Source organism: Bradyrhizobium sp. RP6 (assembly GCF_003837805.1).
GTDB lineage: Bacteria > Pseudomonadota > Alphaproteobacteria > Rhizobiales > Xanthobacteraceae > Bradyrhizobium.
The window spans coordinates 1-115,343 of record NZ_RQIT01000004.1 but is presented as its reverse complement, the minus strand read 5'-3'; the positions used below and the strand labels follow the sequence as shown (position 1 = coordinate 115,343).

The window sequence follows — 115,343 nt, the reverse complement described above, 5'->3', positions numbered from 1 at the left end:
CATCATCGGCGGCGTGCTGTTCGGCGCCTTCGCCGGCTTCGAATACTGGTTTCCGAAGGCGTTCGGCTTTCGCCTCGACGAGCGCTGGGGCAAGGCCGCGTTCTGGTTCACCTTCCTCGGCTTCTACGTCACCTTCATGCCGCTCTACATCGCCGGCATGCTCGGCATGACGCGCCGAATGCAACACTACGACGTCGCGTCCTGGCGGCCCTGGATGATCGTTGCGGCGGTCGGCGTGGCCGTGCTGTCGATCGGCGTGATCTGCCAGATCGTGCAGCTCGTGGTCAGCATCCGCAACCGCGAGGCGTTGCGCGACCGCACCGGCGATCCCTGGGACGGGCGCTCGCTGGAATGGGCGACCTCGTCGCCGCCGCCGGTGTTCAATTTCGCCTTCAATCCCGATGTGCGCGGCGAGGACGCCTATTGGGAGATGAAGGCCCGCGCCCGGCAGCAATCGCTCGAGCACGAAGTGCCCGAATATCAGGACATCGAGATGCCCCGCAATTCGCCGACCGGCTTCGTCTGCGCGTTCTTCGCCACCATCATGGGCTTTGCGCTGATCTGGCACATCTGGTGGATGGTGATCCTGGGCGGCATCGGCGCGTTCGCGACCTTCGTCGTGTTCGCCTGGCGCGACCATGACGAATACGTCATCCCGGCCGAACAGGTCGCGGCAATCGACCGCGTCAATATCGAGGAACGGCGCAGCCTCGTCAGCATGGCGGGGGCGGTCTGATGGCGATGACCGCGACCGCCGGCCACGCGCACGCCGATCCCCATCACATCGGGCTCGTCATCGAGCATCCCGGACCCGCGCCGAAGCGGATCGTGACCGCCTACGGCTTCTGGATTTTCCTGCTCTCCGACATCGTGATGTTCTCTTGTTTTTTCGCCGCCTATGCCGTGCTTTCCGGCCAGACTGCCGGCGGCCCGAAGGGCGCGGAGATCTTCGAGCAGAGGAATGTCGCGATCGAGACGGTCTGCCTGCTGCTCTCGAGCTTCACCTGCGGCATGGCCAGCATCGCCGCCGACGTACGCAACCGGTTCTGGTTCTATCTCGGCATGACCGTGACCTGCGTGCTCGGGCTGATATTCCTCGTGCTCGAGTTCCGCGAATTCGCCGACCTTGTCGCCCGCGGCTACGGTCCGTCGCGCAGCGCGTTCCTGACCGCGTTCTTCTCGCTGGTCGGCTGCCACGGGCTGCACGTCTCGGCCGGCGTGCTCTGGCTGCTCACCATGATGGCCCAGGTCTTTGCGAAAGGCTTTCGCGCCGACGTGCTGCGGCGGATGATGTGCTTTGCGCTGTTCTGGCACGCACTCGACATCATCTGGGTCGGGGTGTTCTCCGTCGTCTACCTGCTTGGGGGTGCCCCATGAGCGATCAGACGCATATTCCGGCCGGGCACGACCTCGCACCGGGCGAGGAAGAGCAGCATGGCGTCGGTGAGCGGATCCTGGGCTATGTCGTCGGTCTTGTTCTGGCGCTGTTGCTCACGGCGACGTCGTTCTTCATCGCCGGCACCGACCTGGTCTGGCAGCCCTCGATTCCGGTCGCGCTGATCGTGCTTGCGATCGCACAGATGGGTGTGCATCTCGTGTTTTTCCTGCACATCACCACGGGGCCCGACAACACCAACAACGTGCTGGCGCTCGCCTTCGGGCTGCTGGTCGTCTTCCTGGTGGTGGGCGGGACGGTGTGGATCATGGCGCATCTCAATGCGAACATGCCGCCGATGGACCAGATCATGCGGATGCAGTGATAGACCCGCACAGAAAAGAACGGCCGCTTGCTCGTGACAAGCGGCCAAGTCTAGGGAGGAAACGCCCGAGCAAAGACAATCGGGCCGGAGCCGGATTGTTGCCTAGGAAACGCTCGCGCAAGGCGCTCGCGTACGCATACAAATGCAGCAACTGCCGACGAAGTTCAATCCCGGATCAATACGTAGTCGGAATACTACTCACAGGTGCGGAACTCGCCCGTTCATTTTGGCCGGCGGCAATTATAGGCCTTGCGGAAGCCGGCGGCCTGGGCGTCGTCCTCCGAGCAGAACCAGCGGTCGGGTCTCGTGGTCGCGGGATAGCTCGGGCAACCGCGCAAATGATAGATGCCGATATTGCCGGTCACGCGGGCGCGCACCGCAAGCTTGCCCTTGATGCTGCAGCTGGGCGGCATCGTCAGTTCCTCCGGGAACAGCACGGCGCGAATCTCCTTGTCGCGGTCGGGCCGGCAGGCGGTGCCCAGGAGCGTGCCGTCTTTCTTGCCGGCGCGAAAATCTTGCGGTGCAACAAAACAGCCCTTCCAGATTCCGGCGGCGGCTGTCCTGGCTTCGGCCGCGACGGGCTTGGCGTTGGCCTTGATCGGCTCCCGGGCGACGGCAAAGCCGAGCCTGACCAGCTGTTCGTTCAAGGTCGACTTGTCGCCCTCGGCCGTGCAGATCGCCCGGTGCCGCTTGCCAAAGCTCTTTTCCGGCCCGACATCGTCACAGCGCACCACGCGTCCCTTGATCAGCTTCGTGAGCTGATCGCGGGCCTCGATGCCGCAGGTCCAGGCATCGGCGTGATCGTCGATGCAGACCTGGTCCAGCTCGGGCGCATCGACGCCGTCCAGCCGATAGATCACGTCGCCGAGCTGGATGGAGTTGCCGTCGCGGGCCGTCGCGGCGCCGGTCAGCGCCGAGGCAGGGTTGGAGGTGCCCAGAAATCCGGACAAGGCGAAAAACGAAACGAGCGCAAAAGCGCGGGCGCTGGCAAAGAAATTTCGGAAGGACATACGGTCTCGCTATCGATGGCTCGTGCGTCTCGTTCCTAGCATCGGGATGTGGCGATACCAATGGTCTGCACCCTGCGAAGTGTGACATTCCGGCCTCGCGGCTTTACTCGGCCGTCGCTCTGACCCTATCGTTCGCCGGCCTCGCTAGGCGCGAAAGGCCGAATCGCCCGGGAAGCGGCGAGGGGGAGGAAGAAGTTGCGATGAAAGACCCCGTGGACGTCCTGATCATCGGCGCCGGCGCTTCAGGCGCGGCGGTGGCGTGGTCGCTGGCCGAGACCAAGATGCACGTCCTCTGCCTGGAGCAGGGCGGCTGGATGAACCCGGCGGAATATCCCAGCACCGGCCGGGATTGGGAGGCCAAATTCTACGGCGAGTGGTCGTCGAGCCCCAATGTCCGCGGCCGCCCCGAGGACTACCCGATCAACGACGACAACTCCCCGATCAAGGTCGTCAACTACAATGCGGTCGGCGGCTCAACCGTGATGTACACCGCGCATTGGCCGCGGCTGCATCCCTCCGATTTCAAGGTGAAGACGCTCGACGGCGTCGCCGACGACTGGCCGATCGACTACGACGCGCTGACCCCGTTCTTCGAAGAGAACGACCGCATGATGGGTACGTCCGGCCTGTCAGGTGATCCGCTTTCCCCGCTGACGCATCCGCCGATGCCGCAGCAGCCGATGGGATTGTCCGGCGCCATCATCGGCAAGGCCATGAACAAGCTCGGGTGGCACTGGTGGCCGTCGGATACGACGGTCGCGACCATGGACTATGAGGGCCGGGCGCGCTGCATCAATCTCGGCCATTGCACGCCGGCCTGCGCGCAAGGCGCAAAGTCCTCCACCGACATCACCTATTGGCCGCATGCGATCCGCGCCGGCGTCGAGTTGCGCACCCATTGCCGCGTGCGGGAGATCACCACCGACGAGAACGGCATGGCTTCGGGCGTCGTCTACTACGACAAGGACGGCGTCGAGCAGTTTCAGCCCGCGCACGTCGTCATCATCGCCTGCAACGGCGTGGGCACGCCGCGCCTGCTTTTGAACTCGGCCTCGGGGCGCTTTCCCAACGGGCTTGCAAATTCGTCCGGCCTCGTCGGCAAGAACCTGATGTTTCATCCCTATGCGCAGATCTACGGATTTGTGAAGGAGCCGACCGACAGCAATCGTGCGCCGCCGACCTGCCTGTGGAGCAAGGAGTTTTACGACACCGACCTGTCGCGCGGTTTCGTGCGCGGCTACGGCATCCAATTCGGCCGCGGCGCGGGGCCGGTGTTCGAGGCGGTCGCGAGCGAGCAGAAAGGCATTCTGCCATGGGGCGCCGACCATCATCGCGTGTTCCGCAAGCTCAACGGTCATCGGCTTGCGGTGTCGGCGATCTGCGAGGATCTGCCCGAGGAGCACAACCGCGTCACGCTCGATCCCGTGCTGAAGGACAGTCACGGAATCCCCGCGCCGAAGGTCGACTATACGATCAGCGAGAACAGCCGGAAAATGATGGAGCACGGGCTGGCGCGCGGCCGGGAGATTCTCGAGACCGCCGGTGCGACCGACATCTGCATCAACAACCCGATCCCCTGGGGCGGCTGGCATCTCCTCGGCACCGCGCGGATGGGCACCGATCCCGAACGTTCCGTAGTCAACGAATGGGGCCGCTCGCACGACGTGAAGAACCTCTTCATCGTCGACGGCAGCATCTTCGTCACCTCGGGCGGCGTGAACCCGACGTCCACCATCCAGGCCCTCGCGCTCTACATCGCCGACCAGATGAAGCAGCGCCTCGCCAATTTGTTCGATTGAGGTCGTGATGTCCGCAGACAACCAACTGACACGCAGGCAGCGCGACGACCTGCGCACCATCGCCGCGATGATCATTCCTGCCAGCGACGAGTACAAGGTGCCGGGCGCCGATGATCCCGCGATCCAGGCCGACATGCTGGCAACGCTCGGCCGTGACACCAGATTGGTGGCGGCGGCACTGGATCATCTGGCGCGCCTCGCCGGAGTGCCGCTCGCCGAGCTCGATACCAAAAGGCGCGATGCGGTGGCGCAGGAGTTTCGCAACAGCGGCGGCGTCGCCGCAGCAACGCTCGTCCGTGTCGTGCTGCAATGCTACTACCGCGACGACCGCGTGCTGGGTTCGCTCGGAATCGAGCTGCGCGCGCCGTTCCCCAGGGGCCATGTGCTTCCGGATGGGGACTGGACGCTGCTCGACCCGGTCAAGGCAAGAGGCGGTTCGCTGAGGCGAGCGCCCTAGCCATCTGGGCAGTCCAGCCCTGCGCTCCAGGCGCGCATCTTGCGCGGCAGGGAACAGGCCACCATCTGTGTGAGCCTTCAAGGACTCTTGCCATGCTGGACTTCACTTCAGATATCGCCGATGACGCAGCGTCATCGCGAACGACGGCGTCTGCCGAGGTCGGTGACCGGGCCCTGCTGGACGCCTATTCCAATGCCGTGATCGACGTGACCGACCGTGTCGGTCCCGCGGTCGTGCGCGTCGAGACCGGGCCGAAGGCGCCGAACGGCCGCGAGCGCGGCGGGCTCGGCTCAGGCATCGTGATCTCGCCGGATGGACTCGTCCTCACCAACAGCCATGTGGTCGGCAGTTCGAAGGAAATTCGGCTGCGCGACGTCGAGGGCCATGTCGGTGACGCGCGGGTGCTCGGCGTAGATCCCGACACCGATCTTGCCCTGCTGCGCGCCAACGGCGCGCGCCACTTGCCCTATGCCGCGCTCGGTAACTCCAAGACCCTGCGCCGCGGCCAGCTGGTGATCGCGATCGGCAATCCGCTCGGCTTCGAATCGACCGTGACCGCCGGCGTCGTCTCTGCGCTCGGGCGCTCGATCCGCTCGGTCAGCGGGCGCACCATCGAGGACGTGATCCAGACCGATGCCGCGCTCAATCCCGGCAATTCGGGCGGCCCGCTGGTGTCGTCGCATGCCGAGGTGATCGGCATCAACACCGCCATCATCAACGGCGCGCAAGGGATCTGCTTTGCGGTCGCCAGCAACACCGCGCAATTCGTGCTGTCGGAGATCATCCGCCACGGCTACGTCCGCCGCGCCTATATCGGCGTTGCCGGACAGACGGCACCGGTCCCGCGGCGGCATGCGGTGCTCGCCGGCGTCGAGAACAAGATGGGCGCGCTCTTGATGCAGATCGAGCCGGATGGACCTGCAGCCAAGGCGGGCCTGTTGCCCGGCGACGTCGTGATCAGGCTCGACGGCGTCGAGATCAACGGCGTCGATGATCTGATCCGCGTGCTCGATCGCGACCGGATCGGCCGGCGGCTCGCCATGGACGTGTTGCGGCTCGGCCGCCTGCGGGCGATCGATATCGATCCGATCGAACGCAAGAAGGCGCGCTAGCTGCAAGCCCGTGGGCGCGGTATGACGGTGTCATGCCTCGCTCACGGAACCTTGCCGCATGATGCCGGCGCACGAGACCTACGACGTCATTGTCATCGGCGCCGGTGCAGGTGGCATGACGGCCGCGGCCGTCGCTGCCGCTGAAGGCCTGCGCGTGCTGGTGATCGAGAAAACCGCCTTCGTCGGCGGCACCACCGCCTGGTCCGGCGGCATGGTCTGGATACCCGCCAATCACAAGATGAAGGAGGCGGGACTTTCCGACAGCGTCACCGATGCAGTCCGGTATCTGTCGAGCACGGTCCCGGAGTCCGCGAATTCCAGCCTGCGCGCCGCCTTCCTCGCGCGCGGGCCCGAGGCGATCGCCTGGCTCGAAGCCAACACCGAGGTGCGGCTCCAGCCGATGAAGGCCTATCCCGATTACTATCCGGAACGGCTGGGGGCGACGCCTGGCGGCCGCGTGCTGGAGCCGGCTGTCTTCGACGGTGCCCGGCTGGGAAATAACTTCGCGCGATTGCGGCCACCGCTGCCGGAGTGCACGCTGTTCGGCGGGATGATGGTCGGCCGCCTGGACCTTCCGCATCTGGGCCGGATCGGAGCGTCGTTGTGCTCGACCTTGCGCGCGGCGCAGTTGGTGTCCGCGTATGCGTGGCAGCGCTTGCGATCGCCGCGCGGCACGACGTTGCATCAAGGCAATGCGCTCGCCGCGCAGCTGTATGCCACGCTGCTGGCGCGGCGGGTCGATCTCCTCTTCAGCGCTGATGTCGAGCGCCTATCAATGCGGGACGAGCGCGCCGCCGGCGTGGTGATCCGCCACGGCGCCCGCGACCGCCTGATCTCAGCGCGTCGCGGCGTCGTGCTCGCGATCGGAGGCTTCTCGCACGATGCGAGCTTGCGCAAACGCTTCTTCCCGGCCGGCGCAGGCTTGATCTCGGCGGCCACTCCGTCGGCTGCGGGCGACGGGCTTCGGCTTGGGACTGCCGCCGGTGCAGCGCTCAACACGGACGCGACGAGCGCAGCCTATTGGGTCCCGGCCTCGCTATTCCGCCGCACTGATGGCAGCCGCGGCGTGTTCCCGCACATGACGGCCGATCGCGCCAAGCCCGGCGTGATCGCCGTCAATGCGGCCGGCAGGCGTTTCGTCAACGAGGCGCTGTCCCACCACGAGTTCGTGCTTGCCATGTTGCGCGAGGCCAATGGTGAGCTGGACCGGCCGTTCCACCTGATCTGCGACCGCTGGTTCCTGTGGGCCTACGGCCTCGGCCGCATCAAACCATTCACGCGCAGTTATCGGCGCTATGTGGCGAGCGGCGAGTTGATCGAGGCGGCGGATGTCGCGCAGCTCGCAGCCTTGATCGGCATCAAGCCATCCGTGCTTGCAGCGACGGTCACGAATTACAATGCCGATGCGAAGGAGGGGCGCGATCCCGAATTTGGTCGCGGCAGCACCATCTATCAGCGCCATCTCGGCGATGCCGTTCACAAGCCCAACCCTTGCGTCGCACCGATCGTCCGCGCGCCGTTCTTCGCGCTGCGCATCCACCCGGCGGATCTCGGCACGGCCATCGGCATGACGGTGGATGCGCAAGCGCGTGTGCTGCGCAAGGACGGCACTCCGATCTCCGGCCTTTACGCCTGCGGCAATGACATGGCCTCGATCATGAACGGCAATTATCCGGCCCCGGGCATCACGCTCGGGCCGGCGCTGACGTTCGGGTACATCGCGGGGCGGCATCTGGCGGAGGGGAGTGTGGCGACGGCGGGTGCGACGAAGGCGACCGTCTGACTGTCGTCTCGCTTTTCTCAGTCATTGCGAGCGTAGCGAAGCAATCCAGAATCACTCCGCGGCGACGGTCTGGATTGCTTCGTCGCAAGGGCTCCTCGCAATGACGCGTGGAGAGAACGTTCTCCCGACCGCTACTCCGCCGCCGCCGCAAAGCGGCTGTTCTCGAGCTCCGCTTCCAGCCGCGCCGTCTCGGCCGCCGCCAGCTTGATATTTGCTTCCTTGACATGGCCGAAGCCGCGGATCGTCTCGGGCACCCGTGCAAGCCGGGTCAGCAGCGGGATCTGCGCCGCTTGCAGCCTGACGATCCGCTGATCGATGATCGCCAGGTAATCCGCGATCAGCTTCCGCTCGGTCCGGCGCTCCTCGGTGCGGCCGAACGGATCGAACAGGCCGCCGCGCAGGAACTTGAGCTTGGCGAGAACGCGGAAGGCATGGATCATCCAGCCGCCGAACTCCTGCTTCTGCAGATGTCCCGTCACCTTGTCGCGCTTGGCGAAGATCGGCGGGGCGAGGTGGTACTTCAGCGTGAAATCGCCATCGAACTTTTCCGACACCTTCCTGGCAAAGCTGCCATCGGTATAGAGCCGCGCGACCTCGTACTCATCCTTGTAGGACATCAGCTTGAACAGGTTCTTCGCGACGGCCTCGGTCAGTTCCGTCGACGCGGGCGAAACGGCGCTCTCCGCCTTGCGCACCTTGGCGACCGCCGCGAGATAGCGGTCGGCGTAGGCCTTGTCCTGATAGAAGGTCAGGAATTCCACGCGCGTCGCGATGATGTCGTCGAGCGATTTCGCCGGCGCGGACGCTCTAGCCTTGAACTGAAGCACGCTGCGCACGCGCGACATGTCGTGGGCGGCGAGGCGGCCCCAGGTGAAGGCGAGCTTGTTCATCTCGATCGCGGCGCCGTTGATCTCGATGGCGCGGAGCAGGGCCTCCAGCGACAGCGGAATCGCGCCCTTCTGGAACGCGAAGCCGAGCATGAAGGGGTTGGTGGCGATGCTGTCGCCCATCAGCGCGGCGGCAATGCCCGTGGCGTCTATGATGTCGAGGTTCTTGTCGCCGATGGCGTCGCGCAGCACGGTCTGCATCGTGCCCATCTCGAAGTCGAGATCGGGGTTCTGCACGAAGCTCGCGGTCGGCTGCAAATCGGCGTTGATGTAGGCCTTCGTCACGCCGCGCTCGGCGCGGCTGAGTGCGGCCGGGCCGGCCGAGACGATCATGTCGCAGCCGAGGATGACGTCGGCGCCGCCCGTGGTGATGCGGACGGCGGAAATGTCCTCCGGCTTCGGAGCAATGCGCACATGGCTCATCACCGCGCCGTTCTTCTGCGACAGGCCGGTGAAATCCAGCGCCGAGCAACCCCGACCGTCGACATGGGCAGCCATGCCGAGCAGGGCGCCGATGGTGATGACGCCGGTGCCGCCGATCCCGGTGACGAGGATGTTGTAGGGACCGTCGAGTTCACGCGCCGGCGGCAGTGGCAGATCGGCGAAGAGCTGGCCGGAATCGACCGCCGAGGTCTTCATCCGCTTGAGCGTGCCGCCATGCACGGTGACGAAGCTCGGACAGAAACCCTCGACGCAGGAAAAGTCCTTGTTGCAGTTCGACTGGTCGATCTGGCGCTTGCGGCCGAATTCGGTCTCCAGCGGCTGCACCGAGACGCAATTGGAGGCCTGCGAGCAGTCGCCGCAGCCTTCGCAGACGAGCTCGTTGATGAAGGCGCGCTTGGCGGGATCGGGATAGAGCCCGCGCTTGCGGCGGCGGCGCTTTTCGGCGGCGCAGGTCTGGTCGTAGACAATGACGGTGAGGCCCTTGATGTCACGCAGCTCGCGCTGCACGGCGTCGAGCTCGCGGCGATGATGGATGGTCGCGCCTTGCGGAAAATAGTTTCCTTGCGGGTATTTGGACGGATCGTCGGAAACGATCGCGAGCCGCTTGACGCCCTCGGCCCAGACCTGGTGCGCAATCTGCGCGACGTGGAAGGCGCCTTCGGCCGGCTGGCCGCCGGTCATGGCCACGGCGTCGTTGTAGAGGATCTTGTAGGTGATGTTGATGCCGGCAGCGGAAGCGGCACGCAGCGCAAGTAGCCCGGAATGGGTATAGGTGCCGTCGCCGAGATTCTGGAAAATGTGCGTCTCGCTCGTGAAGGGCGACTGGCCGATCCAGTTCACGCCTTCGGCGCCCATATGAGAGATCAGATCGGTGCGACGGGTTGGCATGCTCAGGGCCATGCCGTGGCAGCCGATGCCGGCCATGGCGCGGCTGCCCTCCGGCACACGCGTGGAGGTGTTGTGTGGGCAGCCCGAGCAGAAGAACGGCGTGCGCGCGAGCTTGATCTGGGCGCTGGTGGTGACGGGATTGTCGAACGCCTCGAGCCGGGCGAGGCGCTGCTCCAGCACCGGGCTGTGATGGCCGAGCTTGCGCAAGCGCGCCACCAGCGCAGACGCGACAATGGTCGGCGTCAGCTCGCCCTCGCTCGGCAGCAGCGGTGCGCCGCGCTCGTCGCGCTTGCCGGTGACGGTCGGGCGCCTGGACGCATCGATATTGTAGAGGATGCGCATCAGCTGGTCTTCGATGAAGCCGCGCTTCTCCTCGACGACCAGCACGTCCTGAAGACCTTCGGCGAAACGCTTCGCGCCGCTCTCCTCAAGAGGCCAGGTCAGCGCGACCTTGTAGATGCGCAAGCCCAGATCCTGCGCGTCCTTGTCCGTAATGCCCAAATCGGCGAGCGCCTGGCGCAGGTCGAGATAGGCCTTGCCGGTCGCGACGATGCCGAGCCGCGCCGGCTTTGAATCGAGCACGATGCGGTCGAGCTGGTTGGCGCGGGCGAAGGCCTGCACGGCGGCCATCTTCGGGCCGAATAGCCGCTTCTCGGCTTCGAGCGGCGGATCGGGCCAGCGGATGTTGAGGCCGCCCGGCGGCATCTCGAAATCGTCAGGCAGCTTGATCCGGATACCTTCAGGATCGCTGTAGATCGACGCCGAGCTCTCGACGGTCTCGCTGATCGCCTTGAAGCCGACCCAGCAGCCGGAGAAGCGCGAGAGCGCAAAACCGTAGAGGCCGAGATCGAGATAGTCCTGCAGTGTCGCGGGATTGATCACGGGGATCAGCGCGGCCGCGAACACCTGCTCGCTCTGATGCGCCAGCGTCGATGACTGGCAGCCGTGGTCGTCGCCGGCGAGTGCCAGCACGCCGCCGTTGAGCGAGGTGCCAGCCGCGTTGGCATGCTTGAGCGCATCCACCGAGCGGTCGACGCCGGGGCCCTTGCCATACCAGATGCCGAACACACCATCGACCTTGGCGCCGGGAAACAGTCCGACTTGCTGGCTGCCCCACACGGCGGTTGCCGCCAGATCCTCGTTCAGGCCGGGCACGAAGGCGATGTCGTGCTGCTGGAGGTGCGACTTCGCCCGCCACAACGCGTGGTCGTACATGCCGAGCGGGGAACCGCGATAGCCCGAGATGAAGCCGCCGGTGTTGAGCCCCTGGAGCCGGTCGCGTTCGCGCTGCAACATGGGCAGCCGGACCAGGGCCTGCGTGCCGGACAGAAAGATCCGCTTCGATTCGAGCCGGTATTTATCGTCCAGCTCGACCTGCATCAGCGTCATTTCGGGAGTCCTTGTCTTTCGTTCGGCGTTGGGGTTTGCGCTGCGGGAGGGATTGCGGCTGCGCGACGCGAATTGTGACAGTCAAAGGCATGGGCCGGCGAAGTCAATATCGCTGGCCGCATCCGTGGCGCTCCTGCTAGTCATGGCTTCCTGTGGAGAGCACCATGACCGCGAACGCATTCGATACCGAGATCACGGAGACGGCCGAGGCGCTGATCGGGCCGTGGCGCCAGCCGCGCCAGATGCTGCAAACGCAAACCTACGACGCGCACGCCTCGATCCACGACGACGCAACAGCCCAGAAGCTCGGCTTCAAGAGCGGCACCATCGAAGGGCCGACCCATTTCAGCCAGTTCGCGCCGCTCGGCGAACGGCTATGGGGTCGTACCTGGTTCGAGACGGGCTGCCTGTCCGCGCATTATCGCAGCGTCTGCTACGAAGGCGAGGAGGTGCAAGCGATCCTGTCGAAGCCATTGCCCGGCACGAGCCAGTGCCAGGTCCAAATGGTCAAGCGCGACGGCACCGAGGTGCTGCGCGGAACGGCCTCGGTCGGCGATGCGCCGGTTGCGACCGCGCTTGAGACCCGCCTCGGCGAGCTCAAGCCGCTGGCCGATGCCGTGATCCTTCGCGACGTGAAGGTGGCGCGGACCGGCAAGCGGCAGTCGGTGCGCATGGCGTTCGACCAGAATATGGGCGACCTCTACCCGTTCTCGCTCAGGCAGAAGCTCGCCGTCATCACCGAGAGCTCGCCCTACTACTCGGGCGCGGATAATCCGTGGGGCAAGCCCGTCATTCCGATGGAGATGCTGAGCGTGCTGTTCCAGTACCGCTCCAAGGACGATCCGCTACCGGCCAGGGGCCCGGCCGTCGGTCTGTTCGCCGATCAGGAGATCCGCCTCGTGAAGGGGCCGCTCTTCGTCGACGAGGCGTACGAAGTCGAGCGCGAGGTGGTCGCGCTCTCCGGCAGCCGCCGCACCGAAAGCGCGTGGGTCAAGACGCGCGTGTTCGACAGGGCGGGCACGATGGTGGCAACCATGTTGCTGAACATGGCGACGTTGAAGGACTCTTATGCGCCGTATGAGGAAGAGTATCGGCGGCTGTATGGGGCTGGGCGGTAGGGGCAAGGCCTCGCCACACACGTGCGTCGTCATTCCGGGGCGACGCGTAGCGTCGAGCTATGGTGCGCGATTGCGCATCAGAGAATCCATTTCACCTCGGGTATTGTGGCCCGTTGAATTTCCGGGCTCGCGACTGCGTCGCGCCCCGGAATGACGGCTGGTGAAAGCCTCGCCACCGCTTAAGCATTGAGCAAATGCACGCCGTAAAGCCGCCGCATAGCGAATGAGCACACGCGCACACGTGTCGTAAGAGTTTGACAGAGCAGCGAATTTCTCGAAGCTCTCCCTCCAATCGCAATTGTACACAATGGCACGGTGCTTGCAGAACTCCTGGCCAAGAGAGTTCTCGCGAGGCCTGCGTCATGTTGAACTCAGCCAAGCCGACAAGGGGCGTCGTCAGCGCCGAGCCCGAGCCGATCAAGCTCGACTGGCCCGCCACCGCGCTTCTCATCATCGACATGCAGCGGGACTTCATGGAGCCCGGCGGCTTCGGCGAAACGCTCGGCAACGACGTCAGCCAGCTCGCACGCGCGGTGAAGCCGATCGGCGCGGTGCTGACGGCGGCGCGCGCCACCGGCATGCTGGTCGTCCACACGCGCGAGGGGCATCTGCCCGATCTCTCCGACGCGCCGCCGGCCAAGGTCGAGCGCGGCGCGCCGAGCCTTCGCATCGGCGATCCCGGTCCGATGGGACGCATCCTCATTCGCGGTGAGGCCGGCCACGACATCATTCCCGAGCTCTATCCGCTCGACAGCGAAATCGTGATCGACAAACCCGGCAAGGGGGCGTTCTACGCGACCGAGCTCGGCGACATCCTTCAGAAATACGGCATCGAGAATTTGCTCGTGTGCGGCGTCACCACCGAGGTGTGCGTCAACACCACGGTGCGCGAGGCCAATGACCGCGGCTATCGCTGCGTCGTCATCGCCGACGGCTGCGCATCCTATTTCCCCGAGTTTCACGAGATGGGCCTGAAGATGATCAAGGCCCAGGGCGGCATCTTCGGCTGGGTCGCGGACTCGGCCGCAGTCCTGGAGGCAATGAAGGTTTCGACCACATAGGGGTATTGTCATGAGCACATTGACGGGGACGGCCGGCAAATCTGAAATCGACAAGTCCGGGTTTAAGCCGGCGCTATGGACATCGGGCGACTGGAACGCGCTTTTCGGCTTCGGCACCAACATCCTCGTCAACATGCTGGTGCTCACGGGGCTCCTGCGCTTCGTGCTGAAGATGCCTGATAGCCTCGTGTTCGGCCGCATCCTGCCCGCGCTTGGGCTGATGATGTGCCTGTCCACCTTCTATTATGCGTATCTCGCCTATCGCCTCGCCCAGAAGACCGGCCGCAACGACGTCTGCGCGCTACCGTCAGGCGTCAGCGTGCCGCACATGTTCATCGTCACCTTCGTGATCATGCTGCCGATCACGCTGAAGACCGGCGATCCGCTCAAGGGCTGGTCGGCGGGGCTCGTCTGGGTGTTCTTCCAGAGCTTCATTCTCATGATCGGCGGCTTCATCGCGCCCTTCATCCGCAGGATCACGCCGCGCGCGGCGTTGCTCGGCACGCTTGCCGGCGTCTCCGTCACCTTCATCTCGATGCGGCCGGCGCTGGAGATGTACATGACGCCGCAGATTGGTCTCGTCTGCTTCGCCATCATCCTGGTGAGCTGGTTCGGCGGTGTGAAGTATTGGCGCGGCGTTCCCGCGGGCCTCGTCGCGATCGCTGCCGGCATGATCATCGCCTGGGGCTCGAACCTGTTCGGACTGGGTCTCGGCGGATTGAGTCTCAAAGGCGTCGGCGCCGCCTTTGCGAACTTCGGCTTCTCGGTGCCGATCCCGGCTGTCGGCTACGTCTTCTCCGGCTTCGAATTCCTCAGCATCATCCTGGTCACCGCCATTCCGTTCGGCATCTACGACCTCGTCGAGGCCATGGACAATGTCGAGAGCGCGGAAGCGGCCGGTGACGACTATCCGACCACGCGCGTGCTCACCGCCGACGGCGTCGTCAGCCTGATCGGCTGCCTGATCGGCAATCCCTTCATCAACGCCGTCTATATCGGCCATCCCGGCTGGAAGGCGATGGGCGGTCGGATCGGTTACTCGGCGGCGACGGGCATCATGGTGGTCGTGCTGTCTTGGTTCGGCATCATCTCGGTGCTGCTGGCACTCGTGCCGGTCGTCGCGATCTCGCCGATCCTGCTCTACATCGGTATGCTGATCGGCGCGCAGGCGTTCCAGACCACACCGGTCAAGCACGCGCCCGCGATCGTGCTGGCGCTGACCCCGCATCTAGCCGCCTGGGCCAAGCTCCAGATCGACACCATGCTGGGCTCCACCATGAATGCGGCGGCAACCGTCGGCGGAATGGCGGCCGACAAAGCCGATGCGGTCAAGGCCGCCGCGATCGCCGCGCTGCCGCAGCAGGGCGTGTTCTATCACGGCCTCGAGGTGATGGGCGGCGGCTCCATCCTCGGCGGTCTCATCCTCGGCGCCATCGGTGTCTTCATCATCGAGCGCGACTTCGAGATGGCGTCCGCCTTTGCGCTGGTCGGGGCGGTGCTGACCTATTTCGGCTTCATGCACGGCGAGGCCGTCGGCATCGGCGGCGGCTTTGGCGTGACGCCCGCGGTGGCCCTGGCCTACGCAGTAATGGCTGCGGGCCTGTTCGCCGCCGCCAAGCTCGGCGCCAGCGAGCCCTACGCCGCGCATCCGGAGATGTCGGCCGCGCCGGCGGAGTAGGCGTGCCCTCAAGTCTCGCGGAACGGCCGGGCGGCGTCCCGGCCGGTTTCTTTCAGGGGCGCACCGCCGGCGTCTCCATCGGCAGGCCACGCGCCCGCGACATCAGATAGAGCTGGAGCGCGACCAGCTCGGGCGAACCATAGTCATAGGCCTGGGCGCGGACGCCGGTCATGCAGCTGCGCAGCCGCCGCTCGAGCGACCCCAGCGTCTGCCATTCCAGGCGGTAAAGCGGATAGCCGGTCGGCTGCGCTTGCGTGATCGGCGCGCCGGCGAGGCGCTTGTCGAAATTGTCATCGTGGCAGTTGGTGCAGGCGAGGTTGAGCTGGCCCTCGCGCTGCATGAAGAGCGCGCGGCCCTGCGCGATAAAGGGCTTGAGCTTTGGGTCGTCACCGGCCGTGATCGCGGTGCCGCGCGACTGGTGGGCGATGAAGGCGGACAATGCGAGCAGGTCGCGGCCCTCGTAGGGCAGCGGTGTCGCCTGCTGATGATCGGCGCGGCAGAGATTGATCCGCTGATCGAGCGTGACGGGGCGGCCGAGCGCCTTGTCGAAGGCGGGATAGCGCGCAGCGACCCCCTTCATGCTGCTGCGCGCATCGCCATGACAATCCGCGCAGGCTTTGTTGGTGCTGCCGGTCTTCTTTGCCCAGAGAGCTTCGCCGTCGAGCACGAACAGCATGCCGGGATTGGTGGTGTCGTCGTCCTGCATGGCGCGCGTGTCCGGGCCCATGAAGGAATAGCCGGAGCGGCGTGCATCGGGCGGGATTTCGCCGGCGAGCAGGGTGGGGACCGCCGCGGCGAATAATGCCACCGCCGCTATCGCGCGCCAAGAAATCATTCGACAATGATCGATGCCGATGCAGTGGACGAATAGCCGTTGTCGCCGATCCATTCGAACTCGAACTTGCCGCTCTCCTTGGCGACGGTGAAGAACGACAGATAGAGATTGGCCGCGATCGCCGGAAACAGATCGGCGCGAAAGATCTCGGTGCCATTGTAGCGGCAAGTGAAGCTCGTGATGATGTCGCGCGGCACCAGCTTGCCGTCGGCGGTGTGGCGGAAACCGGTCTCCATGATGTGCGAGGTCAGCGTGCGGATCTCGATGATGTCGCCGCGCCTGGCCTTGGCCGGAACGTTGATGAGAGCGGCCATCAGTTCATCTCCTCGGTGCAGGCGGCCAGCGTCACGACGATTTCGGCGGCAATTTGCCAGAATGTGTCGTCGGAGAGACGTGCGATCGCGACCACCTTCTGAGTATCGGCGAGCCGAATCCGCGTCGAGACCTGGGCTCGCCCGGAGGAGGGGCTGAGATAAAAATTGCCGATGTTCGGCTGCGGGTTCTTCTCGTTGAAGACGTGGATGCTCTTGACGTGGTCGTCCGCCGTCATCGCGCTTGCGACGCTCACCGTCATCGGCACCGTGTTGCCGTTCTCGACCAGCGGTGGAATGTCGAGCTTCACCCTGCCGCTGCGAATCTGTGCTTCGCCGACGACGTTGCGGATCGCGGCGTTGAGCATCGCCGGTGTCGCCTCGAGCGGCCGCAGAGTGACGATCGGGACCGCGCCGGCGACGGTCACGCCTCCGGCGAGGCTCAGGAATTGTCGTCGCGTGGTTGGCATGAACCTAGTCCCGAAGCGTTGCAAGAAAGGCCACGATGTCCTCGATCTCCGCAGCCGACAATATCGGCTTGCCGGCGAAACTGCGTCCGACGCGGACGAGGCCGTCGGTGCGATAATAGGACGGCATGATGGTGTCCGGGTTGAAGCGCGAGGCATCGACCAGTCGAAGCCGCAACTGGCTCACCGACCACCGGTTCCCGGCGCCGGCGAGGTCAGGCGCGAGATCACCCTGGAACCGCGTTTCCGGGAATGGGCCGGAATGGCAGAGAATGCAGGTCGTGGTGCGCGCGAGCACCAGAGCGCGGCCGCGCGCGGCATCGCCGGGGGAGCCTGTGAGCGAGGCTGGAATGCCGTCGTTGACGATTGTGTAGGGCAAGAGTTTTTCGGCTCTCACGCTGGCAGCAAGTGTAAGGCTTAGCGCGACCACCGCAGCGGCAATCGAAGAAATGTGAGACGAGAGATCGAGCCGCGGCCTCCTCTTGCCTCTCCCGTTTGGGGGAGACGTCGGCGCGCAGCGCCGGGTGAGGGTTCTTTCCTCTAGGGGAGTCTTCGCTGTTGAGACACCCTCTCCCCAACCCTCCCCCGCAGGCGGGGGAGGGGGCGCACTGTGGTCGTGGCGGCAGGCCCGTTCCATCATGTCCTAGCCAAACGTCTCCGCCGTGATGGTCTGAAACCAGCGCTCGGCTTCAGCCGCCTCGCGGGCGCGCAGCTCGCGTGGCGCATCGACCGGGCTGGTCGCGCCGCCCTCGACCTCGGCGAAGATGTCGCCCCTGGGCTGGTAGCTGCCGGCGAGCGAGAAGCCGTAGCCGGGGGCGACGGTGCTGTAGCAGATGCCTGTCAACCGCGGCGCTTCGGGCGTGCGGCCGGCGAGCAGGCTGACGATCGCAGCGGCGCATGCCTTGCCTTGCGCGCTTGCAGCGGAGGCCGATTTCGGAATGCCGCCGCCAAGGCAGGCGTCGCCGATGACGTGGATGTTCGGGACCAGTTTCGACTCGAACGTGACAGGATCGATCGGGCACCAGCCGGTCGCATCCGCAGCGCCCGCAATCCCGGCAATATGGCCGGCGCGCTGCGGCGGGATGACGTTGGCGACATCAGGGGTGTAGTTGCCGAATTCGGTGACGATGGTTCTCGTCGCGGGATCAACCGAAGTGACGCGGCCGCCTTGCGACAGTGCGACGCGTTCGATCATGTCGCCGTAGAGTTCCTTCCATGCCTTCTCGAACAGCCGCTGCTGGGAGAAAGTGTCCTTGGCATCGAGGATCAGAACCTTCGAGCGCGGCTTCTTCGTCTTCAGGTAATGCGCGATCAGGCCTGCGCGCTCGTAAGGCGCGGGCGGGCAACGAGAAGGATTGGCTGGGATGGCAATGGCGACCGTGCCGCCGTCCGCCATCGCCTCCAATTGCCTGCGCAGCAGCAGCGTTTGCGCGCCGGCCTTCCAGGCGTGCGGCATCGTCTCCGACGCTGCCTCGTCATATCCGGGCAGGGCATCGAGATGGAAGTCGATGCCGGGCGAGAGCACGAGCCGGTCATAGCCATACGCGGTGCCATCGCCCGTGGTCACACTACTCTTTTGCCCGTCGACTGCCGTCGCGGCCTGGGCGACGACGGTGATGCCGGCGCCGGCGAGCTTGTCGTAGCCGAACTGCTGCGCCTCGATCTCGCGCAGGCCCGCGATCACCTCGTTGCTGAACGGGCAAGCGATGAACGTCTTGTTCGGCTCGATCAGGGTGACCCGCAATCTCGCGTCGGCACGCTTGAGCGCCCGGGCGCAAGCCGCGCCGCCAAAGCCGCCGCCGACCACGACGACGCGGCCCGCCGATTGCGCGCGCAGGATCGAAGGTGCGGCGAGCGATGTGGCCGCGACGGAGATGCCGAGGATGGCATTCCGCCGTGTCACCGGCGCATTCATGAGGCTTGTCCGAAAAATGCTGCGGCGGCCGACGTGGCCGCCGCGAGTTGTTGTTTGAGCATGATCTTTTCGGAAAACCGCTTAGCACTTTTCCGGATCATGCTTCATGCGAAGGTGATGTTCTGGTCGCGCAGCGGCACCGAGCGGATGCGCTTGCCGGTCGCGGCGAAGTACGCATTGAGAACCGCCGGCGCCGCGACGCCGATGGTCGGCTCGCCGACTCCGCCCCAGAATCCGCCGCTCGGCACCATCACCGATTCCACCTTCGGCATCTCGTTGATGCGCATCGAGTTGTAGGTGTCGAAGTTGGTCTGCTCGATCTTGCCGTCCTTGACGGTGCAGCCGCCATAGAACAGCGCCGAGAGGCCATAGACAAAGGAGCCGGCGATCTGCCGCTCCACCTGCGCCGGATTGACGATGTAGCCGGGATCGGTGGAGGCGACGATGCGATGCACCTTGATCTTGCTGCCGTCGGTCACCGAGATTTCGGCGGCGCCGGCGACATAGCTGCCGTAGCCCATGACCTGCGCTATGCCGCGATAGACGCCCTGCGGCGCCGGCGTGTCCCAGCCGATCTTCTCGGCGACCGCGTTGAGCACCGCCAGATGCTTGGGGTGATTGCCCATCAGCTTGCGGCGGAATTCGAGCGGGTCCTGACCTGCGGCCTGGGCCAGCTCGTCCATAAAGCACTCCATGTAGATCGCGTTGTGATTGACGTTGACGCCGCGCCAGAAGCCCGGCGGGACGTGCGGGTTGCGCATCGCATGCTCGATCAACAGGTTCGGCACCGAATAGCCGAACGCGGCCTCTCCGGACTGGGCGACGCCCTGGAATGCGGCGGGATCCATGCCGTTCTGCAGCGCTTCGGGACGCAGCGAGAACAGGATCGACTGCCCCGACAGGCGGTAGTGCAGCGCGATCAGATTGTTGTTGGCGTCGAACGCGCCGGTCATCTTGCACTGTGTGATGGGGTGATACCGGCCGTGCGCCATGTCCTCTTCGCGAGACCACAACAGCTTGATCGGCGTGCCCGGCATCTGCTTGGCGATCATGACCGCCTGGCGGACATAGTCGGTTTGGCCGCGCCGGCCGAAGCCGCCGCCTGGCATCACCTTGTGCACATCGCACTTCTCGGCCGGCAGGCCGGAAGCCTCCAGCACGGCAGCGAAGGCCGCCTCGCCATTCTGCGTGCCGCACCAGACCTCGCATTTGTCCGCCGTATAGAGCGCGGTGGCGTTCATCGGCTCCATCGTGGCGTGGTTCTGGTAGGGATAGCTGTAGACGGCCTCGACTTTCTTCGCGGCGCCGGCGATCGCGGCCTTCGCGTCGCCGTTCTTGTTGCCGACATAGGCCGGCTGCGCGTCGTCGAGCCCTTCGGCCAGCCACTTCGCAATCGACGCGCTGGAGACCTTCGCGTTGTCGCCCTCGTCCCAGACGATCGGCAGCGCTTCCAGCGCGGTCTTGGCGTGCCACCAGGTATCCGCGACGACGGCGACCGCGGTATCGCCGACCTTGACCACCTTCTTGACGCCCTTCAAGCCGGCGATCTTGGCTTCGTCAAAACTCTTCAGCTTGCCGCCGAACACCGGGCAGTCCTTGATCGCGGCATTCAGCATGCCCGGCAGCTTGATGTCGGCGCCGTAGATCATGGCGCCGGTGGTCTTGTCGACGGTGTCGAGCCGCTTCACGCCCTTGCCGATCAGCTTCCAGTCCTTCGGATCCTTCAGCTTGACCTCCGCCGGAGGCGTCAGCTTGGCTGCGGCCTCGGCGACCTTGCCGTAGGTCGTGGTCCGGCCCGAGAGCGTATGGGTGATGACGCTGTTTGCGGCCGTGCATTCGGAGGCCGGCACTTTCCAGGCATCGGCGGCGGCCTGGATCAGCATCACGCGCGCGGTCGCGCCACCCTTGCGGACATAGTCCTGCGAAGAGCGGATGCCGCGGCTCCCGCCAGTCGAGAAATCGCCCCAGACGCGCTTGCGGGCGACGCTCTGGCCGGGAGTCGGATATTCCGTCGTGACCTTGGTCCAGTCGCATTCGAGCTCCTCGGCGACGAGCTGGGCGAGACCGGTGAGCGAGCCCTGGCCCATCTCGGAACGGGCGATGCGGATCACGACGGTGTCGTCGGGCCTGATCACGACCCAGGCGCCGATCTCGGGCGAGCCGTCGGCGGCGCGCACCACCGCGGGGCCACCGAAGGGGAGGTCGAGGCCGATGGCGAGACCGGCACCGACCGCGGCCGTGCCGATGACGAAGGCCCGACGATTCATCGTGGGAGAGAAGTGCTTGTTCATGGGGCGGCTCCTTACGCGCTTGCGATCGTGTGGATCGCCTCGCGCACCTGCGCGAAGGTGCCGCAGCGGCAGATGTTGGTGATGGCCTCGTCGATGTCGGCGTCGGTCGGCTTGGGCTTCTCGTTCAGCAGCGCCGCCACCGCCATGATCATGCCGCTCTGGCAATAGCCGCATTGCGGCACGTCCTGCGCGATCCAGGCCTCCTGCACCTTGTGCAGCGAATCCCCGGATGCGAGACCCTCGATCGTGGTGATCTTCTTGCCCTCGGCCTCGCTGACCGTAACGCCGCAGGAGCGCATCGCCACGCCGTCCATATGAACCGTGCAAGCGCCGCATTGTGCAATGCCGCAGCCATATTTGGTGCCGGTCAGGCCGGCATTCTCTCGGATCGCCCAGAGCAGCGGCGTTTCCGGCTCGATGTCAAGAGTGAAGGTTTTTCCGTTGATTGTTAGGTTTGCCATCGCAAGTCCCCTGATTGGCCCAATCCACCGACTGAACTCAGGGGCGCAATCTGTCCGGCAAATTGGAACTGTTCAAATCAACACTCCGAGGGCTAACCAGGATGCATTGCTCGGCCGCGCGAGGGTGTGGACTGGAGCGCTGTTTTGCCTCATCCGTGCGCCAGTCGATTCGGGTTGAGGTCTCTTCCATGGGCGCCAATCCGCGGCTTTACGCGACGTCCGGCCGTAAAGGCCGGTTCCAGGCCCGATCGCGCCTTGCGCAGCGGCGACAGTTTGTCCTTTTTGCCGGGATGCAAGACGCCGGCGCTTTGGTACACTGAGCCGACACAAAAGGAGTTCCATGAACGTGCCGAGTCCCTGCAACGTGCTGATGCTCTACCCGCTGTTCTCGGCAGAGTCCTTCTGGAGCTTTGGCGAATCCTGCAAAGTGATGGGCGTCAAGCGCCCTGCTGCCCCCTTGGGCCTGATCACCGTTGCCGCGATGTTGCCCGAGAGCTGGACGGTCCGGCTGATCGATTGCAATACGGCGTCCTTTGGCGAGGAGGATCTCGCCTGGGCCGACGTCGTGTTCACCGGCGGAATGATGCCGCAGCAGGCCGACACGCTGCGCCTGATCGAGCTCTGCCGCGCCGCCGGCAAGCCGGTCGTGGTCGGCGGTCCCGACCCCACCTCGAGCCCCCACATTTATGAGCGGGCCGACTTCCGGGTGCTCGGCGAGGCCGAGAGCGTCCTCGACGAATTCATCGCGGCCTGGGAAAGTGGCGCGCGGTCCGGCACCTTCACCGCGCCGAAATTCCAGGCCGACGTCACCAAGACGCCGGTGCCGCGTTTCGATCTGCTCAGGTTCGAGGACTATCTCTATCTCGGTGTGCAGTATTCGCGCGGCTGTCCCTTCACTTGCGAATTCTGCGACATCATCGAGCTCTACGGGCGCGTGCCGCGGACGAAGACGGTCGAGCAGATGTTCGTCGAGCTCGAGACGCTCTACCGGATGGGCTACCGCGGCCATCTCGACTTCGTCGACGACAATTTCATCGGCAACAAGAAGTCGCTGCGGCAATTCCTGCCGAAGCTCGCCGAATGGCAGCGTACGCACGGCTATCCCTTCGAATTCTCCACGGAAGCCTCGGTCAACCTCGCCGACGATCCGGAGCTGCTGGAGCTGATGGGGGCGGCCAACTTCTTCGGCATCTTCGTCGGCATCGAAAGTCCGGACCCGGCGACGCTGGTCGCGATGCGGAAAAAACAGAACACGCGGCGCAACATCGCCGAGAGCATCCACAAGATCTACGCCGCCGGCATGCTCGTCACCGCGGGCTTCATCGTCGGCTTCGACAACGAGAAGGTCTCGATGGCGGAGGCCATGATCGAATTCATCGAGGAGGCGGCGATTCCCGTCGCCATGGTCGGCCTGCTCTACGCTTTGCCGAACACGCAGCTCACGCGCCGACTCGAGCGCGAAGGCCGGCTGCATCCGGGACACGATGTGGCGCCGACCATCGGCGCCGATCAGTGCACGGCCGGCATCAACTTCGATCCGGTCCGCCCGTTGCGCGACATCCTGATGGACTACAGGCGGGTGCTGGAGCACACCTATAGCCCGGCGGCCTATGCAGGACGCGTCGACCGCCTGATGACGCTGCTCGACCGATCCAGGCAACGACCCGAACTCGCCGCAGGAGACATCCGCGCCAGGCTCGGGGCGATGGAGACGGTGCACAAGGTGGTCACCGCCCTTCCCGAGGCACGGGGGCCGCTCTGGCAGACTTTCATGAATTGCGCCAAGCGAGACACCTCGTCCGCACGCATCGCCGTGCAGATGATCGCGGCCTATGCGCATCTTGGACCGTTCTCGCGCAAGGTGATCGCGGCTATCGACGAGCGTCTGGCCGCGCTGGACCAGGACATGCCCAATCCCGTCGTGGAAATGGACGCGTCCGAGATTCGGCATCTGGCCTGACGTCCGGAAAGCCTACGGGTGGCCGTGGGGCGCTTTGATGCGCCGCGGGCAGGCCTTCCGGCTATCAAAGTGGCTGTCATGTGCGAGATCCCGGCTTGACAGCCGAACAACCCCAAGCTGATCGTCATCAGGACGACACCGGGCCCGTCATGATTTCGATGCGCGGCTGCGTCATTGCCAGATTGGCTTTAGCGGGGTTGAGCCATGTTCAGAAAGGTGATCCGCTGGTCGATAGCATTGATTGCCGTGGCGGCTCTGGCCTTTGCGTATCTGCCTTCCTTCATCGCCGATTCCATCTACAAGAACGTCGACGACATCACCGACGGCGAGATGCCCGCCACCATCACCGCCTTTCAATCGGGGCCGGACGTCGTCAGTACCATCGGCGGAAGCGGCGAGGGCTTGAACTGCAGCCTGCCGCCCTGGGCCAACATATTGTTCGACGGCGGGACTGATTCCAACCAGAAGCGCCATCTCGTCCTGCAGCGCTTCAGGCAGGCCTGCGTCTTTCACGACCTGTGCTATCGCCACGGCCTTGCGACCTACGGCTATAACCAGAACGATTGCGATCGGATCCTGCAAAACGCGGCTTTTCGGCTGTGCGTCTACATACGAAACAGCAGTCAGGAGAGCAGCGCGGCGCGCTGTCAGACCGATTCCAAGATGGTTCTGGCCGGCGTGAGTCTCGGAGGCTACGACGCCTATCGCGGCTGGGACCGATCGACCTATTTCGAGTTCGACTCGGATCCATCGCGGTCGAACGGGTTTCAGGTCAGCCGCGTGGTCGATCATCCATTCAAGGCGACGCTACCTGCCAAATACGCGGGTGACCCCGATGAGGTCATTCTCATGTTCGAGAACCTTCGCTCCAATCTGGCCGTGACCTGCATCACCTGCGCGACGGTTCCCGTTCTCGAGTGGACCACCGATCCCAACGCCGTCAGCGCCGAACTGCGCTCGGTCGGGGTGACGCGGTTGCCCGACGTGCTGCTCAAGCGCGAGCCCATGCTGACCGAAACCATGCCGGTCTGGTTGCCGCCACGCCGGCGGCACGCGGCGCCGCATCTCCTGGTCGATGGAGCCGGCAAGAACCATCTGATCTGGATGAGCCGGAATAACTCGGAGAACAGCATATCCTGTGTCGTCAGCGCCGATGCGGCGCGACTCCTCACCAATACCTTGCCGACCCGGGATCTCTGCTCGGTCGACGCGGGCCCATCGCTGACCCGCGTGGAAGTCGACATGTTCGCGACCTCTCCGCTTCCGATGGAAGTGCCCGGAAGTTCGGATCTCATCTATGCGATCTCGGCCAGCCCGCAGAAAACGGCAGAGCACCATCTGAGCTTCTGTTCGCGCTCTGCGTCCCGGAAGGTCGAGGAGACCGACCATGACGACCAGTCCAAATGCGTCACCTTCCCCGAGACGGAGGTCCGCGAGGGCGCGGCACTCGGCGCATTTCAGAACTTTCCGCTGGTTCGCCGCGGGCAGCAGATCTATTTCGCTCGGGACATCGCGCAGCAGGCGGACTCGCTGCTGACCGCCGTCTGGCAGCGCGCCTTTGGCAATACTTTCTCGCCCGAAGGCGCCCTGCTCGTGATCGACGTTGCACCGCCGCCCGCCGCAAAAGGGCCTCTCTCGGCCAGGCTGAAGAAGATCGTCCGGTTCAACATCGACGATCGCTTCGATCCGATGATGCCGATCACGCGCAAGGTGGACGACCTGCGCTTCCTGAGCCTCGAGGCGGCAAAGTCGAGCGTGCACCTCCGCATGATCGATTTCGCCAAGGACAGGCCCTCCGTCGGCAATGTGCAGCTGATGATGGGTAACGGCGAGGTGGAACTGGATCGCTCCTGGGCGGAGAGGCCCATGCTGGTGCTGGAGACCAGGGACGCGCGACCCAGAACCAAGCTGGTGTTCTCGCGTGGGGAAGTCGCGGTCCCAGCGGGCAAGCCCGTCACATCCGGCGCGACGACGGAAGCGTTGACGCTGCAGATATTGGTTTTCGAACGCGATGCCGCGGCGCCTTCGAATATGCCTTTCGTGAAATCGGCCGGGGCGGCGTGCCGGGTCGTGTACGAGTTCGCACCGAACCACACCGACTGGCCGTGCTATCGCGCGTTCGATCCCGAGCGTACGATGCGGGCGTCGCCGGCGACGCGGATGCAGGCCTCCCAGATGCTGGTCGGGCGGTTCACCCGAGCCGGCGGCCATGGCATCGCATTTCCCGATCTCTGCCTGAAGTCGGAGCCGATCATCCTGGCGCCGCAAGGGAGCACGTTTGTGCCCGTGAGCGAGACCGCGGGTTGGACAGGGCCGCCAAAGCTGATACGGACGGTCAAATGCGAGCCGCTCGATGCGGCGGCAGTCGTGAGCCGTCCGATCGCGGAGAAGACGCCGTGAGGCCCGCCTGAAAAGCGCGCCAACGCGCCCGGTCTACTTCACGGCCAACCGCAGGAAGCTCATCACGCTGCCGAGCGCGGCGAAGCCAGCGCCAAGCGCCAGCGCCAATGTCGCGCCGTCATGACCCGCGAGCGCGAAGCAGGCTGCGGCGAGCGCCGCGCCGGTCGTCTGCCCGGTCAGGCGCGCAGTGGCGACGATGCCCGAGGCGCTGCCGCTGCGGTGCGGTGGCGCGCTTGACATCACTGCCTTCATGTTCGGCGCCTGGAAGAAGCCGAACCCCATGCCGCAGATCACCATGCGCCAGATGATGTCAGCGATCGCGGGATTGGCCGGCAGCATGGCGAGCAGCGCCATGCCGAGGCCGAGCAGCACGAGGCCGATGCCGCCGAGCAGGCCGACGGCATAGCGGTCGGAGAGGCGCCCCGCGATCGGCGCCATGATGCCGACCACCAGCGGCCAGGGTGTCATGAAGAAGCCGGTCTCGACCTGTGAACGCCCGAGCACGTCCTCGAAGTAGAACGGCAGCGAGACGAAGGCGAGGCCCTGCACCGCGAAGGAGCACACCGCGGTCGCCGCCGACAGCGCGAACATCGGCCGGCTGAACAGGTCGATCGGCAGCATCGGCGCGGGATGGCCGGCATGGCGGCGCGTCAGGATGAAGCCGAGCGCGAGGGCGGAGACCAGTTCGATGCCCACGACCACCGGCGACAAATTGTGCGCGGCGCTGCCGATGCCGGTGATGAACAGGCCGAGGCAGGCGACGGCGAGGATCGCCCCGAGAAAGTCGAAGCCGTGATCGGCGCGCGGGGTCTTCGGCAGCATCGCAAAGCCGATGCCGATCGCGACGAGGCCGAACGGGATGTTGACGGCGAACAGCCAGGGCCACGGGCCGACCGCCAGGATCGCCGACGCAATGGACGGCCCGAAGGTGAAGGCGGTCGCGACCACCAGCGCGTTGTGGCCGAAACCGCGGCCCTGCATCCTTCCGGGATAGACGAAGCGCACCAGCGCCGTGTTGACGCTCATGATCCCGCTCGCGCCGAGCCCCTGCAGGGTGCGCGCGACGAGCAGGCTGTCCAGCGACCACGCCACCGCGCAGAACAGCGAGGCGATGGTGAACAGGATCAGGCCGCCGAGATAGATGCGCTGGTGCCCGACGATCTCGCCGAGCGCTCCGAGCGGCAGCAGCGTCGCGACCAGCGCGATCTGGTAGACGTTGACGACCCAGACCGACTGCCCCGGCGTGACGTGCAGATCGGCGGCGATGGCGGGGAGCGCGATGTTGGCGATCGCGGTGTCGAGCGAAGCCATCGCCAGCGCGGTGAAGATCGCAGCGATGGCCCAGCGCCGCTGGCGGGCCGGCAGGCCATCGGACATGGTGTGATCGGGCTCGCGCGTGGCGGCAGGTAACGTGATTGTCATTGCCTGGTTGTCATTGCGTTCGCGCGTTGCTCCGGCGGCGGGGCTGGGGGGACTTTCGGCATGTACTACGGCCGGGCCCTCTTCCACAGGCATATGCTTGCATGCTGTGCATGCACGAAGGTGAGGCGATGCGGCCTCGGGCATGCGAGCCTTGAGCTATCAGGCACCACCGTGCGCCCCGCCGAGTTGCTCGACATCGTCCGCGCCGCCGACGGCCTTCCTGGGGCCGACCGCGACCTTCGACTTCAAGGACGAGGCGCATGGCGAGATGCTGGTCATGCCTGACGACGTCGGCGACACGCTCGGCACAATCGCGGCGAGGGACGCGATTGCGGACATCCTGCAGGCGGAATGAGCTGCTTCGGACGCGTGCTCTCCGGCTCTCTTTTGGGGCTTGAAACAAGAAGTCGAGAAACAACCCCATGCACAGTAGAGCGCTCCTTGATCTATAAGGGATTTTTTGCGACGCGTTGCGACGACATCCGCAGCCGCGATCGCGCTGACCTGTCGGGCAAAACACTGGCAGGATGCGATGCTGGCGCCGGTGTCCACTGCACAGCCGCGCGCCGCTCCCGGCGCACGTTGAGCCAGATCAACACTCCCCCGGAAGGACCGCGAACTTTTCCATCAGTGCATCGATGGAAAGGCGGTCGACATGCAGACGCTGCTCAGGGACATCCGAAATACCCCTCTGCTCTGGATGCTGGCCTTCGTGCCCATCGTGCTGGTGGCCGAGGCCATGGTCCCGCATTCCCACACGCTCCTATTCATGCTGGCCGTGCTCGCGATCGTGCCACTGGCAGCGCTGCTCAGCCATGCCACCGAAGCGGTCGCCGCGAAGACCGGCGATGCCGTGGGCGGACTGCTCAATGCCACGCTCGGCAACCTGACGGAGCTGATCATCGCCATCACCGCGCTGCGGGCGGGGCAGTACATGCTTGTGAAGGCCTCGATTGCGGGCGCGATCGTCACCAACGCGGTGTTCATGCTCGGCGCCTGCCTGCTGCTCGGCGGCCTGCGCTACCACGTTCAGGAGTACAACCGCGCCGGCGCGCGGCTCTCGTCCGGCCTGCTGCTGATGGCAACCGTCGCCCTGCTTGCGCCTTCAGCCGTCGCCGATCTCGAGCACCTGCCCCAAGGCGGGGGCATCTTGAACAAGCTCAGTGTCGGAATTTCAATCCTGCTCATCATCGCTTATGCACTCGGCCTGTTGTTCTCGCTTGTTACGCACAAGGAGTTGTTCGCAAGCTCCGATCATGGCGAGGACAAGGAGGCGCGCTGGCCGATCGGAATAGCCGCCGGCACGCTGCTTGTCGTCACGGTGCTGGTCGCGCTGGTCAGCGAAATCTTCGTGGAGTCGGTGCAGAAGGCGGCGGAGACCTTCGGGATGAGCCCGGCTTTTGTCGGCTTCATCGTCGTCTCGCTGGTCGGCGCCGCCGCCGAATTCGCGGTGGCCTTTGCCGCTGCGCGCAAGAACCGGCTCGACATGGCCGTCAGCATCGCGCTGGGCAGCGCCTCCCAGATCGCGCTGTTTGTTGCCCCCGCGCTAGTGTTGCTCAGCTATGTTGTGGGACCCGCGCCGATGGACCTGCAGTTCTGGCCGGGCGCCGTCACCATGATGATGATTGCAACCGTCACGTCGGCCTTTATCACCGCCGGCGGGCGCTCAGCCTGGTTTGTCGGCGCCCTGATGATCTTCATCTATGCGGTGTTTGCACTGACGCTGTATATCGTTCCGCCAGCAGGCCAGGGATGAGGGGTTGTGCCGCATCGGCGAGAGGCTTCTGATTTCACCCGGCGCAGGATGGCGGGCGCGCAAGCCGCAAACGGGATCCGCAGCGGGTTGGCATCGCTCGGCGATCAAACCTGGCGTCGCAAGCGGGCGAATTCCGACATTATTTAATTTGACTTATCTATAGTTAAAATTATATATATTTATATATTTTTAAAAATTTAATCGTGGAGGCGCGTCGCCCTGACGTGGTTGTCGATCTGGCGTGTTCTCTTCGAACACCTGATGCGGACAGGCCGAGTCAACCGCGCCACTAAAGTTGCCGTCGAAGAGAGGCGTTATGCATGCGCCGGCCAATTGAAACAGCACCGAGCAGCGGAGAAGGCATCTGGGTCGAAGACGCGACCGGGGCTACTGAGGTCGGCCACTGGTCACGCGAGGCGGGCAAGTGGGTCTGGCAGGACGGCACTCCGATCGATCCTGCGCCTACCCATTGGTACCCCGCAATGGAGGATGTCGATCCAGAAGACGACCGATCGGGCGGTTCGCTCGTGGCGGCTGTAATCCTGATCCCCGTCGTCTTCGTCGGGGCTTCGCTGCTCGGCGTGTTCACGCCATTCTCGGCGCAACCGGACATGACGCGCATGGGGGGCGAGAGCACCCTCAGCCTCGATCAGCGGCCGGAAATCCTGACTGGCTTGCCAGCACTCCTTCAGCGCGAAGCGACTGGGCCCCCGATGCAGGCGGAGCCAGCGAGGGTGGTGCAACCAAGCCAGCGGCTGGGCGAAGACGCGCCGCGCATTGACGCGTCCGCCCACGAGCTGGCCGAAGCCCGCAGCGAGCTCGACGAGGCGGTCCAGCGCGCGCGCACGGCGGAAAGCGCGGCGGAGGAGCTGCGGAAATCACTTCAACAGGAGCAAGCCAGTAGCGCCGAGCTTGCGAACGAACTTGCCGGAGCCCGTCGCGAGATCGACGCCGGCAAGGCGCAATCCCGCAAAGCGGACGATGTGGCCGAGCAGCAGAGAGATGCGGCGGCGCGGGAGATCGCGGAACTGCAGCAATCCCTGCAGCAGGAGCGGCAAAGAAGTGGCCTCCTCGTGAAGCAGGCGAACACCGCGCAGGCGGCAGCGGCGAGCGCTGAGCAGGAACGCCACGAGGCGCAGTCACGCGCCGCCGCACTCGCGAGCGAACTCGCCGGAATACCTCGCGGATCGCTCATGGCGGATGCTGCGGCCGAAGAACAAAAGGAGGCAGTGGGGCGGCAGGTTGCGGAGCTGCGGCAGTCTTTGCAAGACGAGCGGCAGAAGAACGCCGATCTCGTTGCCCAGGCCAGAGCAGCGCACGCGGTAGCGGCCAATGCCGAGCAACACCGCCGCGCTCTCGAAGAGGCCCAGGCGCATGCAGCCGCGCTGGCGAGGGAACTTGCCGAAGCGCGCCGTGGGATCGAAACCCGGAACGTGCAATTGCGCGAGGCGAACGATGCGGCCTCGCAGCAGCGACAGGCAACGAACCGGGAGATTGCCGAACTGCGGCAGTCGCTGGAACAGGCGCGGAGCGGGACCGAAGCCAGGCAAAACGACCGTGCATCGGCATCGGCCCCAGCCGATGCGCGCCTCCAGGTCCAGCAAACAAATGAAGGCCCGATCTTGCCGCCGACGCGGCGCGTGGAAGCGACTGTCGCGGAGCCGCTGACAGCCGCAAACCAGAACGAGGCGGAGGCCCGATTGATCCCGCGCGCCAGGGCGTTGCTCGATCAAGGAAATATCGGTGCAGCGCGGATCGTGCTCGAGCTCGCGGCCGAGAAGGACATTGCGCAGGCAAGCTTCATGCTCGCGGAGACATACGATCCGGCGGTTCTGTCCGCCTGGGGCACCTATGGAACGCGCGGCGAAGCGGCCAAGGCGCGGGAGCTCTACGCGAAGGCGCACCGGGGTGGCATTCGAGAGGCGAAGGAACGGCTGGAGGCGCTGCAGCGCTGAGAGCGAACATGTTGCAGTCCTGCGGAACCAACGGTTGCGGTGGCTGATTCGGAAGGGAAACGACATGAATGAGGCACCAAGGTCACTCTCGCTGCTCCTGCTCGCCGGGTTGCTGCCGGTCGCGATGCTGCTTCAGACAGCCTGCCTGGAAGCCCAAACGGCGAGAAATACCAGGATTGATGCTCAACTCGTCCGAAGATTGCTCCCGCCGGAAAATGAAAAGGATCGGATGAACGCCTGGACGGTCGGGCTCGCCGGCGGTCTGCTCGAGGGCGCACCGATCCGCCTCGCCGCAGAAATGGCTCGCGTCGTCGATGACGGAGCAAACCTGCATCTCCTGCCGATCGTCACGCGGGGGGCCACCGACAATCTGAATGCGCTGCTGTATTTGCGCGGCGTCGATACCGCCATCATCAATTCCGATGCACTCGACGAGTATAAGGTTCAGGCACCGCAGATCCGAAGCCGCATCACGTATCTGCTCAATCTCTTTCCATCCGAGCTGCACATTTTCGTGCGGCCCGAGATCACAAGCCTGCAGGATCTTGCCGGCAAGAAGGTGAACTTCAACACCCAGGGCACCGCAGCGGCCTATTCAGGACCGCTGATCTTCAGTCGTCTTGGCATCGATGTTGACAAGACATTCATTCCGCACCAGGTGGCTCTGGAACAGATGCGCAAAGGCGAGATGTCGGCCGTCGTGTTCATTACATCGAAACCCGTCGACGCCTTCGTAAAGGGCCGCTGGGAGGCTGGATTCAAGTTCCTCCCGATCGTCTACGACAGGAAGTTCGAGGACTATTATCTGCCCGCGACCCTGGAGGCCAACGAGTATCCCAGCCTGATCAGGCAAGGCGAGCGGATCTCGACGATTGCGGTGCCGACGGCGCTCGTTGCATTCAACTGGCCGCAACAATCGAACCGTTATCAACGCGTGGCGCGTCTCGTCGACTACCTGTTCTCGCGAATCGACAGACTGCAGGCGCCGGGCTTCGATCCGAAATGGCAGTCAATCAATCTCGCGGCCACCGTGCCAGGGCTCACCCGCTTCCAGGCCGCGCAGGACTGGCTGGATCGCAAGGCACGAAGCGCACAGGCGCGGCCATGAAGGGTGCGGCTCCTCCGCTCGCCGTCGCTTTCAATGTGGCCTGCGGAATCGCTTACGCACAAAACACGACCGATCCCATGGAAACACTTCTGGCTTGCTCGGCGATGACGGGGCAAGAACGGCTGGAATGTCTGCAGGATCTGTCACGCAGGATACCACCGCCCGGCCGACGCGCGTCAGACGATGGCTGGCTGATCAGCGAGACCACCTCGCCAGTCGACTATTCACCGATCGTCACGGCCACCACCTCTTCGGTTGGCAGTTCGAATGGTGCTGCGATGCAACTCGCAATCCACTGCCGTAAAGGCCGCACGGAAGTCGTAATCGAAGGGCCGACGATGTCACGCAGTGCCAATGAATACGCCGTCTCCTTTCAGCTCAATGCGGAGCCGCCAATGCAACTCACGACCGCCGCGCCGTCATTCGGCTCCGGCGTCGCTATCGGAGGCGACGTTGTGCAGTTGCTGAGATCGCTACCCGATAACGGTCACATCAATGTGCGTCTCTCCATCCGCACCCGCGCGGTGCAAGCGGGACAATTCTCGCTCGGCGGATTCAAGAAAGTGCGCGAAAAAGTGGGGGCTGCATGCAAATGGCCGCATGCCGTCGCGAGACCAGGACGGTGACGGCCAAGCGAAAGGGAGAAACGAAATGATCGATCTGAAGTTGGCGATGGCAGTCATCAGCGGCTTGGCGATGCTGCTTCTGGCCGGACCAGACGCGCAGGCGCAGCAGGACAACCGGCTGATCCCGCAGGCGAGCGCGACGACCCAGGCGAGCAACCAGAAGCATTCAAGTCGACACAAGCAGGCGGGAAAACCAGGGCAGAACCTCACCAACAAGCGGAACCCTGCGAACGACGGAGCGCTGGCTCAGATGACCAAACCTGAGGTCGCCGCAAAGAAGTCACATCGGCTGATATTGCAGGTCAATTCCAACGAACCTGCGATGATGAACCTCACACTCAACAACGCGACCAACGTCGCGCAATACTACCGCGATCTCGGTGAACCAGTGTCGATCGAGGTCGTCACCTTTGGTCCGGGGCTTCACATGCTGCGCGACGACACCTCGCCGGTGAAGCCGCGCATCGAGGTGCTCGCGATGAGCCATCCCGAAATCTCCTTCAAGGCCTGCGGCAACACGCAGGAAAACATGCGGAAGGTGGAGAACAAGGACATAAGCCTGATTCCGCAGGCCACGGTTGTCAAATCCGGTGTCGTCCGCGTCATGGAGCTGCAGGAGCAGGGCTGGAGCTACGTCAAACCGTGAGGTTCGGCGGCAGACCGGGCACTGCAGGCGTTTGCGGGCCGAGCGGATTCAGGAGCTCACTCCTAAAACTGATATCTCCGCAGTCCCCCATCCACCGGGATCACCGTGCCCGTGATGTAGCGCGCCACCGGTGAGGCCAGAAACACCGCGAGTGCCGCGAGATCTTCCGGCTCGCCCCAATAGCCCACCGGGATTTCTTCCTCGGCAAAGCGTTCGCGATAATCCGGCGCGTAGTTGCGGCGAATCTGTTCGCTCATGATGCGGCCGGGCGGGATGCAGTTGATGGTGATGCCATGCTCGCCGATCTCGCGCGACAGGCCCTTGGCCCAGGCGTGCACGGCGGCCTTGGCGGCGAAGGCGGCGTTGAGGCCTTCCGGTTCGGACTTGCCGGTGATGTTGACGATGCGGCCCCATTTGCGTTCGATCATCTGCGGCAGCAGCGCATGCGCGATGCGGCGATAGCTGGTGAAGTTCAGCGCGATCGCTTCGTCCCACTTGCTGTCGGGCGCATCGACGGGGAGGGGACGGCTGCCGCCGGCATTGTTGACGAGGATGTCGACATGGCCGAGCTCCTTCAGCGCAAAGGCCGCAATGTTCTCGGCGGCGTCCTTGGCCATCACGTCCTGCTGGAACGGCGTGATCAATCCGCCGCCGGCTTCTTTCACCAACTCGGCAAGCAGATCGGTGCGGCGCGCCACGCCGACGACGCGCACGCCTTCGGCCGCCAGACCCTTGGCGATGGCGCGGCCGATGCCGATGCTCGCGCCGGTGACGACAGCGGTTTTCGATTTGAGCCCGAGGTCCATGGTCACACGCTCTCTTGGTTGCTTTGCGCTTTGCTGTTCGTTTCCTGCCTTGTCCCGCGTGCGGCGATTTGCCGAACCGAGACGAGCAGTGGTAACCAAGGGCCTCGGCGAAGGAAACACGAAAAAGAAAAGGCTGAAACGATGGTCTGGGATCCGCAGCAATATCTGAAGTTCTCCGGCCATCGGCTCCGGCCGGCCGTCGACCTCCTGATGCGGATTCCGGATTTTGCCCCGCGTGCGATCGCCGATCTCGGCGCCGGCGCCGGCAACGTGACGAAGCTGATCAAGGAGCGCTGGCCGGATGCGCGCGTGACCGGTGTCGAGGGCTCGGCGGAGATGGTCGCTGCGGGGCGGAAGGCCGCGCCTGACGTGGAATGGTCACATGAGGATCTCGGCCATTGGAGTCCCGCCGGGCAGTACGACTTGATCTATTCCAATGCCGGACTGCACTGGCTGCCCAATCATGCGGCACTGTTTCCGTCGCTGATGGAGAAGGTGACGCGTGGGGGCATCTTGGCGGTGCAGATGCCGCGCAACTTCACCGCGCCCTCGCATGTGCTGATCGGCGAGACCGCGCTGGATGGTCCGTGGCGGTCCAAGGTGGAGCATCTCGTCACCGCGCCGCCGGTCGAGGGGCCGGCCTTCTATCACGATCTGCTGGCGCCGATGTCGGCCAACATCGACATCTGGGAGACCGAATATCTCCAGGTGCTCGAGGGCGAGAACCCCGTCAAGGAATGGACCAAGGGGACCTGGCTGACGCGCTACCTCGACGTCCTGCAAGGCGAGGAGAAGATCGCGTTCGAAGACGCCTATGGGATGCGCGTCGCAAAGGCCTATCCGAAGAATGCGGCGGGGCAGACGCTGTTCCCGTTCCGGCGTCTGTTCATGGTCGCCCAGCGCAAGGGCTGATGGCGCTGCCGCATTGCGGCACAAGCGCTCGTTCCCTTGGACGCGCGCAGACGCCGGGTTGCGCATGCAGCGGTCGTCGCGTTAGCTTGGCCGCAGCAAATTGGGCTTAGGTCTAGTTGTTCGGGCAGCGGATTGCTGCCAGGACTGACCTGAAAAACAAGAGAAACCGGTTTCGGAGTTGTTGGGAGGTACGTTCATGCGCAAGCTGCTTACCGCGGTCGCCGCCGCGGCTGTTCTCTTGGCTCCCGCCATCGCCCACGCCCAGGCGCCGATCGTCATCAAGTTCAGCCACGTGGTCGCCAACGAGACCCCGAAGGGCAAGGGTGCGCTGAAATTCAAGGAGCTCGCCGAGAAATACACCGACGGCAAGGTCAAGGTCGAAGTGTACCCGAACTCCACGCTCTACAAGGACAAGGAAGAGATCGAGGCGCTGCAGCTCGGCTCGGTGCAGATGCTTGCGCCCTCGACGGCCAAATTCGCGCCACTCGGCATCAAGGAGTTCGAGGCGCTCGACCTGCCCTGGCTGTTCAAGGACGACCAGACCTATTCCAATGCGATGAAGGGCACGGTCGGCAAGTGGCTGTTCCAGAAGCTTGAAGCCAAGGGCATCACCGGCCTCGCTTACTGGGACAACGGCTTCCACATGCTCTCCGCCAACCGTCCCCTGATGAATCCGGCCGATTTTCAGGGCCTCAAGTTCCGCATCTCCGGATCGAAGGTCGCCGACCAATATCTTCGCATCATGGGCTCGATCCCTCAGATCATGGCGTTCTCGGAAGTCTACCAGGCGTTGCAGACCGGCGTGGTCGACGGCTGCGAGAACACCGCGTCCAACTACCTGACGCAGAAGTTCTACGAGGTGCAGAAGGACATCACCGTGTCTTATCACGCGCATCTGCAATATGCCGTCATCGTCAATTCGAAGTTCTGGTCGGGTCTTCCGCCCGACATCCGCACCAAGCTGGATAAGGCGATGGCGGAGGCGACCGACTACACCAACTCGATCGCGCGCCAGGAGAACGAGGACGCGCTGGCCGAGATCAAGAAGACGGGCAAGACCAATCTGCATTATCTCACCGACGCCGACCGCAAGGCCTGGCAGGAGGCGATGCAGCCGACGTATAAATGGGCAAAGGGGCGGGTTGGGCAGGAGGTGCTCGATCTCGTCGCCAAGGAACTCGACGTCAAGATGAACTGACGGGCTGCGCCCCAATAAGAACAATACCAACGGTCGGGAGTGATCGCACTCCCGGCCGTTGCGCTTGAATGATCCAATCCGGGGGGACCAAGTTGCTGCGCGCGCTGAATCGTTTTCTCGATCATCTCGAGGAGTGGCTGATCGCGACGATGATCGCGGCTGCGACATCGCTCATCTTCGTCGCCGTGCTGCATCGCTACGGTGCCGGGCTGTCGATCGACATCGCCAAATGGGCGGAAGCGCGAAATCTCGCCTTCCTGGCCGTGCCGGCGCGAGCGGTGTTCGTGTGGCTTGCCGCCCTCGACCTGTCCTGGGCGCAGGAACTCTGCATCTACATGTTCATCTGGATGGCGAAGTTCGGTGCCGCCTATGGCGTGCGGACCGGCATTCATGTCGGCGTCGACGTGCTGGTCAACATCCTCCCTGGCGGGTCGCGCCGGCGCGTCATCACCTTCGGCCTTCTGTGCGGCGCGCTCTTCACCGCCATCGTCGGCTATTTCGGGGCCGCCTTCGTCACCCACATGTGGCAGAGCGGCCAGCAATCCAACGATCTCGAAGCGCCGATGTGGATGGTGTACCTCACGATCCCGCTCGGCTCCGGCCTGATGTGTTTCCGCTTCCTGCAGGTCGCCTGGTCGTTCTATCGCACCGGCGAGCTGCCGCATCACGATATGGCAGGCGTCGAGGGGGTCGAGGCGGATCCGGTGCATCCGGCCCCGGTCACGCCCAGCCAGGTCGTCCGCGACGAGCGCAGCCCGCTCGGCTGGATCCTGATGCTGCTGCCGGTCCTGATCGTCGCCCTGTGCTTTGCGCATGCGGCCCACCTCATCACGCTGCCGCACGGCCTGCGTGTCTTCATCGTGTTCGCGCTTCTGCTCTCGTTGATGCTGACGGGCATGCCGATCTCGATCGCGCTGGGCCTGACCGTGCTCAGCTTCATGTTCACGCTGACCGACGTGCGAACGGAATCGGTGGCGCTGAAGCTGTTCACAGGCATCGAGAATTTCGAGATCATGGCGATCCCGTTCTTCATTCTCGCCGGCAACTTCCTGACCCATGGCGGCGTGGCGCGACGGATGATCACCTTCGCAACCTCGCTGGTCGGCCATTGGTACGGCGGCCTGGCGCTGTCGGGCGTGGTCGCCTGCGCGTTGTTTGCCGCGATCTCCGGCTCCTCGCCGGCAACCGTGGTGGCGATCGGCTCGGTGATCCTTCCCGCCATGGTCGCGCAGGGCTTTCCGAAGCGGTTCGGCGCGGGCGTGATCACGACGTCGGGCTCGCTCGGCATTCTCATCCCGCCGTCGATTCCGATGGTGCTCTATGCCGTGTCCACCAACAGCTCGGTCGGCAAGCTCTTTATCGCCGGCATCGTGCCGGGATTCGTGCTGGCCTCGCTGCTCGGCGCGACGACGTTCTATCGCGCTTGGCGCAACGACTATCCGCGGATGCCAAAGGCCACCTTCCTCGAGCGGCTCGATGCGTTCCGCAAGTCGATCTGGGGCATCCTCTTGATTGTGATCGTGATCGGCGGCATCTACAGCGGCCTGTTCACGCCGACTGAAGCGGCCGCCGTCAGCGCGGTCTACGCCTTCATCGTCGCCGTGTTCATCTACAAGGACCTGAAGCTGCGCGACGTGCCGCGCGTGCTGCTGTCATCGGCGAACCTCTCGGCGATGCTGCTCTACATCATCACCAACGCCGTGCTGTTCTCGTTCCTGATGACCTACGAGAACGTGCCGCAGGCGCTGGCGCAATGGATGATCGACCAGGGCCTGGGGTGGATCGGCTTCCTGCTGCTCGTCAACCTGCTGCTGCTGGTGGCCGGCAACGTGATGGAGCCGTCCTCGATCATCCTGATCATGGCGCCGATCCTGTTTCCGGTCGCAGTCAAACTTGGCATCGACCCCATCCATTTCGGCATCCTGATGACGGTCAACATGGAGGTCGGACTGTGCCATCCGCCGGTCGGTCTCAACCTCTACGTCGCCTCAGGGATCGCCAAGATGGGCATCACCGAGCTCACGGTCGCGGTGTGGCCGTGGCTGCTGACCATGCTGGGATTCCTGGTGGTTGTGACGTACTGGCCCGGCCTGTCGCTGTGGCTGCCTCGCTTGCTGGGCATGTAACCGCCGCGTGGCGGGGCGGAGACGATGAGCGTCTCCGCCCGTCCTGGGGCGAGACATGGCTAATGCGCGGTAAATCCGCACGCTCAAATGCGATCGTTGAGTAGCGAACGCATCTTTACGGATCTTCGGTAGATAAATGCCAGTGGATGGGAGCTGGCATGTTCTTCAACAGAATGGAATCCGGACCGGCGTCGATTTCGGACGCCGTCCATTTGGAAGTCATCACGGGCCTTCACGGCACGATGATGCCCACCATTCTCGCGGCCGCCTGCCAGGCGATGGTCGGCGCCATCACGACCTACGAGACCGGTGACATGATGACGGCCGGCCTGACGGTCGCCGGCGTGGTGGTGGCCGTTGTCCGTCTCGCCGAGATATTTGCATTTCGCCGCCGCCTCGCGGCTCCGCCACGGCTCGGCCGGGCCGAGGCCGTGCACTGGGAACGGCGCTACATTGCCGGCACCGTGGTAACGGCCCTCGTGCTCGGCGTGTTTGCCGCGCGCAGCATCGTGCTGGGCGATGCGCTCTGCTCCGTGATGGCGATCGGCATCGGTTTCGGCTTCGGCGCCGGCGTGGTCGCGCGGCTGGCGCTACGTCCCGTCGCGGCGCTGCTCGATCTCGCCGCGATCGCCGCCCCTGCCGCGATCGTGAGCTTCATGCAACCCGATCTCCGTCATGTCGGGCTCGGTCTCCTCATCCTGATGTACGTGGTCGCGAGCTTCGAGATGGTTCGGCTCAGCTTCAACGCCTCGATCAGCCAGATCACGCTCAAGCGCCAGTTCGAGCAACTTGCGCGCTCCGACCCGATGACCGGCGTGTCCAATCGTTCGGTGCTGGCGAGGGATCTGCCCGTGATGCTGTCGGCCGGGATGGTTGCCGTCCATACGCTGGATCTCGACCGTTTCAAGGAAGCCAACGATCGGTTCGGCCACCCCGCCGGCGATGCGCTGCTGAAGCAGGTCGCCGGACGGCTCAAGGCGCTGGCCGCGTCTGACGACCTCGTGATCCGCATGGGCGGCGACGAGTTCGTCCTGGTGCAGCGCGCCGCGTCCGACGCGGAGGCGATGGCACGGCGGATCGTGCAATCGATCGGCAGGCCGTACGAGGTTGACGGACAGGTGATCGATCTCGGTGCGAGCGTCGGCGTCGCCGTCGCGCCGGACGACGGCCGAACCGCAGAGGCGCTGTTGTCGCGCTCGGACAAGGCGCTGTACCGGGCCAAGCAGAATCGTGGCGGCTACGTGCTGGCCAGCGAGCTGCGGATGCCGGACAACGCCACGGCATCGCGCCAGGCCGTTGAAGGCGTAGCTGCCTAGACGGTGCACCCTCTCCTCGCGGGGAAGCGAGAAGGCATCTCGCTCCATTTCCTTCGTCTCCTCCAATGGCAATCGACCGCAAGATGCGGTTAGATGCCGTGCATCAGGCGGGAGGAGCAACATGACGGAATCCAGCAGCGAGCCGAAGGACGCATCGCCGTCTGTCATCGCGCAGCACGATGCGATGCTGAACGCACTGCCGTTTTCCGACACACGGGATTTCGACGACGCCGCGCGCGGCTTTCTCGGCACCATCGAGAACGCGGCGATCACGAATCCGCAAGGGCGGACGGTCTGGAGCCTCGAGCCTTACGGCTTTCTCGCCGCCGAGCAGGCGCCGCCCACAGTCAATCCGAGCCTGTGGCGGCAGTCGCGCCTCAACATGCATCATGGGTTGTTCGAGGTCGTGTCCGGCGTCTACCAGGTGCGCGGGCTCGACATCGCCAACATGACGCTGATCGAGGGCGACAGCGGCGTCATCGTGGTGGACGCGCTGACCTCGATCGAAGGCGCCCGCGCCGCGCTTGATCTCTACTTCAGGCACCGCGGCACGCGACCGGTTGCGGCGATCATCTTCACCCATACCCACACCGACCATTGGGGCGGCGCGCGCGGCGTGCTGGCGGAGGATGCGCTCGCCACGGGCAGCGTGCCGATCATCGCGCCGAACCTGTTCATGGAGCACGCCGTCTCCGAGAACATCATCGCAGGACCTGCGATGCTGCGCCGGGCGCAGTACCAGTTCGGACCCCTTCTCGCCAAGGGCGCGCGCGGGCAGGTCGATTGCGGCCTCGGCAAGTCGATGGCCGCGGGCTCCGTCGCGCTGCTGCGCCCCACGGATCTGATCATGGCGACCGGCGATACGCGCGTGATCGACGGCGTCGCATTCGAATTCCAGATGGCGCCGAACAGCGAAGCGCCGGCGGAGATGCACTTCTTCGTCCCGCGCTACAGGCTGTTGAACCTCGCCGAGAATTGCACGCACAATTTCCACAATCTGCTGCCGTTCCGCGGCGCCGACGTGCGCGACGCGCTGGCCTGGTCGAAATATCTCGGCGAAGCCTTGCAGCTCTGGGACGGCAAGGCCGAGGCGATGTGCGGCCAGCACCACTGGCCGGTGTGGGGGGCTGAGCGCATCGGCACGATGATCCGGCAGCAGCGCGATCTCTACAAGTTCGCGCATGACCAGACCATCCGCCTGATGAACCACGGCCTGACCGCAGCCGAAATCGCCGAAACGATCCAGCTGCCGAAGAGCCTGGAAGGCGCCTGGCACGGCCGCGGTTATTACGGCCACATCCGGCACAATGTGAAGGCGATCTACCAGAAGTATCTCGGCTGGTACGACGCCAACCCGGTCAATCTCGATCCGCTGCCGCCGGTCGAGTCGGGCAGGAAATATGTCGAGTACATGGGCGGCGCGGACGCGATCCTGGCGCGGGCGCGCACCGATTTCGACAAGGGGGAGTTCCGTTTCGTCGCGCAGGCGCTCGGCCACCTCGTCTTTGCCGAGCCTGACAATGCGGCGGCGCGCGCACTCTTGGCCGATACGCTGGAGCAGCTCGGTTATGCCGCCGAGAGCGCGACCTGGCGCAACGCCTATCTGTTCGGCGCCCAGGAATTGCGCCAGGGCATGCCGAAGGTGCCGGCGCGCCCGCCGATGCCGCGCGAAACGCTCGCCGCGCTCCGCACCTCCCAGCTCTGGGACGTGCTCGGCATCCGCCTCAACGGTCCCAGGGCGGAAGGCAAGCACATCGTCTTGAACTGGCGCTTTTCCGACATCGGCGAGACCTTCGTGCTCAATCTGGAGAACTGCGCGCTCACCTACGCCGAGGGCGTGCAGGCGGAAAATGCGGACGCCAGCTTCACGCTCGCGCGCGCAACGCTCGACGAGGTGATCGCGAAGCTGACGAGCTTTCCGGAAGCGGTCGCCGCCGGCAAGATCAAGCTGTCGGGCAATCCAATGAAGCTTGCCGAGCTGATGGGCCTGATGGACGAATTCCCGCGCATGTTCGAGATCGTCGAGCCGAAGCGGTGGTGAGGTAGGCGAGGACGCTGTTGGCTCCTTCCTTCTCCCCTTGTGGGAGAAGGTGGCGCGAAGCGCCGGATGAGGGGTCTTTCTCCACTGAGAAAGTTTCAATGCGGAGGCAAACCCTCACCCCAGCAAGTATGCGGCCTCGTTCTTGAGCCCTCTCCCACAAGGGGAGAGGGCGCTTCGATTGGCAGCCGCGGTGCGGCGGCCGTGAGTTACTCCGCGCTGCTCACCAGCTTGATCCGCGGCGCCTGCGCCTCGGTCAGGCGGCGATAGGCCGCAAGGTAATCCAGCGCCATGCGCCGCGCGGTGAAGCGCGTCTCGAACTGCTTGCGGATCGCGGTGCGGTCGAGTTGCGGAAGGCGATTTACCACCCCCGCGGCGCTGATAATATCCTCGACGATGAAGCCGGTGAGGCCCTCGTCGATGATCTCCGGCACCGAGCCGCGGTTGAAGGCGACCACCGGCGTTCCGCACGCCATGGCTTCGATCATGACGAGGCCGAACGGCTCCGGCCAGTCGATCGGCAGCAGGAGGCCGAGCGCGCCGCTCAGGAAGTCCGACTTCTCGTGATCGCTGATCTCGCCGATGAATTCGACCAGCGGATTGTTCTCGATCATCGGCCGGATCAGCTCGTCGTAATAGTCCTGGTCGGCGCGATCGACCTTGGCCGCGATCTTGAGCGGAATGCCGCAATGAGTCGCGATCTTGATGGCGCGGTCAACGCCTTTTTCCGGCGCGATGCGGCCGAGCACGGCGAGATATTCCTGCTTTGCCGACCTCGGCGTCAGCAGATTCTCCGGCAGGCCGTGGTGGATCGTCGTCACCCAGTTCGCCTGCGGCACCGGCCGCCGCTGCGCGTTGGAGATCGAAATGACGGGCATCCTGGAGAAGGTGTTGAAGACCGGCTGGTGCTCCGGCAGGTCGAGCCGGCCGTGCAGCGTCGTCACGAATGGTGTCGGCTGGCGGTGGAACAGCGACCACGGATAATAGTCGAGATGGAAGTGGAGGAAGTCGAACTCCTCGTCGTCACATTTCTGCCGCACCCGCTCCAGCAGCACCATGTGAAGCGCATTGGGATCGCGCACGGAGCCGTCGAGACGAAGCGCCTTCGGCCACAACGCATCCAGCTTTGCCGACGTGTGCGAGTCGCCGCTGGCGAACAATGTTACGTCGTGTCCAAGGGCTACCAGCTCCTCCGTCAACCAATGCACCACCCGCTCGGTGCCGCCATACAGCTTGGGTGGAACAGCCTCCGTCAACGGAGCTACCTGCGCGATGCGCATCTCACCATCTCCTCTACGATCATGAAGGTTGAAAGCCCCCGCATATCGGCACCGGCTATGCCAGCCAAGGGAACGTTCCCGCACTTGCGAAGTTCCTTCCTCCAAACGTTACATATTCGACACGTCGGGGAATCGTCGCGATGCTGCCACTACATCTTCGCAGATCGCCCGCATCCGCATGTCGTGATGGCGTTGCCCGGGAACCGAGGCGAAGCGGTCGATGTTCACTCGACCAGTAACGAAACGAAAATCAGCATAACGGGGCGATAGCCATATGGATCAGCTTTCTGGATACGCGCGCAGGCCATTTGCCTTTGTCTTGCGCTATCTTCGGATGCGAAAGGCATCGCACTTGGTGATCCTTACCGCGGTCGTTGCAGCGGTTGCCTGCTCCGTAGGCACCCAATACGGGGTGAAATCACTTGTCGACGCGCTGTCCGCGGGACCTTCCCAAGCCGGTGGCGTATGGCTGGCATTCATTCTGCTCATGTCGCTGATTGCCGCCGACAACTTCCTGTGGCGGATCGCGAGCTGGACAGCGAGCTTCACCTTTGTCCGGGTCACGGGTGACTTACGGCGTGACATATTTCGTCATCTGACCGGGCACGCGCCGAGCTATTTTTCGGACCGGATGCCGGGGATGCTGACAAGCCGCATCACGGCGACCTCGAACGCGGTGTTCACGGTCGAGAACATGTTCGTCTGGAACGTGTTGCCGCCCTGCATCGCCACAATTGCGGCAATCGCGCTGATTGGAACCGTCAGTCCGTACATGGCCCTCGGCCTGATCGTCATTGCCGGCGGCATGGTGGTTGCGATGTTCCATCTGGCAGCCGCCGGCAAGCCGCTGCATGACGATTTCGCCGACAAGGCCGCGGTGGTCGACGGCGAGATGATCGACGTCATCAGCAACATGCCGCTGGTGCGCGCCTTCTGCGGCATCAGCCACGAACATGAGCGGTTCGATGCGACGGTGAACCGGGAGCTGACCGCGCGAAGCCGCAGCCTGCGCTATCTGGAAAAGCTGCGGCTGTTGCATGCCGCTATAACGGTGCTTTTGACGATTGCGCTGATGGCCTGGGCCATCACGCTCTGGCAGAAGGGCGACGCGACGACCGGCGACGTCGTGCTGGTCTGTACACTTGGTATCTCCATCCTGAGCGCCACGCGCGACCTCGCGGTTGCCTTGGTCGACGTCACCCAGCACGTCGCGCGCCTGACCGAGGCGATTGCCACGCTGCTGGTGCCGCACGAGTTGCGCGATCACCCCGAGGCCGAGCCTCTCGTCAAGAGCGGCGCGGCAATCGCGTACAACAACGTCACCTTCGGCTATCCCGGCGGCGACAAGATCTTCGAGCGGTTCAGCCTGCGGCTCCAGCCGGGCCAGCGCGTCGGCCTCGTCGGGCAGTCCGGCGGCGGCAAGTCGACGCTGTTCACGCTGCTCCAGCGCTTCTACGACGTCGACGAGGGCAGCATCACCGTCGACGGCCAGGACATCTCCAAGGTGACGCAGCTGAGCCTGCGCGAGGCGATCTCCGTCGTGCCGCAGGACATTTCGTTGTTTCATCGCTCCATTCGCGAGAACATCCGCTACGGCCGGCCGAGCGCGACCGACGACGAGGTGCTGCGTGCGGCGATCGCGGCGCGCTGCGACTTCGTCGAGAGCCTGCCTGACGGCCTCGACACCATGGTTGGCGACCGCGGTGTCAGGATGTCCGGCGGCCAGCGCCAGCGCATCGCCATCGCGCGTGCCTTCCTGAAGGATGCGCCCATCCTGCTGCTGGACGAGGCGACGGCCGCGCTCGACAGCGAATCCGAGGAGGCCATCCGCGAGGCGCTGTCGCGCCTGATGCGCGGCCGCACCGTGATCGCGATCGCGCATCGGCTGGCGACGCTGCGCAATTTCGATCGCGTGGTCGTCCTGCGAAATGGTAAGATCATCGAGGACGGCTCGCCCGAGCGTCTGATGCAGGGCCACGGGCCTTATCGCGAGCTGGTCACGCAGGAAATGAGCCGGCTCGCGCAAGCTGCCGCGTAAACCAACAGTCGCGTTCTCGAGTCGGTTGCGTTTTGAAACAGGCGCAGGGGAGCAGCTCATGTCGGCCGAAGCCGTCACCCAATTCGTCTCCGTGACGCGGACCTCGGAACAGGTCGCGGAACAACCCTTCTATATTCCGATGACGGGGCCGTCGGCACGGCCGCGGCGTTCGCTCAAGCACGACGACACTTTCATCGTGCTCGACAGCCATGGCGACATCGGCGCATCCGCCGGCGGGCCGGACGGCCTGTTCCATCATGATACACGCTATCTCGCGCGGCTCGAGCTCGTGCTCGACGATCTCCAGCCGCTGCTGCTCGGCTCGAACCTGCGCGACGACAATTCGGCGTTGACCGTCGATCTCACCAATCCGGACATCTACCGGCAGGGCAGCCTCGTTCTGCAGAAGGACCTGCTGCACATCGTGCGCACGATCTTCCTGTGGCGCGGCACGGCATATCAGCGCATCGGTGTGCAGAACCATGGCGACCGGCGCACCAGCTTCGAGCTGACGCTGCTGTTCGGCAACGACTTCGCCGATCTGTTCGAGGTCCGCGGCGAGCGGAGGCCGCGCCGCGGGATCGGAACCAGCCGGCTGCTGGGGCCGACCGACGTCCTGTTCGAATATCGCGGCCTCGACGACGCCGAACGCACCACCGGACTGCATTTCGATCCGCGTCCGACGCGGCTCTCGGTCAATGCCGCGACTTGGGAGCTCGACCTGGAGCCGCATCAGGCCAAGTCGCTGTTCGTGGCGGTCTCCTGCAACCGGCCGGTGACGGAGCGGCCGGTGCGGTTCTTTCCGGGCCTGCTGGCGCACCGCCGCGAAATGCGGCAGTCGACCATGGGCGCGGCCAGCATCGAGACCTCCAACAACATCTTCAACGAGGTGCTGTGCCAGGCCATGGCCGACCTCAACATGCTGATGACCGAGACGCCGCAGGGACGTTATCCCTATGCCGGTATTCCCTGGTACTCGACGACGTTCGGCCGCGACGGCCTCATCACCGCACTCCAGATGCTCTGGATCGATCCGCGCGTAGCCAAGGGCGTCCTGCGCCGGCTTGCGCATTTCCAGGCCAGGGCGATCGACCCGCTCGCGGACGCTGCGCCAGGAAAGATCCTGCACGAGATGCGCGGCGGCGAGATGGCGGCCCTCGGGGAGGTGCCGTTCGCGCATTATTACGGCAGCGTCGATTCGACCGCGCTGTTCGTGCTGCTCGCGGGAAGCTATTACGAGCGCACCGGCGACGAGGCCACGTTGATCGAGCTGTGGCCGGCGATCGAGGCGGGGCTGGCCTGGATCGACGGCGCCGGTGATCCCGACCAGGACGGTTTCGTCGAATACCAGCGCGCGACCGAGAAGGGGCTGGCCAATCAGGGCTGGAAGGATTCCTACGACGCGATCTTCCATGCCGACGGCCAGCTTGCAGAGGGCAATATCGCGCTTGCGGAAGTCCAGGGCTACGTCTTTGCTGCCAAGCAGCTCGCCGCGCGTTGCGCACTGCGGCTCGGCAAGCCTGACCGCGCTCGCAAGCTCGAGACCGAAGCCAGGGCACTCGCCGAGCGTTTCGAGCAGGCGTTCTGGTGCGAGGAGCTCGGCACCTATGCGCTTGCGCTCGACGGCGAGAAGCGGCCCTGCAAGGTGCGGACCTCGAACGCCGGACAGGTCCTGTTCAGCGGCATGATCCGCGAGGATCGCGCCCGCCTCGTCGCCGCCGATCTGATGCGGCCGCATTTCTTCTCCGGCTGGGGCATCCGCACCGTCGCGCAAGGCGAGGTGCGCTACAATCCGATGTCCTATCACGACGGGTCGATCTGGCCGCACGACAATGCGCTGATCGCACTCGGACTCGCGCGCTACGGCCTCAAGCATTCGGTGGCGCATGTCTTCAAGGGGCTGTTCGATGCTGCGACCTATATGGATCTGCGCCGGTTGCCCGAATTGTTCTGCGGCTTCCGGCGCGAGAAACGGCGCGGACCGACGCTCTATCCGGTCGCCTGCGCGCCGCAAGCCTGGGCCAGCGCGACGCCGTTCACGCTACTGGAGGCGGCGCTCGGCCTCGAGTTCGACGTGGCGCGCGGCGAGATTCGCCTGCGCAATCCGCATCTGCCCGCGTTCCTCAACGAGGTGATCCTGCGCGATCTGCGCCTCGGCGAATCCAGTGTCGATCTTCGTGTCAGCCGCCACGGCGACGACGTGGCGCTGGAGGTGATGCGCACACGCGGCCAGATCCAGGTCTCGATCGTGCTGGCGCGCTAGCGTTGCATCGTGAGGAGGGTGACATGCGTGCGATCGGAGCGTTGATCCTGAGCGTGGCGATCGTGGTTGCCCTGACGGTCGCACCGTCGCGTGCCGCGGAGGATCAGCCCGCAGGCCAGAATGAAGCGAATGTGCCGCCAGGGGCACGGCCGCCGGTCTCGACCGTTCCCGTGACTCCCAAGGACGCCGCGCCGCCACCCTCGGTGACCATCATCGGTGCGAGCGAGGCCCATGGGGTGCTCGGCCGCGACGTTCGCAGCGCCGCCGGCGAGGACATGGGCCGTATCGTCGACGTCATCGTCGATCGCACCGGCCATGTGCGGGCCGCGGCGATCGATTTCGGCGGATTCCTCGGCGTCGGCAGCCGCAAGATCGTGGTGGACTGGAACGCGCTGCGCTTCGGCAAAATCGCCAATAAGAAAGACAGTATCACGCTGGAATTGACCAAAGCGCAGGTCGCGGCCGCGCCGGAATACAAGGAAGACACGCCGATCGTCGTCCTCGGCGCGTCTGGCAGCCTTCAGCCGCTGCAAGCGATCCAGTGAGGTGCCGGGAGGGCCCACCGCCTGTGCTGTTGTCGAGGAAGCCCAATCTTGCGGATCGCGGCGCCCGCGCCGAGCAGGACAAGGTTGCTGTGCCGTCGGCCGCGGGTATTCCGGCGCCCTCGCGCCAGAGCCTGCGCGGCCTCGACTGGTTCATCTTCTTCCTCGCCGACGTGCAGACCGGCTTCGGTCCCTTCATCGCGGTCTATCTGACGACGCAGAAATGGACCCAGGTCGAGATCGGCCTCGTGCTGTCGATCGGCGGCATCGTCGCGTTGATCGGGCAGATGCCGGGCGGCGCGATCATCGATGCCGCGAAGTCGGAGCGCCTGGTCGCCGCCCTCGCGATTGCGACCATCGGCGTCTGCGCGCTTGCCTATGCCGCCATGCCGATCTTTCCCGTTGTGGTTGCCGCCGCCACCTTGCACGCGGCGGCGAGCTGCGTGCTCGGGCCGGCGATCGCCGCGATCAGCCTCGGCCTCGTCGGCCCGCTCGCGATCGGCGAGCGGCTTGGCCGCAACGCGCGCTTCGCCTCGCTGGGCAATGGCGTCGCGGCGGCGGTGATGGGCACCGCGGGCTATCTGCTGTCGAGCCGCTCGGTCTTCCTGGTCACCTTCCTGCTCGCGATTCCGACCCTCATCGCGCTGTCGCGCATCCGCGAGAACGAGGTCGACATCAGGCGCTGTCACGGCGAGATGCCGCCTGAAGACGCCGACCGCGGCGACACCAATATCTGGCACCTGATCCGGCAGCGTCCTCTCATCGTCTTCGCGATCAGCGTGCTCTTGTTGCAACTCGCGAACGCCGCAATGATGCCGCTGATGGCGAGCGCGGTGACGGCGAGGTCGAGCCAATGGGCGACCGTGCTCGTCGCCGCCTGCATCATCGTGCCGCAGGCGATCGTGGCGCTGCTGTCGCCGACGGTCGGGCGGCAGGCGCAAGTGTGGGGCCGGCGGCCCTTGCTGCTGATCGGATTCGGCGCGCTGACGATTCGCGGATTGCTGTTTGCGACCGTGCGCGATCCCTACCTGCTGGTGCTGGTGCAGGTGTTCGACGGCTTCACCGCCGCGGTGTTCGCCGTCATGATTCCGCTGATCGTGGCCGACGTCGCCTTCGGCAGCGGCCATTTCAATCTGGCGCAGGGGATCGTGGGGACGGCGACCGGCATCGGCGCATCGCTGAGCACGGTGCTCGGCGGCTATGTCAGCGACAAGTTCGGCAATGCCACTGCCTTTATCGGACTGTCCGGCGTCGCCGCGGCGGGGCTCCTTCTGATCCTGCTGATGATGCCGGAAACCCGGCGCACGGCATGATCGCGGCAAAAGAAAAGGCCGGCCGAAACGGGTTCGGCCGGCCAAGTCACGGGGGAGAAAGCCGATCAGGCGTCGAGATTGTGCAGGCGCTGGCGGTTGCGCAGCACGATCTGGCGGGCGCCGGAGAAGCCGAGAATGCCCTGGGCGTGAAGCTGCGACAGTGCGCGCGACACGGTTTCGAGGGTGAGGCCGAGATAGTCGCCGATGTCGCGGCGGCACATCGGCAGCGCCATCATGCCGGCAACGGCGAGGCGGCGGTCCATTTCGAGCAGGAAGGTCGCAACACGCTCCATCGCCGTCTTGCGGCCCAGCAGCAGCATGTGGTCCTCGGCATGGCGAAGCTCGGAGGCGGTCATCGCCCAGAGCTTGCGGGCGACCTGCACGTCGGTGCCGGCGGCCTTCTCGAGGCTCGCGCGCTTCACGAGGCGCACGGTGGTGTCGATGATGGCTTCCGCGGCGAGGCGGTGCGTGGGACCGGATTCGAGGCCGAACACGTCGCCGGGAAGGTGGAAGGCGCCGATCTGGCGACGGCCGTCAGAAAGGAGCTTGTAGCTGCTCACTGCCCCCGACACGACCTGGTAGACATATTCGGACGGCTCATCCTCGCCATAGATCTCCTCGTCCTTGCGATAGGAGAATTCCGTGGCGACAAGGCCGACATGGCCTGTGATTGCGCCGAACTGGTCGGTGACAGGATGGGCAGGAGCAATCTTGCCGACAATGTGGGTTTTGATCGCCTGGGTGTTGAGCGTCTGGGTCAGCATCTGCGCCATCTCCGTTGTGATGGCGCTTTCCTACGCGGTATCGGGGGCCTCGAAAATTTCGAGCGATATCTTAAGGGGGGTGCCTTACGTAGAATCCCGTAGCGGGCGGTCCTGGATGGCGTGGCGGATGCACTTGACAAGGTTTTCGTCGAGAAGCGGCTTCAAAACCACGTCTTTGATGCCCGCCGTCGCCGCCCGGGCCGAGATGTTCTCGTCGGGATAGCCGGTGATCAGGACCACGGGCGCGTCGCGGTCGGATTTGCGCAAGCGGCCGGTCAGCTCGATACCGTTGATGTCCGGCATCTTGTAGTCGATGACGTAGCAGTCCGGCCCGGACGCGCCGCTGACATTGAGCAGCGCCGTGCCGCTCCTGAAAGTCCGCACGGCAAAGCCGTCGGTCTCCAGCAGGAACCGCAGGGATCCCAGCACCGCAGCATCATCGTCGACCACAAAGACGGTGAGTTGTGGGGAGGACTGCAGCCGCGCACCATGTGAGCTGACTTCGATCATGCTGACTGGTTAGCACGGCCCCGGGAAGGCGCCTTGACCTGCCTCAATCGTTGAGCATGCCGGCACGCATCGCCAGCCGGACCAGTTCGGAGAGGCTGCTCGCCTGCATCTTGGTCATCACGTTCGCCCGGTAGACCTCGATGGTGCGCGGGCTGATGTCGTATTCGCGGGCGATCAGCTTGTTGGAGAGGCCCGCGATCAGCCCTTCCATGACCTGGCGCTCCCTGGGACTCAAGGACGCGACGCGGGCGGCGATGTCCTGCGCGACGGCTTCGTTCTTGGCGGCAGGCTCGGCCTGGCGGATGGCCGAATCGATCATGGCGGTGAGACGGTCGTCATCGAACGGCTTTTCCAGGAAATCGACCGCCCCGAGCTTCATGGCTTCGACCGCGAGCGGCACGTCGCCATGACCGGTCATGATCACGATCGGGAAGGGGCTTTGCTGCGCCTTCATCCGCTTCAGCAGCTCGATCCCGTCGAGGCCGGGCATGCGCACGTCGGAGACGACGCAGCCGAAGGCGAGGCCGGGCAAGGCTTCGAGAAAGGCGAGGGCGTCGTCGAACAGGGTGACGCCGAAGCCGGCGGAATCCAGCAGGAAGTTCAGCGAGTCCCGCATCGCTGCGTCGTCGTCGATGACGTAGACATTTCCCTTGGTCGTCATGGATCAGCTCTCGTCGGTTGCCGGCAAGGTGAAGCGGAAAGTCGCTCCGCCCGCCGTGTTGCTTTCGGCCCACATGCGGCCGCCGTGAGCCTCGATGATCGAGCGGCTGATGGACAGTCCCACGCCCATGCCGGTGTCTTTGGTGGTGAAGAAGGTCTGGAACAGGTTCGGAACGACGTCGTCGCGGAAGCCCGAGCCGGTGTCGGAAACCTCAACCTCGATCATGTCGTCAGCGACGCGGGTGTTGGCGACGACGAGCTCGCGCCGCGGCGACTGCGCCATTGCTTCCAGCGCATTGCGGAACAGATTGACCAGCACCTGCTGGATCTGCACCCGGTCGGCGAGGACGAGATCGGCGTCAGGATCGAGGCTGAAGCGGAGCTGCACGTTCTGCTCGCGCGCGCCGGCGAGCCCGAGCGCGCCGGCTTCCTCGATCAGCTTCGACAGGCTCTCGACCCGCTTTTCCGATTCGCCGCGGGAGACGAAGTCGCGCAGCCGGCGGATGATCTGGCCGGCACGCAAGGCCTGCTCCGCCGCTCGATCGAGCGCACTTTCGACCTTCGGCGAGTTGGGATCGCTGCTGCCGGCGAGGAGGCGCCGCGATCCCTTCATGTAGTTGCTGATCGCCGCCAGCGGCTGGTTGAGCTCGTGGGCGAGAGCGGAGGCCATTTCGCCCATTGCGGTCAACCGCGACACATGCACAAGCTCGGCTTGCAGTTCCTGGAGCCGCGCCTGGGTCTGCTGGTGCTCGGTGAGGTCCCGCACGAAGCCGGTGAAATGAGGCTCGCCCGCGCGTTGCGTCTGCCCGACGGAGAGGTGCATCGGGAAGGTCGTGCCGTCGCGGCGCTTGCCCGTCACAATCCGGCCGATGCCGATAATGTGCGGCTCACTCGTCCTGAGATAGCGCGCAAGATACCCGTCGTGACGCGACTGATCGGGCTCAGGCATGAGAATGCTCACGTTCCGGCCAATGGCTTCCTGCCTGCTGTAGCCGAACAGCCGCTCCGCGGCGCTACTGAAGAGCTGCATGATGCCGCGTGAATCGATGACGATCATGGCGTCGGGCACCGTTTCGAGAATCGAGCGTAGATGATTCTCCTGGGAGCGCAGGGCCTCCTCGAGCTGCTTTTCCTCGTTGATGTCGAGGAATATCCCGCTGAGATGACGTGGCGCGCCCGAATCGTCCCGGATCACGCCGGCCCTGGCTCGGATCCATTGGCCGTTTCCGGACGCGCCGCCGACCTTGAACGACAGGTCAAGTCCCCCGCCGCCTTCCGAGAGGCGCCCGATCGCCTTCAGGAGGTGGTCCCGATCGCCTGGTTCCAGCAGCGAAAGAAAGAGCTCGTAGCTGACGGCCTGGTCCCGCTCGAGGCCAAACAGCCGCTTGGCCATCTCCGACCATTCAAGCTCGCGGGTCTGCAGATCGAAGTCCCAGGTGCCCACCCCGAATCCCTCGATGCGGCCCCGGAAATGCTCGCCCCGACCGTCGTCTGCTGGAGGGGTCACGCGGGTCGGCGCCAAGCTCTGCTCCTATCCTCGGCGGGCAGGCAGGATACCTTTACCGCTCCCGCAATTTCGCCCAAGGCTCGCTCCGAGGCAAGCGCAGACGTTGAATTCACTGGCGGATTTCCTACTGAACGATGGGGGAGCCAGAAGCGCTTGTTTTGATCTATCTCAGCCTGTCGCGCGGCAGCAGGTCTAGGATTCGACGAAATTTGATGATGCTGGGAGATACTCGATGACATACGCGACCGTCATGGTCAGCCTGGCGCTCGACCAGCCCAACGAGGCGCGTCTTCAGGTCGCGGGCGAGCTCGCCGAGCGATTCGAGGCTGCCATCATCGGGGTCGCCGCGGCCCAGTTCGCGCCGCCGCTCTATTTCACTGACGGTACCGAGGCGCAGGCGCTGATCGACGAGGGCGAAGCTTCGGTCAAGCGAGGGATGGCCGGCCTGGAAGCACAATTCCGCGCAGCAACCAAGAATCGCGGCGGACACGTCGAGTGGCGCAGCGCGATGGATTTTCCGACGCGATTCGTCCTGGCGCAGGCGCGTTGCGCCGACATCGTCGTCAGCGGAGGGCAGAGCCCGGCCTTCTCCGATGCTTTCTCGCTCGCGAGCCCCAAGGATCTGGTGATGCAGGCCGGCCGTCCGCTTCTCGTCGTCCCCGATCGGGTCAACTGGCTCGACCTGCGCAACGTGCTGGTGGCGTGGAAGGACACGCCGGAGGCGCGGCGGGCGGTGAGCGACGCGCTGCCGATGCTGCGCAAGGCGAGGGACATCACCATCGTCGAAATTCCAGAGCAGGGCAACGACCGTTCGGCCGTGATGGCCGGCGTCACCGACGTTGCCGCCTGGCTCGGCCGTCACGGCGTCACCGCGACCGCACGCGTCTCGGAGGCCGCCGCGGACGAAAGCGCGGCGGCGCATTTGGAGAAAGTCGCCGGCGATGTCGGCGCCGGCCTGATCGTCGCGGGCGCTTATGGTCATTCGAGGTTTCGTGAACTGATCCTTGGGGGCGTCACCCAGTATCTGGTCACGCAAACCGCCCGGAGCGTGCTGCTGTCGCACTGACCGCCGTCCGGTCAGTATCGAATCGAGGAGGACGCGTCGTGTACAAATTTCTTGAACAGACTGTCGACGGCTACATGACGCGCAACGTCAAGACGGTGCAGCGCGGCCTCGACTTGTTCCAGCTCAGCGAGATGTTCGAGATCGACGATTTCAATTCCTATCCGGTCGAAGACGACGGGCAGGTGGTCGGCATCGTCACCAAATTCGACATCCTGAAGTGCTTCGCCTTCACGCCGAGCCAGATGTTGCCCCGCTACGATGACCTGATGAGACGCAAGATCAGCGACATCATGACGCCCGAGTTCATCTATGTCAGCCCCGACACGCGGCTGACACGTGTGCTCCAGATCATGGTCGATCACCGCATCAGGAGCATCATCGTGCTCGACGGTACACAGAAGCTGGTCGGCATCATTGCCCGCGAGGACGTCATCGCCGCGCTCAAGGCGACGGCCCGAGAGTAAGCAGGAGCTCCGTGATTTTACGGAGAGGTTTCTGTTTCTTCACTTCTTCCCTTGTGGGAGCCGCACAGGCTGCCTTCGGCGCCCGCCCTTGAGAACGCCGGCTATGGCCGAATGAGCGGCCTGTCTCCACGGAGACATTTCACTGCGGAGCTGACTCCTCATCCAAGCGAGTTCGCCGCACCTTTCTCGCTGCCCTCTGCCGCAATGGCAAACGGCACCTCAACTGCCGGCACATCGCCTCACATTAACAGAAATCCATCCAGCTTGATTTCAATCAATTCCCTGCGAGGGTGAATGTGATTTCTGGCAGCGAGTTCTTTCAGAGAGAATCCGCATGAGCCAGCCATCCATCTCCAAATCCATGACCATCGGTGAAAGCGGCTTGGCTGTCGTGTTCGCAATCACCGCTTTCCTTTGCGTGATCGCCTCGGCCAAGGCGCTCGATGCGCCCTTCGCCTTCCATGCCGCGCTCAGCGCGGCGGCGAGCCTGGCTGCGGTGTTCTTCATCGTCAACCGCTACTTCGAACGGCCGGCGGCGCTGCCGCCCCAGGAAATCAACGGCCGCCCGAACTACAACATGGGGCCGATCAAGTTCTCCGCCTTCATGGCGATGTTCTGGGGCATTGCCGGATTCCTCGTCGGCCTCATCATCGCCTCGCAACTGGCCTGGCCCGCGCTGAACTTCGATCTGCCCTGGATCAGCTTCGGCCGCCTGCGCCCGCTGCACACCTCCGCCGTGATCTTCGCCTTCGGCGGCAACGTGTTGATCGCGACCTCCTTCTACGTGGTGCAGAAGTCCTGCCGCGCGCGCCTCGCCGGTGACCTCGCGCCGTGGTTCGTCGTGCTGGGCTACAACTTCTTCATTCTGATCGCCGGCACCGGCTATCTGCTCGGTGTCACCCAGTCGAAGGAATATGCCGAGCCGGAATGGTACGCCGATCTGTGGCTGACCATCGTCTGGGTCGCCTATCTGCTCGTCTTCCTTGCCACCATCTTCAAGCGCAAGGAGCCGCACATCTTCGTCGCGAACTGGTTCTATCTCGCCTTCATCGTGACGATCGCGGTCCTGCATCTCGGCAACAATCCGGCGCTCCCCGTCTCGGTGTTCGGCTCGAAATCCTACATCGCCTGGGGCGGCATCCAGGACGCCATGTTCCAGTGGTGGTACGGCCACAACGCGGTCGGCTTCTTCCTGACCGCCGGCTTCCTCGCCATCATGTACTACTTCATCCCGAAGCGCGCCGAGCGGCCGATCTATTCCTACCGGCTCTCGATCATCCACTTCTGGGCGCTGATCTTCCTCTACATCTGGGCCGGCCCGCACCATCTGCACTACACGGCGCTGCCGGACTGGACGCAGACGCTCGGCATGACCTTCTCGATCATGCTGTGGATGCCCTCCTGGGGCGGCATGATCAACGGCCTGATGACGCTGTCGGGTGCCTGGGACAAGCTGCGCACCGATCCCGTGCTGCGCATGCTCGTGGTCTCCGTCGCCTTCTACGGCATGTCGACCTTCGAAGGCCCGATGATGTCGATCAAGGTGGTCAACTCGCTCAGCCACTACACCGACTGGACCATCGGCCACGTGCACTCCGGCGCGCTCGGCTGGGTCGGCTTCGTTTCCTTCGGCGCGCTCTACTGCCTGGTGCCGTGGGCCTGGAATCGCAAGGGTCTCTACAGCCTGAAGCTCGTCAACTGGCACTTCTGGATCGCCACCCTCGGCATCGTTCTTTACATTTCGGCGATGTGGGTGTCCGGCATTCTTCAGGGCCTGATGTGGCGCGCCTACACCTCGCTCGGCTTCCTCGAATATTCCTTCATCGAGACCGTCGAGGCGATGCATCCCTTCTACATCATCCGCGCCGCCGGCGGCGGGCTGTTCCTGATCGGCGCGCTGATCATGGCCTACAATCTCTGGATGACGGTTCGCGTCGGCGAACAGGAAGTCCAGATGCCCGTCGCTCTTCAGCCGGCGGAATGAGGAGCTAAAGCAATGTCGTTCTGGACACGCCACCAAGTCTTCGAAAAGAACTCGATCATCCTGGTCGTCGGCATCTTGCTGGTGATCGCGATCGGCGGTCTCGTCGAGATCACGCCGCTGTTCTACCTCAAGAGCACGATCGAGAAGGTCGACGGGGTCAGGCCCTATACGCCGCTGGAGCTCGCCGGACGCAACGTCTACGTCCGCGAGGGCTGCTATCTCTGCCATTCGCAGATGGTCCGGCCCTTGCGCGACGAGGTCGAGCGCTACGGCCACTTCTCGCTCGCCGCCGAGAGCATGTTCGACCATCCGTTCCAGTGGGGCTCCAAGCGGACCGGTCCGGATCTCGCCCGTGTCGGCGCCAAATATTCCGACGACTGGCACGTCACCCATCTGACCAATCCGCGTGCGATCGTGCCGCAGTCGGTGATGCCGGGCTATCCGTTCCTCAGCAAGACCGAGATCGACCCGGATGCGATCGCCGGCGACATGCGCACGCTCAGGACCGTCGGCGTACCCTATAGCGACGAGCAGATCGCCAACGCAGCCGCCGACCTGAAGGCCCAGGCCGATCCGGACAATGCCGGCACCGATGCCTTCGGCAAGCGCTACGCCAAGGCCGTCGTGCGCAATTTCGACGGCAAGTCCGGCACGCCGACGGAGATGGATGCGCTGATCGCGTACCTGCAGATGCTCGGCACGCTGGTCGACTTCAAGATCTACAACGAGAAAGCCAATCTTCGCTGAGAAGGCATGAACGATGAAAGCCATCCTGACCGTCCATAATCTTGCGTCCGATCTCGTGACGACGATCTGGACACCGGTGTTCGTCGCGATCTTTCTCGCGATCGTCGCCTATGCATTCTGGCCCCGTAACAAGGCTGTGTTCGACAAAGCAGCGCACCTGCCGTTGCGGGAGGAGTAGAGAGCCATGACCGATCATTCTAGCGACATCGATTCCGTCTCCGGCAAGTCCACGACCGGACACGAGTGGGACGGCATCAAGGAGCTCAACACGCCGCTGCCGCGCTGGTGGGTGATCACCTTCTATCTCACCATCGTCTGGGCGATCGGCTACTGGATCGTCTATCCGGCCTGGCCGCTGATCTCCAGCAATACCGCCGGCGTGTTCGGCTACTCCTCGCGCGCCGACGTCGCGGTCGAGCTCGCCAACCTCGAGAAGATCCGCGGTGACAAGATGGTGGCGCTGGGTGCGGCCTCGCTCGCCGACATCGAGAAGGACCCAGCTCTGCTGGCGCTCGCCCGCGCCAAGGGCAAGACCGTATTCGGCGACAATTGCGCGCCGTGCCACGGCTCCGGCGCCGCCGGCGCCAAGGGCTATCCGAACCTGAACGACGACGACTGGCTGTGGGGCGGCTCGCTCGACCAGATCATGCAGACCATCCAGTTCGGCGCGCGTTCCGGTCATGCCAAGACGCATGAGGGCCAGATGCTCGCCTTCGGCAAGGACGGCGTGCTGAAGCCGGACGAGATCGTCACGGTCGCCAATTACGTGCGGTCGCTGTCCGGCCTTTCGACCCGTAGCGGCTATGACGCCGCCAAGGGCGAGAAGATCTTTGCGGAGAATTGCGCCGCCTGTCACGGCGATGCCGGCAAGGGCAACCAGGAGCTCGGCGCACCGAACCTGACCGACAAGATCTGGCTGTACGGCTCCGACGAGGCGAGCCTGATCGAGACCATCAGCCAGGGCCGCGCCGGTGTGATGCCGGCGTGGGAAGGCCGGCTCGATCCCGCCACCATCAAGGCGATGGCGGTCTATGTCCACTCGCTCGGAGGCGGCAAATAGCCGATCCAGACCGACGACTTCCGACGGGGGCGAAGAAAAGCGCCCCCGTTTGCGTTGGATCAAGGGACTTTCCGGCGTCGGGTCTAGGTTTAATCGCACCTCTTGAAAGATTCAGCGATGAACAAGGCCGTCAATCCGAACGAACTGAAGCCTGCGGACGACAGCGCGCCGCTCTACGCGGCGCGCAGGAAGGTGTACCCCCAGAGCGTCTCGGGCACGTTTCGGCGGATCAAATGGACCCTGATGGCGATCTGCCTCGGCGTCTACTATTTCCTGCCGTTCGTACGCTGGAACCGGGGCCTCGGCGCCCCCAGCCAGGCGGTGCTGATCGATCTTCCCAACAGCCGCTTCTATTTCTTCTTCATCGAGCTGTGGCCGCAGGAGGTCTACTACTTCACCGGCCTGCTGATCGTGGCCGCGGTGGCGCTGTTCCTGATGAACTCGGTCGGCGGCCGCATCTGGTGCGGCTATCTCTGCCCGCAGACGGTGTGGACCGACCTGTTCTACGCCGTCGAACGTCTGGTCGAGGGGGACCGGCGCGAGCGGATGAAGAAGGACAAATCGTCCGATCCGCTGAAGCTCGAGCGCATCTCCGAGATCGTGCTCAAGCATTCGATCTGGCTCATGATCGCGTGGTGGACAGGCGGCGCCTGGGTGCTCTATTTCAACGATGCGCCGACCCTGGTGAAGGAGCTCGTCACCTTCCAGGCGCCGATGATCGCCTATATCTGGATCGGCATCCTCACCGCGACGACCTACCTCCTCGCCGGCTTCATGCGCGAGCAGGTCTGCACCTATATGTGCCCGTGGCCGCGCATTCAGGCCGCGCTCACGGACGAATGGGCGCTCAACGTCACCTATCGCTACGATCGCGGGGAGAAGCGTACCTCGGTGAAGAAGGCGGCCGAGCTGCGCGCGCTCGGCCAGCAGGTCGGCGATTGCGTCGACTGCTACCAATGCGTCGCGGTCTGCCCGACCGGCATCGACATCCGCAACGGACCGCAGCTCGAATGCATCCAGTGCGGGCTCTGCATCGACGCCTGCGACAACGTGATGGCGAAGATCGGCCGGCCGAAGCGCTTGATCGGCTACGACAACGACATCAACATCCACCGCCGCCAGGAAGGCAAGGCGCCGATCTACCGCATCGTCCGCGCCCGCACCATCGTCTACAGCGCGATCATCGCGGCGGTCGGCGGCATCATGATCTACACGCTCGCGACCCGCAGCCTGCTCGACGTCAACGTGCTGCACGACCGCAATCCGGTTGCGGTCAGGCTCAGCGACGGCTCGATCCGCAACGCCTACACGGTGCGGCTGCTCAACAAGAGCGGGTACGACCGCGCCATCGCGATCGACGTGGAGGGGCCGGTCAATCCCAGGATGCACGTCATCGGCGTCGATTCGGTGACGCCGGATCGCCCGATCATCGTGATTCCGCGCGACTCCACCAGCGAGCTGCGGCTGCTCGTCACCGCACCGGCCGACAACAATCCGGAGAAGTCGATTCCCGTCCGCTTCCACGTCATGGATATCGGACTGGGTGTCGCCGCGAGCGCCACCGACAATTTCGTCGCGCCTTAAGGATCAGGAGACTGCCATGGCTTCCAAGCCTCTGACCGGAACCAAGGTCTTGCTGATGCTGGTTGCTTTCTTCGGCGTCGTGATCGGCGTCAACGCGACCATGATGAAGCTCGCGATCGCGACGCTGCCCGGCACCGACGTCGACAGTCCCTACGCCGCTGGCCTCGTCTATGACCGCGAAATCTCGGCGGCGCAGGACCAGGCCGCGCGCAAATGGAAGGTCAATGCCCATATCGAGCGCCTCAACGATGGCGGCGCCTCGGTCCAGGTCGAGGCTCGCGATGCCGGCGGCCAGCCGATCTCCGGGCTGAAGTTCGGCGGCCGGCTGGAGCGGCCGACCGACAAGCGCGCCGATCTCGCCGTCGAACTGACCGAATCCGGCATCGGCCTCTATCGCGGCAGTGCCGCGTCCGTCGCGCCGGGCCAATGGGACCTGGTGATCGAGGGCGAGGCGCGGGGAGCGCGCGTGTTCCTGTCGCGCAACCGCGTTATCCTGAACTGAAGGGCTTCGTCATGCACGTCACGCGAGACTTCTCGCACTACATCCGGAGCGCGGGCGAAGGCATCCAGCACATCGATCTCGCGGTCGAAGGCGTTCACTGCGCCGGGTGCATGGCCAAGATCGAGCGCGGCCTGTCTGCCATCCCCGACGTCACGCTTGCGCGCGTGAACCTCACCGACCGCCGCGTCGCACTGGAATGGAAGGCGGGCACGCTCGACCCTGGTCGTTTCATCGATCGCCTCCAGGAGCTCGGCTACAAGGCCTATCCGTTCGAGACCGAGAGCGCGGAGGAGGCCGAGGTCGCCGAATCCCGTTTCCTGCTGCGGTGCCTCGGCGTCGCGGCGTTCGCCACCATGAACGTGATGATGCTGTCGATCCCGGTGTGGTCGGGCAACGTCTCGGACATGCTGCCCGAGCAGCGCGACTTCTTCCACTGGCTGTCGGCGCTGATCGCGCTGCCGGCGGCGGCCTATGCCGGCCAGCCGTTCTTCCGCTCCGCCTGGCGCGCGCTGTCGGCGAAGACGACCAACATGGACGTGCCGATCTCGATCGGCGTGATCCTCGCGCTCGGCATGTCCGTGGTCGAGACCATCCACCACGCCGAGCACGCCTATTTCGACGCGGCGATCATGCTGCTGACCTTCCTGCTGGTAGGTCGCTTCCTCGACCAGAACATGCGGCGGCGGACCCGCGCGGTCGCCGGCAATCTCGCGGCGCTGAAGGCGGAGACGGCTGCGAAGTTCGTAGGTCCCGACGAAATCTCGCAAGTGCCCGTGGCCGCTATTCACGCCGGCGACATCGTGCTCCTGCGGCCCGGCGAGCGCTGCGCAGTCGACGGCACCGTGATCGAGGGGCGTTCCGAGATCGACCAGAGCCTGATCACCGGCGAGACGCTCTACGTCACGGCCGAGCAGGGCACGCCGGTCTATGCCGGATCGATGAACATCTCCGGCACGCTGCGGGTGCGGGTCTCGGCCGCCTCCGAGGCGACGCTGCTCGCCGAGATCACGCGGCTGCTCGACAACGCGCTGCAGGCGCGCTCGCGCTACATGCGGCTCGCCGACCGCGCCTCGCGGCTGTATGCGCCGGTGGTGCATGCGACCGCGCTTCTGACCATTCTCGGCTGGGTCATCGCCGGCGCGAGCTGGCATGATGCGATCGTGACCGGTGTTGCCGTCCTCATCATTACCTGCCCCTGTGCGCTGGGCCTTGCCATTCCGACCGTGCAGACGGTCGCCTCCGGTGCGATGTTCAAGTCCGGGGTGCTGCTGAACTCCGGCGACGCGATCGAGCGGCTGGCAGAAGCCGACCATGTCATCTTCGACAAGACCGGTACGCTGACGCTGCCCGACCTCGAAGTGATGAATGCGGCCGACATTCCCGCCGATATCTTCGAGCTCGCCGGCCGGCTCGCGCTGTCGAGCCATCATCCGGTCGCTGCCGCCGTCGCTCAGGCGGCCGACGCGAAATCTCCGATCGTCGGTGCGGTCGAGGAGCCCGGGCAGGGCGTCCGCGCCACCGTGGACGGCGTCGAGCTTCGCCTCGGCCGTCCGTCCTTCTGCGGTGCCGAGGCGCTGGTCGGCGAGGCCACGCTCGATCCCGAAGCCTCCATCGTCGCCTTCAGCAAGGGCAGCGCCAGATTCATCCTCTCGGTGCGCCAGGGCCTGCGTCCCGATGCGCAGGCCGTGGTCGCGGCGCTGAAGGCGCGCAACATCGGCCTCGAGATCCTGTCCGGCGACCGCGAGCCGGCGGTGAAGGCGGCGGCGCATGCGCTGGCCATTCCCGAGTGGCGCGCCGGCGTCACGCCGGCCGACAAGATCGCGCGGATCGAGGAGCTGAAGCAGCGCGGCGCCAAGGTGCTGATGGTCGGCGACGGCATGAACGACGCGCCGTCGTTGGCGGCAGCTCATGTGTCGATGTCGCCGATCTCGGCCGCGCATCTCAGCCAGGCCACCGCCGATCTCGTCTTCCTCGGCCGGCCGCTCGCCCCGGTGGTTGCCGCGATCGATGCTTCGCGAAAAGCGCTGCACCTGATGCGGCAGAACCTCTGGCTTGCGATCGGCTACAACGTGCTTGCCGTTCCGGTCGCGATCAGCGGCATCGTGACGCCCCTGATCGCGGCAGCGGCCATGAGCGGATCCTCGATCCTGGTCATGCTGAATTCGCTGCGTGCCCGCAGCGCCTCGCGGGAGATCGTGTGATGGAGATCCTGGTCATCCTGGTCCCGCTGGCTTTGATGCTCGGAGGTGCTGGTCTCGTCGCCTTCCTCTGGTCGCTGCGCAGCGGCCAGTACGACGATCTCGACGGCGCCGCCTGGCGCGCGATCGCCGACGACGAGCCGCCGCAGGAGGCCCCAGTCGAGCGTTAGCGCTTCAGGTCGAAGGTCAGCAAGGCGGCCAGCGCGAGCGCCACGCCCACACCGGCGACGCAGGCCTGCCAGCCGAAAGCATCGAACAGCCGGCCGAGCACGGCAGTGCCGACGAGCCCGCCGCAGAAGTAACACGCAAGGTAGGTCCCGCTGGCGATGCCGCGGTTGTCGGTTGCGGCCTGTCCGACGAAACCCGTCGCGGCGGCCTGCGCGAAGAATGTGCCGACGCCGACCAGAACCATGCCGGCAAGCACCGCGCCCAGATGCGGCGCCAGCATCAAGGGCAGGCCCAGCCCGGCGACAGCGAGCGCGCTCCAGATCGTGGGCCGCGTTCCCAGCCGTGCGGCCACCCTGCCGGCCAGAAGCGTGGTGACGATGGACGGCAGGAAGACGAAGTAGACGAGGCCCAGATCCATCATGCCGAGCGACAGCGGCGGCCGCACCAGCACGAAATTGACGAAGGTGAAGGTGCCGATGAAGGCGAACAGGATGCAGAAGCCGATGCCGAAAGCGGCGCGCAGCCTCCGATTGCGCCAATGCGCGATGCTGGCGGAGAGGGGCGAAGCCGCCGGGATCGTCGCATGCATCGGCTGCACGCGCTGGATGGTGAAATAGACCAGCACCGCGCCGGCAAGATTGAGCCCTGCGAAGAAATAGAAGTTCGAGGCAAGGCCGAGGCCGTCGGCAACCGCCGCCGAGATCAGCCGGCCGACGAGATTGCTGGCGACATTGCCGGTGATATAGGCGGCAAACGCGCCGCCGGCATCCGTGGCGCTGCATTGCTCGCCGAGATGGGCGAGAGTGAGCGCAAAGGCGGACGCCATGCAGAGACCCTGTGCCACGCGCAGAGCGGTGAAGACGACAAGATCCGGCGCGGACGCCAGCAGGCTGGTGGGAATCGCAAGGAGCGTCAGGCTGAGCAGGATGCCGGTCCGCCGGTCGATATGCGGGCTGAAGAAGCCGACGACGAGGCCGGCGACCGCCATGCCGAAGGTGCTGGCATTGACGGCAAAGCCCATCGCTGCGGGGGTGACGCCGTAGTGCCGCGTCAGCGAGGGAAGGATCGCCTGCGTCGCGAAGAGGTCGACGACGGTCAGGAATGCGGTGAGGCCGATCACGAGCGAGCGAAACGCGAGACCGGAGGAATGCGCCTCCATCGTCATCGCGGCCGGTTTGATGGAAGCGGAAAGATCGGCCATGGCCTGATTGTCCTGTGAGGAATGTGGCGCCCGGCATGCGGGGCGGCATGGGGGATCCCGGGCGCCACACCGGTAACGAGTGCGCTGGGGCTGGAGGCGCTCGTTACATGTGATGGTCGTTGGGGTCCTTGCGGACGTCGCCGACATAGAGAATGACGGTCTCCTTGCCGAGATTCTTCCACCAATGCGAGGTGCCGTAGACTTCGGAGCGGATGTCGCCGGCCCTGTGCACGATCGGATCGACGCAATTGGAGGCGTATTCGACGATCTCGCCCTGCTGCACGAAGATCAGGGCGGGGCGATCGTCATGGCTGTGCCAGGGCACGATGCCGCCGGGCGCGATGGTCAGCTTGCGGAAGCGCAGCTCGCGGCCCTCGATATGCGCCGGCTGCTTGCCGAGGTCGATCGCTCCGAGCGTGACATCGGTCACGCCGACCGCTTTGTGGTCGACCATCTGTTGTGCGTTCGGCTTGATCTTGCCGGCCGGGCATTCGCCGGCGAATACCGGCTGCGCCGAAAGTGTCAGCGCGCCGATCATTGCAAGGCCTGGCAAGGTCAGGCGCGACAGAGCGTGGCTCGTGGACATGGGGAGGTCTTCTCCTGTGTTGGCCGCAACCTCGCTGGTCGCCGGCTGTGGCAGCAGCTTCTTCGAGCCACGCCTCGTCCTGAAATGCCCTTTCGCTCTCGCTGCAATAGCTCGGCGCTATGCCGATAGGCGGCGGCTATCGAACTGATTGTGGATCGGCATTTCCGCTCGCGCGGCTTCCACCGTTCGATGGCAAGGCGCCCGATTGGCGGGCGTTCACGTCAATCCGGAGGAGCATCCCATGACAAGACTGTCCAAGACCCTGATCGCCACCGCCGCGTTCGCGGTCATCGCCACATCGGCGCTCTCGGAGGGCGCCTGGGATTTCAAGGCCGGCATGGCGTACGTCTATGGCGGGCCCGGCAAGATGTCGGCGATGGCGATGGCGGCCGCCGAGAAGAACCACGAGGCCATGATGAAGCACGCGAAGAAGGTACCCGAGAATACGGTCTTCTTCATGGACAACGGCACGCTGTACTCCGCTTCGGGTCGGCTCGATCCCACCGGCAACTTCTACGTGAACTGAACCGATCCCGGCATCGCGGCCGCCCCTTGCGGGCGGCCGAACCGGGAAACTAGTATTCACCCCAAGGGAATGCCGGAGCAGAAAGATGACGTCTCTCTCGCCAGCCGACGCCGAACAGCTCAGGCTCGCCTTCCAGCGCTGCCGCGACATGGATGGCACCCTGAACGAACAGCTCCGCGCCTATGCCGATGCCAGCCGCGAGGTCTTCCCGGCCTATGGTGAGGCGGTCGATCGCCTGGTGGCGCGGTTGGACCGAAACGGCGGTGGCGGGACCGCGCCGCGCCCGGGCGATGCAATGCCGCCGTTCATGCTGCCTGACGAGGGCGGGCGTCTCGTCGCGCTGCCCGCGCTGCTGGAGCGCGGTCCGCTCGCCGTGATGTTCTTCCGCGGCCATTGGTGCCCCTATTGCCGGCTCAATGTCCGCGCCGTCGTCCAGGCGCTCGACCGCATTAAGGCCATGGGCGCGCAGGTGGTCGCGATCATGCCGGAGACGCAGGAATATACCGGGCAGCTCAAGGCCGAATCCGGCGCGCCGTTTCCGATCCTGACCGATCTCGACAACGGCTACGCGCTGTCGCTCAATCTCGCGATCTGGCTCGGCGCCGAGATTCAGCAACTGCTGTCCTATCAGGACATGGCGAAATTCCACGGCAATGACGGCTGGATACTGCCGATCCCGGCCGTGTTCGTCGTCGGCCGCGACGGCATCGTGAAAGCCCGCTTCGTCGATCCGGATTTTCGCAAGCGCATGGAGATCGACGACCTGATCGAAGCGCTGGAGAGCGCGAGCCGGGAGCGCTGAGGCGCGCACTTTTCTCCACCCTCTTCCCTTGTGGGAGAGGGTGGCTCGCCGCGAAGCGGCGAGACGGGTGAGGGGTCTCCATGCTCACGGACGCTAGCGCGATTGGAGAGAGCCCCTCATCCGGCGCTCCGCGCCACCTCCTCCCGCGAGGGGAGAAGGAAGAGCGCCGGCGAGCATTCGCAATATTACCCCGCGATCTCCCGCCAGTCTGCGCCGCGCAGCATGCGCATCACGGCATTGCCTACGGCCGTGCGTTGCCGGCCCGCGACCCCATATAGGTTGACGGTCCGGCGCGCATCCAGCCCTGCCACTGCGGCGCGCGTCAGCCGCTCCGGCACAGGCGAGGTGTGCGGCACCATGGCGACGCCGATGTCGGCCTCGACCAGCTCGATCAGATCGCGCTCGTTCAAGACCTCGTGGCCATGTTCGATGTCGATGCCGTGTTCGCGCAGGCTCGCGGAGATGCGGCGCGCGTGTTCGCAGAAGGTGCGGCTCAGCAACTGCTCGGATCGCAGATCGTCCAGATCGACGCTGACGCGGCCGGCCAGCCGGTGTCCATCGCCGACCACGAGCTCGAAATTCTCGGTGAACAGCGGCCAGACGTCGAGGCGCTCCCAGGCCTCGTCGATCTCGGCGGCGATGCCGAGCTCGGCTTCGCCCTTCTTCAGGAAATCGCCGACCTCGCGGTTCGAGCCGCGCAGGAAGCGGAATTCGAGCCGGTTGAACTGCCGCTTGATCTCGTTGAGATGCGGAATGAGCAGGGCGAGGTCGATCGAATGCGTCAGCGCGATGCGGAGCGCACCGATCTCGCCGCTTTTGAACGAGGAGGCGAGCGAACGTGCGCCGGCGGCGGCGTCATAGCATTGCTTCAGAAGCGGATGCATTCGCTGGCCGAGCTCGGTCAATTGCGCCGCCGGCCGTTCGCGGCGGAACAGGTCGCCGCCGAGCTCGGCTTCGAGCTGCTTGATCGCGCGCGTCAGCGACGGCTGCGTGACGTTGCACTCCTCGGCCGCGCGCGTGAAATTCAAGAGCTGCGCCACCGCGAGGAAATAGCGGACCTGGTGCATTTCCATGGATCGGCTCCCAGCAGGTTTGCCTTCAAATCTAGCCGATCGAGGCGGGAAATGACATGCTCGGCGCGATAGCGCGGACGTATGGACTCGGAAGCCAACCGGCATTCCAAAAGGCCCCGCGATCTCCTAAAATGATCGCGCGTAACAACACCGCCGCGTCAGACGAAAATTCGACCGGTGCGGGCTCACAGGAGCGTAGCATGAAGGGCATCAAGGGCACAGCTGCCGATATCCCAGGTCAGGTCGTGCTGGTGCTCCAGGGCGGCGGTGCTCTCGGCTCCTATCAGGCGGGCGTCTACCAGGCGCTGCATGAGTCCGGCATAGAGCCGGACTGGGTCATCGGCACCTCGATCGGCGCCATCAATGCGAGCCTGATTGCGGGCAACGCGGCGGAGCAGCGGCTCGCGCGGTTGAGGGAGTTCTGGAAGCGGATGGAGCAGAAGCCGGTCTGGGACTGGCGCACCGGATTTCCCGGCTTCAACGAGAAGCTGGCCTATTGGTCGACCGTGACCCACGGCATTCCAGGCTTCTTCCGTCCCAATGCGCTGGCGCATGCCGGAGATTCCTTTCCGCTGGGAGCCGATCACGCGGGCTATTATTCGACCGCGCCGCTTGAGAAGACGCTGAGCGAGCTTGTCGATTTCGACCTGGCCAATCGCTGCGCGCCGCGCCTGACGGTCGGTGCGGCTCATGTCGGTACCAGCGAAATGCGCTATTTCGACAGCCGCGACGGCGAGCTGACGGTGAAGCATGTGATGGCCTCGGGCGCGTTGCCGCCGGCTTTCCCCGCCGTGCGCATCGACGGCGAACTCTATTGGGACGGCGGCATCCTGTCGAACACGCCGACGGAAGCGGTGTTCGACGACAATCCCCGCAGGGATTCGCTGATTTTCTCCGTGCATCTGTGGAATCCCGTCGGGCCCGAACCGAGCACGATGGCGGAGGTGCTGAACCGGCACAAGGACGTGCAATATTCCAGCCGCATCGCGAGCCAGATCGTGCGACAGCAGCAGGCCCATCGCCTGCGCCATGTGATCAACCAGCTTGCGGCACGGCTACCCGAGAGCGAGCGCAACGACCCCGCCGTGCGTGAGCTGATGAGCTACGGCTGTCCGACGCGCATGCATGTGGTGCGGCTGCTCGCGCCGCAGCTCGAGCGCGAGACGCATACCAAGGATATCGACTTCAGCCCGTCCGGGATCACGCGGCGGTGGCACGCCGGCTATGCTCATACGAAGGCGGTGCTGGCGCGCAAGCCCTGGATCGGCGAATTCGATCCGCTCGCCGGCGTGGTGCTGCACGAGCATATGGACGAGATGCCGATGGCGGCCGAGTGAGGCCTTGTTCGTCATTGCCTTGCACGACGACGATTTCGCAGGCGCGCGGTCCGGAGTATGGTCGCCGTGTCGTCGTCGCGAGGCCTGCAATTGGTCGCTGAGAAAGATCTGGAGGAGTCGCTCGATACGCTGCGTGCGAACGCGGCGGGACCGGTCGCGGGCGTGTTCGGTCCGGACTCGCTGACCTGGCAGATCGACCGGGAGGCCGTGATCTTTCTCGGTGCCGGCCGTGCGCTGCTGCTGCAGCTGGCCCATCCATGGGTGGCGGCAGCGATCGCCGAGCATTCGCGCACCCTTGCCGATCCGATCGGCCGCTTCCATCGCACCTTCGACATCGTCTTCACGATGGTGTTCGGCTCGCTGGACCGGGCGCTGCTGTCGTCCCGGCAGCTGTATCGGCGTCACAGCATGATCGTCGGCGAGATGCCCGAGACCGTGGGTCCGTTCGCGGCCGGCTCGCGCTACTGCGCCAACGACATCCCCGCGCTGCGCTGGGTCCATGCGACGCTGGTCGAGACGGCGCTCATGGCACATGATCTGGTGCTGCCGCCACTCACGGCGGAGGAGCGCGATCGCTATTGGAGCGAGGCCAGGCTGTACGGCGCCCTGTTCGGATTGACGGGGGATGATTTGCCGGCGGACTGGTCCGGCTTCGTTGCCTACACCACGGCAATGGCGCAGTCGGAGACGCTGACCGTCGGCCCTGCGGCGCGCGAGATCGCCGCACAGATATTCAGCGGCGCCCGTCCGTGGTTGCGGCCACCGCAATGGTATCGCGCGCTCACCGCGAGGATGCTGCCCGAGCGCCTGCGCGAAGGCTTCGGTTTCGAGCTCGACGAGCGCGCGATCCGATCCGCCGACAATGCACTGCGATGGATCAGGCGCGTCTATCCGAAATTGCCTGATCGGCTGCGCTATGTCGGCCCCTACCAGGAAGCACAGGCGCGGCTGCGGGGCGAGGCGTGGCCAGACTGGATGACCCGCTGTCTCAACCGCGCCTGGATCGGCCGGCCGCAGATGGATCAGCGTCGCTGAGCGCTCCCGGCGTGTCCCGGACAAGCTGTAACGCACAAGCGTTGCAGCGCAGAGCCGGGACCCATATGCCACGAACCCAGTCGAGACATGGGCCCCGGCTCAGCAGCGCACCACGTCGCGAGACGACGCGCTGCGCTGCGTCCGGGGCACGGGAGCGGAGTGGGGCGCGCGACTTTATCGGTCTGTCATTGCGAGCGCAGCGAAGCAATCCAGACTGCCGCCGCGGAAAGATTCTGGATTGCTTCGTCGCTTCGCTCCTCGCAATGACGGAGAATGAGGAAACGCTCGGGATCACACCGACGCCAGCTTGCGATATAGCGCGCTGTAGCTGCCGGCCGAGATGCTCCAGGAGAACGATCGTCCCATGGCGCTGCGGCGCATGGTATCGAGCTGGTCGTGCGCCATGAAGGCGGAGAAGGCCCGGCGGACGCCGCCGAGGAAGGATTCGCGCGAGGGTTTCGAGAACAGGAATCCGGTCTCGCCGTCGGTGATGGTCTCGGCGAGACCGCCGGTCTGGTGCCCGATCGGCAGCGAGCCGAAGCGCTGGGCATACATCTGGCTGAGGCCGCACGGCTCGAAGCGCGACGGCATCAGCGTGAAATCGCTGCCGGCGAAGATGCGGCGAGCTTGGGCGTCGTTGAAGCCGATCACGACGCCGATGGCATCGGGGCGGCGGCGATGCGCGTCGATCAGGGCCTGCTCGAGCGCCGGCTCGCCCGAGCCGATGACAACGATCTGCCCGCCGGCGTCGACGATCTCGTCTGCCGTCGACAGCACGAGGTCGATGCCCTTCTGGTGCACGAGCCGTGCGACGATGCCGAACATCGGGCCGCGCGAGACCGCAAGCCCGAACTGCTTGCGCACGTAATCCGCATTGGCCTTCTTGCCGGCCCAGTCGCCGGCGCCGAACTGCTGGGCGAGCTGGGCGCAGGAGCGCGGATCCCAGCTCTCGTCGATGCCGTTGAGGATGCCGGTCAGCTCGGCCGCATCGGAGCGGATGCGAAGCAGGCCCTCCAGGCCGCAGCCGAATTCGGCCGTGGTGATCTCCCGCGCATAGGTGCCGCTGACGGTGGTGAGGTGCGAGGCGTAGACCAGCCCGGCCTTGAGGAAGGAGACCTGGTCGTAGAACTCGACGCCGTCGATGTGGAAGGAGCTCTCCGGTGCGCCGATCCGCCGCAGCGAGTCCTTCGGGAAGAGGCCCTGATAGGCGAGGTTATGAATGGTCAGGATCGACGGCAGCTTGGCGCCGCGCCAGGCAAGGTACGCCGGTACGAGCGAGGCCTGCCAGTCATTGGCATGGATCAGGTCTGCTGCCCAATTCTTGTCCAGCTTGCCCATGGCGAGCTCAGCCGCCGCCGAGGCAAATCGCGCGAAGCGGATGTCGTTGTCGGGCCAGTCGCGTCCGGACTCGTCGCCATAGGGATTGCCGGGCCTGTCGTAGAGCTGCGAGCACAACAGCACATAGACCGGCAGCCCGTCCTTGGTCGCGGCCCGGCCGAGCGAGCAGGCCGGCATCTCCGCGAATGCAGGACAGCGGCCAACGATCTGGATATGCGCGAGTTGCTCGATGATGTCGCGATAGCCGGGCAGCATGATCCGGATATCGGCGAAGGAGCGAAGCGCACGGGGAAGAGCGGCGGAAACGGCGCCCAGTCCGCCAACGCGGACGAAGTCATCCAACTCTGTGGTGACGAACAAGACCCTCAAGAACAGCTGCCCTCTTCCGATCCCGCTTGCTGCTATGCAAGAACGGGTCCAGTTGTCCTGGAATTCCCGAGCCCGCCCACGCGACGCGTCCGTCCGGTAAACACTTTCCTAATCGGCCGCCGCCCTCTAGGGTCGCCGCATCAACAACAAAGCACTTCGTTGGTTCCTACGAGACCCAAGGCGTGAGCAGGCATGCAGCTATCAGATAAGCATGAGGGGACGTTGACAAAAGTCATGGCCGGCTTGCGGGTCCTGGACTTCTCGACCACCATCGCCGGGCCCCATTGCACGCGGATGCTCGCCGACATGGGCGCCGAGGTCATCAAGATCGAGACCGACGGCGGAGAGACGATGCGGACCCGGCCGCCGCTGCGCAAGGGGTGCAGCACCGTGTTCGGCCAGCTCAATGTCGGCAAGAAGAGCGTGGTCCTCGACCTCAAGTCCGAGGACGGCAGGGAGGCGGTGAGCCGGCTGGCCGCGACGGCCGACATTCTGGTGGAGAATTTCCGCCCTGGCGTGATGCACCGGCTGCGGCTCGACTACGACAGGCTGTATCAGGTCAACCCGAGGCTGATCTACTGCTCGATCTCCGGCTACGGCCAGACCGGTCCCTCGGCCGAGCTGCCGGCCTACGCCCCCGTGATCCACGCGGCTTCCGGTTACGACATGGCGCATCTGGCCTACCAGCCAGGCCGCAGCCGTCCCGATTATTGCGGCATCTACCATGCCGACGTCGTCACCGGCATCTACGGCTTCGGCGCGATTGCCTCGGCACTCTATCAGCGCACGGTCACCGGGCTTGGCCAGCACATCGACGTCTCCATGCTGGAATCGATGCTGACCTTGACGGTGATCGAACTGCAGAGCGCGCAATTCGCGGTGAAGCCGCCGCCGCGCCCGATGTTCGGTCCGACCGAGACGGCCAACGGCTACGTCATGATCACGGTCGCCAGCGAGAAGACGTTTCAGGGATTGATGGGCGTGATCGGACGCCCCGAATGGATCGCCGATCCGCGCTTTGCCACCTACGCCGCGCGCCGCGAGAACTGGGCAGACTTGATGGACGGGGTCGAAGTCTGGTCGCGTCAGCTCACGACCGATGCATGCCTGCTCGCGCTTGGTGCTGCCGGCGTGCCGGCCTCGGCCTATCGCACCGTGTCCGAGGCGCTGGCCGATCCGCAGCTCGCGCATCGGCAGGCGCTCTCCGAAGTGCAGGACGACGGTGGCTCCTTCCGGGTGCTCAATCTTCCGTTCCGGATGTCCGGCGCCGATACCACACCGGGCAAGACGGTCGCCGCGCTTGGCGAGCACACGGATGCGCTGCGCGACGAGATCGGCCTCGCAGGCGATGGACAAATTCCGCCAGGCAAAACAGCCGCGACATATTGAGCAACATCGCCGCCGCGTGCGGCGTTTGAACTCCCGTGCGTTCCTCTTGCGGTGGCGAGCATTTGTCGCCAATCTCGCCCTCAAGTCGTTCGACGATCCGAAACATCGGACGCGGGATCCCGGGAGGAACCATGACGAACATTGCTGCCGCAGTGCGCAAGCACGTGCCGATTCTCCTCGTTGCGGCGTTTGCACTGGCCGGGCCCGCCCAGGCTCAGAAGCCGGGTGGCAGCATCACGGTCGGCCAGGAGCTGGATATCCCGGGCTTCGATCCCCTCAAGGTCGGTGTCTACGACACCTCCACCTTCACCGCGGCCGCGGCGATCTTCGACACGCTGACCACGCTTAACGACAAGGGCGAGGCCGCGCCAAAGCTCGCGGTGTCCTGGACCCATTCCGACGATTACATGACCTGGACCTTCAAGCTGCGCGAGGGTGTGAAATTCCACGACGGCACGCCGTTCAACGCGCAAGCCTTCAAGGAGAATTTCGACCGGCAGAAGGATCCCGCCAACAAGTGCCGCTGCGCTTTCTACATCACCAATGTCAAGGAGGTGCTGGCGCCGGACGAGTATACCGTCGTCTACAAGCTCACCGATCCCTCGGTGAACCTGCCCGCGGTGATCACCATCCAGAGCCAGAACAACGCGATCCACTCGCCGACCGCCTGGAAGACCAAGGGCGACGATTACAACCGCAATCCCGTCGGCACCGGTCCCTACATCCTGAAATCCTGGACCGCCGGCGACCGCATGGTGCTGGAGAAGAATCCCAACTACTGGGACAAGGGGCGCCCGTATCTCGACCGCATCGTCCTGAGCCGTTGCCCGACGCGCAGTCGCGCTTCGCCTCGCTGCAATCGGGCGAGGCCGACATCATCTGGGACGACGAGAACGACGCCGACAACATCATGAAGGCGCAGAAGGACCCCAAGCTCACCGTGCACACCTACAAGGGCTCGGGCGCGCAGGTCTATGCCTTCAACACCAAGGTGGCGCCGTTCGACGACGTCCGCGTGCGCCAGGCGCTGGTGATGGCGATCGACCGTCCGAAAATGTCACAGGCGATCAGCAACGGCCTCAGCCGGCCGGCGAGCAATCCTTACGGCGACGGCTCCTGGGTCAAGTGCAAGGACGACGGCGCGCTGCCGTTCGACGTCGAAAAGGCCAAGGCGCTGATCAAGGATTACGGCAAGCCGGTCGAGTTCAAGATGCTGGTGACCGCGACGCCGCGCGGCCGCATGATCGGCCAGGTGCTCCAGCAGTTCTGGAAGCGCGTCGGCGCCAACATGGAAATCGAGCAGGTCGACCAGGCCACCATTCCGTCGCGTGCCTTCACCCGCCAGTTCCAGCTCACGCCGTGGCGCATCGTCGATCTCGCCGATCCCGATCCGCAGATGTACGCGAACTTCCGCAGCGGCAGCCCGCTGGCGCTCTCCGGCTTCTCAAATCCCGAGCTCGACAAGCTTCTGGACCACGCGCGCGTCACCGCCGACCTCGGCCAGCGTACCGAGGACTACTGCGCCATCAGCCGCCTGATCAACAAGGAGGCGATCTGGTTCTGGACCTTCCAGAACACCTATTACGCGCTGTCGAGCGCCAAGCTGAAGGGCTTTCCGAAGATCTACAACGGCGTGATCGACGTCTCGAACACCTGGCTGGAATGACCACGCGATGCTGAACTTCGTCGCGCGGCGGCTTCTCGCCATCCTGCCGGTCCTGCTGGCCGTCTCGCTGCTCACCTTCCTGATCGCCTCGCTGCTGCCGGGCGATCTCGCCTTCGTCATCCTCGGCGACCAGGCGACGCCGGAGAATGTCGCGGCGCTGCGGCGTGACCTGGGGCTGGATCAGCCGCTGTGGTGGCGTTACCTGAGCTGGCTCGGCCACGTGTTGCAGGGCGATCTCGGCCGTTCGTTCCGGACCGGGCAGACGGTGTTGCAGGCGGTCGCCGAGCGCATCCCGGTCTCGCTGCAACTGATGCTGATGGCCGAATTCATCGGGCTCCTGATCGGTGTTCCCGTTGCGATCGCCTGCGCCGCGCGCGCCGGCAGTGCCTTCGACCGCTTCATGACCGGCAGCGCCTTCGCCATGCTGTCGATGCCTTCTTTTCTCACCGCGATCCTGCTGATCTATCTGTTCGCGGTCGAGCTGCACTGGCTGCCCGCGACCGGCTATGTGCCGTTCACCGAGGAGCCGCTGGCGAATCTGCGCTTCTTCGTGCTGCCGGCGCTGACGCTGGCGCTCGCGGAATGGCCGGGCATCATGCGGGTGCTGCGCTCCGACATGATCGCGACCCTGCAGGAGGATTATATCGCGCTCGCGAAATCAAAAGGCCTCAAGCCATCCCGCATCCTGTTCGTGCATGCGCTCAAGCCTTCGTCGCTGACCCTGGTGACGGTGACAGGCATCAATATCGGCCGCCTGCTCGGCGGCACGCTGATCGTCGAATCGATCTTCGCGCTGCCCGGCATCGGCCGGCTGCTGGTCGGGGCGATCTACACCCGCGACCTCGTCATCCTCCAGGGCGTGGTGCTGCTGGTCGCCTGCGGCTTCGTCATCGTCAATTTCATTGTCGACATGCTCTACGCCGTGCTCGATCCGAGGATCCGCCATGGCCACGCTTGAGCTGTCCATTCAGGACGAGGCAGCGTCCGCGCCCGTTCGCGGCGGGCGCAGGCTCGGCTTCCTGTTCTGGCTCGCGAGCGGCTGGCTCGCCATCATTCTCGCACTCGCAATCCTCGCGCCGGTGCTGCCGCTGCAGAACCCTGTAGACATGGACATGCTGGAGCGCCGCGCCGCGTTCTCTAGTGAGCACTGGCTCGGTACCGACGGGCTCGGCCGCGACGAGCTCGCCCGGCTGATCTTTGGCGCGCGGGTGTCGCTAACCGTGGGGCTCATTGCGCCAATGATCGGCCTCGTCCTCGGCGGTGCGCTCGGCCTGCTGGCAGGCTATTTCCGCGGCAGGTTCGAGACGCTGGTGGTCGGCAGCATGGACGTGCTGCTGGCCTTTCCGCCGCTGATCTTCGCGCTCGCCGTGACGGCCTATCTCGGCCAGTCCATCCCCAATCTCACCTTGATCCTTGGCGTGCTCGGCATTCCCGCCTTCATGCGGGTGGCGCGCGCGGCGACGCTGACCCTGGCGCGGCGCGAGTTCGTGATCGCCGCCGAGGCGCTCGGCGCCAGCCATGCGCGCATCCTCCTCCGCGAGCTGCTGCCGAACGTGATCCTGCCGCTGCTCGCCTTTTTCCTGCTCGGCGTTGCCGTCACCATCGTCGTCGAGGGCGCGCTGTCCTTCCTCGGTCTCGGCGTGCCGCCGCCGATGGCGAGCTGGGGCAGCATGATCGGCGAGGGGCGCGAGAGTCTCGACGTCGCGCCGCGGCTCGCCTTCCTGCCGGCGGCGGCCCTGTTTGTGACCGTGCTGGCCTTCAACCTGGTCGGCGACACCTTGCGGGCACTGACCGATCCGCGTCAGGGGGCATTGTGAGCGCGCTGCTGCTGACGATCGAGGACGTCGCGGTCGAGCTGCCGACTCCGCGCGGCAATTTGCGTGCTGTGGATCATGTCGATCTGTCGCTGGAGGCCGGCCGCACGCTCGGCATCGTCGGCGAATCCGGCTGCGGCAAGACCATGCTGTCGCGGGCGGTGCTTCAGCTGCTGCCGAAGAAGGCGAAGCTGACGGGGCGCGTGATGTTCGATGGTCAGGACCTGGTGCGGCTCGCGCCTGAAAGACTGCGTCGCCTGCGCGGGCGCGATCTCGCGGTCGTGTTCCAGGATCCCATGACCTCGCTCAATCCGGTACTGACCATCGGTACGCAATTGGTGGAGACGATACAGGAGCACCTGGAGCTGGATACCCCGGCGGCGCGCAAGCGCAGCATCGAACTGCTCGCGGCCGTCGGCATTCCCGCGCCGGAGCAGCGGCTTGCGCAATATCCGCACCAATGTTCCGGCGGCATGCGCCAGCGCATCGCGATCGCGATTGCATTGTCCTGCGAGCCGAAGCTGCTGATCGCGGACGAGCCCACCACCGCGCTCGACGTCACCATCCAGGCGCAGATACTCGATCTGCTCGCGCGCGAGCAGCGCCGCCGGCATATGGCCATGATCATCATCACCCATGATCTCGGTGTCGTCGCCGGCCGTGCCGACGAGGTCGCCGTGATGTATGCGGGCCGGGTGGTGGAGCGCGCGCCGACACAGGCGCTGTTCAGGCGCATGCACATGCCCTACACCGAGGCGCTGCTGGCCGCGATCCCGAAGCTGGAGACCGCGCCGCATACGCCGCTGCCTGCCATTTCCGGCCGGCCGCCCGATCCGACGCGGCCGCTTCGTGGCTGCTCCTTCGCGCCGCGCTGTCGTTATGCCGGGCCACGCTGTCACGAGGCCAAGCCGGAGTTGAAAGGCGCCGAGATGCCCGGGCACCTCTATGCCTGCTTCCATCCGATCCGAATGACGGAAAGGATCGGCGCATGATGCAGCTTGCCGTGCGCCCGGAGCCGCTTCTGAACGTCGACAATCTCGTCGTCGAATATGGTCTCGGCAACAAGACGGTGCACGCCGTCTCCGGTGTCAGCCTCAAGGTCGCACGCGGAGAGACGCTTGGCTTGGTCGGCGAATCCGGCTGCGGCAAGTCGACGCTCGGGCGCGCGGTGCTGCAGTTGCGCCGCGCCAAATCAGGTCGCGTGCTGTTCGACGGCGAGGACCTCACGGCCATGGAGGGCGAGGCGCTGCGAAAGATGCGCCGCCGCGTGCAGCTCATTTTCCAGGATCCGATTGCTTCCCTCAATCCGCGCCGTCGCATCGGCGACATCGTGGCCGAGCCGCTGATCATCTCCGGCATCAAGGACGCCGCCGAGCGCAAACGCAGGGTTCACGCGGTGCTTTCTGCGGTCGGGCTCGATCCTGATCTCGTGGCGAACCGCGTGCCGCACGAATTCTCCGGCGGCCAGTGCCAGCGCATCTGCATCGCGCGCTCGCTGGTGCTGAATCCGGAGTTCATCGTCTGCGACGAACCGGTCTCGGCGCTCGACGTCTCCATCCGCGCACAGATCCTCAACCTGCTGGAGGAGATGAAGGCGCGCTTCGGTTTGACGCTGCTGTTCATCGCCCACGACCTCGCCGTGGTCAAAGCGGTCAGCGACCGCGTCGCGGTGATGTATCTCGGCCGGCTCTGCGAGGTCGGTCCGTCGGAGCAGTTGTTCGCGAAGCCGGCGCATCCCTACACCGGCCTGTTGCTGCAGGCGATCCCGGTGCCAGATCCGGACGTACGTCCCGCCGAGAGCGTGGCGACCGGCGAGCCGCCATCACCGATTGCGCCACCGTCCGGCTGCCGCTTCCGCACCCGCTGCCCGCGGGCCGATCAGCGATGCAGCGCGGAGATACCGGAGTTGCGCGAGATCGCACCCGGCCAGTTCGCCGCTTGCCATCATCCGCTGGCCTGAACTAAGACCGCTCCCGGGTTTGTCTCGTCTCGCCGGTCATGGCATGCTGCGCAGGAACGAGAAGCATTCCGGGAGGACGCCAATGAAGAGTTTCAAGGTTGCCGATTTCAAGGCGCCGCTGCAGGAGGTCGACGAGGCGACGCCGCAGCCATCGGGCACGCAGGTGCTGATCAAGGTGAAGGCGGCCGGCGTCTGCCACAGCGATCTCCACATCTGGGAAGGTGGCTACGATCTCGGCCATGGCCGCAAGCCGTTGTCACTGAAGGACCGCGGCATCAACCTGCCGCTCACGATGGGGCACGAGACCGTCGGCGAAGTCCTCGCCTTCGGTCCCGACGTGAAGCCGACCAACCAGGGCGATCTGAAGGTCGGCGATGTCGGCCTGGTCTATCCCTGGATCGGCTGCGGCAAATGCGCCACATGCCTGGCCGGCGACGAGAACATGTGCCTCACGCCGCGCTCGCTCGGCGTCTATTGCGACGGCGGATATTCCGACCACATGCTGGTGCCGCATCCGCGCTACCTGCTCAACCTCCGGGGGCTCGATCCCGCGACGACCGCGCCCTATGCCTGCTCGGGCGTCACCACCTACAGCGCACTGAAGAAGGTCGAGCAGCATTTCGACACGCCGATCGTGATGTTCGGCGCCGGCGGCCTCGGCCTGATGGCGCTGTCGCTGCTGAAGGCCATGGGTGGCAAGGGCGCGATCATGGTCGATATCGACGCGAAGAAGCGTGAGGCCGCCGAGAAAGCCGGCGCGCTGGCGACCGTCGATTCCAAGGCGCCGGACGCGCTGGAGCAGCTCGCCAAGAAAGCTGGCGGCCCGATCCGCGCCGTGATCGACCTTGTCGGCAACGCCGCCACGACGCAGCTCGGCTTCGACTGCCTGACCAAGGGTGGCAAGCTCGTCATCGTCGGCCTGTTCGGCGGTGGCGCGACCTGGGCGCTGCCACTGATTCCGATCAAGGCCGTGACGATCCAGGGCAGCTATGTCGGCAATCTGCGCGAGACGCAGGAGTTGCTCGAACTCGTGCGAACGAAGAAGGTGCCGCCGATCCCGGTGACGCGGCAACCGCTCGCCAAGGCCAATGACGCGCTGCTGCAGTTGCAGCAGGGCGCCGTGGTCGGGCGCACGGTGCTGACGCCGTAGTAACCTCCGTCATTCCGGGGCGGTCCGAATGACCGACCTACGTTGCGCAATTGCGCACCTGAGAATCTCGAGATCCCGGGTTCGGCTCTTCGAGCCGCCCCGGGATGACGCATCCCTACAGGAACCCCATGTCCGCAAACAACGCCTTTCATATTGCCGTGCTCGCCGGTGACGGCATCGGTCCCGAGGTCATGGCGCCGGCGCTCGAGGTGCTGCGCAAGGTCGGCGAAAAGTCGGGTCTGCGCTTCCGCTTCACCGAGGCGCCGGCCGGCGCCAACCATTATCTCGCGACCGGCAAATCGATGCCTGACTCGACGATCAGGCTCTGCGAGGAGGCGGATGCGATCCTGCTCGGCGCCTGCGGCCTGCCGTCGGTGCGGTACCCCGACAACACCGAGATCGCGCCGCAGATCGAGCTGCGCTTCATCTTCGATCTCTATGCCGGCGTGCGTCCGGCGCGGCTCATTCCGGGCGTGCCGAGCCCGATCGTCGGCGCCGACCAGCGCGGCATCGATCTGGTCGTGATCCGGGAATCGACCGAAGGCCTGTTCGCCTCGATGGGCAAGGGCGTCGTCACCCATGAGGACGCGCGCGAGACCATGGTGATCACCCGCAAGACGTCCGAGCGCCTGTTCGAGTTCTCGTTTCGCCTGGCCGAACGGCGCAGGGCGCGCGGCAAGCCGGGAATGCTCACCTGCGTCGACAAGGCGAACGTGTTCAAGGCGTTTGCCTTCTTCCGCGGCATCTTCGACGAGATCGCCAGGAAGCATCCAGAGGTGAAGACCGACCGCCTCTATGTTGATGCCTGCTCGGCGATGCTGGTGAAGCGTCCCTGGGATTTCGACGTGATGGTGATGGAGAACATGTTCGGCGACATCGTCTCCGACATCACCGCCAGCCTGATCGGCGGACTCGGCATGGCGCCCTCGGCCGACATCGGCGACAAATACGCGGTGTTCCAGCCGTGCCACGGCACCGCCCCCGACATCATGGGGCAGGGCAAGGCCAATCCCACCGGCATGATCCTGTCTGCGGCGATGATGCTGGACTGGCTCGCCGACAAGCATGGCATCGAGAGCGCGGCCGAGGCGGGCGAGACCATCGCGCGCGCGGTGGACCAGGTCTATGCCGGCGGCATCAAGCCGATGGAATTCGGCGGCAGTAACGGCACGGCGGATATCACGAAGGCAGTGCTCGCGGCGCTGTAATCAAAGGAAAGGGGCCCGAGGGCCCCTTTGTCGTTCACCAGCGGCGCCAGTGATGGTGATGGCGCCATCCCCACGGACGCGGGCCGTAGAAGCGCGGACCGCCGTAATAGCCGTAGGCGCGATAATAGTTCGGGCGCCACCAGCAGCGGCCCCAGGGGTTACACACCCAACGCACCTGCTCGACTTCGGACGCGGGACCGCTTGCAATCTTGTCCGTCTGCGGGATGCCGTTTGGCATTGCCGCGAAGGCCGGTCCCGACGCGAGGGCCACACCGCCGACGGCAGCAAGACCAAGAACAGCAAATTTCAGTGTCATCGTAATCTCCCTCGTTGGTGGCGGGAGAACTTTCGCGTCATCAAGTGGTTGCGGCTGCGCAAGGTTGCACGAGGAATTTAATCTACCTGAACGCCGGTTCAGCTTCAGCGACCCCGGAACTTCGGCTTGCGCTTCTCCATGAAGGCCTGCCGGCCCTCGCGGAAATCCTCCGAGTCCATGCAGGCATTGCCGATCGCCTTGATCGCCTCCATGTCGCGCCGGCTCTCGTCCTTCAGCACCTGCGCGATGGTGATCTTGGCGGCCTTGATTGCGAGCGGGGCGTTCTGCGAGATCGTCTCGGCGATCGCCATGGTCTCGCCCCAGAGCTCGTCCTCCGGGAACAGGCGCTCGACGAGGCCGATGCGTAGCGCCTCGGCGGAATCGATCCGCATGCCCGTGTACATCAGAAGCCGCGCCCAGGACGGGCCGACCAGCGACACCAGATGCCGCAAGCCGTCATAGCCGTAGGCGATGCCGAGTTTGGCTGCGGGAATGCCGAATTGGCTGCCGTGCGCGGCCAGGCGGATGTCGGCGAGCATCGCCACCTGCATGCCGCCGCCGAGGCAATAGCCGTCGATGCAGGCGATGGTCGGCTTGGGATAGTCGGCGAGCAGCGCACGCTGGGCGGCGCTGCGCTCGGCGTACGCCTCGGAAGCCGCTGCGTTGTGCCTGGCCTTCTCGAACTGGCCGATGTCGGCGCCCGAGACGAACGCCTTGCCTCCGGCGCCGCGCAGGATCACGACGCGCACGGTGTCGTCGTCGCGCAAGGCCGTCAGCGCCTCGCCAAATCCCTCCCACATCTCCAGCGACATCGCGTTGCGCTTGTCGGGATTGTTGAAGGTGATCACGCCGACGCCGCCGGCCGAGTGCTTGAGGATCTTGCCGTCGGCGTAAGGAGTTCCGGTCGTGCTGAAAATGTCGGACATTGCGCGCTCGCTTGTCGGTGGCCGAGCGCAATGTGCGGCGCAGCCGCCGCCGCGGTCAACCGGCGCAGGGGAGGCGAGCTTGCATCCGCCTGTGCTGTGATTGCATGGCGCGCCATGTTCGACGAATGGCGGCAAACCGCCAAAGCGCGGCCAGGCCGCTGCAAAACAGACCGCGCGGTGCGCGAAACATATCTCGCCGGATCTCGTTCAATCCGGCCGCGCCCCGTGACGCGGCGGATTGAACATCGGCCGTAAAGGCCAGATCCCGATCGACCTCAGCTCTCGTTCGCCGCGATCGATTCCATCAGCGAGACGAGCTGACGCTGCACCGTCTGGTCCTTGATCTTGCTGTAGGCGCGCAGCAAGCGCAGGCTGAAGGCGGAGTCGAGGAAGAGCAGGCTCTCGACTTCGCGAGCCTTGTTGTCGCCATCGTAGAAGAAGGTCACTGGCACATCGAGGGCGGAGGCGATCTGCTGAAGCCGAGCCGCGCCGACGCGATTGACGCCCTTCTCATATTTCTGGACTTGCTGAAAGCTGACACCCAGCTTCTCGCCGAGCTCCGCCTGCGAGATCTTCATCTCGACGCGCCGCAGGCGGATCCGCTTGCCAAGCTCAATGTCCGGCTTGCCCGCACTGCGCTGCTTCATTCTTTTCGCCGCTGCTTTCATCTCTCTCTTCACCTTTGTTCTTCGGTTGAAAATCCCCCGAAGAGCTGGGTCAGGGGTTCGCCCATGTACGAGTCCTTGAATTCATGCGGGTGCACGAACTCTTCCTTAAACCACGGGAAGCGAGCCGGATTGAAAGCCTCGATCAGCCAGTCAATCATGTGCCGCACGCGGGGAATACGGCCGCTACCGGGATGGTAGGACAGCCAGATATCCAGCGATCGGTTCAGCTCGACTTCCAGTGGAACTAGCTTCCCGCCAAGCGCAATGGCATAGCTCGGGAATACGCCTATGCCGGCGCCATTCGCGACGGCCCAGTAGTTGGCGCTTGAGACGTTGGTCTTCATGACCAGAAGGTCGCGTTCCGAAACGCCCGGGAAGAAGCTCTCGAAAGATTCCTTGGCGGCGAGCTGGTCGGCGAATTGCAGCACCAGGCGATGCTTGATCAACTCCGCCGCCGAGCGCGGCGCGCCATGCTTTTCGATGTATTTCTCGGAGGCCCAGAACATCAGATGCATGCGGCCGAGCCGCACCAGCTTGATGTCGAGTGCCGACGGACGCGACAGATGAATGGCGACGTCGGCCTCGTGGCGCGAGACGTCGGCCGAGCGCATCGCGCAATGCAGGTCCACCAGGATCTTCGGATAGGCCTGCTGGAATTCGACCAGGCGCGGGGCCAGCCAGAACGTGCCCAGCCCTTCGGTGACGGCAACACGGACTTCGCCGGACAGGGCATTGGCCATCGAATCGCTGGCGCGCAGCACGTCGAACGTGGCTGCCTCCATGCGCTCGACGGCGGAGACCACCAGGGCGCCCTCATCGGTCAAATGGGTGCCGTGGACGTCGCGGGTGAACAGGGTGGTGCCGGTCTGGCGTTCGAAATCGTCGATCCGCCGGCGCACGGCGTTGATCGACAGCGACAAGCGTTCGGCCGCCGAGCGGAAACTTCCGCATCGGACGACTTCCAGGAATATGCGGGCCGTATCCCAATCCGAGAGGCCGCTGAGATTTGTCTTTGGGCGTTCCGCCAGAGGAACGCCCCTTGCCGCCAAGGAGTGCATACAATTTCCTTTAGGTCGCTAAAGTGGCAGAATCTGACGCAAACCACAACCACGACGGGTTGGGGAATGACGAGTTTTGAACGTCATCCTTATCAACTTGTGGGCGGTATTGGAGTGCTGTCTTGGGTTGGGATCGGGCGGACTATCGCCCGGCTGAGGGGTGGGGCGTGAGTTCCGTTGCGAGCCGTGAAATGGCTGCGGGATTGCCGGCGCTGTCTGCGATGGAAATTCTTGCGGGAAGGCAGATGCCATCTCCCGCGATGGATCGATCGCACCGCGCAAGGCGTTTGCTCCCGGACCAGTTCGGTGATGGCCAATGGTGCTGCAGATCGATTGTGACCGGAACCGCGGTCCCACCGCAGAAACACAGTGAAATCAGGTTCGGAGGCGCAGTAGCCTCGTGCTATCTTTGGTCTCTCATGCGGGCCAAAGGGGGCGCCACAAACACGTCTCGCAGGCCGAGTTAACGGAAAGAACGCCAGTGTCGTATTCAGACGAACAGTTGCAGTCGGTGCTGGAAACACTCGAGGAGTGCCGCAGGGCTCTCCATGAGTGCAACAGCCGCGAGTCGGCCGAAATGCTGTCCATCGTCATTCTCGACGTGCGGATGAAACTGAAAGGAATTGACAGCGCCGATCTCAAGGCGCTGTGCGACGAAATGTTGCGGAACGCCATGAGCGAGCCGACGACCCCTTCCAAGCAGACGCAGGACCAGCCCCGGCGTCCGCTGCTCCGCGTGGTGAAGTAGCCGCGCCGCCGAATCTCGCTTTTTGGCGAGGTTTGTGCGCGTCCCGATGCCGCATCTGTGATCACGGACGGCATCGGGAGGGGCCCTGGTTTTCGTGCGCCTCGGTTGCGCATTCTCCGGCATCCGCTACACCAGAGCCGGTGCTCCGGGCCGCGCGCATCCCCGCGTGCCGCGCCGGCACCTGAGATGGCTCCGACTGCGTCATGCAAAATGTTTCGATCCCGGCGGCGATGATTGCCGGCCTCGTCAGCTTCCTCTCGCCTTGCGTTCTGCCTCTGGTTCCGCCCTATCTGGTTTACCTGACGGGCGCCACGATCGAGCATGTCGAGAGCGACGAGCCGGTCGCGACCTCCAAGCGCGCGATCATGATGTCGGCGCTTCTGTTCGTGCTCGGCTTTTCCACGGTGTTCGTGGCGCTCGGCGCCAGCGCTTCGCTGGTCGGCGGGCTGATCCGTGCCTGGTCGGCGGAGCTGTCGATTCTCGCCGGCATCGTCATTATCATCATGGGCCTGCACTTCCTCGGCCTGACGCGCATCGGCCTCTTGATGCGCGAGGGACGGCTGCCGATCCCCAAACCGGTCGGCCTCTGGGGTGCCTATATCATGGGCCTTGCTTTCGCCTTCGGCTGGACGCCCTGTATCGGCCCGATCCTCGCCGCGATCCTCTCGATCGCCGCGGCGGAAGCCACGGTGACGAAGGGCGCCGGCCTGCTCGCGGTCTATTCCCTGGGGCTGGGTATTCCCTTCCTGCTCGCGGCCCTGATGATCGAACAGTTCTCAGCGCTGTTCGCGCGCATGAAGGGCCACCTCGTCAATGTCGAGCGCGCCATGGGCGTCTTGATGGTGATCACCGGCATCGGCTTTCTCACCGGTGCGGTCTCGAATGTGAGCATCTGGCTGCTCGAGACGTTTCCGGCGCTGCAGACGATCGGTTAGGGCGCGCTTCGGAGAACCGTGCTGCGGTTCTCCGAAAGGCCGCGCTCGAACAATAATCCAATGCGTGGCGAGACCGGCGCATTGAGCGCGCCGATCTCGATGTGTGCCGCCGGCTCAGGGCTTGAACACATAGCCCGGCGTGATCGCCGCCGTCTCCGGGATCGGCGGCAGGTCGGCGAACAGCTCGGGACGATCCTTCATGACCTTGAGAATGTGCTTCGGCTCGATATGCGCATTGACGTCGAAGGTCGATTTCAGGATGCCGAGCCGGGAGAGCCGGTCCTCGGCGCTCCACAGCGCGCGGTAATTGTTCGCCGACAGCCGGCGGTCGGCCTGCTGGATGTTGAACTGCATCGCGGCTTCCGCGACCTCCTGCTTCAGGCCCGGAATCCAGCGCGTGGCGACTTGCGCCGCCTGTTTCGGGTTCTTGCGCATCCATTGGTCGGCCTCGGAGACTGCTGCAAGGAATTTCTCGATGGTCTCGCCATTGGCCTGCACCCAGGGGCGAAGCGCGACGTTGAAGCCGATGTACGAAATCACGTCGCCCCCGCGGATGATCTCGACCGCACCCGGCACATCCTTGCCGGCGACGATCGGCCAGGGATCCCAGCCCGAGAATGCATCGATGCCTTTGGCGAGCAGGGCGACGGTCATGTCCGGCGGCGGCGTGTTGACCAATGTCACGTCGTCGGGCTTCAGGCCGGCCTTCTCCAGCGTCGCCAGGATGTAGAGATGGTTGATCGTGCCGAAGGACGCCGCGATCTTCTTGCCTTTCAGCGTCGACAGGTCGCCCTTGACGATGCCCGAACCTTCGCGCGCGATGATTGCCATGGTTGCGTCGGAGCCGGCCTTGGTGGCGTTGCCGCTGTAATTGCCGAGCGCGACGAGATCCATGCCGCGCAGCACGGCGCCGATCATGGGCACGCCGACCTGCACGATCTCGCTCTCGCCGGCCTGCAGCGCGTTCAGCGCGTCGACGCCGGTCGCGTAGGGGCGCGCGATCGTGACGTCGAGCCCGTGCTTCTCGAAGAAGCCGCGCTCGAGCGCGATCGGCAAGCCGATCTGGTCGATGCCGGTGACCATGCCCGCTTTCACTTTCGTCAAGGTCTGGGCGCTCGCCGGCACCATGCCGGCCAAAAGCGCGATCGCAAGCAGCAACAGTCGTTTCATGTCCTCAGCCTCCCTCTTTTATCGGCCCCACCGCCGTGACCCAGTAAGGTCGGGCCACGGCGTTGAGGTCCGTTCTTTTGACACCGCGAAGTTCGATGGAATGCTCGTCCGTGCCCGAGACGCGTCCATATTGCTGGAACGCGAGCACGTGGAAGCGCTCCGGCATGAACGGCAGCTCGACCTGCACGTTCACCTTCTCCGATGTGCCCTTGAGCTCCGGCGAAATCTTTGACGGCGCCGCGATCGTCAGCCAGAGCTGAAACAGCGCCCATGCGGCGATCGCGCCGAGCACGATTCGCACCTTGGATGATCGCAAGGCTTCGGAGGCGATGCTCATGCCGCGCGCACCATCTGCAGCACGCGCGCCGAGAGCTGCTTGAAGCGGTCGTCCTTGACGAGGTCGTCCCAGACCCGGGGCCGCGGCAGGTCGACCGCGATCTCGTCGAGCACGCGTCCCTTCGACAGCACGACGACGCGGTTGGCGAGAAACACCGCCTCCGGCACGTCGTGGGTGATGAAGATCACCGTCGGCTTGCGCTCCTGCCAGATGCGGGTCAGTTCCTCCTGGAGCGTCATGCGCGTCTGCGCGTCGACGCTGGCGAACGGCTCGTCCATCAAGAGGACGTCGGGGTTGTTGGCGAGCGCGCGCACCACGCCGACGCGCTGCTGCATGCCGCCGGAGAGCTCGTTGGGATAGCGGTGCGCCGCGTGCGAGAGCCCGGCAAGCGCCAGATATTCGCGCGCGATGCGGTCGCGCTCGGCTTTCGGCACGCCGCGCATCTTCGGGCCGAAGCCGACATTGTCGAGCACCGTCTTCCAGGGAAACAGTGCGAAGGACTGGAACACGACGCCGCGTTCGGGGCCGGGCCCGTGCACCGGCTTGCCGTCGAGCAGGATGTCGCCCTTCGAATAGGGGATGAAGCCGGCGATCATGTTCAGGATCGTCGTCTTGCCGCAGCCGGAGGGGCCGACCACCGAGATGAATTCGCCGGGTTCGACGTCGAGCGAGACGTCGTGGACGGCGGTGACGTGCGCGCCCGCATAGGGATCGAAATAGGTCTTGCCGAGATTGCGCAGCGAGAGCGTCTTCATGATGTCACCAATCCCCAACGCTGGCCGGTCGCGCGCTCGATCGGCGCGAGGATCCAGGCGTCCACGATGTACCAGAGCAATCCCAGGATGATCATGCCGAGGATGATCTCGACGGTCGAACCGGCGCGGCGGGCGTCGAACATCATGAATCCGATGCCCGACGTGCCGACGATCATCTCGACCGCGATCAGCGCGCGCCAGCCATAGCCGAGCCCGTTGCGCAGGCCGGTGATGATGTTGGGCAGCGCGCCCGGCAGCGTCACCTCCCACAGCACGCGTGCGCGAGAGGCGCCGAGGCTCAAGGCGGCGCGCGCGAGGTCCCGCGGCACGGATTCGACGCCGAGCACGGTGTTGAGCACGACCGGGAACAGCACGGTGTAGACGATGACGAAGGTCATCGTCGTCAATCCGAAGCCGAACCAGATCAAGAGGATCGGCAGCCAGGCGATGTCGCCGATGGCCTGGAGGAACAGCAGCACCGGCCAGCAGATGCGGTGCGCCCAGCGGCTGGTGCCGATCAGGATGCCCAAGGGAATACCGAGCGCCATGCCGACGGCGGCGCCGGTCGCGAGCCGGATCAGGCTGTCCTGGAGATAATCGGGCAGGATGCCCTTGTAAGTGAGCGTGAAGAACGCGCGCGTCACATCGCCCGGGCCCGGAAAGAACGCGCGAGGAAACAATCCGGACTCGCTGACCGCCGTCCACAGCGCCAGCACCGGGATGAAAGGAATGATGGCGGAGATCCCCGGCCAGCGGCGGGTCATGCGAGCGTAGCCGGCCCAGATTTGCAGCATCAGATTCATGCGCGCCTCACCATGCCCCACCGCTCGATGGTCGCGCGTTCCAGCGGGACCAGCAGCAGGCGGTCGATCAGAAGCCAGAGCACGCCGATCACGATCATGCCGAACACGATCACCTCGGTGCGGTAGAAGTCGCGCGCGACGAACAGCATATAGCCGAGCCCGACATTGGTCGCGATCATCTCGGCGGCGATCAACCCGCGCCAGGCGAAGCCAAGGCCGGTCCGAATGCCGGTGACGATGTTGGGGAGCGCGCCCGGCAGCAGCACTTCGGTGAGCAGCGCCCAGCGGCCGGCGCCGAGCGAGGCGGCAGCGTTGCGCAGCGTGTGCGGGATGGTCCTGACGCCGAGCAGGGTGTTGTAGGCGACGACGAAGAACACGGCGTTGAAGATCACGAAGACGATCGCGCCAAAACCGTAGCCGAACCACAGCGTCGCGATCGGGATCCAGGCAATGCCGGCGAGCACCGAGAAGAAGCGGAACAGCGGCGTCAGGAAGGCCGCGACCGTCGGGCTGACGCCCATGGCGATGCCGAGCGGCACGGCGGCGGCGATCCCGATCAGTGTGCCCAGGCCGACACGCAAGAGGCTGGCGCCGACATGGGCGAACAACGTGCCGTCGCGGATCGAGTCAAGCGCGGCCGCGCCGACCGCAGCGACCGGGGGAAACACGCGCGGATTGACGTTGAACAGCGGGACGACGATCGCCCAGATCGCGACCAGCGCAAGCAGCGGCGCGACGAACATCGCAGCGCCCGCCAGCGAATTGACGCTGCGGATCAGCCGCGACGATCGGCCCTTCAGACTGCCCGTCACCTGCATTTGACCTCCCTGACGCTCAGCCATGCCTGTGTCGGCATTTCACGCTGATCATTCCCGATATCGTAACCACGTCTGGTGCAATCGCATATCTCCGTCGGTGGCGCCTCTCGCGATCGCGGGCGGAGCTGGGATCTGTGCCGAGCCTTTCGTGTCACGGTCCATGGCGTTTCCTCTTGCTCTTGCGGCTCGGCTTCCTGGGCGAGCGCAGGGCCGATCCGTCCGTTTTACGGCTGGCCGCGGCGATGGCCGTCTTCCGTTTCGAAAGCTTCAATCGGGTGTAGCCCAGCAGCCGCTCCATCGCGGCGCGCGCCTTCTCCGGGTCGCCGCTCTCGATGGCTCGCGCCGCCGCCACGTGGTTCGGCAGATTATCCCTGAACCAGCCGCCGGGGCTGACGACGGCGACGGTGAAGACGGTGCTCAGGATGGTGTCGATCGCGCCGCGAAAGCCCTGGAGGACCGGGTTGTGGGTCGCGTCCAGGATGGCGAGATGGAATGCCTTGTCGGCTGCGAGGGCGCTGGCCTGGTCCTTTGCGGTCTGCATCGCGGCCAGGGCCGTGTCGATCCGCCAGCGGTCGTTCCTGGTGGCGCGTTCCGCGGCGAGAGCTGCGGCTGCAGGTTCGATGATCGAGCGCACCTCCTGGATCGCCAGCAGAAGGCCGCGGTCCGGCTCGTCCTGGCCGACGAGCCAACTCAGCACGTCGCGGTCGAGCAGGCTCCATTCGTGGCGCGGCAGCACGTGCGTGCCGTGGCGCGGCCGCACGCTGACGAGGCCTTTCGCGGCAAGAGTCTTGATGGCCTCGCGCACCACGCCGCGCCCGACGCCGAAGCGGGTTTCGAGTTCGGGCTCTGGCGGCAGGGACGTTCCGACGGGAATGAGATCCTGGGCGATCTCGCGGCCGAGCGTCGTCAGCACGGCGCGAATGCGGCCGGGCTTGATCAGTTTGTCGACGGGGCTCGGGCGCGCTCCTGCCACTCGTACGTTTCTCCCGTCCGGCCTGTCGCGGCCGGTTCATTTTGTCATTGGCTGCGACGCACGGCAGCTTCACAATCATCCGATGTTTAACATCGGATGATTGGGTACGGGCAAGCGCAATTGTCGCAGCATGACTGTGCTGCGTTGCGATATGCGTCATGGGGACGCCTGCATCACGGCTAGTCCAGCGTGCATATCACCGTGCAGACCACGCCGCGCGGCAGGAAGTCGACGGTTGCCTCACCATCGAGCTGGTCGCGTGCGCTGCGCTCGATCAGGCGCGAGCCGAAGCCGCGTTGTATCGGTGCCGTCACCGGCGGCCCGCCGGTCTCGGTCCAGATCAGCCGCAGTCGCGGCTTCGGCGCATCAGCGATGACTTCCCAGTCCAGCGTCACCCGGCCGGTCTCGTTGGACAGCGCGCCGTATTTCGCGGCGTTGGTGGCGATCTCGTGCACGATCATCGACAGCACCACGGCGAGCCGCGGCGACAGCGGCACGGCCGGGCCGGCCATGCGGATGCGGTCGGAATTGCTCAGCAGGAAAGGCTGGAGCGCGCGGACGATCACGTCCCGGAGCTCCGAGCCCGCCCATTTCTCCTGGCTCAAGAGGTTGTGCGCCTCGGCCAGCGCGCCGAGCCGGCCCTCGAACTTGGTCCGCTCGTCCCGGCTGGCGCTGCGGAAGGTCTGCACCGCGATCGCCTGCATCAGGGCGAGCGTGTTCTTGACGCGATGGTTGAGCTCCTCGATCAGCAGATTGTGCAGCATCTCGCCGCGCGCGATCGTGGTGGCCATCCTGACGGCAAATGTGAGGCCAACCAGCAGCAGGATGCCGCCGATCAGGCTGGTGATCGCGATGTCGCGCCAGAGCGGCGCGATCAGCGAGCTCTCGGCGACGCCGGCCACGACCGTCCAGCCGGTCAGCTGCGATCTGGTGAAGGCGGAGGACAGCGCGACGCCGTCGAGCGAAACGGTCGAAAGCGCCGCCTCCGGCGTCCGGGACATCTCATCGTAGAGTGCCCCGGAGGCCTGCTTGCCGAACGTCTCGGCGGGGTTGGGTGTGCGCGCGAACACGCGAGCCTTGGTGTCCAGCAGCGACACCGTCCATTGATCGTTTGGCCGCTGCTGCTCGACCAATTTCTGGAACAGCGCGATCGGCGGACTGAAGGAGAGCGCATAGGCGACCTCGCCATTGCGCCGTACGGGAACTTCCACGGTCACGATCGGCCGTTTCTTGGTCGAACCGACGAACAGGTCGGAATATTGCGGCGCCTTGCTTGCAAATACGCGCTCGACGATCTCGCGATTGTTGCGGGGGGGCAAATCCGCTGTTTGCGTCGTGGCTGTCGAAAACTGCTGATGGCCGGATCTGTCGGCCAACAGCAGGACGCTGTCGACGCCATACTGGCTCGAGAACTCGGCAGCCAGCCGGCGGAAGCCCTCGAAATCACCGCTCTGCAAGGAATTGCTGAGCGCGAGCACCTGCAAGCCGCCCGTCATCCGCTGCACCTCGGAGTCGAGCACGAGGCGCATGCTTCGCACCGTCTCCAGCACCCGGCGCGTCGCCTCGCTGCGATCCTGGCGATAGTTGGAATAGGCAAGGCCGACCGCAAAGACGATCAGCGGCAACATCGTTCCCGCGACCAGGAGGGCGAGCCGGACCGGCAGTGTGAGCTTTGACAAGCGTGGGCGTCCCGGTTCCAGCGCAACGGCGCCGGACTATGGTTTTGCGCAGACCATACGGTCGCGAGTTGGGCTGCGCCACGATTTTCGCGACGGCCTCGCGATGGCAGGACGCAGGCCGCCTTTCGGATTGCCACGCGCCGCCAGGAGCGCAAGTTGCAGTGCAGCAGGTCGTGAGGGAGTAGCCCCGCGACGAAGAGCACCGCCAGCGCATGCGAAAGGACTTCCGTCGCGCTGCGGTTTTTCATACGCTTGCCTCTCGCAAGCCGCAGAGCGGCTGCGCTCACGGCCCGGCGACAGGGCTGGAGCATCAAAGGGAGGGGAGACGATGAGGCGAAGGTCATTTCTCGCTGGTATCGGTGCAACCACTGCGGCGGCCACGCTTGGCATGCCGTCGATCCTCAGGGCGCAAGCTCCGATCACGCTGAACGGCGCAGTCCAGTTCAATGACGACCATGCCTTCAACCGGGCGCTGATCCGGTTCGAGGAGCTGGTGAAGAAGTACTACGGCAAGCCGGTCAACTTCACCCTGCACAAGAACTCCTCGCTCGGCCTCGAGAAGCAGTATTTCGAGTACATGTCGCAGGGGAAGGCGGTCGATTACGGCATCGTCTCGCCGGCTCACATGTCGACCTTCGCCAAGGCGGCCCCGTTCATCGATGCGCCTTTCGTGTTCAAGGGCATCGAGCACATGAACAAGGTCGTCGAAGCCAACATCCTGGCGCCGATCGCCGACGAGGTCGCGGCCAAGGCCGAGGTCGTTCTGATCGGTTACGCCGGCGGGGGCATCCGCAACATCTTCGCCAACAAGCCGCTCAAGAACCTCGCCGATCTCAAGGGCCTCAAGGTCCGCGTGCAGGGGGCGCCGATCTGGTCGAAGACCTTTGCGGCCGTCGGCATGAGCCCGACCGTGATCGCCTACAACGAAATCTACAACGCGATCCAGAACGGCGTGATCTCGGCCGGCGAGAACGAGGCGGCCGGCGTCGAGGCGATGAAGTTCTACGAAGTGGCCCCGCATCTCAGCCTGACCCAGCACGCCGTATCGATCCGGCCGATCTGCTTCTCGGTGAAGACGCTGAAGACCTTGCCGAAGGATCTGCAGGACGCGATCATGAAGGCGGGCAAGGAGGCCGGCGACTACGGCCGCCAGCTGGAGTCGAGCGAAGAGGTCGTCAAGCTCGACACGCTCGAGAAGGCCGGCAAGCTCAAGCGCGTTCCGTTCGAAGAGCGGGACGCCATGAAGAAGCTCGCCGATCCCGTGATGGCCACCTACGCCAAGGAGATCGGCGCGGAAGGCATTTACGAGAAGATCAACGTCGTCTGAGGTCGCTCTGTCCGCCGACGACAGTCCGGGCAGGCCCCGCTTCCTGCCCGGACGTGGCGGATCAGCGCCGTACGGAGCTCCAATGTCCGACATGCACGTCCCGTCCACGCCGTCGCTGTGGCGTCGCGTCACCGCGGCCTATGCGAAATTGCTGGAATTCCTGCTCGCCGCCTGCGTCGGCATCCTGGTCATCCCCGTCACGTTGCAGATCGTCTCGCGCTACACGCCGTTCATTCCCTCCTACATCTGGACCGAGGAGATGGCGCGATTCCTGTTCATCTGGACGATCATGATCGGGGCCATGGTCGGTGTGAGGGAGGCGCAGCATTTCGAGGTGGACGTGTGGCCCGACCTGTCGCGGCGGTCGGAGGCCGCGGTGCGGATTCTCGCCCGGCTCGGCGTGCTGGCGCTGGCGCTGGTGTTCGTAACCGCCGGCATCGAGTTCACCCGTTTTGCCTGGAACAGAACGTCGGAATTGGCCGATCTGCCGCTCTGGCTGATCCACGTCGCCTGGCCCGTGGCCGGCCTGACTTGGATCGTCTTTGCGGGTGAACAGATCATCGATGAAATACGCGTTCTGGTCGGGGCACAGAGATGAGCGGCACAGTACTTTCTGCCGGACAGGCCGCGATGGTGCTGTTCGGAGGCTTCATCGGCCTGCTCATCGTGCGCGTGCCGGTTGCATTCGCGCTCGGCCTTGCCTGCGTGCCGATTCTGCTGATCGAGCCACGCCTGTCGCTGATGACACTCGCGCAAGAAACCTTCAACGCCTACAATTCCTTCATCCTGCTCGCGGTGCCGTTCTTCCTCTTGACGGCGAACCTGATGAGCATCGGCGGCATCACCGACCGTCTGGTGGCGCTGTCGCGCTCGATGGTCGGGCACTGGCCGGGATCGCTGGCGCAGATCAACGTCGTGCTGTCGGTGTTCTTTGCGGGCATCTCGGGCTCTTCCACCGCGGATGCGGCCAGCCAGTCGAAGATCTTCATCGATGCGCAGACCAAGGAGGGCTACGATCTCTCCTTCTCCATCGCCATCACGGCAGTGTCCGCGGTTCTCGCAGTCGTCATCCCACCGTCGATCCTCATGATCGTCTGGGGCGGGTTGATTTCGACCTCGATTGCGGCGATGTACCTCGCCGGCATCGTGCCGGGCTTGCTGATCGCGGGTGCGCAGGTGGCGACGGTGCACGTCTATGCGGTGCGTCGCGGCTACCCGACCTATCCGAAGGCGACCTGGGCCGAGATGCGGTACGCCATCTGGCGGTCGATACCGGCCATGATGACGCCGTTCATCATCGTTGGCGGCATTCTGCTCGGCTGGTTTACAGCAACCGAGTCCGCCTGCGTCGCGGTGCTCTACTCCATCGTGCTATCGATGTTCTTCTATCGCGAGACAGGTCTACGCGAATTGTACAAGGCCTTGCTCGACACCGGACGTCTTGCCGGCGTGGCCCTGTTTTGCGTCGGCACCGCCAGCGCTTTCGGCTGGCTGCTCGCCTATTACAAGATCCCCCAGGAGCTGCTGGCCAACGTCTCGACCTGGGGCATGGGAGCTGTCACTGCCGGCTTCTTCATCTCCTTCTGCTTTCTCGTGGTGGGCTGCTTCCTCGACGCCATCCCGGCCATCATCATCGTCGGCACCGTGCTGGAGCCGCTCGCCAAGTCGGTCGATCTCCATCCGGTCCAGTTCGCGATCATCTCCATCGTATCGCTCGCCTTCGGACTGGTGACGCCCCCCTACGGCCTGTGTCTGATGATCGCCTGCTCGATCGCCGGCGTGCGGCTGCGCTATGCCCTGAAGGACACGGTGATCATGCTGATCCCGATGCTGCTCGTGCTGGCCGCTGTCATCGTCTGGCCCAGCGTGTCACTGTTCCTGCCGCGTCTGATCGTGCCGGAGATGCTTAGATGACGGCCTGATGGTGCAATCCCGCTGCTGACGCGGCGGGATTGCTTCGATCCGTTACAGATTGCTCTCGGTGATCGCAGCGTAGACCATGCTGCGCAGCTCGCGGCGGATCGGATAGGCGCTCGACGGCAGCACCTGCGTCATGAAGATGGTGATCAGGTCCTCGGCCGGATCGATCCAGAACGAGGTCGTGGCCGCGCCGCCCCAATTGTACTCGCCTGGGCTGCCGGCGATCAGCGTCTCGGCCGGGCGCATGGTGACGGCGAAGCCGAGACCGAAGCCGATGCCGTTATAAGTGGCCTCGGAGAACAGCGAGCGCGACACCTCCGGCAGTGCACGTCCGCCCGGGATGTGGTTCGTCGTCATCAGCGCCAGCGTCTTCGGCCCGATCAGCCTGACGCCGCCGAGCTCACCACCATTGAGCAGGGCGCGACAGAAGGTGAGATAGTCGGCGACCGTCGAGCACAATCCGCCACCGCCGGAGATGAAGGAGGGCGGCGACAGGAACGAGCTCGTCGTCGGATCGTCCTGAAGCGTCAGCCCCTCGCGGCGCTGGCCGGCATGGAAGGTCATGCCGCCGCCGGGGTCCGCGGAGTAGCAGGCGGCGAAGCGATGCGCCTTCGAGGCGGGCACGTGGAAATCGGTGTCGGTCATGCCGAGCGGATCGAGAATCCGCCGCTTGAGAAACTGCTCGAAAGGCATCCCCGAGATCTTTCCGACGAGATAGCCGATCACGTCGGTTGAGACCGAGTAGTTCCAGGATTCGCCCGGCGAGAATTCCAGCGGGATCTTTGCGAGGCCCTCGATCATGGTCTGCAGCGTGCCGGACTTCTCGACCTCGCCGATCTTCTCGCTGCGATAGGCGGCATCGACATTGGAGCGCTGCTGGAAGCCGTAGGTCAGGCCGGAGGTGTGGCGCAGCAGGTCGACGATCAGCATCGGCCGCGACGGCGGCCGGGTCAGGAAGGCCGGATAGGTGCCGGCGACGAAGACGCCGAGATCCTTCCATTCCGGAATGTATTTGGCGACGGGCTCGTCGATCGCGACGAGGCCTTCCTCGACCAGCATCATGAAGGCGACGCTGGTGAGCGGCTTGGTCATGGAATAGATGCGGTAGATGGTGTCGTCCTTGACCGGCACCTTGCGCTCGACGTCGGCAAAGCCCTGCACCGAGCTGTGAGCGATCTTGCCGCGGCGGTAGACGAGAAGCTGGGTCCCCGGGAAGCGGCCGGCATCGATGTACCGGTTCTTCAGATGCGCGTCGACGCGGTCAAGCGCGGCCTTGGACATGCCGACGGATTCGGGCGAGGCGGGGGTGGGGGCGAGCATCAGTTCCTCCGGGGCGTTTTGTCGGAAAGTTGATACCGAAATGGCGGCCCCATTCCAAGTCGGTTGCGCTTAACGCGGCTGGGGCGACTGGTGTAGGCTCGGTCTCGGAACGCCTCCAGGGAGCCCGCCCGGGCCAACGAGAAAAACGCGAGGGCAACGCATCATGACGCAGTTCAACGAGACCGAACTCACCGAAGCCGTCGTTCGGAGCTTCGACCGGACGCCTGATACGCGGGCAAAATTCCTGCTGCAGGAATTGGTGAAGTCGCTGCACGATTACGTGAGCAAGACCGGCCTGACCTTCGAGGAATGGGAATACGCCATCGATTTCCTGACCCGGACCGGGCAGAAATGCACCGACACGCGCCAGGAGTTCATCCTCTTGTCCGACGTGCTCGGCGTCTCCATGCTGGTCGACGCCGTCAACCATCGCGACCGCGAGGGTGCCACACAGACCACGGTGCTCGGCCCGTTCTATGTCGGCGAGCACAAGGTGACCGCGCACGGCACCGACATCTCGCCGAACAATCAGACGGGCGAACGGATGTTCGTGCAGAGCCGCGTCACCGACCTTAACGGCAAGCCGCTCGCCGGCGTTCCCGTCGACGTCTGGCATGCCGACGATGACGGCTTCTACGATTCCCAGAAGCCGAATTATGACGAGGTCGGCGCCTCGGCGCGGGCGCGCTTCATCACCGATGATGACGGCCGCTTCTTCTTCCGCACCATCCTGCCGTGCAGCTATCCGATCCCGACCGACGGTCCCGTCGGCGAGATGATCGTGCAGACGGGTCGTCACCCGATGCGCCCGGCGCATGTGCACTTTCTGGTCAATGCGAAGGGTTATGAGCCGCTGATCACCCACGTCTTCATCGGCGGCGACAAGTATCTGGATTCCGACGTCGTGTTCGGCGTCAAGGACGACCTCGTTGCCAAGGTCGAGCCGCGCAGCGATGCTGAGATGCCCGACGGCACCAAAGCGAACGGGCAGTGGCATCTGATGTCCTACGAATTCCACCTCAAGCCCGGCGGCGGCATGGCGCCGAAGCCGCTGGGGGTGAAGGCGGCGGAGCCGGCGTGACGGCTCCCCGCCGGCGGCGGGTGATAACAAGCTGGCAGCCAAGAACGGCAATCGCCGCTCGCGTGAACCGGCGCGGAGTGCTTAGTCGACCCGTGCTGGAATATGCACGGCCCCCTCTCGTCTCTGGGCATCCGAGGTCTGTTGGTCGGTGCTCCACCCGCGGCCCCATCTGATGAGCGGCGCCTCAATGATGATGTGCAAGACCCAGGCGAGGCCGATGGAGAGCAGAATGCCGGCGACGATTGTCGCGGCCGTCGATAACAGCCACACCTCGGTAAAGTTGATCATCCATTTTATCACCAGGTAATGGACGATATACAGCGAGTACGAAATCTTGCCGAACCATTGCAGGATTGGCGAAAAGGACCGCCCTTCGATCTCGGCGGACACCACGGCATGGATGAGCAATCCCGCAGCGAGGCCATAGGTTGGCACGCGCGCGAATTGCGGGTCGGCCGATCCGGACACGAATATCCAGTACCATCCGACAGCGAACAGGCCGGCTGAAGTTGCCAGAGCATGGCGCGAAAAGAGCAATCGACCGTTCCTGTGGAGATAGGCGATGCCGGCGCCAGCGCCGAATTCCAGGACCAGGGGATGGGAATAGATGCCAAGCTGCAGGCGGAATACGAGGGCAATAACGACCATGCCGAGCCCCGCGAACAGCAGTTCGAACAACCGGTTCGGCGCGATGGCGAGGATGGCCGCAACTGCCGCATAGAAATGCAATTCGAAAGCAATCGACCAGGCCGGGCCAAGGTACCAGTTCGGATATGTCCACGCGAAGATGAGGCCAAGGTCGAGCGGCGGACGTTTCTCCGGCGACAGATCGATCCAGGACGAGCTGGCGAACGCCGCCAGCAACACAAGCCAGTAGACCGGATAAATTCGAACCGCTCGTCTGAAGATGAAGCTCAACGCGTCGCGGTGCGCCGCCGCCGTGGTTGCGATGATGAAGCCGGAAATGACAAAGAAGATGTCGACGCCGCTTGCAAGAAGGGTGAGGACGCCTTCGGCAACACCCGGGCCGACCATGTCGGGTCGCGCGCTAACCGCGTGTCCGCAGACCACCGACAGCGCAGCAACGCCGCGCATTGCCTCTACACCCGCGAAGACGCGCAAAACGCCCCTGCAACATCAATTACAAGTTGAGTTCTATCTGCAGGCAAGGATACTAATAAATGGTTGCGTGTAGCTAAGAAACTCTACGCGAGGATGTGTGAAGTGGGCTGGGGCGGAACGGCACCTTGCCCATGATCGCTCGGAGTAAGAAGCGACTGTGCGCCGACCAGCCGCATGTCCGTTTAGCCGCCAGAAGCTCACGCCTGCGCCTCATGAGCACGCGCTCTAGCGCGCGTGCAGCAGCGCCAGCAGCCCGATGACCGCGCAGGCGAGCGCCGCCGACGTCACCTTCCAGAACATCAGCGGGTTGCGCTCCAACAGCGGCGTCATTCGCGTGTCGAGATAGGCCGGGTTGGGCGTGCGAAGCTCGTGGACGAATTCGGACAGGTCCTCGTGCCGCTTGTAGGGATCGGGATGGAGCGCGCGCCTGAGCGCGCCATCGACCCAGGCCGGCACATTGCGGTCGTCGTCCGCCGGACGATACTGGAGCCTGCGCACGTCCGCCTTGCGCCGGATCCTGGCGATTTGGGTGCCGTAGGGAAGCTTTCCCGTCAGCATCTGGTAGCAGATCACTGCCAGCGAAAACATGTCGGAGCGCGGTAAGCCGCCCTGTCCAAGAAAATATTCCGGCGCCGTATACTGGACCGTTCCCAGGATTTCGTCGGCCTCCTCGCGAGGCGCGGCCTCGGCCACGCCGGCGACCCTGACCGATCCGAAATCGATGATCTTGGCCGTGCCGGTCTTGTCGATCAGGATGTTGTCGGGCCTGAGGTCCTGATGCAGCATCTCCATGCGGTGGAAGGCGCGCAGGCCCGCCGCGATCTGCTCGACCAGCCCGCGGACGGTTTCGAGATCGGGGCGCGGATTGTCGATCATCCACTGCTTCAGGGTCTGCCCCTCGACGAATTCGGTCGCGACGTAGAGGTAGCTGCGCCGCCTCGACTGTGACCGCGGCTTCAGCACGTGCGGGCTGTCGATGCGTCGCGCGATCCACTCCTCCATTAAAAAGCGCTTCAGGTACGCGGCATTGTCGCGCAAGTCGACCGACGGCAGCTTGAGCGCGACCGGTTCCCCGGTCTCCACGTCGACGGCAAGATAGATGTGGCTGCGGCTGCTGCCGTGAATCTCGCGGACGATCCGATAGCCGTCGAAGATCGCACGCGGCTCAGGCAGCGGCGGAAGCGGCAATTGTGCGGTCTGATTGAAGATACCGGCCGGCTCGCGCTGAGGCACCGCGTCGATGCGCAGGATCTGGACGGTGATGTTGTCGTCGCTGCCGCGCCGGTAGGCTTCCTCGACGACGGCCTTCGCTGCCGCGTCGAGATCGCCCGCATGCTCGTTCAGCGCGCTCGTGACGAAGCGTGCCTCGACGAATTCGTAAGCGCCGTCGGTCGCCAGCAGAAAGGTGTCGCCGGCCTCGACCTCGAACGCCTGATAGTCGATCTCGAGCTGCGGATTGATGCCGAGCGCGCGGCCGAGATAGGTCTGCTCGGACGATACGATGATGCGGTGATCGTCGGTCAGTTGCTCGAGCGTCTTGCCGGCGACGCGGTAGACGCGGCAGTCGCCGACATGAAAGATGTGCGCGGTGGTCGCCTTGATGACCATGGCGCTGAGGGTGCAGACATAGCCCTTGTCGCGGTCATAGGCATATTGGCTCTTGCGCGTCTGCGCATGCAGCCAGGAATTGGTCGCGTCCAGCACGCGGCGGGCGGAGGTCTTCACCGTCCAGGATTCCGACGTGCAGTAATAGTCCATCAGGAAGCTCTTGACCGCCGACTCGCTGGCGATCTGGCTCACCGTGCTGGAGGAGATGCCGTCGGCGAGGACGGCCGCAATGCCCTTCAGGCTGAGCAGCGGCTCTTCCGGAATCAGGACGCCGTGAAAGTCCTGGTTGATGGGCTTGCGGCCCTTGTCGGAATGCTGGCCGACCGAAATCTGGAGTCCGCGGGTCATCGTCGCCACCGGCAAAGGGGAGTCTCACCGTGCTCGGGCGAGGCTCCCCTGTCGAGATGGATTCGATCAGGCCGCAACGCGGGGCTTCGCAGCCTTGCCGGCCTGGCGCTTCGGCAGGGTCATGACATGCGTGGCATAGAGGGTCATGCCGGTGAAGGCGAGGCCGCCGACGAGGTTGCCGAGCACGGTCGGGATCTCGTTCCAGATCAGATAGTCCATGATCGAGAACTTGGCGTGCAGCATCAGGCCCGACGGGAACAGGAACATGTTCACCACGGAATGCTCGAACACCATGTAGAAGAACACCAGGATCGGCATCCACATCGCGATGACCTTTCCGGGGACCGAGGTCGAGATCATGGCGCCGACGACGCCGGTCGAGACCATCCAGTTGCAGAGCATGCCCCGCAGGAACAGCGTCGCCATGCCTGCCGCGCCGTGCGCGGCATAGCCCAGCGTGCGCCCTTCGCCGATATTGCCGATGGCCGCGCCGACCTTGTCGGGCGCCTGGGTGAAGCCGAAGGTCGTGACGAAAGCCATCATGAAGGCCACGGTGAAGGCGCCGGCGAAGTTGCCGACGAACACGAGACCCCAATTGCGCAGCACGCCACTGAGCGTGACACCCGGGCGTTTGTCGATCAGAGCGAGGGGGGAGAGCACGAAGACGCCGGTCAGCAGGTCGAAGCCCAAGAGATAGAGCATGACGAAGCCGACCGGAAACAAGAGCGCGCCGATCAGCGGCTGGCCCGTGTTGACGTTGATCGTGACGGCGAACCAGGCTGCCAATGCCAGGATGGCGCCGGCCATGTAGGCGCGGATGATGGTATCCCGGGTGGACATGAAGATCTTGGACTCGCCCGCATCCACCATCTTGGTGACGAATTCCGAAGGCGCGAGATACGACATCAATGGTTCCCTTGCTTCCTAAGTGAGATCGACACGCTCCGGAGAGCGCGGCTGAACGTGATCGGCCGTGCGGACTGGCCTGCCGCGCACGAGGGCTATGGAAAATCAGGAAGCTTTGGGAATCGCGTCACGAGGACTTTGAGCCAGGAGGGCCGCGAAGCAGGTCAGCTTCCGGGATGCAGCCGCCAGAGGCTGCATCAATGCGGCGAGCCGCAGTCTTCGTTGACGGCGAAGGAAATGCAAGTTGCGTGCCGGTAGCTCGCCTCAGAAACATCAAGCAATTTCAATGCGATGCCGCTCTGCTGGACCTGAATCTGAGGCCGCCCCGGCCTTTTACTTAAGCTGCTGCACAAGACTTGTGCGCCGCACAAGGGTTGTGCAGGCCGCAAATTTCGGATGCGGAACCGACGTGCGACAGTTTGGCTCGGTCAACCTAAGGCATTGATCCATTATTGACTTTTACAGCGTTGAGCTTGGCATGAAGCTTGAATGGCTCCGCTCGACGCCATTGAAGCCGTCCCGCGAGACATCTCATCCGATTTGCTGACGCCACCAGACGGGGGTTCCCCCGTCGCGCGTTCGCATGCGCCAAAGTCGGCGCCACCGGACGGACGGGCCGCTCGCGCGCACAGCCGCAAATCATTCCGCACAGACGCAAAGGACGATACAGCCTATGAGCAAGCGCACCCGCCGGCCCTCGGAAACGACCGGCCTCAGCCGCCGTCAATTGTTGAAGGCCATCGGCTCGACCGCCGCACTTCTCGCAGCCGCAAAACTGAACTTCCCGGCCGGCGCCTTCGCGCAGGATTCAGGCCCCGAGGTCAAGGGCGCCAAGCTCGGCTTCATCGCACTCAGCGACGCCGGACCGCTCTTCGTCGCCAAGGACAAGGGCCTGTTCGCCAAATACGGCATGCCCGACATCGACGTGCAGAAGCAGGCCTCCTGGGGCACGACGCGCGACAACCTCGTGCTCGGCTCGGAAGGCAACGGCATCGACGGCGCGCATATCCTGACCCCGATGCCGTACCTGATCTCGGCCGGCAAGGTGACGCAGAACAACCAGCCGACGCCGATGTACATTTTGGCGCGGCTCAATCTCGACAGCCAGTGCATCTCCGTCGCCAATGAATATGCCGACCTCAAGCTCGGCGTCGATGCGGCGCCGTTCAAGGCCGCGCTGGAGAAGAAGAAGGCGTCGGGCAAGGCGGTGAAAGCCGCGATGACTTTCCCCGGCGGTACCCACGACCTCTGGATCCGCTATTGGCTCGCCGCCGGCGGCATCGATCCCGACAAGGACATCGAGACCATCGTGGTGCCGCCGCCGCAGATGGTGGCCAACATGAAGGTCGGCACCATGGACTGCTTCTGCGTCGGCGAGCCCTGGAACCTGCAACTGATCCACCAGAAGATAGGCTACACCGCGGTCAACACCGGCGAGCTCTGGAACAAGCATCCGGAAAAATCCTTCGGCATGCGCGCTGCCTTCGTCGACAAATACCCGAAAGCGGCAAAGGCGCTGCTGATGGCCGTGATGGAAGCCCAGCAATGGTCCGACAAGGCCGAGAACAAGGCCGAGCTTGCCGCCATCATGGGCAAGCGGCAGTGGATGAACTGCCCGGTCGAGGACGTGCTCGACCGCACTGCAGGCAAGTTCGATTACGGCATCCCGGGCAAGGTCGTCGAAAACTCGCCGCACATCATGAAGTACTGGCGCGATTTCGCCTCCTATCCGTTCCAGAGCCACGATCTCTGGTTCCTCACCGAGGACATCCGCTGGGGCAAGTACGAGCCCGGCTTCGATACCAAGGCGCTGATCGCCAAGGTCAACCGCGAGGACATGTGGCGCGATGCGGCCAAGACGCTCGGCGTCGCTGCCGCGGAAATTCCGACCTCGACCTCGCGCGGCAAGGAGACCTTCTTCGACGGCAAGGTGTTCGATCCCGAAAATCCGGCGGCGTATCTGAAGTCGCTCGCGATCAAGCGCGTCGAAGTCTGATGCAGCCCTGCGGCCGCCCATTGGGCGGCCGCATCGTCCTGATCATGCCGGAAAAGGGATTTTCGATGAACATGCCTGCCACGAAGATTGAGCTTGAGACCGCAGCGCCTGCGGCCGTTGCGGCGCCGGTGGTCGCGCTGACGCCGAAGCGTCCGCCGCGCGCCGAGACCTACGCACGGATGGCGCGCGAAACCGCGGTGCGCGTGATCCCGCCGCTGGTCGTGATCGCGCTTCTGACGCTGGTGTGGGAGCTGGTCTGCCGCCGCGCCGGCTCGGCCCTGCCGCCGCCGTCGAAAGTTTTCAACGACACCAAGGAGCTGATCTTCGATCCGTTCTTCGACCATGGCGGCATCGACAAGGGCCTGTTCTGGCATCTGTCCGCCAGTCTCCAGCGCGTCGCGCTCGGCTATTCGCTGTCGGCGATCGCGGGCATCGCGCTGGGCGTGCTGGTCGGCCAGTCGGTCTGGGCGATGCGCGGGCTCGATCCGTTGTTCCAGGTGCTGCGTACCATTCCGCCGCTCGCCTGGCTGCCGCTGTCGCTCGCGGCGTTCCGCGACGGCCAGCCCTCGGCGATCTTCGTCATCTTCATCACTTCGATCTGGCCGATCATCATCAACACCGCGGTCGGCATCCGCAACATCCCGCAGGACTACCGCAACGTCGCGGCCGTGGTGCAGCTCAATCCGCTCGAGTTCTTCGCAAAGATCATGATCCCGGCGGCGGCGCCTTACATCTTCACCGGCCTTCGCATCGGCATCGGCCTGTCGTGGCTGGCGATCGTCGCAGCGGAAATGCTCATCGGCGGCGTCGGCATCGGCTTCTTCATCTGGGACGCCTGGAACTCCTCGCATATCAGCGAGATCATCCTGGCGCTGTTCGATGTCGGGATCGTCGGCTTCGTGTTGGACCGCCTGATCGCGGGCCTCGGCAAGGTCGTCACCCGCGGCACCGCGCAGAACTGAGAGGAGAGGGCACATGACCGCCTACCTGAAGCTCGACCACATCGACAAGGTCTTCACCCGCGGCGCCGCCAGCACGGAGGTGCTGAAGGACATCAACCTCACGATCGAGAAGGGCGAGTACGTCTCGATCATCGGCCATTCCGGCTGCGGCAAGTCGACCCTGCTCAACATCATCGCAGGGCTGACCGGCGCCACCACGGGTGGCGTGCTGCTGGAAAACCGCGAGGTGAACTCGCCGGGGCCCGATCGCGCCGTGGTGTTCCAGAACCACAGCCTGCTGCCGTGGCTGACCGTCTACGAGAACGTCAGGCTCGGCGTCGACAAGGTCTTCGCCAGGACCAAGTCCCGCGCCGAGCGGGACGCCTGGGTGATGCACAATCTCAACCTCGTGCAGATGGCTCATGCCAGGGACAAGCGCCCGTCCGAAATCTCCGGCGGCATGAAGCAGCGCGTCGGCATCGCGCGGGCACTCGCCATGGAGCCGAAGGTGCTGTTGCTGGACGAGCCCTTCGGCGCGCTCGACGCCCTGACCCGCGCCCACTTGCAGGACTCGGTCATGGCGCTGCATCAGAAGCTCTGCAACACCATTCTGATGATCACCCACGACGTCGACGAAGCCGTGCTGCTCTCCGACCGCATCGTCATGATGACGAACGGGCCGAGCGCGCGCATCGGCGAGGTACTGGAGGTGCCGCTGGCGCGGCCGCGCAAGCGGCTCGAGCTCGCGACCAACGCGACCTATCTGAAATGCCGCCAGCGCGTGCTCGAATTCCTCTACGAGCGTCACCGCTTCGTCGAGGCCGCGTAAACGAAAAGTTTAACGCAATGACATGCACGCGCCCAAATAATTGACACCTCGCTCAATCCTTGTGCGTCGCACAAGGATTGAGCGAATCGCAAATTTAGCGTGCGAGAAAGCCCTGCGAACATTTCGGGCGCCACGAACAACATCCTGAAATCGCTGCATTTCCAGGATGCGCGCAACTGGCACGGAAATTGAAGCGCCTTTGCGCGACGCCAACGACGACGTCCCTCAACATCATCAAATCAGCATCGTGAACTCGCCACCGGGGTGAAGCTTCGGAGCGCGCCTCCTTGTCTGGAGGCTGAGCCTGCAACGACGCAGCGGTGAGACTGGAAGGGATATGCAATGACGAAGAGTCCCACTTGGATTTCTGACTGGCGCCCCGAAGATGAGGCGTTCTGGAACGCGACAGGCAAGACGATCGCGCGGCGCAACCTGATCTGGTCGATCGTGGCCGAGCATATCGGCTTCTCGGTCTGGCTGATCTGGAGCATCGTCACCACCAAGCTGCCGCAGGCGGGCTTCCACTACAGCACCGACCAGCTGTTCCAGCTCGTCGCCGTGCCGGGCCTGATCGGCGCCTTGATGCGCTTTCCCTACACCTTCGCAGTGACGACGTTCGGCGGCCGCAACTGGACCATCTTCAGTGCGGCGATCCTGTTCATTCCGACCTTGTCGCTCGCCTATTTCGTGAGCCAGCCCGACACACCGTTCTGGCTGATGCTGCTGGTCGCCTCGACCGCGGGTCTCGGCGGCGGCAATTTCGCCTCCAGCATGACCAACATCTCCTTCTTCTTCCCCGACCGGATGAAGGGATGGGCGCTCGGCCTCAACGCGGCCGGCGGCAATATCGGTGTCTCCAGCGTGCAGCTCCTGACCCCGATCCTGATGACGCTCGCCGTCTTCAACCTGTTCCAGGCTACACCGGTCGATGGCATCTTCCTGCAGAATGCCGGCCTGATGTGGGTGCTGCCGATCGCGATCGCGGTATTCGGCGCGGTGTTCTTCATGAACAATCTCACCACGGCGAAATCGTCGGTGAAGAACCAGCTTGCGATCGTCAAGCGCAAGCACACCTGGATCATGGCGTATCTCTACATCGGCACGTTCGGGTCTTTCATCGGCTATTCAGCGGCGTTTCCGCTTCTGATCAAGACGCAATTCCCCACCGTGACGATCTCGATCGCCTTCCTGGGCCCGCTGGTCGGCTCCCTGTCGCGTCCGCTCGGCGGCTGGCTCGCAGACCGGGTCGGCGGCTCCATCATCACCTTCTGGAATTTCATCGTGATGGCAGGCGCTACGGTCGGCGTGCTCTACTACGTCGGGCAGAAGGATTTCGTCGGCTTCCTGTCGATGTTCCTGATCCTGTTCGTGACGACGGGCATCGGCAACGGCTCGACCTACCGCATGATCCCCTCGATCTTCCGCGAGGAGAACCTGTTCAAGGTGCGCGGCAAGGGCGACGCGGCACGTAGCGCTGCCCTGAAGACCGCGAGCATCGAAAGCGGCGCAGCGGTCGGCTTCATCGGCGCGATCGGTGCCGTCGGCGGCTATCTGATCCCGAGCGGTTTCGGCAAGTCGATCGCCATGACCGGCGGGCCGCAGCTCGCGCTCGCGATCTATCTCGCCTTCTACGCCTCCTGTCTCGCTCTGACCTGGTGGTTCTACCTGCGTCGCAGCCCGCAGGGTGAAGGCGCGCCAAGCCTCGCCGGAGCGCGTGTGTAGAGCATGATCCGGAAAAGTGTGAAGCGGTTTTCCGACCAGATCATGCTCAGACGATAGAGACTTGGCACGAATGTCGCTTCTCTCCGTACGCGGGGAGAAGTCTCTCTGATGACGTTTGATCCATGAACTTCTTCCGCAATGGCGCGGACGAAGGCAGACCGAAACAGACAGGAGAACATCATGACGCCGGAACAGATCGCCCTCATTCAGCAGAGCTTCTCCAAGGTCGCGCCGATATCGGAAGCCGCCGCGGTGCTGTTCTACGATCGCCTGTTCGAGGTGGCGCCGTCCGTGCGCGCGATGTTTCCCGTGGACATGACCGAGCAGCGCAAGAAGCTGATGGGCATGCTCGCTGCCGTGGTCGGCGGCCTGTCGAACCCGGAGTCGATTCTTCCCGCGGCCTCCGCCCTCGCCAAGCGACACGTCGCCTATGGCGCCAAGGCCGAGCACTACCCTGTGGTCGGCGCGACCTTGCTGTGGACCCTGGAGAAAGGTCTTGGCGAAGCCTGGACGCCTGAACTCGCCGCAGCCTGGACCGACGCCTATGGCGTGTTGTCCGGCTAGATGATGTCCGAGGCCTATGGCGCACAAGCGCAGGCCGCCGAATAGGAGATGCCTTGTGAGTGAACCGCTCGTCATCGTCGGTAACGGTATGGCGGCCGCGCGTCTGGTCGACGAGCTTGCCAAGACCGCGCTCGGCCGCTACGCGGTCGCCGTGATCGGCGAGGAGCCGCGGCTCGCTTACAACCGTGTGCTGCTCTCCTCCGTGCTGGCCGGCGAGACCGGCTCGCACGAGATCGAGCTGCGGCCGGCCGACTGGTGGCGAAATCGCGGCGTCACGGTGCGCTACGGCTATCGCGTCACCGAGATCGACGTCGGTCGCCGCGAGCTCAAGATCGAAGGCGAGGAAAGCATGGAATATTCCAAGCTCGTCCTCGCCACCGGCTCGACGCCGCTGCGGCTCAACGTTCCGGGTGCCGATCTCTCCGGCGTGCACACCTTTCGCGATACCCGCGACGTCGACCTGCTGCTGACGCTGGCCGCGGCGAAGAAGCGCGTCGTCGTGGTCGGAGGCGGCCTGCTCGGGCTAGAGGCGGCCTATGGTCTCGCCAAGGCCGGCGCCCCCGTGACGCTGCTGCATCTGATGGACAGGCTGATGGAGCGACAGCTCGATGCGCCCGCGGCCGACCTGCTCAGGACGCTGGTCGAGCGCAAGGGCATCCGCATCCTGGTCAACGCGTCGACGGCCCGCGTCCACGGCGAGAGCCACGTCGAAGCCGTCGAGCTGGCCGACGGCAGCCGCATCGAAGCCGACGCCGTGATCTTCGCTGCCGGCATCAAGCCGAACGTCGTGCTGGCACAAGATGCAGGCATCGCGGTCAATCGCGGCATCGTCGTCAACGACGTCATGCAGACCTCCTCGCCCGACATCTTCGCGCTCGGCGAATGCGCCGAGCATCGCGGCAGCTGCTATGGCCTGGTCGAGCCCGCCTATGAGCAGGCGCGCGTGCTGGCGCGGCATCTTTCCGGCCGCCCCGCCGCCTATCAGGGCAGCGTGGTCTCGACCAATCTGAAGGTCTCCGGCGTCAGCGTGTTCTCCGCCGGCGACTTCATGGGCGGGGAGGGCAGCGAGAGCCTCGTGCTGTCGGACCGCAGCCGCGGCACCTACAAGAAGCTCGTGATTGCCGACGGCCGGCTCACCGGCGCCGTGCTGATCGGCGATACCGTCGATGCGCTCTGGTATCTCGAGCTGATCCGCAATCGCGACAAGGTCGCGGCGATCCGCACCGACATGATGTTCGGCCGCGCGCTTGCGCGTCCCTCCAAGGCTGCTTGACAAGGCTGTTTGACGATGACGGCGATCGATCCAGACCTCCGCACCACCAAGACGACGTGTCCCTATTGCGGCGTCGGCTGCGGCGTGCTGGCGACCCCCGACGGCAAGGGCGGGGCGGCTATCGCCGGTGATCCCGACCACCCCGCCAATTTCGGCCGGCTGTGCTCCAAGGGCTCCGCGCTCGGCGAGACCGTCGGGCTCGAAAGCCGGCTGCTCTACCCGATGATCCGCTGCAAGGGCGTGTTGGAGCGCGTCGCCTGGAGCGATGCGCTCGATCATGTCGCCCATCGCATGCAGCACATCGTGGCGCGCGACGGCGCCGACGCGGTCGCCTTCTATCTCTCCGGCCAGCTCCTCACCGAGGACTATTACGTCGCCAACAAGCTGATGAAGGGGTTTGTCGGCACGGCGAATGTCGACACCAATTCGCGGCTCTGCATGTCCTCTTCAGTCGCGGGTCATCGCCGCGCCTTCGGCGCCGACACCGTGCCCGGCTGCTACGAGGATCTCGACCAGGCCGATCTGCTCGTCTTCGTCGGCTCGAATGCGGCCTGGTGCCATCCCGTTCTGTTCCAGCGCATGCTGAAGAACCGGCAGGAGCGTGGCGCGCGCATGATCGTGATCGACCCGCGCCGTACCGACACCGCCGGCGATGTCGACCTGTTCCTCGGCCTCAGGCCCGGCACCGACACGGCGCTGTTCTCGGGCCTGTTCGTCCATCTCGCCGATAGCGACGCCCTCGATCGGGCTTACATCGCGCAGAACACCAGCGGATACGACGACGCGCTGGCGCGTGCGCGCAACATCGCCGGCAGCGTCACGGCGACGGCGCTTGCCACGGGCCTCTCCGAGCAGGACGTCGCCGCCTTCTTCAGGATGTTCCGTGACACCGCGAAGGTGGTCACGCTGTATTCGCAAGGGGTCAACCAGTCGGCGCAGGGCACCGACAAGGTCAACGCCATCCTGAACTGCCATCTTGCGACGGGGCGCATCGGCAAGCCGGGCGCCTCGCCGTTTTCGCTCACCGGCCAGCCCAATGCGATGGGTGGCCGCGAGGTCGGCGGCCTCGCCAATATGCTCGCCGCCCATATGGGTTTCACGCCGCCCGACATCGATCGTGTCAGGCGGTTCTGGAAGGCGCCGCGCATCGCCACCCATGAGGGGCTGAAGGCGGTGCAATTGTTCGAGGCCATCAACCGCGGCGAGGTCAAGGCGCTGTGGGTGATGGGCACCAACCCGGCGGTGTCGCTGCCGGATGCCGACATGGTCCGCGATGCCCTGAAGAAGCTCGAACTGTTCGTGGTCTCCGAGAACGTGCTCTCCAACGACACGGTCGAGGCCGGCCCGCATGTGCTGCTGCCGGCGCTGGCCTGGGGCGAGAAGTCGGGCACGGTGACCAATTCCGAGCGGCGCATCTCGCGCCAGCGCGCCTTCCTGCCGGCGCCGGGCGAGGCGCGCCCCGATTGGTGGATTCTCAGCGAGATCGCAAAACGTTTCGGTTTCGGCGACAGCTTCAACTACAGATCCGCCGCCGATATCTTTCGCGAGCACGCCGCCCTCTCGGCCTTCGAGAACAATGGCAGCCGCGATTTCGATATCGGCGCGCTGGGTTCGGTGTCCGACGAAGCCTTCGACGCCCTGAAGCCGGTGCAGTGGCCCGCGCGCGAGGGCGGGACGCCCGGCGAGCGCTTCTTTGCGCAAGGCGGCTTCTTCACCAATGACGGCAAGGGCCGCTTCATCGCGCCGGAGGTGCCGGCGCTGCGCGGCGAGACCGGTCCGTCGCGACCCTTGCGGCTCAACACCGGGCGCATCCGCGACCAGTGGCACACCATGACCCGCACGGGGCTGAGCCAGCGGCTGGGCGCACATTTGCCGGAGCCGTTCGTGGAGATTCATCCCGATGACGCCAGCAAATACGGCATCGCACATGACGGCTATGCCCGCATCACCACCGACTACGGCCAGTGCATCCTGAAGGCCGTCGTCAGCGACCGGCAGCAGCGCGGCACCCTGTTCGTGCCGATCCACTGGAGCGCGACGAACGCCTCGCACGGCCGCGTCGGCGCGCTGGTGCAGTCCTTCACCGATCCGTTCTCGGGCCAGCCGGAGGCCAAGGCGACGCCGGCCGCGATCGCGCCTTACGAATTCGTCTTCCGCGGCTTCGCGCTGTCGCGCAAGCCGCTGAATCTGCCGCAGAACCTGTTGTGGACGCGCGTAACGGTCGCCGGTGGCTTCGGTTATCTCTTTGCCGACAATGCGGATCTCGCCCGCTGGCCGGCCTGGCTCGATGGTGTTGCCGGCGAGGACGTTGCCGAATACCGCGACTTCGGCGGCGGCGTCTATCGCGCCGCCTCGTTCGCAGGTGATCGTATCGAGACCTGCCTGTTCGTCGGACCCGCGCACGATGCCGGCGATTGGGAGGTGGTGAAAAGCGCATTCGCCGCCGACCGCGTGACCGACGAGCAGCGTCGCATGCTGCTGTCCGGCAAATCGATAGAGGGCGCCGCTTCGACCGGTCCGATCGTCTGCGCCTGCTTCGGCGTCGGCCGCGGCTCCATCTGCGACACCATTGCCGGCGGCGCGCGCACCGTCGCCGAGATCGGCGCCAGGCTCAAGGCCGGCACCAATTGCGGCTCCTGCATCCCCGAGCTGAAGCGGTTGATCGCGACGACGGAAGTGCCGGTGAAGCAGACCAAGGTCGCGAGCGCCGCGGGGTAGGCGAACGAGGTCTCGTGCCTCGGACGCTGCGCAGCACGAAGTGATGTGCTGCAGAGCCGGGCCCATGTTGCAGCGACCCATGCGGCTTCCTGGGTCCCGGCTCTGCGCCGCAACGCTGGGGCGTTGCAGCGCGTCCGGGACACGAGAGTGGCGTAGGCTGGTGCTCGTGCTCCTGGCGCAGCCGTGATCTCCGCTCAATCGACGCGCCTTCAATTGTCCCCTATGGTGCCGCGTGCTCCTCCTCAACAACCACAATAGCGATGATGTACCTGGAAACGCCGCCGCGCCTGATCGAGACAAGAGTCTTCACCGCCATGCCCGACAAGTTCCGCTGCAGGGGCGAGCGGACCGATTGGGCCGACGCCAACCGCCCGGGGGTGCCGACGGACTCCTTCATCGAAGGTCCTTCATTCGACAAGGATGGCAACCTCTACATCGTCGACATTCCCTTCGGCCGCATCTTCCGTATCGCGCGTGACGGCGAGTGGTCGCAGGTCATCGCATACGAGGGCTGGCCGAACGGGCTGAAGATCGCATCCGACGGCCGCATCCTGGTCGCCGACTACATGCACGGCATCATGGAGCTCGATGCAAAGGCCGGACGGATCAAGCCGGTACTGACCGCGCGCAATTCGGAATCGTTCCGCGGCTGCAACGATCTCCACCTCGCCAGCAATGGCGACGTCTATTTCACCGATCAGGGCCAGACCGGGCTGCACGACCCCAGCGGCCGGGTCTATCGTCTCGCGTCGAACGGCCGGCTCGATTGCCTGATCGACACCGGCATCAGCCCGAATGGTCTCGTGCTCGGTCCGACCGAGACCGTGCTGTTCGTCGCGATGACGCGCGACAACGCGGTGTGGCGGTTGCCCTTCATGAAGGACGGCAGCGTGTCCAAGGTCGGCCGCTTCTGCTCGCTGTTCGGCACCAGCGGTCCTGATGGCATGACCATGGATGCCAAGGGCCGCCTGTTCGTCGGTCATGCCTCGCTCGGCCATGTCTTCGTGTTCGCGCCCAACGGCGAACTGATCGCGCGGATCAAGTCGTGCGCGGGACCGAACTGCACCAATGTCGCGATCGGTGGCGCCAACAGGGATCGTCTCTATATCACGGAGTCCGCGACCGGCAGCGTCCTGGTAGCGGATATCAGCGGACTGTGAGATCAAGCATGAACACACATCCCTTCGGCCAGACCGGCGCCAACGTCTCTATCATCGGGCAGGGCACCTGGTATCTCGACCACGGCGATCGCAAGCGTGCGATCGCGGCGCTTCAGCGCGGGCTCGATCTCGGCATGACCCATATCGATACCGCCGAGATGTATGGCGATGCCGAACTCGTCATCGCGGATGCGATCGCGGGCCGGCGCGACGAGGTGTTCCTCGTTTCGAAAGTGCTGCCCAGCAACGCCTCGCGCCGCGGAACCATCAGCGCTTGCGAGCGCTCGCTGAAGCGGCTCAAGACCGACCGGCTCGACTGCTATCTCCTGCACTGGCGCGGCTCCTATCCACTGGAGGACACCGTCGCTGCGTTCGAGGAATTGGTGAGATCAGGCAAGATCAAGTCCTGGGGCGTCTCCAACTTCGACGCGGACGATCTCGAGGAAATTCTCGACGTTGCGGGCGAGGGCCGGATCGCGTGCAACCAGGTGCTCTATCATCTGAAGGAACGCGCGATCGAGCATGCGGTGATCCCGTGGTGCGAGCGGCACAATGTCGCCGTCGTGGCCTACTCGCCGTTCGGCCACGACGATTTCCCGGCAGGCAGCAGCAAGGGCGGTGCCGTGCTGGCGCGCATCGCGGAAGCGCATCGTGCGACGCCGCGTCAGGTCGCGCTGAGCTTTCTCACCCGTGCGACTACGGTGTTGGCGATTCCGAAGGCCTCGTCTGCGGAACATGCCGGCGAGAATGCGGCGGCAGGCGACCTCGTGCTGACGAAGGACGAGATTGCCGCGCTGGACGCGGCGTTTCCCCGCGGGCCGAAGCCGCGCAGCCTTCCTATGCTGTAGTGCACAACGGGCAATATTAACGGAGCATTGACGCGCGCGGCGGCCGGCGCATATCGGCATCCTGTTTTCGGAAGTTGTTAACGGGGCGCATTTGTCGTTTTTTACGACCGTTCTCGATTCGCATTTTGCCCGGGTTCCAGCCGTGACACCGCCGCCCGCCGCAGCCGCAAGGCTCGACAGTATCCCCATGCCCGCGCCGGAGAAGAAGCAGCAGGCTCGCCGCGCGCCTGCGCGCGTCGATCATCCCTTCAAGGGCATCGCGCTGATCCTGCTCTCGACGGTGTTTCTCGGCTGCTCCGACGTCACCGCGAAGTATCTGGCGGCCAGCCTGCCTTCGATCGAGATCACCTGGATCCGCTTCCTCACCTTCACGCTGCTGTTCACGCCGGTGATGCTGCCGGCCTCGCCGCTCTATGCGATGCGCACCAAGCGTCCCGGCCTTCACGTGATGCGCGGGGCGGCGCTGCTTGGCTCCTCGCTGTTCTTCATCACGGGCCTCGGCTTCCTGCCGATCGCGGAGGCATCCGCCACCGGCTTCGTAGCGCCGCTGTTCGTCACTGCGCTCTCGATCGTCTTCCTCGGCGAGAAGGTCGGCATGCGGCGCTGGCTCGCCACCGCGCTCGGCCTGATCGGCGTGCTGATCATCCTGCGCCCGGGCACCAGCGCATTTCACCCCGCCGCATTCTTTCCGTTGGTCTCGGCCGCGTGCTGGGCCGGCACGTTGATCCTGACGCGCATGATGAGCGGACGCGAGGCCGTCGTCACCACCATGGCCTATTCCTCGCTGACCGGCCTTGCGATTCTGACCGCGCTGGTGCCGTTCGTCTGGGTCACACCGTCCTGGACCGCGATCGCGCTCGGCATCTTCATCGGCATCGCCTCGACCGCGGGCCAGTGGATCGTCGTGCTGGCCTATCGCTACGGCGATGCCTCTGTGCTGGCGCCGTTCTCCTACACGCAGCTGCTTTGGGTCAGCATTCTGGGCTTCTTCATCTTCGGCGAAGTGCCCGATGTCTTCACCATCACCGGCGCGGCCTTCATCGTGGCGAGCGGCCTCTACATCGCCCATCGCGAGCGTGTCCGCCGCGCCCAGCTCCTGGTGCTGGAAGAGCGTTCCCCGAACGCCTGACGCAAGTTCGCTCCTCGCGCTTTGTGATATCACGCTCCAAACATTACGGGAGGAGCCGGATGCGGGCCGCGATTTTCAGGAACGGAGAGATCGTCGTCGACCGGATCGCCGAGCCGAACCCGGGCCCCGGCCAGGTGCTGGTCAGGACGCTCGCCTGCGGCATCTGCGGCTCCGACCTGCACGCGCGCCAACACGCCCACCGCATGGTGGAGATGGCGCAGAAGGTCGGGCGCAAGCCGATGGACCTCTCCCGTGACGTCGTGTTCGGCCACGAGTTCTGCTGCGAAATCGTCGACTACGGCACCGGCACCGAACGCAAGCTCAAGCCCGGCACCCGCGTCTGCTCGCTCCCGGCGCTGCTGACGCCGCAGGGCATCGAAGGCATCGGCTATTCCAACGACAATATCGGCGGTTACGCCGAGGCGATGCTGCTCAGCGAAGCGCTGCTGCTTGAGGTGCCCAACGGCCTTGCGCCCGAGCATGCCGCGCTCACCGAGCCGCTGGCGGTCGGCGTCCACGCCGTGGCAAAAGCCAATATCAGCGGCGGCGAGGTGCCGCTCGTGATCGGCTGCGGCCCGGTCGGCCTCGCGGTGATCGCCGCGCTGAAGCTGAGGGGCCTGCACCCGATCGTCGCCGCGGACTATTCGCCGGCGCGGCGCGCGCTCGCGGCGAAGCTGGGCGCGGACGTCGTCGTCGATCCCCGGGTCTCGCAGCCTTATGCGACGTGGGCCGAGCACGCGCAGATGTCGGAGGCGGAGAAGGCGGCGCGGCCGCCGTTCCGGGCCATGCTGCCGGCGCTGAAGCCGGCGGTCATCTTCGAATGTGTCGGCGTGCCCGGCCTGCTGCAGCAGGTGTTCGAAGGCGCGCCGCGCGATGCACGCATCGTCGTGGTCGGCGTCTGCATGGAGACGGACAGAAGCGAGCCCATGCTCGGCATCATGAAGGAGCTGAGCGTCCAGTACGTGCTCGGCTACACGCCGGACGAATTCGCAAGCTCACTGCGCCTGATCGCGGAAGGGCAGGTGGATGCCGCCGCGATGGTGACGGCCGAAGTCGGCATCGACGGAGTCGCCAAGGCGTTCGCCGATCTCGCCAATCCCGAGATGCATACCAAGATCATCGTGCAGCCGTGGCGGTGAAAGCGCCGCCGCGACGGCGATGCGCTCCCTCTCCCGCTTGCGAGGGCTTTGCTTAATCGGGCGTGCGGGAGCAGTTCCCGATATGAGACTTTTTTGCGAGGCGTCGATCGGCGCGCGGCGTCGAACGATTGCGTTTTCGCGGCCGATCGAGGGCGTTGGGCTGCGGC

Annotated in this window: 101 protein-coding genes and 2 pseudogenes (1 of these 103 running past the window's edge); 68 read left to right on the top strand and 35 right to left on the bottom strand. The window is 64.8% G+C overall.

The window, feature by feature from the left end; translation table 11 throughout:
- The 3 genes in view from cyoB to cyoD are tightly spaced (each overlapping or abutting the next) and all read left to right on the top strand, a layout consistent with a single transcriptional unit that may run on beyond the window.
- Positions 1–736, top strand: the end of a protein-coding gene (gene cyoB, locus EHH60_RS11480) for a cytochrome o ubiquinol oxidase subunit I (protein WP_124159813.1). It extends 1,265 nt beyond the left edge of the window; the window shows 736 of its 2,001 coding nt (coding positions 1,266–2,001); the start codon falls outside the window, past its left edge; its stop codon occupies positions 734–736.
- Positions 736–1,377, top strand: a complete 642-nt coding sequence (locus EHH60_RS11475; protein WP_124159576.1) for a cytochrome (ubi)quinol oxidase subunit III — start codon at positions 736–738, stop codon at positions 1,375–1,377. Before cyoB ends, EHH60_RS11475 begins: the two co-directional genes overlap by 1 nt.
- Positions 1,374–1,760, top strand: coding sequence for a cytochrome o ubiquinol oxidase subunit IV (gene cyoD, locus EHH60_RS11470; RefSeq protein ID WP_124159575.1), 387 nt, complete (start codon positions 1,374–1,376; stop codon positions 1,758–1,760). Before EHH60_RS11475 ends, cyoD begins: the two co-directional genes overlap by 4 nt.
- Positions 1,761–1,981: 221 nt before the next feature.
- Here cyoD and EHH60_RS11465 read toward each other — a convergent pair whose 3' ends face one another.
- A complete protein-coding gene (locus EHH60_RS11465; RefSeq protein WP_124159574.1) occupies positions 1,982–2,770 on the bottom strand; it encodes a thermonuclease family protein in 789 nt (262 codons plus the stop codon).
- 200 nt (positions 2,771–2,970) lie between these two features.
- Between EHH60_RS11465 and EHH60_RS11460 the strand changes: the two genes are divergently transcribed.
- From EHH60_RS11460 to EHH60_RS11445, 4 genes are all read left to right on the top strand, one after another.
- Positions 2,971–4,569, top strand: a complete 1,599-nt coding sequence (locus EHH60_RS11460) for a GMC family oxidoreductase (protein WP_124159573.1) — start codon at positions 2,971–2,973, stop codon at positions 4,567–4,569.
- 7 nt (positions 4,570–4,576) lie between these two features.
- Positions 4,577–5,026 (top strand): gluconate 2-dehydrogenase subunit 3 family protein, encoded by a 450-nt coding sequence (locus tag EHH60_RS11455; RefSeq protein ID WP_124159572.1) that lies wholly within the window; start codon positions 4,577–4,579, stop codon positions 5,024–5,026.
- 92 nt (positions 5,027–5,118) lie between these two features.
- The gene (locus tag EHH60_RS11450) at positions 5,119–6,138 is read left to right on the top strand and encodes a S1C family serine protease (protein ID WP_124159571.1); all 1,020 of its coding nucleotides are present in this window, start codon (positions 5,119–5,121) and stop codon (positions 6,136–6,138) included.
- A gap of 58 nt (positions 6,139–6,196) precedes the next feature.
- Positions 6,197–7,921, top strand: a complete 1,725-nt coding sequence (locus EHH60_RS11445) for an FAD-dependent oxidoreductase (RefSeq protein ID WP_124159570.1) — start codon at positions 6,197–6,199, stop codon at positions 7,919–7,921.
- 131 nt (positions 7,922–8,052) lie between these two features.
- Here EHH60_RS11445 and EHH60_RS11440 read toward each other — a convergent pair whose 3' ends face one another.
- Complete coding sequence (locus EHH60_RS11440; RefSeq protein WP_124159569.1) at positions 8,053–11,529, bottom strand: indolepyruvate ferredoxin oxidoreductase family protein; 3,477 nt, start codon at positions 11,527–11,529, stop codon at positions 8,053–8,055.
- A 164-nt stretch (positions 11,530–11,693) separates the two neighbouring features.
- Here EHH60_RS11440 and EHH60_RS11435 point away from each other — a divergent pair, with 164 nt between their 5' ends.
- From EHH60_RS11435 to EHH60_RS11425, 3 genes are all read left to right on the top strand, one after another.
- Positions 11,694–12,647, top strand: coding sequence for a hypothetical protein (locus EHH60_RS11435; protein WP_199751414.1), 954 nt, complete (start codon positions 11,694–11,696; stop codon positions 12,645–12,647).
- A 362-nt stretch (positions 12,648–13,009) separates the two neighbouring features.
- Positions 13,010–13,708 (top strand): cysteine hydrolase family protein, encoded by a 699-nt coding sequence (locus EHH60_RS11430; protein WP_124159567.1) that lies wholly within the window; start codon positions 13,010–13,012, stop codon positions 13,706–13,708.
- 10 nt (positions 13,709–13,718) lie between these two features.
- Entirely contained in the window at positions 13,719–15,386 is a 1,668-nt protein-coding gene (locus tag EHH60_RS11425; RefSeq protein ID WP_124159566.1) for a regulator, read from the top strand.
- Positions 15,387–15,438: 52 nt separating this feature from the next.
- Here EHH60_RS11425 and soxA read toward each other — a convergent pair whose 3' ends face one another.
- The 7 genes from soxA to EHH60_RS11385 form a co-directional block, all read right to left on the bottom strand.
- Positions 15,439–16,221: a sulfur oxidation c-type cytochrome SoxA gene (gene soxA / locus EHH60_RS11420; RefSeq protein WP_199751413.1), complete on the bottom strand. Its 783-nt coding sequence runs from the start codon at positions 16,219–16,221 to the stop codon at positions 15,439–15,441.
- Positions 16,218–16,535, bottom strand: a complete 318-nt coding sequence (gene soxZ / locus EHH60_RS11415) for a thiosulfate oxidation carrier complex protein SoxZ (RefSeq protein ID WP_124159564.1) — start codon at positions 16,533–16,535, stop codon at positions 16,218–16,220. Before soxZ ends, soxA begins: the two co-directional genes overlap by 4 nt.
- Positions 16,535–17,002: a SoxY-related AACIE arm protein gene (locus EHH60_RS11410; protein ID WP_124159563.1), complete on the bottom strand. Its 468-nt coding sequence runs from the start codon at positions 17,000–17,002 to the stop codon at positions 16,535–16,537. Before EHH60_RS11410 ends, soxZ begins: the two co-directional genes overlap by 1 nt.
- A 4-nt stretch (positions 17,003–17,006) precedes the next feature.
- Positions 17,007–17,441, bottom strand: coding sequence for a sulfur oxidation c-type cytochrome SoxX (soxX, locus tag EHH60_RS11405; RefSeq protein ID WP_124159812.1), 435 nt, complete (start codon positions 17,439–17,441; stop codon positions 17,007–17,009).
- Positions 17,442–17,642: 201 nt separating this feature from the next.
- Complete coding sequence (locus EHH60_RS11395) at positions 17,643–18,914, bottom strand: NAD(P)/FAD-dependent oxidoreductase (protein WP_124159562.1); 1,272 nt, start codon at positions 18,912–18,914, stop codon at positions 17,643–17,645.
- 104 nt (positions 18,915–19,018) lie between these two features.
- Complete coding sequence (locus EHH60_RS11390; RefSeq protein WP_124159561.1) at positions 19,019–21,205, bottom strand: xanthine dehydrogenase family protein molybdopterin-binding subunit; 2,187 nt, start codon at positions 21,203–21,205, stop codon at positions 19,019–19,021.
- Positions 21,206–21,216: 11 nt separating this feature from the next.
- Complete coding sequence (locus tag EHH60_RS11385) at positions 21,217–21,666, bottom strand: (2Fe-2S)-binding protein (protein WP_124159560.1); 450 nt, start codon at positions 21,664–21,666, stop codon at positions 21,217–21,219.
- Positions 21,667–22,006: 340 nt separating this feature from the next.
- Here EHH60_RS11385 and EHH60_RS11380 point away from each other — a divergent pair, with 340 nt between their 5' ends.
- Both EHH60_RS11380 and EHH60_RS11375 read left to right on the top strand, forming a co-directional pair.
- Complete coding sequence (locus EHH60_RS11380) at positions 22,007–23,626, top strand: B12-binding domain-containing radical SAM protein (protein WP_124159559.1); 1,620 nt, start codon at positions 22,007–22,009, stop codon at positions 23,624–23,626.
- A 204-nt stretch (positions 23,627–23,830) separates the two neighbouring features.
- Positions 23,831–26,026, top strand: coding sequence for a hypothetical protein (locus tag EHH60_RS11375; protein WP_124159558.1), 2,196 nt, complete (start codon positions 23,831–23,833; stop codon positions 26,024–26,026).
- A gap of 33 nt (positions 26,027–26,059) precedes the next feature.
- Here the strand turns inward: EHH60_RS11375 and EHH60_RS11370 are convergent, their stop codons facing one another.
- A complete protein-coding gene (locus tag EHH60_RS11370; protein WP_124159557.1) occupies positions 26,060–27,448 on the bottom strand; it encodes an MFS transporter in 1,389 nt (462 codons plus the stop codon).
- A 135-nt stretch (positions 27,449–27,583) separates the two neighbouring features.
- Here EHH60_RS11370 and EHH60_RS11365 point away from each other — a divergent pair.
- The 6 genes and pseudogenes from EHH60_RS11365 to EHH60_RS11340 all read left to right on the top strand — a co-directional run.
- Positions 27,584–27,719, top strand: a pseudogene (locus EHH60_RS11365) (isocitrate/isopropylmalate dehydrogenase family protein); the annotation flags it as partial.
- Between the two features lie 384 nt (positions 27,720–28,103).
- The gene (gene cax, locus EHH60_RS11360) at positions 28,104–29,204 is read left to right on the top strand and encodes a calcium/proton exchanger (protein ID WP_124159556.1); all 1,101 of its coding nucleotides are present in this window, start codon (positions 28,104–28,106) and stop codon (positions 29,202–29,204) included.
- A 320-nt stretch (positions 29,205–29,524) separates the two neighbouring features.
- A complete protein-coding gene (locus EHH60_RS11355; RefSeq protein ID WP_124159555.1) occupies positions 29,525–31,159 on the top strand; it encodes a coiled-coil domain-containing protein in 1,635 nt (544 codons plus the stop codon).
- Between the two features lie 64 nt (positions 31,160–31,223).
- Positions 31,224–32,267, top strand: coding sequence for a TAXI family TRAP transporter solute-binding subunit (locus EHH60_RS11350; protein WP_124159811.1), 1,044 nt, complete (start codon positions 31,224–31,226; stop codon positions 32,265–32,267).
- Positions 32,264–32,893: a hypothetical protein gene (locus EHH60_RS11345; RefSeq protein WP_245454459.1), complete on the top strand. Its 630-nt coding sequence runs from the start codon at positions 32,264–32,266 to the stop codon at positions 32,891–32,893. Before EHH60_RS11350 ends, EHH60_RS11345 begins: the two co-directional genes overlap by 4 nt.
- A 25-nt stretch (positions 32,894–32,918) precedes the next feature.
- Positions 32,919–33,539 (top strand): DsrE family protein, encoded by a 621-nt coding sequence (locus tag EHH60_RS11340; protein WP_245454458.1) that lies wholly within the window; start codon positions 32,919–32,921, stop codon positions 33,537–33,539.
- Between the two features lie 62 nt (positions 33,540–33,601).
- Here EHH60_RS11340 and EHH60_RS11335 read toward each other — a convergent pair whose 3' ends face one another.
- Positions 33,602–34,345 (bottom strand): SDR family NAD(P)-dependent oxidoreductase, encoded by a 744-nt coding sequence (locus tag EHH60_RS11335; RefSeq protein ID WP_124159808.1) that lies wholly within the window; start codon positions 34,343–34,345, stop codon positions 33,602–33,604.
- A gap of 141 nt (positions 34,346–34,486) precedes the next feature.
- Between EHH60_RS11335 and EHH60_RS11330 the strand changes: the two genes are divergently transcribed.
- The 6 genes and pseudogenes from EHH60_RS11330 to EHH60_RS11310 all read left to right on the top strand — a co-directional run bounded on the left by EHH60_RS11330 (position 34,487) and on the right by EHH60_RS11310 (position 41,938).
- Positions 34,487–35,257, top strand: coding sequence for a methyltransferase domain-containing protein (locus EHH60_RS11330; RefSeq protein ID WP_124159554.1), 771 nt, complete (start codon positions 34,487–34,489; stop codon positions 35,255–35,257).
- A 196-nt stretch (positions 35,258–35,453) separates the two neighbouring features.
- Entirely contained in the window at positions 35,454–36,455 is a 1,002-nt protein-coding gene (locus EHH60_RS11325) for a DctP family TRAP transporter solute-binding subunit (protein WP_124159553.1), read from the top strand.
- A gap of 68 nt (positions 36,456–36,523) precedes the next feature.
- Positions 36,524–37,084, top strand: a pseudogene (locus tag EHH60_RS38670) (TRAP transporter small permease); the annotation flags it as partial.
- A gap of 216 nt (positions 37,085–37,300) precedes the next feature.
- Entirely contained in the window at positions 37,301–38,581 is a 1,281-nt protein-coding gene (locus tag EHH60_RS38665; protein ID WP_245454475.1) for a TRAP transporter large permease, read from the top strand.
- Positions 38,582–38,739: 158 nt separating this feature from the next.
- On the top strand, positions 38,740–39,897 hold the full coding sequence (locus EHH60_RS11315) for a GGDEF domain-containing protein (protein ID WP_124159551.1): 1,158 nt from the start codon (positions 38,740–38,742) through the stop codon (positions 39,895–39,897).
- Positions 39,898–40,018: 121 nt separating this feature from the next.
- Entirely contained in the window at positions 40,019–41,938 is a 1,920-nt protein-coding gene (locus tag EHH60_RS11310) for an alkyl/aryl-sulfatase (RefSeq protein ID WP_124159550.1), read from the top strand.
- Between the two features lie 206 nt (positions 41,939–42,144).
- On the opposite strand, the gene EHH60_RS11305 is transcribed toward EHH60_RS11310, so the two are convergent.
- On the bottom strand, positions 42,145–43,215 hold the full coding sequence (locus EHH60_RS11305; RefSeq protein ID WP_124159549.1) for a glycosyltransferase family 4 protein: 1,071 nt from the start codon (positions 43,213–43,215) through the stop codon (positions 42,145–42,147).
- Positions 43,216–43,489: 274 nt separating this feature from the next.
- Between EHH60_RS11305 and EHH60_RS11300 the strand changes: the two genes are divergently transcribed.
- Genes EHH60_RS11300 through EHH60_RS11285 form a run of 4 tightly spaced genes read left to right on the top strand, consistent with a single transcriptional unit; the run spans position 43,490 to position 49,371 of the window.
- On the top strand, positions 43,490–45,253 hold the full coding sequence (locus EHH60_RS11300) for an ABC transporter ATP-binding protein (protein ID WP_124159548.1): 1,764 nt from the start codon (positions 43,490–43,492) through the stop codon (positions 45,251–45,253).
- Positions 45,254–45,311: 58 nt separating this feature from the next.
- A complete protein-coding gene (locus tag EHH60_RS11295) occupies positions 45,312–47,516 on the top strand; it encodes an amylo-alpha-1,6-glucosidase (RefSeq protein ID WP_124159547.1) in 2,205 nt (734 codons plus the stop codon).
- A gap of 23 nt (positions 47,517–47,539) precedes the next feature.
- Positions 47,540–48,061, top strand: coding sequence for a PRC-barrel domain-containing protein (locus EHH60_RS11290; protein WP_199751412.1), 522 nt, complete (start codon positions 47,540–47,542; stop codon positions 48,059–48,061).
- Between the two features lie 23 nt (positions 48,062–48,084).
- Positions 48,085–49,371 (top strand): MFS transporter, encoded by a 1,287-nt coding sequence (locus EHH60_RS11285; protein WP_199751411.1) that lies wholly within the window; start codon positions 48,085–48,087, stop codon positions 49,369–49,371.
- A 65-nt stretch (positions 49,372–49,436) separates the two neighbouring features.
- On the opposite strand, the gene EHH60_RS11280 is transcribed toward EHH60_RS11285, so the two are convergent.
- The 4 genes from EHH60_RS11280 to fixL form a co-directional block, all read right to left on the bottom strand.
- Positions 49,437–50,135 carry a helix-turn-helix domain-containing protein gene (locus EHH60_RS11280; protein ID WP_199751410.1) on the bottom strand — a complete coding sequence of 233 codons (699 nt, stop codon included), beginning with the start codon at positions 50,133–50,135 and terminating at the stop codon, positions 49,437–49,439.
- Positions 50,136–50,219: 84 nt separating this feature from the next.
- Positions 50,220–50,645 (bottom strand): response regulator transcription factor, encoded by a 426-nt coding sequence (locus tag EHH60_RS11275; RefSeq protein WP_124159544.1) that lies wholly within the window; start codon positions 50,643–50,645, stop codon positions 50,220–50,222.
- A 43-nt stretch (positions 50,646–50,688) separates the two neighbouring features.
- Complete coding sequence (gene fixJ, locus EHH60_RS11270; protein ID WP_124159543.1) at positions 50,689–51,306, bottom strand: response regulator FixJ; 618 nt, start codon at positions 51,304–51,306, stop codon at positions 50,689–50,691.
- Positions 51,307–51,309: 3 nt separating this feature from the next.
- Positions 51,310–52,827, bottom strand: a complete 1,518-nt coding sequence (gene fixL / locus EHH60_RS11265; RefSeq protein ID WP_124159542.1) for a sensor protein FixL — start codon at positions 52,825–52,827, stop codon at positions 51,310–51,312.
- A 217-nt stretch (positions 52,828–53,044) separates the two neighbouring features.
- Between fixL and EHH60_RS11260 the strand changes: the two genes are divergently transcribed.
- The 10 genes from EHH60_RS11260 to ccoS all read left to right on the top strand — a co-directional run bounded on the left by EHH60_RS11260 (position 53,045) and on the right by ccoS (position 62,587).
- Positions 53,045–53,878 carry a universal stress protein gene (locus EHH60_RS11260; RefSeq protein WP_124159541.1) on the top strand — a complete coding sequence of 278 codons (834 nt, stop codon included), beginning with the start codon at positions 53,045–53,047 and terminating at the stop codon, positions 53,876–53,878.
- Between the two features lie 38 nt (positions 53,879–53,916).
- Positions 53,917–54,342 carry a CBS domain-containing protein gene (locus EHH60_RS11255; protein ID WP_124159540.1) on the top strand — a complete coding sequence of 142 codons (426 nt, stop codon included), beginning with the start codon at positions 53,917–53,919 and terminating at the stop codon, positions 54,340–54,342.
- 334 nt (positions 54,343–54,676) lie between these two features.
- Complete coding sequence (gene ccoN, locus EHH60_RS11250; RefSeq protein ID WP_124159539.1) at positions 54,677–56,326, top strand: cytochrome-c oxidase, cbb3-type subunit I; 1,650 nt, start codon at positions 54,677–54,679, stop codon at positions 56,324–56,326.
- Between the two features lie 12 nt (positions 56,327–56,338).
- Positions 56,339–57,073: a cytochrome-c oxidase, cbb3-type subunit II gene (ccoO, locus tag EHH60_RS11245; protein WP_124159538.1), complete on the top strand. Its 735-nt coding sequence runs from the start codon at positions 56,339–56,341 to the stop codon at positions 57,071–57,073.
- 13 nt (positions 57,074–57,086) lie between these two features.
- A complete protein-coding gene (locus tag EHH60_RS11240) occupies positions 57,087–57,251 on the top strand; it encodes a cbb3-type cytochrome oxidase subunit 3 (protein ID WP_028179361.1) in 165 nt (54 codons plus the stop codon).
- 6 nt (positions 57,252–57,257) lie between these two features.
- The gene (ccoP, locus tag EHH60_RS11235; RefSeq protein ID WP_124159537.1) at positions 57,258–58,133 is read left to right on the top strand and encodes a cytochrome-c oxidase, cbb3-type subunit III; all 876 of its coding nucleotides are present in this window, start codon (positions 57,258–57,260) and stop codon (positions 58,131–58,133) included.
- Positions 58,134–58,250: 117 nt separating this feature from the next.
- The gene (gene ccoG, locus EHH60_RS11230) at positions 58,251–59,717 is read left to right on the top strand and encodes a cytochrome c oxidase accessory protein CcoG (protein ID WP_124159536.1); all 1,467 of its coding nucleotides are present in this window, start codon (positions 58,251–58,253) and stop codon (positions 59,715–59,717) included.
- Between the two features lie 16 nt (positions 59,718–59,733).
- Positions 59,734–60,219 (top strand): FixH family protein, encoded by a 486-nt coding sequence (locus EHH60_RS11225; RefSeq protein ID WP_124159535.1) that lies wholly within the window; start codon positions 59,734–59,736, stop codon positions 60,217–60,219.
- Between the two features lie 11 nt (positions 60,220–60,230).
- Entirely contained in the window at positions 60,231–62,420 is a 2,190-nt protein-coding gene (locus EHH60_RS11220) for a cation-translocating P-type ATPase (protein WP_124159534.1), read from the top strand.
- Positions 62,420–62,587, top strand: coding sequence for a cbb3-type cytochrome oxidase assembly protein CcoS (ccoS, locus tag EHH60_RS11215; RefSeq protein WP_061878267.1), 168 nt, complete (start codon positions 62,420–62,422; stop codon positions 62,585–62,587). Before EHH60_RS11220 ends, ccoS begins: the two co-directional genes overlap by 1 nt.
- On the opposite strand, the gene EHH60_RS11210 is transcribed toward ccoS, so the two are convergent.
- Together EHH60_RS11210 and EHH60_RS11205 are read right to left on the bottom strand one after the other, a co-directional pair.
- A complete protein-coding gene (locus EHH60_RS11210) occupies positions 62,584–63,786 on the bottom strand; it encodes an MFS transporter (protein WP_124159533.1) in 1,203 nt (400 codons plus the stop codon). The two genes, ccoS and EHH60_RS11210, sit on opposite strands and share 4 nt — an antisense overlap.
- A gap of 103 nt (positions 63,787–63,889) precedes the next feature.
- Entirely contained in the window at positions 63,890–64,372 is a 483-nt protein-coding gene (locus EHH60_RS11205; RefSeq protein ID WP_124159532.1) for a cupin domain-containing protein, read from the bottom strand.
- A gap of 241 nt (positions 64,373–64,613) precedes the next feature.
- Here EHH60_RS11205 and EHH60_RS11200 point away from each other — a divergent pair, with 241 nt between their 5' ends.
- Both EHH60_RS11200 and EHH60_RS11195 read left to right on the top strand, forming a co-directional pair.
- Positions 64,614–64,898, top strand: a complete 285-nt coding sequence (locus tag EHH60_RS11200; RefSeq protein WP_124159531.1) for a hypothetical protein — start codon at positions 64,614–64,616, stop codon at positions 64,896–64,898.
- A gap of 85 nt (positions 64,899–64,983) precedes the next feature.
- Positions 64,984–65,700 (top strand): peroxiredoxin-like family protein, encoded by a 717-nt coding sequence (locus tag EHH60_RS11195; protein ID WP_124159530.1) that lies wholly within the window; start codon positions 64,984–64,986, stop codon positions 65,698–65,700.
- A gap of 185 nt (positions 65,701–65,885) precedes the next feature.
- Here the strand turns inward: EHH60_RS11195 and EHH60_RS11190 are convergent, their stop codons facing one another.
- Positions 65,886–66,773 carry a LysR family transcriptional regulator gene (locus tag EHH60_RS11190; RefSeq protein ID WP_199751409.1) on the bottom strand — a complete coding sequence of 296 codons (888 nt, stop codon included), beginning with the start codon at positions 66,771–66,773 and terminating at the stop codon, positions 65,886–65,888.
- A gap of 200 nt (positions 66,774–66,973) precedes the next feature.
- Between EHH60_RS11190 and EHH60_RS11185 the strand changes: the two genes are divergently transcribed.
- Both EHH60_RS11185 and EHH60_RS11180 read left to right on the top strand, forming a co-directional pair.
- On the top strand, positions 66,974–68,110 hold the full coding sequence (locus EHH60_RS11185; protein ID WP_124159528.1) for a DUF3734 domain-containing protein: 1,137 nt from the start codon (positions 66,974–66,976) through the stop codon (positions 68,108–68,110).
- A 90-nt stretch (positions 68,111–68,200) separates the two neighbouring features.
- Positions 68,201–69,145: an oxygenase MpaB family protein gene (locus EHH60_RS11180; RefSeq protein WP_199751408.1), complete on the top strand. Its 945-nt coding sequence runs from the start codon at positions 68,201–68,203 to the stop codon at positions 69,143–69,145.
- A gap of 291 nt (positions 69,146–69,436) precedes the next feature.
- On the opposite strand, the gene glgA is transcribed toward EHH60_RS11180, so the two are convergent.
- Complete coding sequence (gene glgA / locus EHH60_RS11175; protein ID WP_124159527.1) at positions 69,437–70,852, bottom strand: glycogen synthase GlgA; 1,416 nt, start codon at positions 70,850–70,852, stop codon at positions 69,437–69,439.
- A 192-nt stretch (positions 70,853–71,044) separates the two neighbouring features.
- On the opposite strand from glgA, the gene EHH60_RS11170 reads away from it, so the two are divergent.
- The 9 genes from EHH60_RS11170 (at position 71,045) to EHH60_RS11135 (ending at position 80,039) form a co-directional block, all read left to right on the top strand.
- Positions 71,045–72,241, top strand: a complete 1,197-nt coding sequence (locus EHH60_RS11170; RefSeq protein WP_124159526.1) for a CaiB/BaiF CoA transferase family protein — start codon at positions 71,045–71,047, stop codon at positions 72,239–72,241.
- 131 nt (positions 72,242–72,372) lie between these two features.
- The gene (locus EHH60_RS38535; RefSeq protein ID WP_283811819.1) at positions 72,373–73,155 is read left to right on the top strand and encodes an ABC transporter substrate-binding protein; all 783 of its coding nucleotides are present in this window, start codon (positions 72,373–72,375) and stop codon (positions 73,153–73,155) included.
- Complete coding sequence (locus EHH60_RS11165) at positions 73,065–73,907, top strand: ABC transporter substrate-binding protein (RefSeq protein ID WP_283811818.1); 843 nt, start codon at positions 73,065–73,067, stop codon at positions 73,905–73,907. Before EHH60_RS38535 ends, EHH60_RS11165 begins: the two co-directional genes overlap by 91 nt.
- A 7-nt stretch (positions 73,908–73,914) precedes the next feature.
- A complete protein-coding gene (locus tag EHH60_RS11160) occupies positions 73,915–74,865 on the top strand; it encodes an ABC transporter permease (protein WP_124159525.1) in 951 nt (316 codons plus the stop codon).
- Positions 74,852–75,724, top strand: a complete 873-nt coding sequence (locus EHH60_RS11155) for an ABC transporter permease (protein ID WP_124159524.1) — start codon at positions 74,852–74,854, stop codon at positions 75,722–75,724. Before EHH60_RS11160 ends, EHH60_RS11155 begins: the two co-directional genes overlap by 14 nt.
- A complete protein-coding gene (locus tag EHH60_RS11150; protein ID WP_124159523.1) occupies positions 75,721–76,713 on the top strand; it encodes an ABC transporter ATP-binding protein in 993 nt (330 codons plus the stop codon). Before EHH60_RS11155 ends, EHH60_RS11150 begins: the two co-directional genes overlap by 4 nt.
- The gene (locus EHH60_RS11145; RefSeq protein WP_124159522.1) at positions 76,710–77,681 is read left to right on the top strand and encodes an ABC transporter ATP-binding protein; all 972 of its coding nucleotides are present in this window, start codon (positions 76,710–76,712) and stop codon (positions 77,679–77,681) included. Before EHH60_RS11150 ends, EHH60_RS11145 begins: the two co-directional genes overlap by 4 nt.
- 82 nt (positions 77,682–77,763) lie before the next feature.
- Complete coding sequence (locus EHH60_RS11140; RefSeq protein ID WP_124159521.1) at positions 77,764–78,831, top strand: alcohol dehydrogenase; 1,068 nt, start codon at positions 77,764–77,766, stop codon at positions 78,829–78,831.
- Between the two features lie 128 nt (positions 78,832–78,959).
- Complete coding sequence (locus EHH60_RS11135) at positions 78,960–80,039, top strand: isocitrate/isopropylmalate dehydrogenase family protein (protein ID WP_124159520.1); 1,080 nt, start codon at positions 78,960–78,962, stop codon at positions 80,037–80,039.
- 34 nt (positions 80,040–80,073) lie between these two features.
- Here the strand turns inward: EHH60_RS11135 and EHH60_RS11130 are convergent, their stop codons facing one another.
- From EHH60_RS11130 to EHH60_RS11115, 4 genes are all read right to left on the bottom strand, one after another.
- Positions 80,074–80,355: a hypothetical protein gene (locus EHH60_RS11130; RefSeq protein WP_124159519.1), complete on the bottom strand. Its 282-nt coding sequence runs from the start codon at positions 80,353–80,355 to the stop codon at positions 80,074–80,076.
- 104 nt (positions 80,356–80,459) lie between these two features.
- Positions 80,460–81,281 (bottom strand): enoyl-CoA hydratase, encoded by an 822-nt coding sequence (locus EHH60_RS11125; protein WP_124159518.1) that lies wholly within the window; start codon positions 81,279–81,281, stop codon positions 80,460–80,462.
- A 275-nt stretch (positions 81,282–81,556) separates the two neighbouring features.
- Positions 81,557–81,928, bottom strand: coding sequence for a helix-turn-helix domain-containing protein (locus EHH60_RS11120; RefSeq protein WP_020608151.1), 372 nt, complete (start codon positions 81,926–81,928; stop codon positions 81,557–81,559).
- A 29-nt stretch (positions 81,929–81,957) separates the two neighbouring features.
- Positions 81,958–83,007 carry a LysR family transcriptional regulator gene (locus EHH60_RS11115; RefSeq protein ID WP_124159516.1) on the bottom strand — a complete coding sequence of 350 codons (1,050 nt, stop codon included), beginning with the start codon at positions 83,005–83,007 and terminating at the stop codon, positions 81,958–81,960.
- Between the two features lie 481 nt (positions 83,008–83,488).
- Between EHH60_RS11115 and EHH60_RS11105 the strand changes: the two genes are divergently transcribed.
- Positions 83,489–83,755: a hypothetical protein gene (locus tag EHH60_RS11105; RefSeq protein ID WP_124159514.1), complete on the top strand. Its 267-nt coding sequence runs from the start codon at positions 83,489–83,491 to the stop codon at positions 83,753–83,755.
- A 203-nt stretch (positions 83,756–83,958) separates the two neighbouring features.
- Positions 83,959–84,690 (top strand): cytochrome c biogenesis CcdA family protein, encoded by a 732-nt coding sequence (locus EHH60_RS11100; protein WP_124159513.1) that lies wholly within the window; start codon positions 83,959–83,961, stop codon positions 84,688–84,690.
- Between the two features lie 114 nt (positions 84,691–84,804).
- On the opposite strand, the gene EHH60_RS11095 is transcribed toward EHH60_RS11100, so the two are convergent.
- The 7 genes from EHH60_RS11095 to EHH60_RS11065 form a co-directional block, all read right to left on the bottom strand.
- Positions 84,805–85,860 carry an ABC transporter substrate-binding protein gene (locus EHH60_RS11095; protein ID WP_124159512.1) on the bottom strand — a complete coding sequence of 352 codons (1,056 nt, stop codon included), beginning with the start codon at positions 85,858–85,860 and terminating at the stop codon, positions 84,805–84,807.
- A 4-nt stretch (positions 85,861–85,864) separates the two neighbouring features.
- Entirely contained in the window at positions 85,865–86,152 is a 288-nt protein-coding gene (locus EHH60_RS11090; RefSeq protein ID WP_245454457.1) for a hypothetical protein, read from the bottom strand.
- A gap of 41 nt (positions 86,153–86,193) precedes the next feature.
- Complete coding sequence (locus EHH60_RS11085; RefSeq protein ID WP_124159510.1) at positions 86,194–86,952, bottom strand: ABC transporter ATP-binding protein; 759 nt, start codon at positions 86,950–86,952, stop codon at positions 86,194–86,196.
- Positions 86,949–87,755, bottom strand: a complete 807-nt coding sequence (locus tag EHH60_RS11080; protein WP_124159509.1) for an ABC transporter permease — start codon at positions 87,753–87,755, stop codon at positions 86,949–86,951. Before EHH60_RS11080 ends, EHH60_RS11085 begins: the two co-directional genes overlap by 4 nt.
- Positions 87,752–88,573, bottom strand: coding sequence for an ABC transporter permease (locus tag EHH60_RS11075; RefSeq protein ID WP_124159508.1), 822 nt, complete (start codon positions 88,571–88,573; stop codon positions 87,752–87,754). The genes EHH60_RS11080 and EHH60_RS11075 overlap by 4 nt, the downstream gene beginning before the upstream one ends.
- A gap of 151 nt (positions 88,574–88,724) precedes the next feature.
- Positions 88,725–89,546 carry a FadR/GntR family transcriptional regulator gene (locus EHH60_RS11070; RefSeq protein WP_124159507.1) on the bottom strand — a complete coding sequence of 274 codons (822 nt, stop codon included), beginning with the start codon at positions 89,544–89,546 and terminating at the stop codon, positions 88,725–88,727.
- Positions 89,547–89,725: 179 nt separating this feature from the next.
- Entirely contained in the window at positions 89,726–91,174 is a 1,449-nt protein-coding gene (locus tag EHH60_RS11065; RefSeq protein ID WP_124159805.1) for a sensor histidine kinase, read from the bottom strand.
- 379 nt (positions 91,175–91,553) lie between these two features.
- Between EHH60_RS11065 and EHH60_RS11060 the strand changes: the two genes are divergently transcribed.
- The 3 genes from EHH60_RS11060 to EHH60_RS11050 all read left to right on the top strand — a co-directional run bounded on the left by EHH60_RS11060 (position 91,554) and on the right by EHH60_RS11050 (position 94,466).
- On the top strand, positions 91,554–92,552 hold the full coding sequence (locus EHH60_RS11060; protein WP_124159506.1) for a TRAP transporter substrate-binding protein: 999 nt from the start codon (positions 91,554–91,556) through the stop codon (positions 92,550–92,552).
- A gap of 82 nt (positions 92,553–92,634) precedes the next feature.
- On the top strand, positions 92,635–93,150 hold the full coding sequence (locus tag EHH60_RS11055) for a TRAP transporter small permease (protein ID WP_124159505.1): 516 nt from the start codon (positions 92,635–92,637) through the stop codon (positions 93,148–93,150).
- Positions 93,147–94,466 carry a TRAP transporter large permease gene (locus tag EHH60_RS11050; protein WP_124159504.1) on the top strand — a complete coding sequence of 440 codons (1,320 nt, stop codon included), beginning with the start codon at positions 93,147–93,149 and terminating at the stop codon, positions 94,464–94,466. The genes EHH60_RS11055 and EHH60_RS11050 overlap by 4 nt, the downstream gene beginning before the upstream one ends.
- Positions 94,467–94,517: 51 nt before the next feature.
- Here EHH60_RS11050 and EHH60_RS11045 read toward each other — a convergent pair whose 3' ends face one another.
- Positions 94,518–95,792 (bottom strand): serine hydrolase domain-containing protein, encoded by a 1,275-nt coding sequence (locus EHH60_RS11045; RefSeq protein ID WP_124159503.1) that lies wholly within the window; start codon positions 95,790–95,792, stop codon positions 94,518–94,520.
- Between the two features lie 163 nt (positions 95,793–95,955).
- Here EHH60_RS11045 and EHH60_RS11040 point away from each other — a divergent pair, with 163 nt between their 5' ends.
- Positions 95,956–96,873, top strand: a complete 918-nt coding sequence (locus EHH60_RS11040; protein ID WP_124159502.1) for an intradiol ring-cleavage dioxygenase — start codon at positions 95,956–95,958, stop codon at positions 96,871–96,873.
- Positions 96,874–96,954: 81 nt separating this feature from the next.
- On the opposite strand, the gene EHH60_RS11035 is transcribed toward EHH60_RS11040, so the two are convergent.
- From EHH60_RS11035 to EHH60_RS11025, 3 genes are all read right to left on the bottom strand, one after another.
- Positions 96,955–97,995 (bottom strand): acyltransferase family protein, encoded by a 1,041-nt coding sequence (locus EHH60_RS11035; protein WP_283811817.1) that lies wholly within the window; start codon positions 97,993–97,995, stop codon positions 96,955–96,957.
- Between the two features lie 225 nt (positions 97,996–98,220).
- Complete coding sequence (locus tag EHH60_RS11030; RefSeq protein WP_199751407.1) at positions 98,221–99,951, bottom strand: bifunctional protein-serine/threonine kinase/phosphatase; 1,731 nt, start codon at positions 99,949–99,951, stop codon at positions 98,221–98,223.
- A gap of 66 nt (positions 99,952–100,017) precedes the next feature.
- Positions 100,018–100,857, bottom strand: a complete 840-nt coding sequence (locus EHH60_RS11025; RefSeq protein WP_124159499.1) for a formate/nitrite transporter family protein — start codon at positions 100,855–100,857, stop codon at positions 100,018–100,020.
- A gap of 673 nt (positions 100,858–101,530) precedes the next feature.
- Between EHH60_RS11025 and EHH60_RS11015 the strand changes: the two genes are divergently transcribed.
- The 11 genes from EHH60_RS11015 (at position 101,531) to EHH60_RS10965 (ending at position 115,176) form a co-directional block, all read left to right on the top strand.
- Positions 101,531–102,853: a CmpA/NrtA family ABC transporter substrate-binding protein gene (locus tag EHH60_RS11015; protein WP_124159498.1), complete on the top strand. Its 1,323-nt coding sequence runs from the start codon at positions 101,531–101,533 to the stop codon at positions 102,851–102,853.
- A gap of 65 nt (positions 102,854–102,918) precedes the next feature.
- On the top strand, positions 102,919–103,815 hold the full coding sequence (gene ntrB / locus EHH60_RS11010; RefSeq protein ID WP_124159497.1) for a nitrate ABC transporter permease: 897 nt from the start codon (positions 102,919–102,921) through the stop codon (positions 103,813–103,815).
- A gap of 13 nt (positions 103,816–103,828) precedes the next feature.
- Positions 103,829–104,623, top strand: coding sequence for an ABC transporter ATP-binding protein (locus tag EHH60_RS11005; protein ID WP_124159496.1), 795 nt, complete (start codon positions 103,829–103,831; stop codon positions 104,621–104,623).
- A 342-nt stretch (positions 104,624–104,965) separates the two neighbouring features.
- A complete protein-coding gene (locus tag EHH60_RS11000) occupies positions 104,966–106,345 on the top strand; it encodes an MFS transporter (protein WP_124159495.1) in 1,380 nt (459 codons plus the stop codon).
- A 180-nt stretch (positions 106,346–106,525) separates the two neighbouring features.
- A complete protein-coding gene (locus EHH60_RS10995; protein ID WP_124159494.1) occupies positions 106,526–106,909 on the top strand; it encodes a globin family protein in 384 nt (127 codons plus the stop codon).
- Between the two features lie 55 nt (positions 106,910–106,964).
- The gene (locus EHH60_RS10990; protein WP_199751406.1) at positions 106,965–108,182 is read left to right on the top strand and encodes an NAD(P)/FAD-dependent oxidoreductase; all 1,218 of its coding nucleotides are present in this window, start codon (positions 106,965–106,967) and stop codon (positions 108,180–108,182) included.
- 15 nt (positions 108,183–108,197) lie between these two features.
- The gene (locus tag EHH60_RS10985; protein ID WP_124159492.1) at positions 108,198–110,900 is read left to right on the top strand and encodes a nitrate reductase; all 2,703 of its coding nucleotides are present in this window, start codon (positions 108,198–108,200) and stop codon (positions 110,898–110,900) included.
- Between the two features lie 263 nt (positions 110,901–111,163).
- Positions 111,164–112,060, top strand: a complete 897-nt coding sequence (locus tag EHH60_RS10980) for an SMP-30/gluconolactonase/LRE family protein (RefSeq protein WP_124159804.1) — start codon at positions 111,164–111,166, stop codon at positions 112,058–112,060.
- A gap of 8 nt (positions 112,061–112,068) precedes the next feature.
- On the top strand, positions 112,069–112,908 hold the full coding sequence (locus tag EHH60_RS10975) for an aldo/keto reductase (RefSeq protein ID WP_124159491.1): 840 nt from the start codon (positions 112,069–112,071) through the stop codon (positions 112,906–112,908).
- Between the two features lie 187 nt (positions 112,909–113,095).
- Positions 113,096–114,037 (top strand): DMT family transporter, encoded by a 942-nt coding sequence (locus EHH60_RS10970; protein WP_199751429.1) that lies wholly within the window; start codon positions 113,096–113,098, stop codon positions 114,035–114,037.
- Between the two features lie 59 nt (positions 114,038–114,096).
- Entirely contained in the window at positions 114,097–115,176 is a 1,080-nt protein-coding gene (locus EHH60_RS10965) for a zinc-binding dehydrogenase (protein WP_124159489.1), read from the top strand.
- Positions 115,177–115,343 lie beyond the last annotated feature (167 nt).

Coding starts and splice junctions, on each gene's coding strand:
- EHH60_RS11475 (WP_124159576.1), top strand. CDS start 736: ATGGCGATGACCGCGACCGCCGGCCACGCGCACGCCGATCCCCATCAC.
- cyoD (WP_124159575.1), top strand. CDS start 1,374: ATGAGCGATCAGACGCATATTCCGGCCGGGCACGACCTCGCACCGGGC.
- EHH60_RS11465 (WP_124159574.1), bottom strand. CDS start 2,770: ATGTCCTTCCGAAATTTCTTTGCCAGCGCCCGCGCTTTTGCGCTCGTT.
- EHH60_RS11460 (WP_124159573.1), top strand. CDS start 2,971: ATGAAAGACCCCGTGGACGTCCTGATCATCGGCGCCGGCGCTTCAGGC.
- EHH60_RS11455 (WP_124159572.1), top strand. CDS start 4,577: ATGTCCGCAGACAACCAACTGACACGCAGGCAGCGCGACGACCTGCGC.
- EHH60_RS11450 (WP_124159571.1), top strand. CDS start 5,119: ATGCTGGACTTCACTTCAGATATCGCCGATGACGCAGCGTCATCGCGA.
- EHH60_RS11445 (WP_124159570.1), top strand. CDS start 6,197: ATGATGCCGGCGCACGAGACCTACGACGTCATTGTCATCGGCGCCGGT.
- EHH60_RS11440 (WP_124159569.1), bottom strand. CDS start 11,529: ATGACGCTGATGCAGGTCGAGCTGGACGATAAATACCGGCTCGAATCG.
- EHH60_RS11435 (WP_199751414.1), top strand. CDS start 11,694: ATGACCGCGAACGCATTCGATACCGAGATCACGGAGACGGCCGAGGCG.
- EHH60_RS11430 (WP_124159567.1), top strand. CDS start 13,010: ATGTTGAACTCAGCCAAGCCGACAAGGGGCGTCGTCAGCGCCGAGCCC.
- EHH60_RS11425 (WP_124159566.1), top strand. CDS start 13,719: ATGAGCACATTGACGGGGACGGCCGGCAAATCTGAAATCGACAAGTCC.
- soxA (WP_199751413.1), bottom strand. CDS start 16,221: ATGATTTCTTGGCGCGCGATAGCGGCGGTGGCATTATTCGCCGCGGCG.
- soxZ (WP_124159564.1), bottom strand. CDS start 16,535: ATGGCCGCTCTCATCAACGTTCCGGCCAAGGCCAGGCGCGGCGACATC.
- EHH60_RS11410 (WP_124159563.1), bottom strand. CDS start 17,002: ATGCCAACCACGCGACGACAATTCCTGAGCCTCGCCGGAGGCGTGACC.
- EHH60_RS11395 (WP_124159562.1), bottom strand. CDS start 18,914: ATGAATGCGCCGGTGACACGGCGGAATGCCATCCTCGGCATCTCCGTC.
- EHH60_RS11390 (WP_124159561.1), bottom strand. CDS start 21,205: ATGAACAAGCACTTCTCTCCCACGATGAATCGTCGGGCCTTCGTCATC.
- EHH60_RS11385 (WP_124159560.1), bottom strand. CDS start 21,666: ATGGCAAACCTAACAATCAACGGAAAAACCTTCACTCTTGACATCGAG.
- EHH60_RS11380 (WP_124159559.1), top strand. CDS start 22,007: ATGAACGTGCCGAGTCCCTGCAACGTGCTGATGCTCTACCCGCTGTTC.
- EHH60_RS11375 (WP_124159558.1), top strand. CDS start 23,831: ATGTTCAGAAAGGTGATCCGCTGGTCGATAGCATTGATTGCCGTGGCG.
- EHH60_RS11370 (WP_124159557.1), bottom strand. CDS start 27,448: ATGACAATCACGTTACCTGCCGCCACGCGCGAGCCCGATCACACCATG.
- cax (WP_124159556.1), top strand. CDS start 28,104: ATGCAGACGCTGCTCAGGGACATCCGAAATACCCCTCTGCTCTGGATG.
- EHH60_RS11355 (WP_124159555.1), top strand. CDS start 29,525: ATGCGCCGGCCAATTGAAACAGCACCGAGCAGCGGAGAAGGCATCTGG.
- EHH60_RS11350 (WP_124159811.1), top strand. CDS start 31,224: ATGAATGAGGCACCAAGGTCACTCTCGCTGCTCCTGCTCGCCGGGTTG.
- EHH60_RS11345 (WP_245454459.1), top strand. CDS start 32,264: ATGAAGGGTGCGGCTCCTCCGCTCGCCGTCGCTTTCAATGTGGCCTGC.
- EHH60_RS11340 (WP_245454458.1), top strand. CDS start 32,919: ATGATCGATCTGAAGTTGGCGATGGCAGTCATCAGCGGCTTGGCGATG.
- EHH60_RS11335 (WP_124159808.1), bottom strand. CDS start 34,345: ATGGACCTCGGGCTCAAATCGAAAACCGCTGTCGTCACCGGCGCGAGC.
- EHH60_RS11330 (WP_124159554.1), top strand. CDS start 34,487: ATGGTCTGGGATCCGCAGCAATATCTGAAGTTCTCCGGCCATCGGCTC.
- EHH60_RS11325 (WP_124159553.1), top strand. CDS start 35,454: ATGCGCAAGCTGCTTACCGCGGTCGCCGCCGCGGCTGTTCTCTTGGCT.
- EHH60_RS11315 (WP_124159551.1), top strand. CDS start 38,740: ATGTTCTTCAACAGAATGGAATCCGGACCGGCGTCGATTTCGGACGCC.
- EHH60_RS11310 (WP_124159550.1), top strand. CDS start 40,019: ATGACGGAATCCAGCAGCGAGCCGAAGGACGCATCGCCGTCTGTCATC.
- EHH60_RS11305 (WP_124159549.1), bottom strand. CDS start 43,215: ATGCGCATCGCGCAGGTAGCTCCGTTGACGGAGGCTGTTCCACCCAAG.
- EHH60_RS11300 (WP_124159548.1), top strand. CDS start 43,490: ATGGATCAGCTTTCTGGATACGCGCGCAGGCCATTTGCCTTTGTCTTG.
- EHH60_RS11295 (WP_124159547.1), top strand. CDS start 45,312: ATGTCGGCCGAAGCCGTCACCCAATTCGTCTCCGTGACGCGGACCTCG.
- EHH60_RS11290 (WP_199751412.1), top strand. CDS start 47,540: ATGCGTGCGATCGGAGCGTTGATCCTGAGCGTGGCGATCGTGGTTGCC.
- EHH60_RS11280 (WP_199751410.1), bottom strand. CDS start 50,135: ATGCTGACCCAGACGCTCAACACCCAGGCGATCAAAACCCACATTGTC.
- EHH60_RS11275 (WP_124159544.1), bottom strand. CDS start 50,645: ATGATCGAAGTCAGCTCACATGGTGCGCGGCTGCAGTCCTCCCCACAA.
- fixJ (WP_124159543.1), bottom strand. CDS start 51,306: ATGACGACCAAGGGAAATGTCTACGTCATCGACGACGACGCAGCGATG.
- EHH60_RS11260 (WP_124159541.1), top strand. CDS start 53,045: ATGACATACGCGACCGTCATGGTCAGCCTGGCGCTCGACCAGCCCAAC.
- ccoN (WP_124159539.1), top strand. CDS start 54,677: ATGAGCCAGCCATCCATCTCCAAATCCATGACCATCGGTGAAAGCGGC.
- ccoO (WP_124159538.1), top strand. CDS start 56,339: ATGTCGTTCTGGACACGCCACCAAGTCTTCGAAAAGAACTCGATCATC.
- EHH60_RS11240 (WP_028179361.1), top strand. CDS start 57,087: ATGAAAGCCATCCTGACCGTCCATAATCTTGCGTCCGATCTCGTGACG.
- ccoP (WP_124159537.1), top strand. CDS start 57,258: ATGACCGATCATTCTAGCGACATCGATTCCGTCTCCGGCAAGTCCACG.
- ccoG (WP_124159536.1), top strand. CDS start 58,251: ATGAACAAGGCCGTCAATCCGAACGAACTGAAGCCTGCGGACGACAGC.
- EHH60_RS11225 (WP_124159535.1), top strand. CDS start 59,734: ATGGCTTCCAAGCCTCTGACCGGAACCAAGGTCTTGCTGATGCTGGTT.
- EHH60_RS11220 (WP_124159534.1), top strand. CDS start 60,231: ATGCACGTCACGCGAGACTTCTCGCACTACATCCGGAGCGCGGGCGAA.
- ccoS (WP_061878267.1), top strand. CDS start 62,420: ATGGAGATCCTGGTCATCCTGGTCCCGCTGGCTTTGATGCTCGGAGGT.
- EHH60_RS11210 (WP_124159533.1), bottom strand. CDS start 63,786: ATGGCCGATCTTTCCGCTTCCATCAAACCGGCCGCGATGACGATGGAG.
- EHH60_RS11205 (WP_124159532.1), bottom strand. CDS start 64,372: ATGTCCACGAGCCACGCTCTGTCGCGCCTGACCTTGCCAGGCCTTGCA.
- EHH60_RS11200 (WP_124159531.1), top strand. CDS start 64,614: ATGACAAGACTGTCCAAGACCCTGATCGCCACCGCCGCGTTCGCGGTC.
- EHH60_RS11195 (WP_124159530.1), top strand. CDS start 64,984: ATGACGTCTCTCTCGCCAGCCGACGCCGAACAGCTCAGGCTCGCCTTC.
- EHH60_RS11190 (WP_199751409.1), bottom strand. CDS start 66,773: ATGGAAATGCACCAGGTCCGCTATTTCCTCGCGGTGGCGCAGCTCTTG.
- EHH60_RS11185 (WP_124159528.1), top strand. CDS start 66,974: ATGAAGGGCATCAAGGGCACAGCTGCCGATATCCCAGGTCAGGTCGTG.
- EHH60_RS11170 (WP_124159526.1), top strand. CDS start 71,045: ATGCAGCTATCAGATAAGCATGAGGGGACGTTGACAAAAGTCATGGCC.
- EHH60_RS38535 (WP_283811819.1), top strand. CDS start 72,373: ATGACGAACATTGCTGCCGCAGTGCGCAAGCACGTGCCGATTCTCCTC.
- EHH60_RS11160 (WP_124159525.1), top strand. CDS start 73,915: ATGCTGAACTTCGTCGCGCGGCGGCTTCTCGCCATCCTGCCGGTCCTG.
- EHH60_RS11155 (WP_124159524.1), top strand. CDS start 74,852: ATGGCCACGCTTGAGCTGTCCATTCAGGACGAGGCAGCGTCCGCGCCC.
- EHH60_RS11145 (WP_124159522.1), top strand. CDS start 76,710: ATGATGCAGCTTGCCGTGCGCCCGGAGCCGCTTCTGAACGTCGACAAT.
- EHH60_RS11140 (WP_124159521.1), top strand. CDS start 77,764: ATGAAGAGTTTCAAGGTTGCCGATTTCAAGGCGCCGCTGCAGGAGGTC.
- EHH60_RS11135 (WP_124159520.1), top strand. CDS start 78,960: ATGTCCGCAAACAACGCCTTTCATATTGCCGTGCTCGCCGGTGACGGC.
- EHH60_RS11130 (WP_124159519.1), bottom strand. CDS start 80,355: ATGACACTGAAATTTGCTGTTCTTGGTCTTGCTGCCGTCGGCGGTGTG.
- EHH60_RS11125 (WP_124159518.1), bottom strand. CDS start 81,281: ATGTCCGACATTTTCAGCACGACCGGAACTCCTTACGCCGACGGCAAG.
- EHH60_RS11120 (WP_020608151.1), bottom strand. CDS start 81,928: ATGAAGCAGCGCAGTGCGGGCAAGCCGGACATTGAGCTTGGCAAGCGG.
- EHH60_RS11115 (WP_124159516.1), bottom strand. CDS start 83,007: ATGCACTCCTTGGCGGCAAGGGGCGTTCCTCTGGCGGAACGCCCAAAG.
- EHH60_RS11100 (WP_124159513.1), top strand. CDS start 83,959: ATGCAAAATGTTTCGATCCCGGCGGCGATGATTGCCGGCCTCGTCAGC.
- EHH60_RS11095 (WP_124159512.1), bottom strand. CDS start 85,860: ATGAAACGACTGTTGCTGCTTGCGATCGCGCTTTTGGCCGGCATGGTG.
- EHH60_RS11085 (WP_124159510.1), bottom strand. CDS start 86,952: ATGAAGACGCTCTCGCTGCGCAATCTCGGCAAGACCTATTTCGATCCC.
- EHH60_RS11080 (WP_124159509.1), bottom strand. CDS start 87,755: ATGAATCTGATGCTGCAAATCTGGGCCGGCTACGCTCGCATGACCCGC.
- EHH60_RS11075 (WP_124159508.1), bottom strand. CDS start 88,573: ATGCAGGTGACGGGCAGTCTGAAGGGCCGATCGTCGCGGCTGATCCGC.
- EHH60_RS11065 (WP_124159805.1), bottom strand. CDS start 91,174: ATGTTGCCGCTGATCGTCTTTGCGGTCGGCCTTGCCTATTCCAACTAT.
- EHH60_RS11060 (WP_124159506.1), top strand. CDS start 91,554: ATGAGGCGAAGGTCATTTCTCGCTGGTATCGGTGCAACCACTGCGGCG.
- EHH60_RS11055 (WP_124159505.1), top strand. CDS start 92,635: ATGTCCGACATGCACGTCCCGTCCACGCCGTCGCTGTGGCGTCGCGTC.
- EHH60_RS11050 (WP_124159504.1), top strand. CDS start 93,147: ATGAGCGGCACAGTACTTTCTGCCGGACAGGCCGCGATGGTGCTGTTC.
- EHH60_RS11045 (WP_124159503.1), bottom strand. CDS start 95,792: ATGCTCGCCCCCACCCCCGCCTCGCCCGAATCCGTCGGCATGTCCAAG.
- EHH60_RS11040 (WP_124159502.1), top strand. CDS start 95,956: ATGACGCAGTTCAACGAGACCGAACTCACCGAAGCCGTCGTTCGGAGC.
- EHH60_RS11030 (WP_199751407.1), bottom strand. CDS start 99,951: ATGACCCGCGGACTCCAGATTTCGGTCGGCCAGCATTCCGACAAGGGC.
- EHH60_RS11025 (WP_124159499.1), bottom strand. CDS start 100,857: ATGTCGTATCTCGCGCCTTCGGAATTCGTCACCAAGATGGTGGATGCG.
- EHH60_RS11015 (WP_124159498.1), top strand. CDS start 101,531: ATGAGCAAGCGCACCCGCCGGCCCTCGGAAACGACCGGCCTCAGCCGC.
- ntrB (WP_124159497.1), top strand. CDS start 102,919: ATGAACATGCCTGCCACGAAGATTGAGCTTGAGACCGCAGCGCCTGCG.
- EHH60_RS11005 (WP_124159496.1), top strand. CDS start 103,829: ATGACCGCCTACCTGAAGCTCGACCACATCGACAAGGTCTTCACCCGC.
- EHH60_RS11000 (WP_124159495.1), top strand. CDS start 104,966: ATGACGAAGAGTCCCACTTGGATTTCTGACTGGCGCCCCGAAGATGAG.
- EHH60_RS10995 (WP_124159494.1), top strand. CDS start 106,526: ATGACGCCGGAACAGATCGCCCTCATTCAGCAGAGCTTCTCCAAGGTC.
- EHH60_RS10985 (WP_124159492.1), top strand. CDS start 108,198: ATGACGGCGATCGATCCAGACCTCCGCACCACCAAGACGACGTGTCCC.
- EHH60_RS10980 (WP_124159804.1), top strand. CDS start 111,164: ATGTACCTGGAAACGCCGCCGCGCCTGATCGAGACAAGAGTCTTCACC.
- EHH60_RS10975 (WP_124159491.1), top strand. CDS start 112,069: ATGAACACACATCCCTTCGGCCAGACCGGCGCCAACGTCTCTATCATC.
- EHH60_RS10970 (WP_199751429.1), top strand. CDS start 113,096: ATGCCCGCGCCGGAGAAGAAGCAGCAGGCTCGCCGCGCGCCTGCGCGC.
- EHH60_RS10965 (WP_124159489.1), top strand. CDS start 114,097: ATGCGGGCCGCGATTTTCAGGAACGGAGAGATCGTCGTCGACCGGATC.